Annotated in this window: 102 protein-coding genes and 1 tRNA gene; 55 read left to right on the top strand and 48 right to left on the bottom strand. The window is 69.8% G+C overall.

All coding sequences use genetic code 11. The features are described from left to right. The 3 genes from ACFY1E_RS07460 to ACFY1E_RS07470 all read left to right on the top strand — a co-directional run. Positions 1-949 (top strand): VWA domain-containing protein (locus ACFY1E_RS07460; protein WP_389072575.1); only part of this gene is annotated, 949 nt, incomplete at its 5' end. 152 nt (positions 950-1,101) lie between these two features. Further along, positions 1,102-2,832, top strand: a complete 1,731-nt coding sequence (gene metG / locus ACFY1E_RS07465; protein ID WP_389072577.1) for a methionine--tRNA ligase — start codon at positions 1,102-1,104, stop codon at positions 2,830-2,832. 61 nt (positions 2,833-2,893) lie between these two features. Next, positions 2,894-3,370: a hypothetical protein gene (locus tag ACFY1E_RS07470; protein ID WP_389072580.1), complete on the top strand. Its 477-nt coding sequence runs from the start codon at positions 2,894-2,896 to the stop codon at positions 3,368-3,370. A 91-nt stretch (positions 3,371-3,461) separates the two neighbouring features. Here ACFY1E_RS07470 and aspS read toward each other — a convergent pair whose 3' ends face one another. Next, a complete protein-coding gene (aspS, locus tag ACFY1E_RS07475) occupies positions 3,462-5,225 on the bottom strand; it encodes an aspartate--tRNA ligase (RefSeq protein ID WP_389072582.1) in 1,764 nt (587 codons plus the stop codon). Between the two features lie 155 nt (positions 5,226-5,380). On the opposite strand from aspS, the gene ACFY1E_RS07480 reads away from it, so the two are divergent. Next, a complete protein-coding gene (locus ACFY1E_RS07480) occupies positions 5,381-7,519 on the top strand; it encodes a SpoIIE family protein phosphatase (protein ID WP_389072584.1) in 2,139 nt (712 codons plus the stop codon). Here ACFY1E_RS07480 and ACFY1E_RS07485 read toward each other — a convergent pair. The 3 genes from ACFY1E_RS07485 to ACFY1E_RS07495 all read right to left on the bottom strand — a co-directional run bounded on the left by ACFY1E_RS07485 (position 7,492) and on the right by ACFY1E_RS07495 (position 10,182). Further along, on the bottom strand, positions 7,492-8,538 hold the full coding sequence (locus tag ACFY1E_RS07485; RefSeq protein WP_389072586.1) for an AI-2E family transporter: 1,047 nt from the start codon (positions 8,536-8,538) through the stop codon (positions 7,492-7,494). The genes ACFY1E_RS07480 and ACFY1E_RS07485 overlap by 28 nt on opposite strands. A gap of 99 nt (positions 8,539-8,637) precedes the next feature. Beyond that, entirely contained in the window at positions 8,638-9,609 is a 972-nt protein-coding gene (locus ACFY1E_RS07490; protein WP_344403104.1) for a pirin family protein, read from the bottom strand. A gap of 105 nt (positions 9,610-9,714) precedes the next feature. Then, entirely contained in the window at positions 9,715-10,182 is a 468-nt protein-coding gene (locus ACFY1E_RS07495; RefSeq protein ID WP_030939169.1) for an SseB family protein, read from the bottom strand. Between the two features lie 149 nt (positions 10,183-10,331). Between ACFY1E_RS07495 and ACFY1E_RS07500 the strand changes: the two genes are divergently transcribed. The 5 genes from ACFY1E_RS07500 (at position 10,332) to ACFY1E_RS07520 (ending at position 15,484) form a co-directional block, all read left to right on the top strand. After that, positions 10,332-12,158, top strand: coding sequence for an acyl-CoA dehydrogenase (locus ACFY1E_RS07500; protein WP_389072589.1), 1,827 nt, complete (start codon positions 10,332-10,334; stop codon positions 12,156-12,158). A 99-nt stretch (positions 12,159-12,257) separates the two neighbouring features. Continuing rightward, a complete protein-coding gene (locus ACFY1E_RS07505; protein WP_389072591.1) occupies positions 12,258-13,556 on the top strand; it encodes a M18 family aminopeptidase in 1,299 nt (432 codons plus the stop codon). A gap of 81 nt (positions 13,557-13,637) precedes the next feature. Next, positions 13,638-13,889: a DUF6458 family protein gene (locus ACFY1E_RS07510; RefSeq protein ID WP_115907000.1), complete on the top strand. Its 252-nt coding sequence runs from the start codon at positions 13,638-13,640 to the stop codon at positions 13,887-13,889. Between the two features lie 208 nt (positions 13,890-14,097). After that, positions 14,098-15,258 (top strand): glycosyltransferase, encoded by a 1,161-nt coding sequence (locus ACFY1E_RS07515; protein WP_389072594.1) that lies wholly within the window; start codon positions 14,098-14,100, stop codon positions 15,256-15,258. A 61-nt stretch (positions 15,259-15,319) separates the two neighbouring features. Then, complete coding sequence (locus tag ACFY1E_RS07520) at positions 15,320-15,484, top strand: hypothetical protein (RefSeq protein ID WP_165954846.1); 165 nt, start codon at positions 15,320-15,322, stop codon at positions 15,482-15,484. A gap of 6 nt (positions 15,485-15,490) precedes the next feature. On the opposite strand, the gene ACFY1E_RS07525 is transcribed toward ACFY1E_RS07520, so the two are convergent. Both ACFY1E_RS07525 and ACFY1E_RS07530 read right to left on the bottom strand, forming a co-directional pair. Continuing rightward, entirely contained in the window at positions 15,491-17,317 is a 1,827-nt protein-coding gene (locus ACFY1E_RS07525) for a thioredoxin-like domain-containing protein (RefSeq protein WP_389072596.1), read from the bottom strand. A 29-nt stretch (positions 17,318-17,346) separates the two neighbouring features. Next, the gene (locus ACFY1E_RS07530; RefSeq protein ID WP_389072598.1) at positions 17,347-17,739 is read right to left on the bottom strand and encodes a cupin domain-containing protein; all 393 of its coding nucleotides are present in this window, start codon (positions 17,737-17,739) and stop codon (positions 17,347-17,349) included. Positions 17,740-17,791: 52 nt separating this feature from the next. Here ACFY1E_RS07530 and ACFY1E_RS07535 point away from each other — a divergent pair, with 52 nt between their 5' ends. Together ACFY1E_RS07535 and ACFY1E_RS07540 are read left to right on the top strand one after the other, a co-directional pair. Further along, a complete protein-coding gene (locus ACFY1E_RS07535) occupies positions 17,792-18,793 on the top strand; it encodes a helix-turn-helix domain-containing protein (protein WP_389072600.1) in 1,002 nt (333 codons plus the stop codon). Further along, positions 18,790-19,284, top strand: a complete 495-nt coding sequence (locus tag ACFY1E_RS07540) for an LURP-one-related/scramblase family protein (protein WP_389072602.1) — start codon at positions 18,790-18,792, stop codon at positions 19,282-19,284. Before ACFY1E_RS07535 ends, ACFY1E_RS07540 begins: the two co-directional genes overlap by 4 nt. Positions 19,285-19,307: 23 nt before the next feature. Here the strand turns inward: ACFY1E_RS07540 and ACFY1E_RS07545 are convergent, their stop codons facing one another. Further along, entirely contained in the window at positions 19,308-20,129 is an 822-nt protein-coding gene (locus tag ACFY1E_RS07545) for a carbon-nitrogen family hydrolase (protein ID WP_389072604.1), read from the bottom strand. A 182-nt stretch (positions 20,130-20,311) separates the two neighbouring features. Here ACFY1E_RS07545 and ACFY1E_RS07550 point away from each other — a divergent pair, with 182 nt between their 5' ends. Beyond that, complete coding sequence (locus tag ACFY1E_RS07550; RefSeq protein WP_389072607.1) at positions 20,312-21,136, top strand: maleylpyruvate isomerase family mycothiol-dependent enzyme; 825 nt, start codon at positions 20,312-20,314, stop codon at positions 21,134-21,136. A gap of 18 nt (positions 21,137-21,154) precedes the next feature. Here ACFY1E_RS07550 and ACFY1E_RS07555 read toward each other — a convergent pair whose 3' ends face one another. From ACFY1E_RS07555 to ACFY1E_RS07565, 3 genes are all read right to left on the bottom strand, one after another. Further along, the gene (locus tag ACFY1E_RS07555; protein ID WP_389072609.1) at positions 21,155-21,919 is read right to left on the bottom strand and encodes a hypothetical protein; all 765 of its coding nucleotides are present in this window, start codon (positions 21,917-21,919) and stop codon (positions 21,155-21,157) included. A gap of 176 nt (positions 21,920-22,095) precedes the next feature. Then, a complete protein-coding gene (locus tag ACFY1E_RS07560) occupies positions 22,096-23,403 on the bottom strand; it encodes a nitrate/nitrite transporter (protein WP_389072612.1) in 1,308 nt (435 codons plus the stop codon). Further along, positions 23,400-24,062 (bottom strand): GntR family transcriptional regulator, encoded by a 663-nt coding sequence (locus tag ACFY1E_RS07565; protein ID WP_389072614.1) that lies wholly within the window; start codon positions 24,060-24,062, stop codon positions 23,400-23,402. Before ACFY1E_RS07565 ends, ACFY1E_RS07560 begins: the two co-directional genes overlap by 4 nt. 211 nt (positions 24,063-24,273) lie before the next feature. Here ACFY1E_RS07565 and ACFY1E_RS07570 point away from each other — a divergent pair, with 211 nt between their 5' ends. Both ACFY1E_RS07570 and ACFY1E_RS07575 read left to right on the top strand, forming a co-directional pair. Continuing rightward, complete coding sequence (locus ACFY1E_RS07570) at positions 24,274-25,176, top strand: D-alanyl-D-alanine carboxypeptidase family protein (RefSeq protein WP_389072617.1); 903 nt, start codon at positions 24,274-24,276, stop codon at positions 25,174-25,176. A 75-nt stretch (positions 25,177-25,251) separates the two neighbouring features. Continuing rightward, positions 25,252-25,905: a class I SAM-dependent methyltransferase gene (locus ACFY1E_RS07575; protein WP_389072619.1), complete on the top strand. Its 654-nt coding sequence runs from the start codon at positions 25,252-25,254 to the stop codon at positions 25,903-25,905. Between the two features lie 525 nt (positions 25,906-26,430). Here ACFY1E_RS07575 and ACFY1E_RS07580 read toward each other — a convergent pair. The 4 genes from ACFY1E_RS07580 to ACFY1E_RS07595 form a co-directional block, all read right to left on the bottom strand. Next, positions 26,431-27,834 (bottom strand): dihydrolipoamide acetyltransferase family protein, encoded by a 1,404-nt coding sequence (locus ACFY1E_RS07580; protein WP_389072621.1) that lies wholly within the window; start codon positions 27,832-27,834, stop codon positions 26,431-26,433. Between the two features lie 10 nt (positions 27,835-27,844). Next, a complete protein-coding gene (locus tag ACFY1E_RS07585) occupies positions 27,845-28,822 on the bottom strand; it encodes an alpha-ketoacid dehydrogenase subunit beta (protein ID WP_389072623.1) in 978 nt (325 codons plus the stop codon). Between the two features lies 1 nt (position 28,823). Continuing rightward, positions 28,824-30,002, bottom strand: a complete 1,179-nt coding sequence (gene pdhA / locus ACFY1E_RS07590) for a pyruvate dehydrogenase (acetyl-transferring) E1 component subunit alpha (RefSeq protein ID WP_389072625.1) — start codon at positions 30,000-30,002, stop codon at positions 28,824-28,826. A 330-nt stretch (positions 30,003-30,332) separates the two neighbouring features. Continuing rightward, complete coding sequence (locus ACFY1E_RS07595; protein WP_389072627.1) at positions 30,333-31,904, bottom strand: protein kinase; 1,572 nt, start codon at positions 31,902-31,904, stop codon at positions 30,333-30,335. Positions 31,905-32,238: 334 nt separating this feature from the next. Between ACFY1E_RS07595 and ACFY1E_RS07600 the strand changes: the two genes are divergently transcribed. After that, entirely contained in the window at positions 32,239-33,876 is a 1,638-nt protein-coding gene (locus tag ACFY1E_RS07600; RefSeq protein ID WP_389072630.1) for a protein kinase, read from the top strand. A 125-nt stretch (positions 33,877-34,001) separates the two neighbouring features. On the opposite strand, the gene ACFY1E_RS07605 is transcribed toward ACFY1E_RS07600, so the two are convergent. Then, positions 34,002-34,538, bottom strand: a complete 537-nt coding sequence (locus ACFY1E_RS07605) for a bacterial proteasome activator family protein (protein ID WP_389072631.1) — start codon at positions 34,536-34,538, stop codon at positions 34,002-34,004. A gap of 459 nt (positions 34,539-34,997) precedes the next feature. On the opposite strand from ACFY1E_RS07605, the gene ACFY1E_RS07610 reads away from it, so the two are divergent. After that, on the top strand, positions 34,998-35,402 hold the full coding sequence (locus ACFY1E_RS07610; protein WP_389072634.1) for a hypothetical protein: 405 nt from the start codon (positions 34,998-35,000) through the stop codon (positions 35,400-35,402). A gap of 44 nt (positions 35,403-35,446) precedes the next feature. Here ACFY1E_RS07610 and ACFY1E_RS07615 read toward each other — a convergent pair whose 3' ends face one another. The 7 genes from ACFY1E_RS07615 to pdhA (ACFY1E_RS07645) form a co-directional block, all read right to left on the bottom strand. Beyond that, entirely contained in the window at positions 35,447-36,427 is a 981-nt protein-coding gene (locus ACFY1E_RS07615; protein WP_389072636.1) for an NAD(P)H-quinone oxidoreductase, read from the bottom strand. Between the two features lie 87 nt (positions 36,428-36,514). Further along, a complete protein-coding gene (locus ACFY1E_RS07620; RefSeq protein ID WP_389072639.1) occupies positions 36,515-37,612 on the bottom strand; it encodes a potassium channel family protein in 1,098 nt (365 codons plus the stop codon). Further along, positions 37,609-38,991 carry a molybdopterin molybdotransferase MoeA gene (locus tag ACFY1E_RS07625; protein ID WP_389072641.1) on the bottom strand — a complete coding sequence of 461 codons (1,383 nt, stop codon included), beginning with the start codon at positions 38,989-38,991 and terminating at the stop codon, positions 37,609-37,611. Before ACFY1E_RS07625 ends, ACFY1E_RS07620 begins: the two co-directional genes overlap by 4 nt. Further along, positions 38,988-39,938, bottom strand: coding sequence for an NTP transferase domain-containing protein (locus ACFY1E_RS07630; RefSeq protein ID WP_389072643.1), 951 nt, complete (start codon positions 39,936-39,938; stop codon positions 38,988-38,990). Before ACFY1E_RS07630 ends, ACFY1E_RS07625 begins: the two co-directional genes overlap by 4 nt. A gap of 74 nt (positions 39,939-40,012) precedes the next feature. Next, the gene (locus ACFY1E_RS07635) at positions 40,013-41,317 is read right to left on the bottom strand and encodes a dihydrolipoamide acetyltransferase family protein (protein ID WP_389072645.1); all 1,305 of its coding nucleotides are present in this window, start codon (positions 41,315-41,317) and stop codon (positions 40,013-40,015) included. Continuing rightward, positions 41,317-42,321 (bottom strand): alpha-ketoacid dehydrogenase subunit beta, encoded by a 1,005-nt coding sequence (locus ACFY1E_RS07640; protein WP_344403137.1) that lies wholly within the window; start codon positions 42,319-42,321, stop codon positions 41,317-41,319. The genes ACFY1E_RS07635 and ACFY1E_RS07640 overlap by 1 nt, the downstream gene beginning before the upstream one ends. Then, positions 42,321-43,454, bottom strand: coding sequence for a pyruvate dehydrogenase (acetyl-transferring) E1 component subunit alpha (gene pdhA, locus ACFY1E_RS07645; RefSeq protein ID WP_389072648.1), 1,134 nt, complete (start codon positions 43,452-43,454; stop codon positions 42,321-42,323). The genes ACFY1E_RS07640 and pdhA (ACFY1E_RS07645) overlap by 1 nt, the downstream gene beginning before the upstream one ends. Before the next feature lie 189 nt (positions 43,455-43,643). Between pdhA (ACFY1E_RS07645) and ACFY1E_RS07650 the strand changes: the two genes are divergently transcribed. Further along, a complete protein-coding gene (locus tag ACFY1E_RS07650) occupies positions 43,644-44,129 on the top strand; it encodes an Lrp/AsnC family transcriptional regulator (RefSeq protein WP_389073355.1) in 486 nt (161 codons plus the stop codon). A gap of 51 nt (positions 44,130-44,180) precedes the next feature. Here the strand turns inward: ACFY1E_RS07650 and ACFY1E_RS07655 are convergent, their stop codons facing one another. Beyond that, complete coding sequence (locus tag ACFY1E_RS07655) at positions 44,181-44,771, bottom strand: TetR/AcrR family transcriptional regulator (protein ID WP_389072650.1); 591 nt, start codon at positions 44,769-44,771, stop codon at positions 44,181-44,183. After that, a complete protein-coding gene (locus ACFY1E_RS07660; protein ID WP_389072653.1) occupies positions 44,768-46,285 on the bottom strand; it encodes a 3-hydroxyacyl-CoA dehydrogenase in 1,518 nt (505 codons plus the stop codon). Before ACFY1E_RS07660 ends, ACFY1E_RS07655 begins: the two co-directional genes overlap by 4 nt. 159 nt (positions 46,286-46,444) lie before the next feature. Between ACFY1E_RS07660 and paaN the strand changes: the two genes are divergently transcribed. After that, the gene (gene paaN / locus ACFY1E_RS07665) at positions 46,445-48,136 is read left to right on the top strand and encodes a phenylacetic acid degradation protein PaaN (protein WP_389072655.1); all 1,692 of its coding nucleotides are present in this window, start codon (positions 46,445-46,447) and stop codon (positions 48,134-48,136) included. Here the strand turns inward: paaN and ACFY1E_RS07670 are convergent. The 3 genes from ACFY1E_RS07670 to ACFY1E_RS07680 all read right to left on the bottom strand — a co-directional run bounded on the left by ACFY1E_RS07670 (position 48,133) and on the right by ACFY1E_RS07680 (position 51,309). Next, positions 48,133-48,897 (bottom strand): TrmH family RNA methyltransferase, encoded by a 765-nt coding sequence (locus ACFY1E_RS07670; protein ID WP_389072657.1) that lies wholly within the window; start codon positions 48,895-48,897, stop codon positions 48,133-48,135. The genes paaN and ACFY1E_RS07670 overlap by 4 nt on opposite strands. A 289-nt stretch (positions 48,898-49,186) precedes the next feature. Continuing rightward, positions 49,187-50,401 carry an HTTM domain-containing protein gene (locus ACFY1E_RS07675; protein ID WP_389072659.1) on the bottom strand — a complete coding sequence of 405 codons (1,215 nt, stop codon included), beginning with the start codon at positions 50,399-50,401 and terminating at the stop codon, positions 49,187-49,189. Next, a complete protein-coding gene (locus ACFY1E_RS07680) occupies positions 50,398-51,309 on the bottom strand; it encodes a DUF5819 family protein (protein ID WP_389072662.1) in 912 nt (303 codons plus the stop codon). Before ACFY1E_RS07680 ends, ACFY1E_RS07675 begins: the two co-directional genes overlap by 4 nt. Before the next feature lie 250 nt (positions 51,310-51,559). Between ACFY1E_RS07680 and paaA the strand changes: the two genes are divergently transcribed. From paaA to ACFY1E_RS07710, 6 genes are all read left to right on the top strand, one after another. Continuing rightward, positions 51,560-52,582: a 1,2-phenylacetyl-CoA epoxidase subunit PaaA gene (paaA, locus tag ACFY1E_RS07685; protein ID WP_389072664.1), complete on the top strand. Its 1,023-nt coding sequence runs from the start codon at positions 51,560-51,562 to the stop codon at positions 52,580-52,582. Next, complete coding sequence (gene paaB / locus ACFY1E_RS07690; protein ID WP_057606276.1) at positions 52,579-52,866, top strand: 1,2-phenylacetyl-CoA epoxidase subunit PaaB; 288 nt, start codon at positions 52,579-52,581, stop codon at positions 52,864-52,866. The genes paaA and paaB overlap by 4 nt, the downstream gene beginning before the upstream one ends. Next, positions 52,863-53,582, top strand: a complete 720-nt coding sequence (paaC, locus tag ACFY1E_RS07695; protein ID WP_389072666.1) for a 1,2-phenylacetyl-CoA epoxidase subunit PaaC — start codon at positions 52,863-52,865, stop codon at positions 53,580-53,582. The genes paaB and paaC overlap by 4 nt, the downstream gene beginning before the upstream one ends. Further along, complete coding sequence (gene paaD / locus ACFY1E_RS07700; protein ID WP_389072669.1) at positions 53,576-54,091, top strand: 1,2-phenylacetyl-CoA epoxidase subunit PaaD; 516 nt, start codon at positions 53,576-53,578, stop codon at positions 54,089-54,091. Before paaC ends, paaD begins: the two co-directional genes overlap by 7 nt. After that, a complete protein-coding gene (locus ACFY1E_RS07705) occupies positions 54,091-55,152 on the top strand; it encodes a 2Fe-2S iron-sulfur cluster-binding protein (RefSeq protein ID WP_389072672.1) in 1,062 nt (353 codons plus the stop codon). Before paaD ends, ACFY1E_RS07705 begins: the two co-directional genes overlap by 1 nt. Positions 55,153-55,256: 104 nt before the next feature. Beyond that, on the top strand, positions 55,257-56,390 hold the full coding sequence (locus ACFY1E_RS07710) for an acyl-CoA dehydrogenase family protein (RefSeq protein ID WP_389072675.1): 1,134 nt from the start codon (positions 55,257-55,259) through the stop codon (positions 56,388-56,390). A gap of 19 nt (positions 56,391-56,409) precedes the next feature. On the opposite strand, the gene ACFY1E_RS07715 is transcribed toward ACFY1E_RS07710, so the two are convergent. The 4 genes from ACFY1E_RS07715 to ACFY1E_RS07730 all read right to left on the bottom strand — a co-directional run bounded on the left by ACFY1E_RS07715 (position 56,410) and on the right by ACFY1E_RS07730 (position 59,980). Then, complete coding sequence (locus tag ACFY1E_RS07715; RefSeq protein WP_389073357.1) at positions 56,410-56,739, bottom strand: rhodanese-like domain-containing protein; 330 nt, start codon at positions 56,737-56,739, stop codon at positions 56,410-56,412. Between the two features lie 74 nt (positions 56,740-56,813). Next, the gene (locus tag ACFY1E_RS07720) at positions 56,814-57,656 is read right to left on the bottom strand and encodes a J domain-containing protein (RefSeq protein WP_389072677.1); all 843 of its coding nucleotides are present in this window, start codon (positions 57,654-57,656) and stop codon (positions 56,814-56,816) included. Positions 57,657-57,992: 336 nt separating this feature from the next. Then, positions 57,993-59,414 (bottom strand): DUF2252 domain-containing protein, encoded by a 1,422-nt coding sequence (locus ACFY1E_RS07725; RefSeq protein WP_389072680.1) that lies wholly within the window; start codon positions 59,412-59,414, stop codon positions 57,993-57,995. Positions 59,415-59,743: 329 nt separating this feature from the next. Beyond that, complete coding sequence (locus ACFY1E_RS07730) at positions 59,744-59,980, bottom strand: hypothetical protein (protein ID WP_389072682.1); 237 nt, start codon at positions 59,978-59,980, stop codon at positions 59,744-59,746. A 734-nt stretch (positions 59,981-60,714) separates the two neighbouring features. Here ACFY1E_RS07730 and ACFY1E_RS07735 point away from each other — a divergent pair. Then, positions 60,715-61,368 carry a TetR/AcrR family transcriptional regulator gene (locus ACFY1E_RS07735; RefSeq protein WP_389072684.1) on the top strand — a complete coding sequence of 218 codons (654 nt, stop codon included), beginning with the start codon at positions 60,715-60,717 and terminating at the stop codon, positions 61,366-61,368. Between the two features lie 92 nt (positions 61,369-61,460). After that, a complete protein-coding gene (locus tag ACFY1E_RS07740) occupies positions 61,461-62,981 on the top strand; it encodes an MFS transporter (protein WP_389072686.1) in 1,521 nt (506 codons plus the stop codon). 65 nt (positions 62,982-63,046) lie between these two features. On the opposite strand, the gene ACFY1E_RS07745 is transcribed toward ACFY1E_RS07740, so the two are convergent. After that, on the bottom strand, positions 63,047-63,457 hold the full coding sequence (locus ACFY1E_RS07745) for a zinc-binding dehydrogenase (protein ID WP_389073359.1): 411 nt from the start codon (positions 63,455-63,457) through the stop codon (positions 63,047-63,049). Positions 63,458-63,471: 14 nt separating this feature from the next. Between ACFY1E_RS07745 and ACFY1E_RS07750 the strand changes: the two genes are divergently transcribed. The 4 genes from ACFY1E_RS07750 to ACFY1E_RS07765 all read left to right on the top strand — a co-directional run bounded on the left by ACFY1E_RS07750 (position 63,472) and on the right by ACFY1E_RS07765 (position 68,558). Then, positions 63,472-63,804, top strand: coding sequence for a hypothetical protein (locus tag ACFY1E_RS07750; RefSeq protein WP_389072689.1), 333 nt, complete (start codon positions 63,472-63,474; stop codon positions 63,802-63,804). Continuing rightward, a complete protein-coding gene (locus ACFY1E_RS07755; protein WP_389072691.1) occupies positions 63,797-64,999 on the top strand; it encodes a M23 family metallopeptidase in 1,203 nt (400 codons plus the stop codon). The genes ACFY1E_RS07750 and ACFY1E_RS07755 overlap by 8 nt, the downstream gene beginning before the upstream one ends. A gap of 125 nt (positions 65,000-65,124) precedes the next feature. After that, positions 65,125-67,113: a protease pro-enzyme activation domain-containing protein gene (locus tag ACFY1E_RS07760; RefSeq protein WP_389072694.1), complete on the top strand. Its 1,989-nt coding sequence runs from the start codon at positions 65,125-65,127 to the stop codon at positions 67,111-67,113. Then, positions 67,110-68,558 (top strand): phytoene desaturase family protein, encoded by a 1,449-nt coding sequence (locus ACFY1E_RS07765; RefSeq protein ID WP_389072696.1) that lies wholly within the window; start codon positions 67,110-67,112, stop codon positions 68,556-68,558. Before ACFY1E_RS07760 ends, ACFY1E_RS07765 begins: the two co-directional genes overlap by 4 nt. A 169-nt stretch (positions 68,559-68,727) precedes the next feature. On the opposite strand, the gene ACFY1E_RS07770 is transcribed toward ACFY1E_RS07765, so the two are convergent. Beyond that, the gene (locus ACFY1E_RS07770) at positions 68,728-68,901 is read right to left on the bottom strand and encodes a type I restriction enzyme endonuclease domain-containing protein (protein ID WP_389073362.1); all 174 of its coding nucleotides are present in this window, start codon (positions 68,899-68,901) and stop codon (positions 68,728-68,730) included. Continuing rightward, entirely contained in the window at positions 68,828-69,076 is a 249-nt protein-coding gene (locus ACFY1E_RS07775; protein ID WP_389073386.1) for a hypothetical protein, read from the bottom strand. The genes ACFY1E_RS07770 and ACFY1E_RS07775 overlap by 74 nt, the downstream gene beginning before the upstream one ends. A gap of 155 nt (positions 69,077-69,231) precedes the next feature. Here ACFY1E_RS07775 and ACFY1E_RS07780 point away from each other — a divergent pair, with 155 nt between their 5' ends. Continuing rightward, a complete protein-coding gene (locus ACFY1E_RS07780; RefSeq protein WP_389072698.1) occupies positions 69,232-69,993 on the top strand; it encodes a hypothetical protein in 762 nt (253 codons plus the stop codon). A 317-nt stretch (positions 69,994-70,310) separates the two neighbouring features. Here ACFY1E_RS07780 and ACFY1E_RS07785 read toward each other — a convergent pair whose 3' ends face one another. Then, complete coding sequence (locus tag ACFY1E_RS07785; protein ID WP_389072700.1) at positions 70,311-71,267, bottom strand: hypothetical protein; 957 nt, start codon at positions 71,265-71,267, stop codon at positions 70,311-70,313. A gap of 298 nt (positions 71,268-71,565) precedes the next feature. Here ACFY1E_RS07785 and ACFY1E_RS07790 point away from each other — a divergent pair, with 298 nt between their 5' ends. Further along, the gene (locus ACFY1E_RS07790) at positions 71,566-72,057 is read left to right on the top strand and encodes a DUF4365 domain-containing protein (RefSeq protein WP_389072702.1); all 492 of its coding nucleotides are present in this window, start codon (positions 71,566-71,568) and stop codon (positions 72,055-72,057) included. Beyond that, on the top strand, positions 72,050-73,285 hold the full coding sequence (locus ACFY1E_RS07795) for a hypothetical protein (RefSeq protein WP_389072704.1): 1,236 nt from the start codon (positions 72,050-72,052) through the stop codon (positions 73,283-73,285). Before ACFY1E_RS07790 ends, ACFY1E_RS07795 begins: the two co-directional genes overlap by 8 nt. Positions 73,286-73,357: 72 nt before the next feature. Here ACFY1E_RS07795 and ACFY1E_RS07800 read toward each other — a convergent pair whose 3' ends face one another. Both ACFY1E_RS07800 and ACFY1E_RS07805 read right to left on the bottom strand, forming a co-directional pair. Continuing rightward, positions 73,358-73,819, bottom strand: coding sequence for a hypothetical protein (locus ACFY1E_RS07800; protein WP_389072706.1), 462 nt, complete (start codon positions 73,817-73,819; stop codon positions 73,358-73,360). A gap of 86 nt (positions 73,820-73,905) precedes the next feature. Then, on the bottom strand, positions 73,906-74,358 hold the full coding sequence (locus ACFY1E_RS07805) for a hypothetical protein (protein WP_389072708.1): 453 nt from the start codon (positions 74,356-74,358) through the stop codon (positions 73,906-73,908). A gap of 165 nt (positions 74,359-74,523) precedes the next feature. Here ACFY1E_RS07805 and ACFY1E_RS07810 point away from each other — a divergent pair, with 165 nt between their 5' ends. Further along, a complete protein-coding gene (locus ACFY1E_RS07810) occupies positions 74,524-75,612 on the top strand; it encodes a TniQ family protein (protein ID WP_389072710.1) in 1,089 nt (362 codons plus the stop codon). Between the two features lie 377 nt (positions 75,613-75,989). On the opposite strand, the gene ACFY1E_RS07815 is transcribed toward ACFY1E_RS07810, so the two are convergent. Continuing rightward, positions 75,990-76,676 carry a TetR/AcrR family transcriptional regulator gene (locus ACFY1E_RS07815; protein ID WP_389072713.1) on the bottom strand — a complete coding sequence of 229 codons (687 nt, stop codon included), beginning with the start codon at positions 76,674-76,676 and terminating at the stop codon, positions 75,990-75,992. 170 nt (positions 76,677-76,846) lie between these two features. Between ACFY1E_RS07815 and ACFY1E_RS07820 the strand changes: the two genes are divergently transcribed. The 6 genes from ACFY1E_RS07820 to ACFY1E_RS07845 all read left to right on the top strand — a co-directional run bounded on the left by ACFY1E_RS07820 (position 76,847) and on the right by ACFY1E_RS07845 (position 82,003). Further along, complete coding sequence (locus tag ACFY1E_RS07820) at positions 76,847-78,052, top strand: cytochrome P450 (RefSeq protein ID WP_389072714.1); 1,206 nt, start codon at positions 76,847-76,849, stop codon at positions 78,050-78,052. A 46-nt stretch (positions 78,053-78,098) separates the two neighbouring features. Further along, positions 78,099-78,296, top strand: coding sequence for a ferredoxin (locus ACFY1E_RS07825; RefSeq protein ID WP_030944786.1), 198 nt, complete (start codon positions 78,099-78,101; stop codon positions 78,294-78,296). Continuing rightward, entirely contained in the window at positions 78,293-79,516 is a 1,224-nt protein-coding gene (locus tag ACFY1E_RS07830; protein ID WP_389072717.1) for an NAD(P)/FAD-dependent oxidoreductase, read from the top strand. The genes ACFY1E_RS07825 and ACFY1E_RS07830 overlap by 4 nt, the downstream gene beginning before the upstream one ends. Further along, positions 79,513-80,418 (top strand): SDR family NAD(P)-dependent oxidoreductase, encoded by a 906-nt coding sequence (locus ACFY1E_RS07835; RefSeq protein WP_389072719.1) that lies wholly within the window; start codon positions 79,513-79,515, stop codon positions 80,416-80,418. Before ACFY1E_RS07830 ends, ACFY1E_RS07835 begins: the two co-directional genes overlap by 4 nt. A 70-nt stretch (positions 80,419-80,488) precedes the next feature. After that, complete coding sequence (locus tag ACFY1E_RS07840) at positions 80,489-81,466, top strand: zinc-binding alcohol dehydrogenase family protein (RefSeq protein WP_389072722.1); 978 nt, start codon at positions 80,489-80,491, stop codon at positions 81,464-81,466. Between the two features lie 90 nt (positions 81,467-81,556). Further along, positions 81,557-82,003: an SRPBCC family protein gene (locus ACFY1E_RS07845; protein ID WP_389072723.1), complete on the top strand. Its 447-nt coding sequence runs from the start codon at positions 81,557-81,559 to the stop codon at positions 82,001-82,003. A gap of 182 nt (positions 82,004-82,185) precedes the next feature. Here the strand turns inward: ACFY1E_RS07845 and ACFY1E_RS07850 are convergent, their stop codons facing one another. Further along, complete coding sequence (locus ACFY1E_RS07850; protein WP_389072726.1) at positions 82,186-85,353, bottom strand: DUF1349 domain-containing protein; 3,168 nt, start codon at positions 85,351-85,353, stop codon at positions 82,186-82,188. A 170-nt stretch (positions 85,354-85,523) separates the two neighbouring features. Here ACFY1E_RS07850 and ACFY1E_RS07855 point away from each other — a divergent pair, with 170 nt between their 5' ends. Beyond that, entirely contained in the window at positions 85,524-86,297 is a 774-nt protein-coding gene (locus ACFY1E_RS07855; protein WP_389072728.1) for a FadR/GntR family transcriptional regulator, read from the top strand. Here the strand turns inward: ACFY1E_RS07855 and ACFY1E_RS07860 are convergent. The 4 genes from ACFY1E_RS07860 to ACFY1E_RS07875 form a co-directional block, all read right to left on the bottom strand. Beyond that, positions 86,191-86,475, bottom strand: coding sequence for a hypothetical protein (locus tag ACFY1E_RS07860; protein ID WP_389072731.1), 285 nt, complete (start codon positions 86,473-86,475; stop codon positions 86,191-86,193). The genes ACFY1E_RS07855 and ACFY1E_RS07860 overlap by 107 nt on opposite strands. Positions 86,476-86,488: 13 nt before the next feature. After that, positions 86,489-87,019, bottom strand: coding sequence for an NAD(P)-binding domain-containing protein (locus tag ACFY1E_RS07865; RefSeq protein ID WP_389073364.1), 531 nt, complete (start codon positions 87,017-87,019; stop codon positions 86,489-86,491). A gap of 207 nt (positions 87,020-87,226) precedes the next feature. Then, on the bottom strand, positions 87,227-88,747 hold the full coding sequence (locus tag ACFY1E_RS07870; protein ID WP_389072733.1) for an MFS transporter: 1,521 nt from the start codon (positions 88,745-88,747) through the stop codon (positions 87,227-87,229). A 502-nt stretch (positions 88,748-89,249) separates the two neighbouring features. Continuing rightward, positions 89,250-90,080, bottom strand: a complete 831-nt coding sequence (locus tag ACFY1E_RS07875; RefSeq protein WP_389072736.1) for an oxidoreductase — start codon at positions 90,078-90,080, stop codon at positions 89,250-89,252. A gap of 99 nt (positions 90,081-90,179) precedes the next feature. Here ACFY1E_RS07875 and ACFY1E_RS07880 point away from each other — a divergent pair, with 99 nt between their 5' ends. Next, complete coding sequence (locus tag ACFY1E_RS07880; protein ID WP_389072738.1) at positions 90,180-90,767, top strand: helix-turn-helix domain-containing protein; 588 nt, start codon at positions 90,180-90,182, stop codon at positions 90,765-90,767. Positions 90,768-91,199: 432 nt separating this feature from the next. Here the strand turns inward: ACFY1E_RS07880 and ACFY1E_RS07885 are convergent, their stop codons facing one another. Together ACFY1E_RS07885 and ACFY1E_RS07890 are read right to left on the bottom strand one after the other, a co-directional pair. Then, positions 91,200-91,544, bottom strand: coding sequence for a CoA transferase (locus ACFY1E_RS07885; protein ID WP_389072741.1), 345 nt, complete (start codon positions 91,542-91,544; stop codon positions 91,200-91,202). After that, positions 91,541-92,863 carry an MFS transporter gene (locus ACFY1E_RS07890; protein WP_389072744.1) on the bottom strand — a complete coding sequence of 441 codons (1,323 nt, stop codon included), beginning with the start codon at positions 92,861-92,863 and terminating at the stop codon, positions 91,541-91,543. The genes ACFY1E_RS07885 and ACFY1E_RS07890 overlap by 4 nt, the downstream gene beginning before the upstream one ends. Before the next feature lie 180 nt (positions 92,864-93,043). Here ACFY1E_RS07890 and ACFY1E_RS07895 point away from each other — a divergent pair, with 180 nt between their 5' ends. Beyond that, positions 93,044-93,784 (top strand): IclR family transcriptional regulator, encoded by a 741-nt coding sequence (locus tag ACFY1E_RS07895; protein ID WP_389072746.1) that lies wholly within the window; start codon positions 93,044-93,046, stop codon positions 93,782-93,784. Between the two features lie 449 nt (positions 93,785-94,233). On the opposite strand, the gene ACFY1E_RS07900 is transcribed toward ACFY1E_RS07895, so the two are convergent. Beyond that, a complete protein-coding gene (locus ACFY1E_RS07900) occupies positions 94,234-94,833 on the bottom strand; it encodes a TetR/AcrR family transcriptional regulator (RefSeq protein WP_389072748.1) in 600 nt (199 codons plus the stop codon). Positions 94,834-94,917: 84 nt separating this feature from the next. On the opposite strand from ACFY1E_RS07900, the gene ACFY1E_RS07905 reads away from it, so the two are divergent. From ACFY1E_RS07905 to ACFY1E_RS07920, 4 genes are all read left to right on the top strand, one after another. Further along, the gene (locus ACFY1E_RS07905; RefSeq protein ID WP_389072750.1) at positions 94,918-96,327 is read left to right on the top strand and encodes a CoA transferase; all 1,410 of its coding nucleotides are present in this window, start codon (positions 94,918-94,920) and stop codon (positions 96,325-96,327) included. A gap of 191 nt (positions 96,328-96,518) precedes the next feature. Continuing rightward, a complete protein-coding gene (locus ACFY1E_RS07910) occupies positions 96,519-97,472 on the top strand; it encodes an alpha/beta hydrolase fold domain-containing protein (protein ID WP_389072753.1) in 954 nt (317 codons plus the stop codon). A 70-nt stretch (positions 97,473-97,542) separates the two neighbouring features. Continuing rightward, positions 97,543-97,866: an AMP-binding protein gene (locus ACFY1E_RS07915; protein ID WP_389073366.1), complete on the top strand. Its 324-nt coding sequence runs from the start codon at positions 97,543-97,545 to the stop codon at positions 97,864-97,866. Positions 97,867-99,038: 1,172 nt separating this feature from the next. Then, on the top strand, positions 99,039-99,494 hold the full coding sequence (locus tag ACFY1E_RS07920; protein ID WP_389072755.1) for a hypothetical protein: 456 nt from the start codon (positions 99,039-99,041) through the stop codon (positions 99,492-99,494). A 261-nt stretch (positions 99,495-99,755) separates the two neighbouring features. On the opposite strand, the gene ACFY1E_RS07925 is transcribed toward ACFY1E_RS07920, so the two are convergent. Further along, positions 99,756-100,052 (bottom strand): multiprotein-bridging factor 1 family protein, encoded by a 297-nt coding sequence (locus ACFY1E_RS07925; RefSeq protein WP_389072756.1) that lies wholly within the window; start codon positions 100,050-100,052, stop codon positions 99,756-99,758. A 111-nt stretch (positions 100,053-100,163) separates the two neighbouring features. On the opposite strand from ACFY1E_RS07925, the gene ACFY1E_RS07930 reads away from it, so the two are divergent. Together ACFY1E_RS07930 and ACFY1E_RS07935 are read left to right on the top strand one after the other, a co-directional pair. After that, positions 100,164-101,087 carry a hypothetical protein gene (locus ACFY1E_RS07930; protein WP_389072757.1) on the top strand — a complete coding sequence of 308 codons (924 nt, stop codon included), beginning with the start codon at positions 100,164-100,166 and terminating at the stop codon, positions 101,085-101,087. Further along, positions 101,084-102,883 (top strand): hypothetical protein, encoded by a 1,800-nt coding sequence (locus tag ACFY1E_RS07935; protein WP_389072758.1) that lies wholly within the window; start codon positions 101,084-101,086, stop codon positions 102,881-102,883. The genes ACFY1E_RS07930 and ACFY1E_RS07935 overlap by 4 nt, the downstream gene beginning before the upstream one ends. Positions 102,884-103,066: 183 nt before the next feature. Here ACFY1E_RS07935 and ACFY1E_RS07940 read toward each other — a convergent pair. Further along, a tRNA-Leu gene (locus ACFY1E_RS07940) sits at positions 103,067-103,153 on the bottom strand. 554 nt (positions 103,154-103,707) lie between these two features. On the opposite strand from ACFY1E_RS07940, the gene ACFY1E_RS07945 reads away from it, so the two are divergent. From ACFY1E_RS07945 to pknB, 6 genes are all read left to right on the top strand, one after another. Next, positions 103,708-104,559: a DUF3662 and FHA domain-containing protein gene (locus ACFY1E_RS07945; protein ID WP_351473140.1), complete on the top strand. Its 852-nt coding sequence runs from the start codon at positions 103,708-103,710 to the stop codon at positions 104,557-104,559. A gap of 10 nt (positions 104,560-104,569) precedes the next feature. Then, a complete protein-coding gene (locus ACFY1E_RS07950) occupies positions 104,570-105,085 on the top strand; it encodes an FHA domain-containing protein (protein WP_389072761.1) in 516 nt (171 codons plus the stop codon). 90 nt (positions 105,086-105,175) lie between these two features. After that, entirely contained in the window at positions 105,176-106,732 is a 1,557-nt protein-coding gene (locus ACFY1E_RS07955; RefSeq protein WP_389073369.1) for a Stp1/IreP family PP2C-type Ser/Thr phosphatase, read from the top strand. 27 nt (positions 106,733-106,759) lie between these two features. Further along, positions 106,760-108,208, top strand: coding sequence for an FtsW/RodA/SpoVE family cell cycle protein (locus tag ACFY1E_RS07960; RefSeq protein WP_389072762.1), 1,449 nt, complete (start codon positions 106,760-106,762; stop codon positions 108,206-108,208). Beyond that, on the top strand, positions 108,205-109,695 hold the full coding sequence (locus ACFY1E_RS07965) for a penicillin-binding transpeptidase domain-containing protein (protein ID WP_389072765.1): 1,491 nt from the start codon (positions 108,205-108,207) through the stop codon (positions 109,693-109,695). The genes ACFY1E_RS07960 and ACFY1E_RS07965 overlap by 4 nt, the downstream gene beginning before the upstream one ends. Positions 109,696-109,863: 168 nt before the next feature. After that, positions 109,864-111,843, top strand: a complete 1,980-nt coding sequence (gene pknB, locus ACFY1E_RS07970) for a Stk1 family PASTA domain-containing Ser/Thr kinase (RefSeq protein ID WP_389072766.1) — start codon at positions 109,864-109,866, stop codon at positions 111,841-111,843. The last annotated feature ends 180 nt before the right edge of the window (positions 111,844-112,023 follow it).

Genomic DNA, 112,023 nt, shown 5'->3' on the forward strand with positions numbered 1-112,023 from the left:
CGAGGCCGACGAGCCCGCAGCCGCCGACGGCGAGGACACCCCGCAGGGGCCACCCGCAGCCGACAACGAAACCAGCACGGGCGGTGCGGGTGGGAACCACCCCGCCGAAGGCGAAGCCGAGGCGCAGCCCGAGCCGGCGGCCGCCACGGCCGAGGCCGACGAGCCCGCAGCCGCCGACGGCGAGGACACCCCGCAGGGGCCACCCGCAGCCGACAACGAAACCAGCACGGGCGGTGCGGGTGGGACCGACCCCGCCGAAGGCGAAGCCGAGGCGGAGCCCGAGCCGGCGGCGGTCGCCGAGCCCGTAGCCGCTGCCGCGCCGGAGGCCGACGCCCCCGCCGCCGCCCTGGCGAAGGCCGGCCTCACCACCGCCCGCGCCAAGGTCTACCTCGTCCTCGACCGCTCCGCGAGCATGCGCCCGTACTACAAGGACGGCTCCGCCCAGGCCCTGGCCGACCAGACCCTCGCCCTCGCCGAGCACCTGGACCCCGCGGGCAGCGAGAAGGCGTCCGTCCACGTCGTCTTCTTCTCCACGGAGGTCGACGGCACCACCGACCTCACCCCGGCCTCCCCCGAGACCGCCATCGACGACGCCCACGCCGGCCTCGGCCGCATGGGCCGTACCAGCTACCACGCAGCCGTGGAAGCGGTCCTCGCCCACTACGACGCCGACAACCCCGACGCGAAGACCCCCGCCCTGGTGATCTTCCAGACGGACGGCGCCCCGGACGCGAAGACCCCCGCCACCCAGGCCCTCACCGAGGCCGCGAAGACCCACCCCCAGGTGTTCTTCTCCTTCGTCGCGTTCGGCGACCACGACAACAAGGCCTTCGACTACCTCCGCAAACTGAAGACCGACAACACGGCCTTCTTCCACGCGGGCCCGACCCCCCTGGAGCTCACGGACGCGGAGCTCTACGACGGCGTACTGATCGACTGGCGCCCGTAGCCCCGTAGGCCCCGCCGAAAGAACGAAAGATCACCCGGGCCGCCCCTTCCCACCCCGTAAAACGGGAAGCGGGCGGCCCACCCATGTCGGCTACGATTTCAAGGTTCGCAAAGAACCAAGAACCCCGAAATCCGACCTGGGAGCAGCCCCCGATGGCTCGACACCTCATCACCAGCGCCCTTCCGTACATCAACGGAATCAAGCACCTGGGCAACATGGTGGGGTCCATGCTCCCGGCGGACGTGTACTCCCGGTACCTCCGCCAGCGCGGCCACGACGTCCTGTACATCTGCGCGACGGACGAGCACGGCACCCCCGCCGAGCTGGCGGCCAAGGAGCAGGGCCTGCCGGTGGACGAGTTCTGCGCCCAGGCGCACGACGCCCAGAAGGCGGTCTACGACGGCTTCGCGCTCGCCTTCGACTACTTCGGCCGGAGCTCGAGCCCCCAGAACGTCGAGATCACCCAGCACTTCGCCCGCCGCCTCAACGAGAACGGCTTCATCGAGGAGCGGGCGATCCGCCAGGTCTACAGCCCCGCCGACGGCCGCTTCCTGCCGGACCGCTATGTCGAGGGCACCTGCCCGCACTGCGGCTACGACAAGGCCCGCGGCGACCAGTGCGAGAACTGCACCCGCGTACTGGACCCGACCGACCTGATCAACCCGCGCTCGGCGATCTCCGGCTCCACGGACCTGGAGGTCCGTGAGACCAAGCACCTCTTCCTCCTCCAGTCCAAGCTGGAGAACGAGGTGCGCGAGTGGGTCGCCCGCCACGACAAGGACTGGCCGCAGCTGGCCTCCTCCATCGCCCACAAGTGGCTGACCGAGGGCCTGCACGACCGCGCGATCACCCGCGATCTGGACTGGGGCGTTCCGGTCCCGGCCGACACCTGGCCGGAGCTGGCCGCGGAGGGCAAGGTCTTCTACGTCTGGTTCGACGCCCCGATCGAGTACATCGGTGCGACGAAGGAGTGGTCGGACCAGGACCCGTCGAACCGCGACTGGAAGTCGTGGTGGTACGACGTCGACAACGACGTCCGCTACACGGAGTTCATGGCGAAGGACAACGTCCCCTTCCACACGGTGATGTTCCCGGCGACCGAGCTCGGCGTCCGTGAGCCGTGGAAGAAGGTCGACTACGTCAAGGCCTTCAACTGGCTGACGTACTACGGCGGCAAGTTCTCCACGTCCCAGAAGCGGGGCGTCTTCACCGACCAGGCCCTGGACATCCTCCCGGCGGACTACTGGCGCTACTTCCTGATCGCCAACGCTCCCGAGTCGGACGACTCGTCCTTCACCTGGGAGCACTTCACGGCGACGGTGAACAAGGACCTGGCGGACACCCTCGGCAACTTCGTCAACCGCGTGCTGTCGTTCTCCAAGAAGCGCTTCGGCGAGGAGGTCCCGGCGGGCGGCGAGCCGGGGGAGGCGGAGGCGAAGCTGGGCGAGCAGATCGCGGAGCTCCTCGCGGAGTACGAGTCCCAGCTCGAGGCCCTCCAGTTCCGCAAGGCGGCAGCAGCCCTGCGTGCCCTGTGGTCGGCCGGCAACTCCTACCTGGAGGAGAAGGCCCCCTGGCTGGAGATCAAGACGAACCAGGACGGCGCTGCCCTCACCCTGCGCACCGCGATGAACCTGATCCACCTCTACGCGGTGGTCTCGGAACCCTTCATCCCGACCACCTCGGCCGCCATGCGCCAGGCCTTCGCCCTCCCGGAGACTGCATCTGATCAAAAGCGTGCGACCTGGGTCTCCGCCACCGACGCGAAGTCCCTCACCGCGGTCCCCGCGGGCACGCCCTTCACGGTCCCGCCGGTCCTGTTCGCCAAGCTGACGGACGAGGACCTGGAGGCGTACAAGGAGCGCTTCGGCGGCGAGCCCGAGTAGGAACCGTGAGAGACGGGGCTCGGAGAGCCGTTCGGCTCACCGGGCCCCGTATTGTTCCGCCATGGCAGTCCCCGAGGTCATACCGATCTCCTACGAACCGCACGGCCGGGCCGAGGCCATCGGCCGCTATGCGGACGGCCAGTTCCTGGGAACGGTCACGTACGCCTTTCCGCGCGGGTACCGTCCGGACGACGGCTGGGAAAACGAAAAACGTCTCTTCGCGGTGCTCCACACCTTCGACGCCGAGGGCAATCACCGCGACTCGGAGATCTGGTGCGCCGGCACCTGGGCCGAGCAGCAGCGCAACCCGCACGGCGACGACTCGGTGCTCACCCGTGCCCGTGTGCACCTGGCGAAACTGCTGCGCAGCCTGCCCCGGCGCTCCTACACGGACATCGCGATACGCCCGTTCCAACTCACCGTGGACGGCGTGCTGTTCGGCCTGGTGACCGGCCAGGACGAGGAGGGCGGCTGGGCCGAGCTCCACCCGGACCGTCTGTTCTTCGCCTCACCCTGGGACGGCTCGTACGACACCTAGAACCGTGACTGGGGCCAGGGGCTGTGCATCCGGGTGCGCAAGCGAAAGGGCTCGAAACCGATGCCGGTTTCGAGCCCTTCCTGACCGCTCGCTACTTCGGCTGCGGCTTGCGCACCGACAGGTGCAGCTCCTTCAGCCGTGCCTCCTCCAGCTCCGTCGGCGCGCCCATCATCAGGTCCTGGGCGTTGCCGTTGAGCGGGAAGGCGATGGTCTCGCGGATGTTCGGCTCGTCCGCGAGGAGCATGACGATGCGGTCGACGCCGGGGGCGATGCCGCCGTGCGGCGGGGCGCCGAAGCGGAAGGCGCGCAGCATGCCGGCGAACTTCTCCTCGACGGTGTCGCGGTCGTAGCCCGCGATCTCGAAGGCCTTGAGCATGATCTCGGGCTCGTGGTTCCGGATCGCGCCGGAGGACAGCTCGACGCCGTTGCAGACGATGTCGTACTGCCAGCCGAGGATGTCCAGCGGGTCCCGGGTCTCCAGGGCCTCCAGGCCGCCCTGCGGCATCGAGAAGGGGTTGTGCGAGAAGTCGATCGCGCCGGTCTCCTCGTCCTTCTCGTACATCGGGAAGTCGACGATCCAGCAGAACCGGAAGACACCCTCCTCGAAGTGCCCGGCGCGCTTGGCGGCCTCGACGCGGACCGCGCCCATGATCTTGGAGACCTCGTCGAACTCGCCCGCGCCGAAGAACACCGCGTGACCGGCGGCCAGCGACAGGCGCTTGGTCAGCTCGGCGACGTTCTCCTCGGTGAGGAACTTCGCGATCGGGCCGGACAGCGAACCGTCCTCGGCCACGCGCACCCAGGCCAGGCCCTTGGCGCCCTGCGAGACCGCGAAGTCACCGAGCTGGTCGAAGAACTTCCGGGGCTGCGCGGAGACGTCCGGCACCGGCAGCGCACGGACGTGCTTGCCGGCGAAGGCCTTGAACTCCGAGCCCTCGAAGATGTCGGTGATGTCGACGAGCTCCAGCTGGGCGCGCAGGTCCGGCTTGTCGGAGCCGTACTTGAGCATCGCCTCGCGGAACGGGATCCGCGGGAAGGGCGAGGTGACGTGGCGGCCGCCGCCGAACTCCTCGAACAGCTCGGTCATCAGCTGCTCGATGGGCCGGAAGACGTCCTCCTGCTCTACGAAGCTCATCTCGACGTCGAGCTGGTAGAACTCGCCCGGCGAACGGTCCGCACGCGCGTCCTCGTCACGGAAGCAGGGCGCGATCTGGAAGTAGCGGTCGAAGCCGGAGATCATCAGCAGCTGCTTGAACTGCTGCGGAGCCTGCGGAAGGGCGTAGAACTTGCCCGGGTTGAGGCGGGAGGGCACCACGAAGTCACGCGCGCCCTCGGGGGAGGTGGCGGACAGGATCGGGGTTGCCATCTCGTTGAAGCCGAGCGCCGTCATCTTGTGCCGGATGGCGGAGATGACCGCCGTGCGCAGCATGATGTTCTTGTGCATGCGCTCGCGGCGCAGGTCCAGGAAGCGGTACTCCAGGCGCCGCTCCTCGTTGACCCCGTCCTCGGTGTTGATCGTGAAGGGGAGCGGGGCGGCCGCGCCGAGCAGCTCGACCTCGCCGACCTCGACCTCGACCTCACCGGTCGGCAGGTCCGGGTTGACGTTCTCGGTGCCCCGGGAGACGACCTTGCCGTCGACGCGGACCGTCGACTCCTTGGTCAGCTTGTCGAGGGCCTCGTAGGCCGGGGTGCCGGGACGGGCCACAAGCTGCGTGATGCCGTAGTGATCGCGCAGATCGATGAAGAGGATGCCGCCCAGGTCGCGCCGATTGTGCAGCCAGCCACTCAGCCGGACGTCGGTGCCGACGTCAGAGGAGCGGAGCTCGCCGCAGGTGTGGGACCTGTACCGATGCATCGTCGTTCATCCAGTCTTCGCGGATCGGGGGCTGTGTTCCAGGGTGTTTCACGTGAAACAACCCCCAGGGTACCGGGCACCCCAAGATCGGCTCCCCACCATTAAGAGTGGGCAATCGGTGGCACTCCTCGATCACCTCTCCATAAAGTGGGGCAATGCGCACTGGTGAGCCTCTGCCCGCCGTGGGGGAGGTTCTCGCCGCCCTCGCGACTGGCCTGTGGCACTGGGACACCGCCACCGAACTCGTCACGGTCGACGCCGAGGCGGCTCGGCTGCTGGGGCTGCCCGCCGAGCAGACCACCCTCACGGAGGCCAAGGCCCGGGCCCGGCTCCATCCGGTCGACTGGAACGAGATCATCGCCGTCGTCGGGCTCGCGGTCGCCGAGGGCACGCTGGCCGAGGTGCGAATCCGGATCATGGACGAGCAGGGCCGGGTGATCCGTGTCGTGCGCTCCCGCTCCAAGCCGTCCTTCGACCCCGAGAAGAAGTCCTTCCAGCTGATCGGCACCCTTCAGGAGGTCACCGAGCCGACCCCGGGCACACCGGCCGGACGCAGCGCCGTCACCGGCGACTGGCGGCGCTCCAGGGAGGCGTTCCTGCTGGACGCGGGCCGGGCGCTGGCCGAGGCGCGGTCCACGGAGGAGGTGCTGCGGGTCGCGGCGGGTCTGTCGATGCCGGGGTTCACCCCGGACGGGCTGGCGGTGTTCGGCGTGAAGGGTGACCGCCTGACGATCATCGGCCACCACGGGCACCAGCCCGGCGACGACGGCCCCTTCTCGCACATGTCCCTGGACACGGACTACCCGGCCGCCGAGGTGGCCCGCACCGGCCGTGCCGTCTACCTCTCCACCCCCGAGCAGTACAAGTCGCGCTACCCGGCCGCCTGGCCGCTCGCCGCGTCCTTCAACCGCCACTCCTGGGCGTTCCTGCCGCTGACGGTGGCCGGCCGCACGATGGGCGCCTGGATGGCGGCCTTCGCCTACCCGGTCACCTTCAATCCGGACGAGCGGTCCGTGCTGACGACGGTGGCCCGCATGCTCGCCCAGGCGCTGTCCCGGGCCGGCGCCGCCGAGACCGAGCGTGCGCTGACCGACGGCCTGCAGCGCTCGATGCTGCCGACCCTCGGCCCGCAGATACCGGGCATGAGCGTCGCCGCCCGCTATGTGCCCACCGGCGGCGGCCTCCAGGTCGGCGGCGACTGGTACGACATGATCCCGCTGCCCAACGGCCGGATCGCCCTGGTCATCGGTGACGTCCAGGGCCATGACGTGCGGGCGGCCGGCCTGATGGGCCAGCTCCGGATCGCCCTGCGCGCGTACGCCTCCGAGGGCCACCGCCCGGACGCGGTGCTCTCCCGCGCCTCCCGCTTCCTGCACGGCCTGTCGGACGGCGCCATCCGGCCCGGGGCCGCCGAGGAGGACGCCCTCGCGGATCTGCGCTTCGCGACCTGTCTGTACGTCGAGGCCGACCCGGCGACCGGCACCCTGGACATCGCCCGCGCCGGGCACCCGGACCCGGCGATCCGGATGGCGGACGGCACGGTGCTGGCTCGTCCGACTGCAGGGGGTCTGCCGCTCGGCATCGACCCGGACGCCGACTACCCGACCACCCGGATCATCCTCGAACCCGGCGAGACCATGCTGATCTGCACCGACGGTCTGATCGAGACCGGCGGCCACGATCTGGAGAGCGGCTGGCAGCGGATCCGCGCGATCCTCGAGGACCACAAGGGCGACCTGGAGGAACTGGCCGACGCCCTGGTCCAGGGCGTCCACGGCCCCTCTTCCCACCACACCACCGGGCCCCTCGCGGACCGGCGCGAGGACGACATCGCCGTACTGCTGCTGTCCCGGCCGGAGGGCTGCGACGAGACGGTGCCCGTGCCGCCGAAGGTCCGCCGCACCATGCTGTCCGTCGCGCAGGCGGAACCGGAGCGGGTGGCGGTGGCCCGTCAGCACCTGCGGGAGCTGCTGCACGACTGGCCCTCGCCGGACCAGGTCGACTCGGCGGTGCTGCTGGTCTCCGAGATGCTCACCAACGTCCTCGTGCACACCGACGCCGACGCGCTGCTGCTGGCGGAGGTGCGGGGGGAGTCCGGCGGCCGCCGGATGCGCGTCACCGTCACGGACACCAGCGACGCCCTCCCGCACAAGCGCCGCCCCGGCGAACTGGCCTCCTCGGGGCGCGGGTTGATGCTCATCGAACTGCTCGCGGACACCTGGGGCGTGGACCCGCAGGGCGAGGGCAAGAGCATCTGGTTCGAGCTCTACGAGTCCGACGGCTCGGGTACCTGATACCGCGCCCGCAGTTCGTGTACGACGCCGAAGACGGCGGCGGTGAGCGGCACCGCGAGCAGCATCCCGAGCACGCCTGCGACGGAGGCCCCCGCCGTGATGGCCACCATCACCATCGCCGGGTGCATCTGCACGGTCCGGCTCTGGATCATCGGCGTGAGCACATGCCCCTCCAGCACCTGCACGGCGAGGACGACGCCGAGCACCCACAGCGCGATCACGAACCCACGGTCGGCGAGCGCGACGAGTACGGCGACGGCACCGGAGATGAAGGCGCCGAGGTAGGGGATGAAGGCCCCGACGAAGACGAGCGCGCCGAGTCCGACGGCACCGGGCACGTCCAGCACCAGCAGCCCCAGGGTGATGCAGACGGCGTCGATGAGCGCGATGAAGCTGGTGCCGCGCATGAATCCCTCGACGGCCTCGTAGGCCCGGCGGGCCATGGCCTCCAGTGTGTCGCCGCTCTCACCGGGGGCCATGCTCCTGATCAGGTCGGCGGCCTTGTGCGAGTCCCGCAGGAAGAAGAAGACGAGGAACAGCGCGAGGACGGCCATGGCGATGGTCTCGCCGACGACGCTGACCCCGCTGATGACGTTGGAGGCCGCGGTCCCGCCGAACTTGGCGAGCAGGTCCTTCGCGTTCGTGGCGAGGTCGTCCAGGGAGGTGCCCGCGGCCCCGAAATGATCGGCGACGCCCTGGGCCGCGTCCTTCAGCGAGGCGACGATCTGGTCACCGGTGTCGATGAGCGCGGCCACGATGATGTAGACGGCCCCGCCGACCACGGCCACGACCGCGACGCAAGTGAGCCCGGCGGCGACGGACCGGTTGACCTTGGCCCTGACGAGCCGCCGGTGCAGGGGCCTCAGCAGGGCCGTCCCGAGCAGCGCCAGCAGCACCGGTGTCACGGCCGTGCGGAACTGCGAGCACAAAAGGACCCCGACGTACACGACCCCGGCAACCAGCAGGATCACGGCGCACCAGGCGGCCAGCCGCCGGACGGGGTCGGGGAGGAGCTGCACCCGTCCAGCGGATCACGACCGCCCGTGCCGTGTCCTGCGCGGACGGCCCACGCGGGTGAGATCCCCGGGTGGGCCGTCCGCGCACGGTCCCGGCGAGCCTTACAGGCCGCCCTCGGTCATCCCGTGCACGGCCGGGATGGTGCCCAGCCGGCCCTTCTGGAAGTCCTCGAAGGCCTGCTGGAGTTCCTCACGGGTGTTCATGACGAACGGACCGTAGTGGGCCATGGGCTCCCGTATCGGCTGCCCGCCCAGGAGCACGACCTCCAGGTCCGGGGTGTGCGAGTCCTGCTTCTCGTCCGCGCGGACGGTCAGCGCGGAGCCCGCACCGAACACGGCGGTCTGGCCCAGCTCGATCGGCCGCCGCTCGGCACCGACCGCGCCGCGGCCGGCAAGGACGTACGCGAGGCCGTTGAAGTCCTCGCGCCACGGCAGGGTGAGCTCGGCACCCGGCGCGAGCGTCGCGTGGATCATCGTGATCGGCGTGTGCGTGATGCCGGGGCCCTGGTGGCCGTCGAGCTCACCGGCGATGACCCGCAGCAGCGCGCCGCCGTCCGGGGTCGTCAGCAGCTGAACGTTTCCGCCGCGGATGTCCTGGTAGCGCGGGGCCATCATCTTGTCCCGGGCCGGGAGGTTCACCCACAGCTGGAGCCCGTGGAAGAGGCCGCCGGACATGACGAGGGACTCCGGCGGGGCCTCGATGTGCAGCAGGCCCGAGCCCGCGGTCATCCACTGGGTGTCGCCGTTGGTGATGGTGCCGCCACCGCCGTTGGAGTCCTGGTGGTCGAAGATCCCGTCGATGATGTACGTGACGGTCTCGAAGCCGCGGTGCGGGTGCCAGGGGGTGCCCTTGGGCTCGCCCGGCGCGTACTCCACCTCGCCCATCTGGTCCATCATGATGAACGGGTCGAGGTACTTGTAGTTGATCCCGGCGAACGCCCGGCGCACCGGAAAGCCCTCGCCCTCGAAACCGCTCGGCGCGGTCGTGACGGCGAGCACGGGACGTGCCACGGCGTCGGCCGGAGCGGCCACACGGGGCAGGGTCAGCGGGTTCTCGACGGTCACTGCAGGCATGTCGGTACCTCCTTGTGCGGCCAGTTTAGTTGAGCGTTGAACTTTCTGCCACCCGTAACAGAGAAAGCCCGGAGGGCATTCCCTCCGGGCTCCCACAGGCGGCCGTCAGCCGTACATCCGGCGCATCGCGAACTCGACCATCTGCTCCACGGCCTTCGCGTCGAAGACCATGCGGTGCTCGCCCTCCATGTCGAGGACGAAGCCGTAGCCGGTGGGGAGCAGATCGATGACCTCGGCCCCCGTGATCACGAAGTACTTGGACTCCTTGCCCGCGTACCGGCGCAGTTCCTTGAGCGAGGTGAACATCGGGATCACCGGCTGCTGGGTGTTGTGCAGGGCGAGGAATCCGGGGTTGTCGCCGCGTGGGCAGTAGACCTTCGAGGTGGCGAAGACCTGCTGGAAGTCCTCCGCGGACAGCTGTCCGGTGGTGAAGGCCCGTACCGCGTCCGCGAGGGACGGCGGGGACGGCTCGGGATACAGCGGCTGCTGCTGCCCGTAACCGCCGGGGCCCTGCTGCGGCTGGGCGTACTGCTGCTGAGCACCCGCACCCACGTTCTGGTCGTAGCCGTACATGAGCGCAAGAGTACTGAGTCACAGATGACCCATTCGGGGTTGCTTCTTATTACCGACGGGTAGCATCATCGTAGCTACTTGTTGGTACGTGAACTAGTGCGAGGAGCTACACCCGGTGCCTCGCCGATCTCTCTAACGGAGCCGTCGCCATGGGGCACTACAAGTCGAATCTGCGCGACATCGAGTTCAACCTCTTCGAAGTCCTCGGTCGGGACAAGCTGTACGGCACCGGCCCGTTCGAGGAGATGGACGTCGACACCGCCAGGAGCATCCTCGAGGAGCTGACCCGCCTCGCTGAGAACGAGCTGGCGGAGTCCTTCGCGGACGCCGACCGCAACCCGCCGGTCTTCGACCCCGAGACGAACACCGCTCCGGTCCCGGCGTCCTTCAAGAAGAGCTACAAGGCCTTCATGGACTCCGAGTACTGGCGGCTCGGCCTGCCCGAGGAGATCGGCGGCACCACCGCCCCGCGCTCCCTGATCTGGTCGTACGCGGAGCTGCTGCTCGGCTCGAACCCGGCCGTGTGGATGTACGCCTCCGGCCCGGCGTTCGCCGGCATCCTCTTCGACGAGGGCAACGAGGTCCAGAAGCACATCGCGAAGATCGCCGTGGAGAAGACCTGGGGCTCCACCATGGTCCTCACCGAGCCCGACGCGGGCTCCGACGTCGGCGCCGGCCGCACCAAGGCGATCCAGCAGGAGGACGGCTCCTGGCACATCGAGGGCGTGAAGCGCTTCATCACCTCCGGTGAGCACGACATGGAGGAGAACATCCTCCACTACGTCCTCGCCCGTCCCGAGGGCGCCGGCCCCGGCACCAAGGGCCTGTCCCTCTTCCTCGTCCCGAAGTACCTCTTCGACTTCGAGACCGGCGAGCTGGGCGAGCGCAACGGCGTGTACGCGACGAACGTCGAGCACAAGATGGGCCTGAAGGCCTCCAACACCTGCGAGATGACCTTCGGCGACAAGCACCCCGCCAAGGGCTGGCTGATCGGCGACAAGCACGACGGCATCCGCCAGATGTTCCGCATCATCGAGTTCGCCCGCATGATGGTCGGCACGAAGGCGATCTCCACGCTGTCGACGGGCTACCTGAACGCGCTGGAGTACGCCAAGGAGCGCGTCCAGGGCCCCGACCTCGCGAACTTCATGGACAAGACCGCGCCCAAGGTCACCATCACGCACCACCCGGACGTCCGCCGCTCGCTGATGACGCAGAAGGCGTACGCGGAGGGCATGCGCGCCCTGGTGCTCTACACGGCCGCCCTCCAGGACGAGATCCAGGTCAAGGAAGCCGCGGGCGAGGACACCAAGGCGCTGGAGGCCCTCAACGACCTGCTGCTGCCGATCGTCAAGGGCTACGGCTCCGAGAAGGGCTACGAGCAGCTCGCGCAGTCGCTGCAGACCTTCGGCGGCTCCGGCTTCCTGCAGGAGTACCCGATCGAGCAGTACATCCGCGACGCCAAGATCGACACCCTGTACGAGGGCACCACCGCGATCCAGGGCCAGGACTACTTCTTCCGGAAGATCGTCCGCAACCAGGGCGCGGCGCTGAACACCCTCGCGGAGGAGATCAAGAAGTTCCTGGCGCTCGGCGAGGGCGGCGAGGAGCTGGCCGGCGCCCGCGAGCACCTCGCGAAGGCCGCCGTCGAGCTGGAGGCCATCGTCGGCCTGATGCTGACCGACCTCGCGGCCACCGAGCAGGACGTCAAGAACATCTACAAGGTGGGCCTGAACACCACCCGTCTGCTGATGGCCTCCGGTGACGTGGTCGTCGGATACCTGCTGCTCAAGGGTGCCGCGGTCGCCGCCGAGAAGCTGCAGACGGCTTCCGCGAAGGACAAGGCCTTCTACACGGGCAAGATAGCGGCGGCGAAGTTCTTCGCGGCCAACGTCCTGCCGGGCGTCACCGGCGCCCGCAAGCTCGCCGAGAACGTCGAGCTGGACCTGATGGAGCTGGACGAGGCCGCGTTCTAACCTCTCCCGTTCTGGGTAGCCAGAACTCCACATCGCCCTCACGAGGGCCCGCTCCTCATCACGAGGAGTGGGCCCTCGTACGTCGTTAAGGTGAACCCCATGAGCGAACCCCACCGCTTCGACCGCGGCCACACCGACGACCTCATGTCCTTCCTGACGGCGAGCCCGTCGCCGTACCACGCGGTGGCGAGCGCCGCCGAGCGGCTGGAGAAGGCAGGGTTCCGCCAGGTCGCGGAGACGGACGCCTGGGACGGGACGACCGGCGGCAGGTATGTGCTGCGCGGCGGTGCGATCGTGGCCTGGTACGTCCCCGAGGGCGCGGCGCCCCACACGCCGTTCCGTATCGTCGGCGCACACACCGACTCCCCGAACCTGCGGGTCAAGCCGCTGCCCGACACCGGGGCGCACGGCTGGCGCCAGGTGGCGGTGGAGATCTACGGCGGGCCGCTGCTGAACTCCTGGCTCGACCGTGACCTGGGGCTGGCCGGCCGGCTGACCCTGCGGGACGGCTCGACCCGGCTGGTCAACGTCGACCGGCCGCTGCTGAGGGTGCCGCAACTCGCCATCCACCTGGACCGTTCGGTGTCGGCGGAGGGCCTCAAGCTGGACAAGCAGCGCCATCTGACGCCCATCTGGGGTCTGGGCAGCGATGTGCGCGACGGTGACCTGATCGCCTTCCTGGAGGAGAGTGCGGGGCTGCCGGCGGGCGAGGTCACCGGCTGGGACCTGATGACGCACTCCGTGGAGCCGTCGGCCTACCTGGGCCGCGACAAGGAGCTGCTGGCGGGACCGCGCATGGACAACCTGCTGTCCGTGCACGCGGCGGTGGCCGCGCTGACGGCGGTCGCCTCCGGCGGTGCGGGCCTGCCGTACATCCCGGTGCTGGCCGCCTTCGATCACGAGGAGAACGGCTCGCAGTCGGACACGGGCGCGGACGGGCCGCTGCTCGGCAGCGTGCTGGAGCGTTCGGTGTTCGCGCGCGGCGGCTCGTTCGAGGACCGGGCGAGAGCCTTCGCGGGCACGGTGTGCCTGTCGTCGGACACCGGTCACGCGGTGCACCCCAACTACGCGGAGCGGCACGACCCCACGCACCACCCGCGGGTCAACGGCGGCCCGATCCTCAAGGTCAACGTCAACAACCGCTACGCCACGGACGGTTCGGGCCGCGCGGTCTTCGCCGCCGCCTGCGAGAAGGCGAACGTGCCCTTCCAGTCCTTCGTCTCCAACAACTCCATGCCCTGCGGCACCACGATCGGCCCGATCACCGCGGCCCGGCACGGCATCAAGACCGTCGACATCGGCGTGGCGATCCTGTCCATGCACAGCGCCCGCGAACTGTGCGGCGCGAACGACCCTTATCTGCTGGCGAATTCGCTGGTGGCGTTCCTGGAGGGGTAGCCAACCGGGCCGTGGCGCATGGGTGATGTCCGACCGGGTACTCGGGTTCTACCGCAACGACCGGACAGGGAGGCGACACTCATGGGCCTCGGCGGGTGCATCATCCTCATCGCCGTGGGAGCCATCCTCACGTTCGCGACCGACTGGCACATGCAAGGGGTCAACCTCGACCTGGTCGGCATCATCCTGATGATCGTCGGCCTGATCGGAGTCAGCACCTTCAGCGGCATCGCCCGACGCCGGCGCGTCGTGGTACCGCCGACGACACCGGTCGTGGAGGAGGAGGTTCGCCACCGTCGCACGGACGGATACTCCGACGGATACGGCGTGTGACGGACAGAGCAAGGCAAACAGATACGTCATGTAAGGGACACCTCCCCTACTGACGGACGCACAGGGCAAGCAGCGACAACCGTGAGCATTCTGTGATCAGGGATGTCTTGTTGACTTGTGTGAAAATAGTGAAGACTCCGGAGTGTTGTAGTGCCCGGGGGGTCGCACGTGCCGGGCGTGAACCATCAGCGCATCCGGAGGGCTCCCCGTGCTCCACTCGGCGGAGACGACCGCCGTGGCACCCGTCGCGGGACCACGGCACCCACGACGGCACGCGGCCCGCCGCGCCCACGCCGCACCCGACGAACTCGACCGTCCGCTGCGGCTCGTGGTGCTGATCCCGGCCCACAACGAAGAGGACCGCATCGCCGACGCCGTCCAGGGCCTCTGGCGGCAGACCCGGCGTCCCGACCTGATCGTCGTCGTGTGCGACAACTGCACCGACGCCACCGCCGAGATCGCCGCCGCACACGGCGCGCAGGTCTTCCACACCGAGGGCAACACGCACAAGAAGGCCGGTGCCCTCAACCAGGCCATCGCCTGGGTGCTGCCCCACCTCGAGGAACGCGACCTGCTCCTGGTGCAGGACGCCGACACCGTGCTCGACCCGTGGTTCAACGAGACCGCGATGGGCACCTTCAACCGCAAGGTGGGGGCCGTCGGCGGGGTCTTCTACGGCGAGGAGGGCGGCGGCTTCCTCGGACTGCTCCAGCGCATGGAGTTCCACCGCTACGCCTGGGAGCTGGAACGCTCCGGCGGCAAGGCGCAGGTGCTCACCGGCACCGGCACGATGTTCCGCGCGCGGGTACTGCGCGAGGTCCGCGCCGCCCGTCGCACCGGGATCATCGGCGGCGGCAACAGCTACTACAGCCTCGCCTCGTTGACCGAGGACGACGAGATGACGAAGGCCGTCAAGACCCTCGGCTACCGCGCCATGTCACCGGCCGGGTGCGCCGTCACCACCGAGGTCATGCCGACCCTGGGCAAGCTGTGGCACCAGCGGCTGCGCTGGCAGCGGGGCGCGCTGGAGAACCTGCGCGACTACGGCTGGACCCGGGTGACCGCGCGCTACTTCCTGCAGCAGTTCATGATGGGCTTCGGCGCCCTGTGCTTCCTGGTCTATCTGACCTACATGACCACCTACACGACGCTGTACGGCTGGCCCGGATTCTCCCCGTTCTGGACGGCGATCGGGCTGCTCTTCGTGGTCGAGAAGACGGTCTCCGTACGGCGCGCCGGGCCTCGGGCGGTGCTGGTCGCCGCGCTGATGGTCCCCGAGATGCTCTACGACCTCTTCCAGCACGCCGTCTACTTCACCTCGCTGTGGGGCTTGGTGCGCCGCAGCGAGGAGAAGTGGGTGGCGACCTGACACCCCCTTGACCCACCCCCCGCGAACCAACCCCCGAACACCCCGCTAGGAGAAGCACGACATGTACGGAAGAGTGATCGGCGCCGGGACCACGGGCGCCGGCGGCGCCACGCTGGCCGCCACGGGCATGTGGATGAACAGCATGGCGCTGCTCGTCACGGCCACGACCCTGATGGCCGCAGGGGTGGCCCTGTTCAAGCTGGCGCCGCGCCCGCGCCGTCGCTGACCCCGGTCAGCCGGCCGAATCGTCCATCCCGGCCAGTACCAACGGCAGCCGGTCCGCCCCGCCTTCGGTGAGGCGGACCGGAACTCCCCAGTCCTGCTGATGGACATGGCAGGCCGGGTAGGGGTTGTCCGTGTCGTCGTCGCAGGACGCGGCCATCGCGGAGACGTGCAGGACTCCTTCCGTGATCCCGGGGTCGAGCTCCAGGGTGCGGGAGAGGTCGGTGTCGGCACCCTCGCCCTTCAGCAGGAGCCCGGGGGGAGTCGACGACACCAGCAGGCGGGTCGAGGGGCCGTACCGGGTGTCCAGTTTCTGGCCCGCGGGAGCCTGGAAGATCACGTCCAACCGGAGCCTGCCGGGGGCGACTTCGGTGGCGGCTCGCCGCGTGCGGTGGGCGACCGACTCCACCCGGACCGCCTCCTCCGGCAGACGCAGCCGGGTCAGCCTGTGCCGCGCCGACTCGACCACCACGATGTCCCCGTCCACCAGCACGGCGTCACTCGGTTCACGCAGGTCGGTCGCGAGGGTGGTGACCTCGCCGGTCGAGGGGTCGTAGCGGCGCAGGGCGTTGTTGTAGGTGTCGCTCACGGCCACCGAACCGTCCGGGAGGGCCGTCACGCCCAACGGGTGCTGGAACAGGGCCTGTCCGGCGGGCCCGTCTCGGTGACCGAAGTCGAACAGACCCGTGCCGACGGCGGTACGGACCGTGCCGTCGAGGTCCACCCAGCGCAGGGCCGAGGTCTCGGAGTCGGCCAGCCAGAGCCGGTCGGCGGTGGCGGCGAGTCCGGAGGGCTGGGCGAACCAGGCCTCGGGACCCGGTCCGTCGACCAGCCCCTCGTTGGTGGTGCCGGCCGCGACGGCGACCGTCCGGTCGGACGGGTCGTACGCCCACAGCTGGTGGACGCCGGCCATGGCGATCCACACCCTGCCGGCGAAGAGGGCCACGTCCCACGGGGAGGAGAGGTCGATCTCGCGCGCCGGTCCCGAGGTGGGCGAGCCCTGCCACCACTGGCGTCCGGTTCCGGCGAGGGTGGTGACCTCACCGGTCGCGAGGTCGAGGCGGCGCAGGGCGTGGTTGACGGTGTCGGCGACGACGACCGCGGCCTGGTCGAGGAGGGCGAGGCCCTGCGGCTCGTTGAACGCCGCCGCCTCCGCCGAACCGTCGGCGAACCCGCGCGCACCGGAGCCGATGCGGCGCACCACCGTCTCCCCGTCCGCCGCCAGCTCCACCAGCTGGTGCCGGGTGGTGTCGCTGACCAGGAAGGTGCCGCCCGGCAGGAGCAGCGCCTTGCCCGGGAAGCGCAGGGTGGTCGGCTCCGGCTCCGGCGCCACGTACGGCCCGTCGCCGCGGCGCAGCGTCCCCTTCGCCTCGTGTTCCGCCTCCAGCTCCGTCACCAGCCGCTCGATCGCGTGCACATGCCCCTCACCGGCGTGCTGCGCGACGACGTACCCCTCGGGGTCGATCACCACCAGCGTGGGCCAGGCCCGCACCGCGTACTGCTTCCAGGTCGCGAGCTCCGGGTCGTCCAGCACCGGATGCTCCACCCCGTACCGCTCCACGGCGTCGACCACCGCCGCGTGCTCGGCCTCGTGCGCGAACTTCGGAGAGTGCACACCGATCACGACGACGGTGTCCGCGTGCTTCTCCTCCAGCTCCCGCAGCTCGTCGAGGACGTGCAGACAGTTGATGCAGCAGAACGTCCAGAAATCCAGCACGACGATGCGTCCACGCAGGTCGGACAGGGTGTACTGCTGGTCACCCGTGTTCAGCCAGCCGCCCTTGCCCACCAGCTCGGGGGCTCGGACTCGGACGCGCCGGGGAGTGGAGTGGGTCATGGCTCAAGAGTGCCACCCGCCACTGACAGTCACGAAAGCGCGTGGCCCGTCGTCGCGTCCACGTGGCCGGGGATCTCCTCGTGGTGGTCGCCGACCGTGAGGGTGCCGGTCGGTTCGAGCATCAGGATTTCCGTGGGGATCGGGGCGTAGGGCTTGTGCTGCGTGCCGCGGGGGACCGTGAAGACGGAGCCCTTCGGGAGGACGACCGTGCGTTCGCCGGAGGGTTCGCGCAGAGCGATGTGGAGTTCGCCGTCCAGGACCAGGAAGAACTCGTCGGTGTGGTCGTGGACGTGCCAGACGTGCTCGCCCTCGACCTTGGCGACGCGGACGTCGTAGTCGTTGACGGCGGTGACGATGCGCGGGCTCCAGCGGTCCGTGAAGGACGCGAGGGCGGCGGACAGGGCGATGGGTTCCGTGGTCATGGGTCCATCGTGGGGGTGCGCCGGGACGGTGTGTGAGTGCTAGAAATCGCATATGGCGCAAGGATCCTCTCAGCCCCCTCCGCACCGGGTCGCGGTGATCGTCGACGAGGGCACCAACCCCTTCGAGGTGGGCGTGGCGACCGAGCTGTTCGGGCTGCCCCGGCCCGAACTGGGGCTCGCGGGGCCGCTGTACGAGGTGACGGTATGCGCGTCCGCGCCTGAGGTGCGGATGAACCACGGGTTCTTCACGCTGACCGGGGTGCCGGGGCTGGACGCCGTGGACGGGGCGGACACCCTCGTCGTCCCGGGGCGGCCGGACAACGTCGTCCCGCGCGCGGAGGCCGTACTGGAGGCGATCCGCCGCACCCACGCGCGTGGCGCCCGCGTCGTCAGCTTCTGCACCGGGACCTTCGCGCTCGCCGAGGCCGGGCTGCTGGACGGACGGCGGGCCACCACCCACTGGCGCTGGGCGGACCTGTTCCGAAAGCTGCATCCGAAGGTGCTGCTGGAGCCGGACGTGCTGTTCGTCGACGAGGATGATCTGCTCACGGCGTCGGGCAGCGCGGCCGCGCTCGACCTGGGGCTGCACATCTGGCGCCGGGACCACGGGGCGGAGCTCGCGAACGCCGTCTCCCGGCGGCTGGTCTTCGCCTCCCACCGGGACGGCGGGCAGCGGCAGTTCGTGGAGCGGCCCGTGCCGGACGTGCCCGACGAGTCGCTGGGACCGCTGCTGGCCTGGGCGCAGGAACGGCTGGGCGAGCCGCTGACCGTGGCGGACCTGGCGGCCCGGGCGGCGGTGTCCCCGGCGACCCTGCACCGCCGTTTCCGCGTCCAGCTGGGCACGACCCCGCTGGGCTGGCTGACCGGGGAACGTGTCGCCCTCGCCTGCCGTCTCATCGAGCGCGGCGAGGAACGCCTGGACGTCGTCGCCGCGAGGAGCGGCCTCGGCAGCGCGGCCAACCTACGCGCGCGCGTGCGGCGCGAGACAGGGCTCAGCCCGTCGGCCTACCGGCGGCGTTTCGGGCCGACGCCCGGGGAAGAGGTGGGGACATGAGATTCCAGGTACGCGACCGGCTCCTCGGCTTCGGCGAGGACTACTGGATCGAGGACGAGCACGGCGGCAAGGTCTTCCTCGTCGACGGCAAGGCGATGCGCCTCAGGGACACCTTCGAGCTGAAGGACACCCAGGGGCGGGTCCTGATCGACATCCACCAGAAGATGTTCGCCCTGCGCGACACCATGGTGATCGAACGGGACGGCGAGCCCCTCGCCAAGATCAAGCGCAAGCGCCTGTCGCTGCTGCGCCACCACTATCGGGTGACGCTCGTCGACGGCACCGAACTCGACGTCAGCGGCAAGATCCTCGACCGGGAGTTCGCCATCGAGTACGACGGTGAGCTGCTCGCCGTCATCTCGCGCCGCTGGCTGCACATCCGGGACACGTACGGCGTCGACGTCGTCCGCGACGACGCGGACCCGGCGCTGCTGATCGCGGTGACGGTGTGCGTGATCCATCTGGCGGAGAAGGAACGCGAGGAGGACTGACGCCTCGCACCTTCGGGTCGGCCTCAGAACGTGTGCGGGGGCGCCAGGCCCAGGACCCGGTCCTTCAGGGCAGGGAACTGCTCCCGGGTGGTCGCCACCTTCGCCGGATCGAACTCCACGGTGAGGATCTCCTCGTCCGCCCCGGCCTCCGCGAGCACCTCTCCCCACGGATCCACCACGATCGAGTGACCCGCCTGCGGAACTCCCGCATGGGTCCCGGCCGTTCCACAGGCGAGCACGAACGCCTGGTTCTCGACCGCCCGCGCCTGGGCCAGCAGCGTCCAGTGCGCCCGGCGGCGCTCCGGCCAGCCCGCCGGGATCACCAGCGTCTCGGCGCCCGCGTCGACGAGACCGCGGAAGAGCTCGGGGAAACGGAGGTCGTAGCAGGTGGCGACGCCCACGGTCGTCCCGGGCAGACGGACCGTCACCAGTTCCCGTCCCGCGCCCATCAGCACGGCCTCGCCCTTGTCGAAGCCGAAGCGGTGGATCTTGCGGTAGGCGGCGGCCAGGTCACCGGAGGGGGAGAAGACGAGAGACGTGTTGTAGAGCGGTCCCGACCCCGCGGCGGAGCCGCTTTCGGATGCAGCTCGCTCGGGGATCGAGCCCGCGTGCAGCCACACGCCGGCGTCGCTCGCGGCCTTCGCCATCGCCTCGTACGTCGGCCCCTCCAGCGGCTCGGCCTCGGTGCCGAACGCCTCGTAGGCGAAGGCGCCGGTCGTCCACAGCTCCGGCAGCACGACCAGATCGGCCCCGGCCTGCTCCCGTACCAGCGAAGCCACCCGCCGCCGACGCGATTCGACCGATTCGCCCTCGTCTACGGCGATCTGGATGAGAGAAGCGCGCACACTACCACCGTCCTGGCATTCGAGCCGTCCACTCGGGCCTACGATCGTCACACGAAAGCACTGCCGGGGTGCCTCACAGCAGCGTAACTTAGCGTTTCAAGACACCCGCCGAGTGCAGCCACCTCCCGCTGGCAACGCTGCCACCAACCGCCCGTGTACCGACCGCCGAGGGGTCCCGTTCCGTGAGTCTGCATCCCACCCTCCAGCCCTACGCCGACGCCTGGACCCACTCCATCGAAGCGATATCCGAGCTGGTGGGACCGCTTGTGGAGGGAGAGTGGAACCGGCGGACGCCGTGCCCGGGGTGGTCGGTCCGTGACGTCGTCTCCCATGTCATCGGCCTGGACTGCGAGATGCTCGGCGACCCGCGCCCCATCCACACCCTGCCGCGCGACCTCTTCCACGTCACCAACGACCACCAGCGCTACATGGAGATGCAGGTCGACGTCCGCCGCCACCACACGGCGCCGGAGATGACGGCCGAGCTGGAGTACGTGATCATCCGCCGCAACCGCCAGCTGCGCAACGAGTCGCGCGACCCGGGCACCAAGGTGCGCGGTCCCCACGGCACCGAGCTCACTCTCGAAGAGTCCATGCGCGCCCATGCGTTCAACGTCTGGGTGCACGAGCAGGACCTCCGGGCGGCCCTGGGCCGCCCCGGCAACCTCGACTCCCCCGGTGCGCACATCGCCCGTGACGTGCTCCTCGCCGAGCTGCCCGCTGTCGTGGCCGAGAAGTCGGACGCGCCGCGCAGTTCGGCGATCGTCTTCGACGTGCACGGCCCGGTCGAGTTCCTGCGCACCATCCGCGTCGACATCCAGGGCCGCGGCACCCTCGAGACCGCCCCCGCCCTCGGCCCCGCCGCCACCCTCACCCTCGACTGGGAGACCTATGTACGCCTGGCCTGCGGCCGGGTGACCCCGCAGGGGGTCGCGGACCGGGTGAAGGCGGAGGGGGACCCGGAGCTCACGGCGGCGATCCTGCGGAACTTCACGGTGACGCCGTAGCGCCTGCGGATCCGGTGATCAGTGGTCCTCGGTGACGGTCGTGGCGACACCGCCGCTGATCACGACCTTCGCGGAGACACCCTTCTTGGCGGCGGCCTCCAGCTGGTCCAGGGTGCAGCGGGAGGTCTCCGAGGACCCCGCGGTGCCGCAGATGGTGCCCGCGCCGTACACCTTGGTGCTGTCGGCGACGAAGAACGCCTGCTCGACGCCCTTCATGTCGGACACGGTGAACTTGCCCGGCGCCAGATAGCTGACGTTGCCGAGCCAGGTGCCGCTGACGCCCTTGGTGCCGGTGCCGCTGCCGCTGCCCGCGCTGTGGCGTTCGCGGACGACCGTGGCGACGCCCTTCTTGATCGTCACATCGGCGGGAACGGCCGCCTTCCTGGTGGCCGTCTCCAGCTGGTCCAGCGTGCAGTGCGAGCCGCCGCAGATCGTGCCGGCGCCGTGGACCTGGGTGTCGCCGGCGACGAAGAACGCACGGTCGGTCTTTCCGGGCACGGACACGATGTACTTGCCCGGGGCGAGGTAGCTGACCGTGCCCCCGGTGATGGTTGCGTCCGCGCCCTGCTGGGACTTCGACGCGTTCCCGGCGGCGGTGCCCGAGGAGCCGGAGGCGTTGGACGTCCCCGAGGTCCTCGAGCTCCCCTGCGACGTGGCCGTCGTGGACGCCGAGCTGTCCGGGGCGCTGCCCTTGTCGGCGGAACCGTTCTGACAAGCCGTCATCAGCAGGCCTGCCGAGATCGCGGCGGTGACGAGGGCGGTCTTGCGCAGGCGGCGGTTCATCAGGAGGTTCCCTTCAAGAGCGAGGACTGCGTTCGAGGCGTTCGATGCACTCGCTGACTATGAGGGGCCGCCGGTCCCCCGGGTCACGTCCGTCCTCGCTTCACGACACCGCTGTCACACGCCCATGACACGGCAACAGCTGGGCTGTGAACGTCCGTCGCAGTGAACCGCCTGCCTCACGCGGGCACGTGCACCGTCTCCACCCGGCTCGCCACCAGCCGCTCCCGCTCCCGCCGGGCGACCCGCCCCCGCAGCCGCAGGATCTGGCTGACCCCGAGCGCCTGGAGCACGAACACCGCGGAGAACGCGACGGTGTAGTCGTCACCGGTGGCGTCCAGCAGCAGGCCGATCGCGAACAGTGTCGTCATCGAGGCGACGAAGCCGCCCATGTTGGTGATCCCGGAAGCCGTGCCCTGCCGCTCCGCCGGGTTGGCCGGCCGCGCGAAGTCGAAGCCGATCATCGACGCCGGACCGCAGGAGCCGAGCACCGTGCACAGCACGATCAGCAGCCACATCGGCGCCCGGTCGGCCGGGTAGGCCAGCGTCGCCGCCCACACCACCGCCGTCGCCGCCACGGTCCCGAGCGCCAGCGGCAGCCGCGCCGCGTGGTGCCGGGCGATGATCTGGCCGTAGACGAGCCCCACGACCATGTTCGACAGGACGACCAGGGTGAGGAGTTCACCGGCCGTGGCCCGTGACACGCCCTGCGCCTGCACCAGGAACGGCAGCCCCCACAGCAGCAGGAACACCATCGCCGGGAACTGGGTCGTGAAGTGCACCCACAGTCCGAGTCGCGTCCCCGGCTCCCGCCAGGAGGCCGCGATCTGCCGCCGTACGTACGCGGCGCCCTGGTGCGGGAGCGGCTCCGGCTCGTACCCCTCGGGGTGGTCCTTCAGGAACAGCAGGAGCAGGACGAGGACGACGACTCCGGCCAGCGCGCTGCCCGCGAAGGCGGCCGTCCAGCCGACGCCGTGCAGCAGCCGGGCCAGCACCAGCGTTGAGACCAGGTTGCCCGCCATCCCGGCCAGTCCCGCGAGCTGCGCGACCAGCGGCCCGCGCCGCGCCGGGAACCAGCGGGTGCCCAGCCGCAGCACGCTGATGAACGTCATCGCGTCACCGCAGCCGAGCAGCGCACGGGAGGCGAGGGCCATGCCGTACGAGGGGGAGAACGCGAACCCGAGTTGACCTGCCGTGAAGAGCACGACCCCGATGGTCAGCACCTTCTTGGTGCCGAGCCGGTCCACCAGCAGGCCGACGGGTATCTGCATGCCGGCGTAGACGAGGAGTTGCAGGATCGAGAAGGTGGACAGCGCCGAGGCGTTGACGTGGAAGCGGTCGGCGGCGTCGAGGCCGGCCACCCCGAGGGACGTACGGAAGATGACGGCGACGAAGTAGACGGAGACGCCGATTCCCCAGACCGCCATCGCGCGCCGGCCGCCCGGCGGGTCACCCGGAAGCATGGTCGTGGCGGACGACGACCTCATCGGACCTCACCCCGCGCCAGGTGCGAGAACCAGCTGACGTGCCGGTGCACGACCCCGACCGCCTCCTCCGGGTCCCCCGAGCGCAGCGCCTGAAGGATCTCCTCGTGCTCGGCGAGGGTCTTGGCGATCCGGTCGGGATGGGAGTGCATGATGGCGACGCCCATGCGCAACTGCCGGTCCCTGAGCTGGTCGTAGAGCCGGGAGAGGATCTCGTTCCCCCCGCTGCGGACGATCTCGGCGTGGAAGCAGCGGTCGGTGACGGCGGCGCCCGCGAGGTCACCTGCGGCGGCCTGTGCCTTCTGCTTCGCCAGCAGTTCCTCCAGCCGCTCGACGAGGCCGGCGGGGGCGGGCACGGCCTTGCGGGCCGCATGCGTCTCGACCAGCAGCCGGGTCTCCACCACGTCGGCGATCTCCTGCGCGGACACGGGCAGGACCAGGGCGCCCTTCTTCGGGTAGAGCCTGATCAGCCCTTCCACCTCAAGGCGCAGCAGGGCCTCCCGCACCGGAGTGCGGGACACCCCTACGGCCTCGGCGAGTTCGCCCTCGGTGAGCAGGGTCCCACCCTCGTAGCGGCGCTCCAGGACGCCCTGCTTGACGTGGGTGTAGACGCGGTCGGCGGCGGGTGGTTGCTTGGCGGTCAGGGTCCCCGGGCTGCTCATGCGAACAGGATAGATACAACACGTACCCATGAGGGGGTTCGTCCACCATGCGGACGGATCGTCGCTCGCGGATTACTGCTTACGGGAACCCCGCCTCTGCAGCCGCACAACCTTCTGTGCTACTTACGTGTCACACACGTGCGGCCCCAGCTTCTTTGCACGCTCAACTCGGCCGCACGCCAGGGGCATTCGACACAATCGGGGTAAACACTTGATTACCGGCATTCCGGGCAGCCGTGTCCGCAGAGCCGCCGCCGTCACCGTGACGGCCGGCGCCATGCTCGCGACCGCCGCCCTCACCGCTGCGCCCGCGCAGGCCGTCACCGCGCCCACGATCGTCGCCAAGGGCGGCTACGTGATGAACAACGCGAACGCCAAGACGCTGTACACGAAGGCAGCGGACACCAAGCGGTCCACCGGCTCCACCACGAAGATCATGACCGCGAAGGTCGTGCTCGCGCAGCCGAACCTGAACCTGGACAAGAAGGTCACGATCCAGAAGGCGTACAGCGACTACGTCGTCGCCAACAACGCCTCGCAGGCCCACCTGATCGTCGGCGACAAGGTGACCGTCCGTCAGCTGCTGTACGGGCTGATGCTGCCGTCGGGCTGCGACGCCGCCTACGCGCTCGCCGACACGTACGGTTCCGGTACGACCCGGGCCGCGCGTGTGAAGTCGTTCATCGGCAAGATGAACAAGGCCGCGTCGGACCTGCACCTGGCGAACACGCACTTCGACTCGTTCGACGGCATAGGGAATGGCAACAACTACTCGACGCCGCGCGACCTGACGAAGATCGCCAGCAGTGCGATGAAGAACTCCACGTTCCGCACGGTCGTGAAGACGAAGTCGTACACCGCGAAGACCGTCACCAAGACGGGCAGCATCCGCACGATGACCCCGTGGACCAACACCAACGGGCTCCTCAGCAGCTACAGCGGCACCATCGGCGTGAAGACCGGCTCCGGCCCCGAGGCGGGGTACTGCCTCGTCTTCGCCGCCACCCGGGGCGGCAAGACGGTCATCGGTACCGTCCTCTCCTCCACGTCCATCCCGCAGCGCGAGGCGGACGCGAAGAAGCTGATGAACTACGGGTTCGCGCAGCTCGGCTGACCCCGGTCGGTTCAGGAACGGGAGGGCCCCTCGCCGCATCGGCGAGGGGCCCTTCGCCTCGTCTAGAGTGCCCGGGTGACCGAGCCCTCCTACCTCGCCGCGGTCCGGGAGTCCTACGACACCGTCGCCGCCGACTACCTGAAGCAGGTCAAGCGACCGGCCGAACTGGATCCGCTGTCACGGGCGTTGCTGACCGCGTTCGCGGAGACCGTGCGGGAGGGCGGCGGCGGCCCCGTCGCGGATCTGGGCTGCGGCCCGGGCCTCGTGACGGCGCACCTCGCCGGGCTGGGGCTGTCGGCCTTCGGCGTCGACCTGTCCCCGCGGATGATCGAACTGGCCCGCCAAACGCATCCCGGCCTGACCTTCACGGTGGGCTCGATGACCGCGCTGGACATCGAGGACGGCTTGCTCGCCGGCATCCTCGCCTACTACTCCACCCACCACACCCCGCCGGACCAGCTCCCGCTCGTCTACGGCGAGTTCCACCGGACCCTCAGGCCCGGCGGCCTGCTCATGCTGGCCGGTCATGTGGGAGCGGGCGAGTGCGTCCGGCGGGCGCAGGCCTACGGCGGCCATCCGGTCTCGTACGAGTCGCATCGGCTCCCACCGGAACAGCTCGTGGAACTCCTGGAGCGGGCCGGGCTGGTCGTCACGGCACGGGTGCTGCAGGAGCCCGAGGGAAGCGGAAGGCCACAGATCGCCACGCTGCTGTGCCGCCGCCCCCTGTAGCCGCACCCTGGGAGGGCGCACGGCCCCTGACGACTGCGCCTGCCGAGCAGGGCAGACGAAGCCGGCCACAGTTCACCGGCGCCCCGAGAGCCAAGTACACGGCCCCCGCAACTGCGCGCGCAGAGCAAGGCCGCCGAAGCCCATCACGGTTCACCGGCGCCCGAGGGACCAATGCACGGCCCCTGACGGCAGCTTCTGCCGAGCAGGACCCGCGAAGTCCCCCACATTTCGCCGACGCCCCGACGGCCGAGCGCACGGCCCCTGATGGCAGCGCATTCTGAGCACGGCCGAGAGACCCACCACATTCGCCGACGCCCCAAAGACCCAGTGCACGGCCCCCGACAGCAGCGCTCACCGAGCAAGGCGCAGAAGTCCGCCACAGTTCACCGGCGCCCCAGACGAGGCGCCAGGTTCAAGCATGCGGCTCCGCCACCTGGGCGCGAGCAGCCGCGACGATGCAGCAGGCATCAGACGGCATGTCAGCGCCCCACGGCGGAGCCGCACATCGGGACAACCGGCGGGCGCCTAGGCCCAGGTGATCAGTCGCTTCGGCTGTTCCAGGATCGCCGCCACGTCCGCCAGCACCTTCGAGCCCAACTCGCCGTCCACCAGGCGGTGGTCGAAGCTCAGCGCCAGCGTGGTGACCTGGCGGGGCTTCACCTTGCCCTTGTGGACCCAGGGCTGGAGCTTGATCGCGCCGACGGCGAGGATCGCGGATTCGCCCGGGTTGAGGATGGGCGTGCCGGTGTCGACGCCGAAGACGCCGACATTGGTGATCGTCACCGTGCCGCCCTGCATGGCCGCCGGGGAGGTCTTGCCCTCCCTCGCCGTCGACACCAGCTCGCCGAGGGCCTCGGCCAGCTGCGGGAGCGTCTTGTCGTGGGCGTCCTTGATGTTCGGGACGATCAGGCCGCGCGGGGTGGCTGCGGCGATGCCCAGGTTGACGTAGTGCTTGAGCACGATCTCCTGGTTCGCCTCGTCCCAGGACGCGTTGATCCCCGGGTTGCGCTTGATGGCGACCAGGAGGGCCTTGGCGATCAGGAGCAGCGGGTTGACGCGCAGCCCCTGCAGGTCCTTGTCCTGCTTGAGCTCCTCGACCAGCTTCATCGTGCGGGTCACGTCGATCGTCACGAACTCGGTGACATGCGGCGCCGTGAACGCCGAGCCCACCATCGCCGCCGCCGTCGCCTTGCGCACACCCTTGACCGGGATCCGGGTCTCACGGGCCGTGTCGTATGCCGGGACCGGGGCAGGGGGTGCGGAGACAGCGGGAGCCGTCACCGGCTCCGCGGCCGGCGGCGCCACCGCCGCGTGGACGTCCTCGCGCGTGATGATGCCGTCCGGCCCGGACGGGACCACGGTCGCCAGGTCGACGCCCAGGTCCTTGGCCAGCTTGCGCACCGGCGGCTTGGCCAGGGGGCGCGGCTTCTCGGCCGTACTCGCCGGGGCGGCAGCGGCGACCGGCCCGTGGCCGTTGAGTTCCTTCTGGACCGCCGTCGAGGCCTCCGGGACCACCACCTCGGGGCCCTTGCGCGGGCGGCGCTTGGTGGAGGACGCGGCGACGCCGTAACCCACCAGCACCGGCTGACGGCCGGAGCCCTCAGGCTTCTTCTCCTCCACGGGGGCAGCAGGAGCAGCGGCCTGCGCCGGGGCGGGCACAGCGGCCCCGCCCGACACGTCCACCGCGATGATCGGCGTGCCCACGTCCACCGTGGAGCCCTCGGGGAAGTGCAGGTCGCGGACCACCCCGTCGTACGGGATGGGCAGCTCCACCGCCGCCTTCGCCGTCTCGACCTCGCACACCACCTGCCCGTCGGTGACCTGGTCGCCGGGCTGCACGTACCACTTGAGGATCTCGGCCTCGGTGAGGCCCTCGCCGACGTCCGGCATCTTGAACTCGCGTACGGACGCTTCCGTCATCGTCGTCACGACCCTCTCCTCAGTACGCCAGGGCGCGGTCGACGGCGTCGAGCACCCGGTCCAGGCCCGGCAGGTACTCCTCCTCCAGGCGGGCCGGCGGGTACGGGGCGTGGTAGCCGCCGACCCTGAGGACCGGTGCCTCCAGGTGGTAGAAGCAGCGCTCCGTGATGCGGGCGGCGATCTCCGCGCCCGTGCCGAGGAACACCGGCGCCTCGTGGACGACGACCAGACGGCGCGTCTTCTCCACGGACGTCTGGATCGAGTCGAAGTCCAGCGGGGACATCGAGCGCAGGTCCAGGACCTCGAGGGACTTGCCCTCCTCGGCGGCCGCGGCGGCGGCCTCCAGGCAGAGCTTCACCATCGGGCCGTACGCGGCGAGGGTCAGGTCCGTGCCCTCGCGGACGACCTGTGCCTTGTGCAGCGGGCCGGGGATGGCCTCGGTGTTGACCTCGGCCTTGTCCCAGTAGCGCCGCTTGGGCTCGAAGAAGATCACCGGGTCGTCGCTCTGGATGGCCTGCTGCATCATCCAGTAGGCGTCCGACGCGTTCGCGGGGCTGACCACCTTCAGGCCGGCCACGTGCGCGAAGAGCGCCTCGGGGGACTCGGAGTGGTGTTCCACCGCGCCGATGCCGCCGCCGTAGGGGATGCGGACGACGACGGGGAGCTTGACCTTGCCGAGCGAGCGCGCGTGCATCTTCGCGAGCTGCGTGACGATCTGGTCGTAGGCGGGGAAGACGAAGCCGTCGAACTGGATCTCCACGACCGGGCGGTAGCCGCGCAGGGCCAGACCGATGGCCGTGCCGACGATTCCGGACTCGGCGAGCGGGGTGTCGATGACCCGGCTCTCGCCGAAGTCCTTCTGCAGGCCGTCCGTCACCCGGAAGACACCGCCGAGCTTGCCGACGTCCTCGCCCATGATCAGGACCTTGGGGTCGGATTCCAGGGCGCGGCGCAGCGACTCGTTGATCGCCTTGGCGAGAGCCATCTTCTCGGCCATCTCAGTTGCCCCCCTCATCCGCGAACGACGCCTGGTAGGCGGCGAACTGGGCCCGCTCCTCGTCGACGAGCGCATGCCCGTCCGCGTACACGTTCTCGAAGATCGCGAAGTGGTCCGGGTCCGGCATGGCGCGGACCGCCTCGCGCACTCGTTTGCCCAACGCCTCGCTCTCGGCCTCGAGTTCCGCGAAGAATCCCTCGTCCGCGTGGTTCGATGCCTCCAGGTACCGGCGAAGGCGCAGGATCGGGTCCTTCGCCTCCCAGGCCTCGCGCTCCTCGTCGGCCCGGTACTTCGTCGGGTCGTCGGAGGTGGTGTGGGCGCCCATGCGGTACGTGTACGCCTCGACGAGGGTGGGTCCCTCACCGCGGCGGGCGCGCTCCAGGGCCCACTTCGTCACCGCGAGGCAGGCCAGCACGTCGTTGCCGTCGACCCGGACGCCGGGGAAGCCGAAGCCCTGCGCACGCTGGTAGAGCGGGACGCGGGTCTGCCTCTCGGTCGGCTCGGAGATCGCCCACTGGTTGTTCTGGCAGAAGAACACCACGGGGGCGTTGTAGACCGCGGAGAAGGTGAAGGACTCGGCCACGTCGCCCTGGCTGGAGGCGCCGTCGCCGAAGTAGGCGATCACCGCGCTGTCCGCGCCGTCCTTGGCCACGCCCATCGCATAGCCCGTGGCGTGCAGCGTCTGGGAGCCGATGACGATCGTGTACAGGTGGAAGTTGTTGCTGTTGGGGTCCCAGCCGCCGTTGTTCACACCGCGGAACATGCCCAGCAGGTTGGCCGGGTCGACCCCGCGGCACCAGGCGACGCCGTGCTCGCGGTAGGTCGGGAAGACGTAGTCGTCCTCGCGGGTGGCCCGGCCCGAGCCGATCTGGGCGGCCTCCTGGCCGAGCAGCGAGGCCCACAGGCCCAGCTCGCCCTGGCGCTGCAGGGACGTGGCCTCGGCGTCGAAGCGGCGGGTGAGCACCATGTCGCGGTACAGGCCGCGGAGCTCATCGGGGGTGATGCCGGCGACGTACTCGTCGTACTCGGCGTTCTTGACGCGCTCGCCCTCGGGCGTCAGCAGCTGTACGAGCTCGGGGTCGGTGCTCGGCGATTTCCTTGCGGTGGTCGTCTTGCCGGCCGTGCTCTTGGTACCGGCGCTGCGTCGCGGCTTGCGCGCGGCAGTGCTCTCCACGGTCACGTGTGCTCCTCCGTCGGTCCGGCATCCCGGGTTCGCCGGGATGCCAGTGCGGCTCGCCTGAAGCCCTACGGACGCACAGGGTGGGTGCGGCCCGGTCGGGGACAGGCGTGACAGGTGCCCCGGCGAGCGCCCTGCAAAAGGCACGTTACCCAGTGCTCCACATTTCTGTGAAACCCCTCCTGACCTGCGATTTTGCTTGGATTTCCAAGTAAATCGCGAAAGTCGGGAACATCTCCTGGTCACAGCCTTGCAGGGGGCCGGAACAACGGCACGTTATCCCGGTGACCCACGTCACGGGAAGACTTCACCTCGGGCGAGCCCGGGCGGCGGTCAGCCGCCGAGACCCGACGTGTCCCCTGTCGGGCCGCCGGCACCCGTCCCCGGGTCCGTCGGCTGGTCCGTCGGACCGCTCGACGGGGTCGGGTCGTCCGTCGGGTCCTCAGTGGTCGGCTGGTCCGTCGGCTGGGTGCTCGGCCGGCTGCTGGGAGTGTGGGACGGGGTGTACGACGGCGTGTACGACGGCGTGTAGTTCCCGGTCCCGGAGCTCGTGCCGGTGCCGTTGTCCGTGGACGTGTCCGTCGGCTGGTCGGTGGGCTCGTCGGTCGGGGACTCGGTGGCCGTGTCGTCCTTGGTGGACTGCGAGGTGGTCGGCGACTGGGTGGTGCCGTCGCCGCCCTTGCCGTTGCCGGTGTTGTGCAGCGCCAGCGCCACGCCCGCCGCGATGGCGATGATCGCGAACACCGCGAGGATCCACAGCTTGCCGCGGCCGCTGCCCTTGTTGCCGTGTCCCTCGAAGCCGCCGTCGTCCCCGCCGCCGTAGCCGGCGGGCAGGATCGGCTGCGGGATCTGCGTCGTACCGGAGGAGCCGCCGGGGTGCGGCAGCACCGCCGTGCCGGCGAAGCCCGCCGCCGGGGTGTGCCGGCCCTCGTGCACGGCGACCGGGCCGGTGTTCCAGGTGCCGGTGTGCCCGCCCTGGTCGTACAGCATCTGCAGCCCGTACTGGACGAGGCCGCGCATCTCCTCGGCGGTCTGGAAGCGGTCGTCCGGCTCCTTGGCCAGCGAGCGCATGACGAGGCCGTCGAGCTCCGGCGGCACGCTGTCGGAGACCTCGGACGGCGGCGTCGGGATGTCCTGGACGTGCTGGTAGACCACCGACAGCGGGGTCTCACCCGTGAACGGGGGCCGCAGCGCGAGGAGTTCGTAGAGGAGGCAGCCCGTCGCATACAGGTCGGAGCGGTGGTCGACGGCCTTGCCGAGCGCCTGCTCGGGGGAGAGGTACTGCGGCGTGCCCATGACCATGCCGGTCTGCGTCATCGTCGACTGCGCGCCGTGCAGGGCACGGGCGATGCCGAAGTCCATCACCTTCACCGCGCCGGTGTGCGTGATGATCACGTTCGCCGGCTTGATGTCGCGGTGCACGATGCCGTGCTGGTGCGAGTAGGCGAGCGCCTCCAGCACACCGGAGACGATGATCAGGGCCTGCTCGGGCCCGGGCGCCTCGGCGTTGATCAGCAGGTCGCGGATGGTGCGGCCCTCGACGATCTCCATCACGATGTACGGCACCGAGTGGCCGCCCACATAGTCCTCGCCGGAGTCGTACACGGCGACGATCGCGTGGTGGTTGAGGCCGGCCACCGACTGGGCCTCGCGCGTGAAGCGGGCCTTGGAGACCGGGTCCTCGGCGAGGTCGGCCCGGAGCAGCTTGACCGCGACGGTGCGCCCGAGGCGCACGTCCTCCGCGGCGAAAACCTCCGCCATGCCGCCCCGGCCGAGTCTGTGGGTCAGCCGGTACCGGCCGTCCCCGACCAATCCGCCGTTCCCCCACATTTCCGGCGCATCTGACATACCGCCGCCAGTCGCCTCGGGGTCGGACGGGCCCTGGGCGCGCTGCTGCTGTGCCATCAGTCCTCGCCGTCGTTTCTGCCCGCGGTGCGCGCGGTGTTGTTACGGTCTCCGTCGGCCACGCTACAGCCTCAACGCAAGCCGCCGGACCGAGAAGGGGGCCGGAACCGGCACAGGACGGACCGGCCATCAAACCGTCACTCCGTCAGTGCGTGCAAGTTCTGTGTACCGCCCGTACAGCCTCTGTAACGCTCCCGCGACGCTTCTATCGCGTACGGTCACGGATCGGGCACCGAGCTTGACGTGTCAGTGCCCTGGGGCAGACTTGGCCGGGAATAGCACTTTGGATCATCGGCAGTCAACGGCGCCGCAAGGCCCACGGGGGAAGCGGAACATGAGCCAGGACGGCGCACAGGGCCGGTATGCGGGGCGGGCGCTCGCCGGCGGCCGCTATCAACTGCGCGACCTGCTCGGCGAGGGCGGCATGGCCTCCGTGCACCTGGCCTACGACTCCGTGCTCGACCGCCAGGTCGCGATCAAGACGCTGCACACCGAGCTCGGCCGCGAGCAGGCCTTCCGCGAGCGCTTCCGCCGCGAGGCCCAGGCCGTGGCCAAGCTCACGCACACCAACATCGTCTCGGTCTTCGACACCGGCGAGGACAGCCTGGACGGCATGACCACGCCGTACATCGTGATGGAGTACGTCGAGGGCCGCCCGCTGGGCTCGGTGCTCGACGAGGACGTACGGCAGTTCGGCGCGATGCCCGCCGACAAGGCGCTGAAGATCACCGCGGACGTTCTCGCGGCGCTGGAGATCAGTCACGAGATGGGCCTGGTCCACCGGGACATCAAGCCGGGCAACGTGATGGTCACCAAGCGCGGCGTCGTCAAGGTGATGGACTTCGGCATCGCGCGCGCCATGCAGTCCGGTGTGACGTCCATGACACAGACCGGCATGGTGGTCGGCACCCCGCAGTACCTGTCGCCCGAGCAGGCGCTGGGGCGGGGCGTGGACGCCCGGTCCGATCTCTACTCGGTCGGCATCATGCTGTTCCAACTGGTCACCGGGCGGCTGCCGTTCGAGGCGGACTCACCGCTGGCGATCGCGTACGCGCATGTGCAGGAGGAGCCGGTGACTCCTTCGTCGATCAACCGGGCGCTGCCTCCCGCGGTGGACGCGCTGGTGGCCCGCGCGCTGAAGAAGAACCCGAACGAGCGTTTCCCGAGCTCCGAGGCGATGCGCGACGAGTGCCTGCGGGTGGCCGCGTCCGTGCAGGCCGCCCCGCCGAGCATCGTGCCGGGCACCCGCCCCCAGAGCGGCTCCGGTGTCGGCTCCGCGGTGTTCCCGCCGGTCCCGCAGGCGCCCCAGGCCCCGCCGGGCCCCGTGCAGACGCCGTACCAGGCGCCCCAGCCGCCGACCCCGAACCCGAATCCGTACGGCGCTCCGACGCCGCCTCCTTCTCCGGCGTACGGCTATCCGCAGCAGGGCGGCTACCGGACGCCGTCCCCGTACGGACAGCCGCAGACCCCGCCGCCGTACAACCTCACGCCCCAGCAGCGGCCCTCCGGGCCTCCGGGGGGCGGAAAGAACAACAAGTCGGTGGTCATCGGCACGATCGTCGTCTCGATCATCGCCGTCGGCGGTCTGATCGCGGCCCTGGCGCTCAACGGCGGTGGGGGCGGAGGCGGCGGCGAGAGCGGCGGCGGCAGCAGCCCGGACCCCACGGCGACGCACGCGGCGGACTGGCGCGGGCCTGACACCACCAAGGTGATCGACTCGACGGAGTGCACGGAGCCGCAGGAGTCGTACACCGACGAGAACAAGATCCGGGTGCCCGACTTCCGGTTCAAGTACATCGACTCGGTCAAGGAGTGCGCGAAGGCCGCCGGCTGGTCGCTGGTGGTCAACGACTACGACGAGAACACGTTCGGCGAGGGCGCGGTGATCGACCAGTCCCCCGAGGCCGGCACGGACGTCGACCCGGACAAGGTCGAGATCACGCTCGACGTCTCGACGGGCAACCCGTCCTGATCCCGGGCCTGCAGACGCTCGCATGACGAAGGGCCCGGCGGCTTCGGCTGCCGGGCCCTTTCGCCCTCGTCGCTACAGGTCGCCCATTGCTACAGGTAGCCCATTGCTACAGGTAGCCCATTCGACTACAGGTACGGCCCGCCCGAGCGGCCGGCCGTGGGTCCGTCCTCGCTCATCTCGTGGCCGACGCCCGGCGGCAGCGCGCGCCGCATCTGCTCCAACTGGGCTCGCGCGGCCATCTGCTGGGCGAACAGCGTGGTCTGGATGCCGTGGAAGAGGCCCTCCAGCCAGCCCACCAACTGGGCCTGCGCGATGCGCAGTTCGGCGTCACTGGGCGTGCCGTCGTCCGTGAAGGGCAGCGAGAGCCGCTCCAGCTCCTCGACCAGCTCCGGCGCCAGCCCGTCCTCCAGCTCCTTCACCGAGCTTCGGTGGATCTCCTTGAGCCGGGCCCGGCTCGCCTCGTCCAGGGGAGCGGCGCGCACCTCCTCCAGGAGCTGCTTGATCATGCTGCCGATCCGCATCACCTTGGCCGGCTGCTCGACCTGCTCCGTCACCGGGATCTCGCGGGAGTCCTCGTCCCCTCCGCCGATCGCCATGCCGTCCTGGCCCACGACCAGGATCTGGGGGTTCTCCGGTGACCTGTCGTTCCTCGGCATCTCCATGCCGCCATTCTCTCGCACGTGTGCATCTCACCACCGTGGTGCCCCCTGTGGAGGGTGATCCACCGTTTACGGTGCGGGAGTTTCCGTCACTGCGCGTGGCTCTCCGCCCTCAGCCGCGGCAGCCCGGCCTCGGTGGGGGTCCTTGCCCGGGCCGTCTTCGAGGAGCGTCGGCAGCCCGTGACGAATCGACATACCCGGATTGTGCAGCGGGTTCGGTTTTTTGGCGGAACCCGGAATGCCGGAATCAGTGGTGAATGTGACGCTTGGGGCGTGAATCCATGGTTGCGTGCTTTGCAGGGGGCCGGACTCGTGGTGGGGGTGGGGGCGGGCGTACTGGTGTTTCCTCATGCGGGTGGTGCGTCCTACGGGGCTGTTGTGTCCTACGGCGGTGTGGCGACACACGGGAGCGTGCCCACGCACGGGGCGGTGTCGGCGCACGGGACTCACGACGCCGGCCGCATGGCTGCTGAGGGAGCCCCTGCGGCTGCTTCCCGAACTTCCTCCCCGTCTGCCTCCGCCTCCTCCACCGCCTCCCCGGAGCCGTCCCGGGCCGGGAGCCGGGCGGGTGAGGGCCGGGAGCGGCCGGGGCGACGGGAGACAGCGGACGAGTCTGCGGCCGCCCCGTCGGACGAGGGGGACGACGAATCGTCCCAGGAGGAGGCCGACGCGGGGCAGACCGCCTCGGCGTCGCCGCCCGCGGAGGCGGGCCTGGTGCCCTCCAAGCCCGCACAGCGCACCGGCGCCCGAGCCGCCGAGCAGCCCACCGAGCCCGTCCTGCGCATCCTGCCCCTGGGCAGCGGTCTGGTGCTGATCGGCCTCGGCCTGGGCCTCGCCTTCATCGGCCTGCGGATGCGGCGGGCGTAGAGCCTTGTCTCCTGGATGACGACGGGCCCGGGCGAGGCCGGAACTCAGGGCACGACCAGCAGCACCTTGCCCACGTGACCGCTCTCCTCGACGACCCGGTGGGCCGTCGCCGCGTCGTCCATCGGGATCTCGCGGTCGACGACGGGGCGGACGTGGCCGGCGTCGAGCAGGGGCCAGACATGCTCGCGCACGGCCGCGACGATCGCCGCCTTCTCGGTGAGCGGACGGGCCCGCAGCGAGGTGGCGCTGACGGCGGCCCGCTTGCTCAGGAGCGTGGCGATGTTCAGTTCGCCCTTGATGCCGCCCTGCATGCCGATGATCGCGAGACGGCCGTTGACGGCGAGGGTCTGGACGTTGCGGTCCAGGTACTTGGCGCCCATGTTGTCGAGGATGACGTCGGCGCCCGCGCCGTCCGTGGCCTTCTTGACCTCGGCGACGAAGTCCTGCTCCCGGTAGTTGATCAGGATGTCGGCGCCCAGTGCGGCGCACTGCTGCAGCTTCTCCTCGGTGCCCGCCGTGACGGCGACCTTGGCGCCGACGGCCTTCGCGAGCTGGATCGCCATGGTGCCGATGCCACTGGAGCCGCCGTGCACGAGCAGCGTCTCGCCGGGGCGCAGGTGGGCGACCATGAAGACGTTGGACCAGACCGTGCAGACCACCTCGGGCAGCGCGGCCGCCTGCTTGATGTCGATGCCCTTGGGGACGGGCAGCAGCTGTCCGGCCGGGACCGCGACCTTCTCGGCGTAGCCGCCGCCCGCGAGCAGCGCGCACACCTCGTCGCCGACCGCCCAGCCGGAGACTCCGGGACCGAGCGCGGCGATCCGGCCGGAGCACTCCAGACCGGGGTGGGGGGACGCGCCGGGCGGCGGGTCGTAGAAGCCCTGCCGCTGCAGGATGTCGGCGCGGTTGACGGCGCCGGCCACCACCTCGACCAGGACCTCGCCCTCGCCGGCCACCGGATCCGGGACCTCGTCCCACACCAGCGCCTCGGGCCCACCAGGTTCGGGAATCGTGATCGCATGCATGAAGGGGACGCTACTCCCTGGCGTCGGCGGTGCGCGGAGGTGCCGGTCTTCGGGGTGGTCACGAGGGGGCGCCGTACCCCGGGGTGATCACTCCGGGCGCAGGGGCCGGACGTCGGGTGCGACCTGTGCGCCCGGCGACGCCCGCACGATGGTGATCAGCCGGTCCGTCAACTGCAGTGTCCCGACGGCCGGATCGTCGTATCCGAGCACCCGGTGCCCGCGTACGACGCTCACCACCAGGTCCTCGGTCTGCCGCGGTGTCCTGCCCACCTCGGCCTTCACGACCGGCCGCTCGATCATGTCGAGCCCGCTGCCCTGCTGGATGAGGTCCTCCATGACCATGGCGGCCGCCGGGCTGAGCACGGACAGGCCGAGCAGACGGCCGGCGGCGCTGGCGCTGGTGATGACCGCGTCGGCGCCGGACTGCTGGAGCAGCGGCGCGTTCTCCTCCTCGCGCACCGCGGTCACGATCTTCGCCCCCCGGTTGAGCTGCCGGGCCGTCAGCGTGACGAGGACGGCCGTGTCGTCGCGCTGGGTGGCGATGATGATCTGCCGCGCCCGGTGCACCTCGGCCCGCTTCAGCACGTCGCTGCGCGTCGCGTCGCCGACCACACCGACATAACCCTCGGCCGTCGCCGCCTCGATCACCTCGGAGCTGGGGTCGACCACGACGACCTGCTCCTTCTTCAGTCCTGTCGCACACACGGTCTGGATCGCCGAGCGCCCCTTCGTCCCGAAGCCGACGACGACGGTGTGGTCGCGCAAGGTGGACCTCCAGCGGTTCAGTCGCCATTCCTCCCGGGTGCGTTCGGTGAGGACTTCGAGCGTGGTGCCGACCAGGATGATCAGGAAGAGCACGCGCAGTGGCGTGATGACGAAGATGTTGGTGAACCGGGCGGCGTCGCTGACCGGGGTGATGTCGCCGTACCCGGTGGTGGAGAGGGTGACGGTCGCGTAGTAGAAGGCGTCGAGCAGGTCGACCGCGCGGTCGGAGTTGTCGTTGTAGCCGTCGTGGTCGGCGTAGACGATCAGGGCGGTCGCGACCAGGACCGCCAGGGCCAGTAACAGTCGTTTGGCGACCTGGCGGATCGGCCGTTCGACGACCTTCCTGGGCAGTCTCACCCGATGGGTCACGAGATGTTCGTCCGCTTGGCGGGCGATCGCGTCATGGCCCGGAAGTTTCACGTGAAACACACCCCGATTCCGGCGGACGCCCAGGGCAGGTCGAGGAGTTCCAGCTCCTGACCCGGGCGGGCGCCGCCCGGTGGTACGACGGCGAGGGCGTCGGCCGCGGCGATGCCGCGCAGCATGGCGGGACCGTTGTAGTGCAGCGGTACGGCGCTGTCGCCGCGCAGCACGACGGGGATGAGCCGGGTGTCGTACGGATGCCCGTGGACCCCGTCCTGGAGCGGCAGGGCGTACGGCTCCGGGGCGGGGTGTGCGGCGAGTGTGCGCAGCAGGGGTTCGGCAAGGGTGAGCAGGCCGGACACGGCGGCGAGGGGGTTGCCGGGCAGGCCGACGAGGTGCTGGTTCTCCTTGGTGCGGGCCAGCAGCATGGGGTGGCCGGGCCGCACCTTCACGCCGTCCACGAGGAGTTCGGCGCCGATGCGCTCCAGGGTCGGGTGGACGTGGTCGACGGGGCCGGAGGCGGTGCCGCCGGTGGTGACGATCAGGTCGGCCTCGGAGCCCGTGACGGCCTTGCGCAGGGCCTTTGCATCGTCGCCGAGCCTTCGTACGGAGGTCACCTCGGCTCCCAGCGCGCGCAGCCAGGGCGGCAGCATCGGTCCGAGGGCGTCCCGGATCAGGCCGTCGTGCGGCCGTCCCTCGGTGAGCAGCTCGTCGCCCAGGACGAGGACCTCGACGCGGGGGCGGGGGACGGCGGTGAGGGTGTCGTAGCCGGCGGCCGCGGCGAGGCCGAGGACGGCGGGGGTCACCAGGGCGCCGACGGGCAGGAGCTGGTCACCGGTGCGGCACTCCTGGCCGCGGGGGCGGATGTCCTGGCCGTGCTGCACCTCCCGGGTGGCGTGCAGGCGGCCCTTGTCGTCGGTGCGGCCGTGTTCGCTGCGAATCACGGCGGTGGTGTCCGGGGGGATGCGGGCGCCGGTGGCGATACGGACGGCTTCGCCGTCGGTGAGGGCTTCGGGCGCGGCGTGCCCGGCCAGGACGCCCTCGTCCCGTACGTCCCAGGGACCGGGTCCCGCGACCGCCCAGCCGTCCATCGCCGAGGTGTCGAAGGAGGGCAGGTCGGTGAGGGCGGTGAGGGGGGCGGCCAGGGTGAGGCCGAGGGCGGCTTCGAGGGGGACCGAGACGAGGGGGCGGCGGGCGCCGGACCGGGCGGCGCGGGCGGCGATCGCCCGGGCCTCGGGCCAGGGGGTGGCCCGGTGGTGGGCGTCGGGCTTGTGCGGCGCGGCGGGGTCGGCAGCCTGCGGGGCGGGCGCGGGTACGGAGTCGCCGGGGGTGCGGTGGTCGGGGGTGCGGTGGTCGGGTTCCTTCACCAGGGCGAGCACCTCCTCGACGTCGAGGTCCTCGACGTCCTCGCCGGGCCGGGTGGAGCGGGCGATCATCCGGCGTCCGGGCGGGTGTCGGGGGTGGAATCGGGAGCGACGTCGGGCTCGGCGCCCGCGGCCTTGTCCGTCTCGTCGGCCTCCTCGGCCCAGCGCAGGGCGAGGGCCTCGGCCTTGCGGGCGGCTGCGGCGACGGCTTCGGGGCCGCCGCCGGCCTGGGCGGCTGCGTAGCCGACGAGGAAGGTGGTCAGCGGTGCCGCGGGCCTGGCCACCCCGTGGGCGGCGTCGCGGGCGAGGTCGAGCAGGACACCGGTGTCGACGTCGAGGTCGATGCCGAGCTCGTCCTTGGCTGCGGAAATCCATTCATCCAACACGTGCCCATGCTCCCTGATGCGTGCCCTGGCGGTGGCGATGTCGTCCCAGGTGTCGCAGTCGAAGGAGGCGACGGGGTCCGGGACGCGGGTGAGGTGGAGGGCGGCGGTCAGCCGACGCAGCGGCAGGCCGGTGAGGCTCCCGTGCTCGGTGGCGAGCGTGGCCAGTTCGCGGCGCAGCGCGTGCGTGCGGTAGGCGGCCACGAGGGGCTGGTCGCGGCCGTCGGCGTCGGTGAGAAGGACGCCTTCGGTGCCGCTGGCGTGCAGTGCGCTCAGCAGTCGTCGCACGGTGCCCGCCCCGAGGAACGGCAGGTCGGCGGAGAGGACCACGGTCTGCTCTGCGGTGGTGTGGTGCAGCCCGGCGCCGAGCGCGGCGAGGGGTCCCCCGCCGGGTGGGTCCTCGCGGGCCCACAGCACCGGCCGGGCGGTGGGCCTGGAGCCGGCGACGACGACGGTCGTGCGGGCGTCGGCGCAGGCGGTGAGCACCCGGTCGAGCAGTGCCCGGCCGCCGATGTGCACGCCGGGCTTGTCGGCGCCGCCGAGCCGCCGGGCGGCGCCCCCGGCGAGCACGACGGCGTCGTACGCGTCGTGTGCCGGGGTGGCGCCGCGGTCGCCGGTGGGCTCGTGCGAGGTCATCCCCCGAGTATGCGTGCCCTCAGGATCACAGGGAACGCACGGGCGTCACCCGGAACCTGCGGGCGTCCTCCTCGTCACAGTGTGCGCAGCAGGACCGCCGGCTGTTCCACGCAGTCCGCCACATACCGCAGGAAGCCGCCCGCCGTGCCGCCGTCGCACACCCGGTGGTCGAAGGTGAGCGAGAGCTGGACGACCTGCCGTACGGCGAGCTCGCCCTCGTGCACCCACGGCTTGGGGACGATGCGGCCGACGCCGAGCATGGCCGCCTCGGGGTGGTTGATGATCGGCGTGGACCCATCGACACCGAACACGCCGTAGTTGTTCAAGGTGAAGGTGCCGCCGGTGAGTTCTCCGGGTGTGAGGCTGCCCGTGCGGGCCGCCTCGGTCAGCCGGGCGAACTCGGCGGTGAGCGCTTCGGCGTCCCGCGCGTGTGCGTCCCGTACGACCGGGACGACGAGGCCGCGCTCGGTCTGCGCGGCGAAACCGAGGTGCACCTGGTCGAGCTGGACGACCTCCCTGGCCTGCATGTCCACCGTGGAGTTGAGCTCGGGGAAGCGGGCGAGAGCGGCGGTGCAGATGCGGGCCAGCAGGGCGAGGAGGGAGATCTTCGGCCCGCCTGCCGCGTTCATGGCGGCACGGGCGCGCATGAGCTCGGTCGCGTCGGCGTCCACCCAGCAGGTCGCGTCCGGTATCTCGCGGCGGCTGCGGGAGAGCTTGTCGGCGACGGCGCCCCGGATGCCCTTGAGGGGGGTGCGGAGGCCGGTGCCGGGTGCCGCGGTGGGGGCCGGCGCGGGCGGCTGGGGTTCGGCGGCCGGCTCGGCCGTCCGTCCCTGTGCCTCGGCGGCACGCAGCGCGTACTCGACGTCGGCGCGCAGGATCAGCCCGTCGGGTCCTGAGCCCGTCATCTCCTTGAGGTCCAGGCCGTTCTGCCGGGCGAGCCTGCGCACCAGCGGCGAGATCACGGGGACGGGTCCGTCCGCCGCCTCGCGTGCGCCGGAGCTCCCGTTCGCCTCCCGCGGCGCGGCGGGCGCCGGCTGTCCCGGCCGTACCCTCCGGCGTCGCGCGGGCGCCTCCGAAGTGCCGTATCCCACCAGCACGTTGCCCGAGCCCTCGCTCTCGCCCCCTGAAGCCGCCGGTCCGACCGCGACCGTCAACAGGGGTGCGCCGACGGGCAGTTCGGTGCCCTCCTCGCCGAAGCGGGCGGTGACCACACCGCCGTAGGGGCAGGGCACGTCGACCAGTGCCTTGGCCGTCTCGACCTCGACGACCGGCTGGTCGACCGCGACGACGTCGCCGACCTCCACCAGCCAGCGGACGATCTCCGCCTCGGTGAGTCCCTCCCCGAGGTCGGGGAGCTTGAACTCCAACACCTGTGCCATCAGCTCTCGGCCTCCCACTGCAGACGCCCCACGGCATCCAGGATGCGGTCCACGCCGGGCAGGTGGTGGCGCTCCAGCATCGGCGGCGGGTAGGGGATGTCGAAGCCTGCCACGCGCAGCACCGGCGCCTCCAGGTGGTGGAAGCAGCGCTCGGTGACACGGGCCGCGATCTCCCCGCCCGGGCCGCCGAACCCGCCCGACTCGTGCACGACGACCGCGCGGCCGGTCCGCCGTACCGAGGCGCAGACCGTCTCGTCGTCGAACGGCACCAGGGAGCGCAGGTCGACGACTTCGAGGTCCCAGCCCTCGGCTCGCGCGGCCTCGGCGGCTTCGAGGCAGACGGGAACCGACGGTCCGTACGTGATGAGCGTGGCGCTCCGGCCCGAGCGCCGCACCACCGCGCGGCCTATCGGTTCAACGTCCGTCGGGTGCTCCGGGTTCCAGGAGTCCTTGGACCAGTACAGGCGCTTGGGTTCGAGGAAGACGACCGGGTCGTCGGAGGCGATGGCGGCACGCAGCAGGCCGTAGGCGTCGGCGACGGTGGCGGGCGTGACGACATGGAGCCCCGGAGTCGCCATGTAGTACGCCTCGGAGGAGTCGCTGTGGTGCTCGACGCCGCCGATGCCGCCGCCGTAGGGGACGCGGATGGTGAGCGGGAGGGGCATCGCGCCGCGGGTGCGGTTGCGCATCCGGGACACGTGCGAGATCAGCTGCTCGAACGCCGGGTAGGCGAACGCGTCGAACTGCATCTCCACGACCGGGCGCAGGCCGTACATCGCCATGCCGACCGCGGTGCCGAGGATGCCCGCCTCGGCCAGCGGGGTGTCCGTGCAGCGGTCCTCGCCGAACTCCTTGGCGAGGCCGTCGGTGACGCGGAAGACACCGCCGAGGGTGCCGACGTCCTCACCCATGACGTGCACGGTGGGGTCGGCGGCCATGGCGTCGCGCAGCGCGCGCGTGAGCGCCTGCGCCATGGTGGCCGGCTTGAGGGCGACGGTGGTCATCAGTGCCCGCCTTCCTGTTCCGCGTGCAGCTCCGCCTGCAACTGGGCCCGCTGTTCGCGCAGTTGCCCGGTGGGCTCGGCGTACACATGGGCGAACAGGTCCATGGGGTCGAGCACCGGGTCCTGGTTCATGCGCTCACGCAGGTCGGCGGCCATGGTCTCGGCCCCGTCGCGAGCGGCCCGTATGCCGTCCTCGTCGAGGAGGCCGCGCTCGGTCAGTTCGTGCTCCAGGAGCGCGATGGGGTCGTGGGCGCGCCAGGCCTCGACCTCGGTGTCGCCGCGGTAGCGGGTCGCGTCGTCGGCGTTGGTGTGGGCGTCGATGCGGTAGGTGATCGCCTCGATCAGGGTGGGGCCGCCGCCCTCGCGGGCGCGGCGCACGGCGTCGGTGAGGACCTCGTGCACGGCGGCCGCGTCGTTGCCGTCGACCAGGCGGCCGGGCATGCCGTAGCCGACGGCCTTGTGGGCCAGCGACGGGGCCGCGGTCTGCTTGGCGAGCGGGACGGAGATGGCGAAGCCGTTGTTCTGGACCAGGAAGACCACCGGGGCCTGCCAGACGGCGGCGAAGTTCAGCGCCTCGTGGAAGTCGCCCTCGCTGGAGCCGCCGTCGCCGACCAGGGCGAGCGCCACCACGTCGTCGCCCTTGAGGCGGGCGGCGTGCGCGAGGCCGACGGCGTGCGGGAGCTGGGTGGCCAGGGGGGTGCACAGGGGAGCCACGCGGTGTTCGTGCGGGTCGTAGCCGGTGTGCCAGTCGCCGCGCAGCAGGGTGAGCGCCTGGACGGGGTCGAGGCCGCGGGCGACGGCGGCAAGCGTGTCGCGGTAGCTGGGGAAGAGCCAGTCGCGGTCCTCGAGGGCGAGCGCGGCGGCGACCTGGCAGGCCTCCTGGCCGGTGCTGGAGGGGTAGACGGCGAGGCGGCCCTGCTTGGTGAGGGCGGTCGCCTGCACGTTGTACCTGCGCCCGCGCACCAGCTCGGCGTACAGGCGGCGCAGCAGGGCCGGGTCGGCCTTCGCGGCGGCCTCGGTGCCGAGGACGCGGTAGGGCTCCGCGTCGGGCAGCAGCGGCGCGGGGTCGGTGCGGGGCTGCCAGGCGGGGGGCGGCGATGGCCGATACCCGCCCCGCTGCTCCATGACCGTCATGACGGCACCTCCTCGTGGGAGCGGCTTCAGGCGCGCCACGGGTGTGATGCGCCTCACCTACCGATTGTTCGGTCGTCGGCACATTTTGGCTACAGGCACCTTCAGGCTGTGGACAAACGGTTCTCCACAGCCTGGAATGAACGCAGTACGTCCATGGTAGGGAGGCGGGGGGACATGGCACCTGAACAAATGGCCGAAGGGCCGGAAGGCGGAAGTCCCCTACCGCTCCCGCGTCCGCTCGACGCCATCGATCTGGACATCCTCCAGATGCTCCAGGCGGACGGCCGCGCATCCATAAGGTCGGTCGCGGAACGGGTGCATGTCTCACGCGCCAACGCCTATGCGCGCATCAACCGCCTCATCGAGGACGGCGTCATCCGTGGCTTCGGAGCCCGCGTCAACCATGAGCGCGCAGGTCAGGGCACCTCGGCGTACATCACCCTGAAGATCGTCCAGAACTCCTGGCGCACGGTGCGCGAGCAGCTCAGACAGCTGCCGGGGGCCTCCCACATCGCCCTGGTGGGCGGTGATTTCGACGTGCTGCTGCTGGTGCACACCTCGGACAACAGGGCGCTGCGCGAGCTGGTGCTCACCCGGCTGCAGGCGATGCCGGAAGTGCTGAGCACGCGCACGCTGCTGGTGTTCGAGGAGGAGGACCTGGAGCCGCAGGGCTGAGACCTGCGGCTCCAGGTCCCCTGCGATGCCTCTCAGGCCCGGCGAAGCCGCTCAGGCCTCCTTGCGGAGCCCTCCGAAGACCAACTGCACGACTGCGTCGGCCACTTCGCGCTCGTTCATGCCCCGCCCGTCGGGCCGGTACCACTCGACGATCGAGTTGATCATCCCGAAGACGAGCCGGGTGGCGAGCCGCACCTCCACGTCACCGCGTACGTCCCCGTCGGCGGCCGCCGCCTTCAGCAGCTCCGCCACCTGGTGGTCGAACTCGCGGCGCCGCTCCAGGGCCCACCGCTCGGTGCCCGTGTTGCCGCGCACCCGCAGCAGCAGCGTCACATAGGGCAGTTCGCCGATCAGCACCTCGACCATGCGGCGCACGACGTACTCGAGCCGGTCGGCGGCACGCCCCACGCGCGCGTGCTCCTCGTCGAGGATCCCGAAGAGGCCGTCGAGCGCCCGGCTGACGGCCCGGCGCAGCAGTTCCTCCTTGCCGGCCACATGGTGGTAGATCGACGACTTGGAGATGCCGGCCGCCTTGGAGAGGTGCTCCATGGAGGTGCCGTCGTAGCCGCGCTCGTTGAAGACCTGGACGGCGACGGACAGCAGCGTCTCCGGGGTGTACGTGTCGCGCTTGGCGGTGGTCATGACTGGCTGCCCTCCCGCTTGTCGGAGGCGTACGCGTGCCGGTACAGCGCGAGGGAGGGCGCATAGCGCCCCGAGGGGTCGCGCAGGTGCAGGTCGTCGAGGAGGGCGTACGCCCAGTTGCGGCCGAGCCTGCGGCTCCACTCGAAGGGACCGAGCGGGTAGTTGACGCCCAGGCGCATCGCGGTGTCGATGTCCTCCTCGGTGGCCACCCCCTTGGCGACGGCGTCGTGCGCGAGGTCGACGATCCGGGCGACCGTGCGGGCGACGATCATGCCGGGGACGTCGCCGATGACGCTGACGTCCTTGCCGAGCGCCTGGAAGAGGCCGGTGGCCTCGGCGAGGGTCGCCGGCGAGGTGTCCTGGGAGGCGGACAGGGCGATACGGGTGGCGCGCCGGTAGTCGAGGGCGAGGTCGAAGTAGACGACGTCGCGGAACTCGACGGAGGTCTGGCCGTCGGCGAGCGCCAGCTGGCCGCCGCTCGGCAGCACCAGCCGGGTGCCGTGGTCCTCTTCCTCCTCGCGCACGGCGATGCCCGCCTCGCGGATCAGCGCGAGCAGCTCGGAGGCGGGGCCCAGGTCGCCCTCGACGACGACGTACGCGGGCGGCTGCGCGGGCTCCGCGGTGTGCGGCTCGGGACGCTCGGCATCGTCCCCGTACTCGTACCAGCCCCGACCGCTCTTGCGGCCGAGCCGGCCCGACTCGACCAGGCGCCGCTGGGCGAGCGAGGGAGTGAAGCGCACGTCCTGGAAGAAGGACCGCCACACGGAGTGGGTGACGGACTCGTTGACGTCCTGCCCGATGAGGTCGGTCAGTTCGAAGGCGCCCATCCTGAAGCCGCCCGACTCGCGCAGGACCGCGTCGATGGTGGCGGGGTCGGCGCCCTGGGCCTCGTACACGGCGAAGGCCTCGGCGTAGAAGGGCCGGGCGATGCGGTTCACGATGAAGCCGGGGGTGTCGGCGCAGGCGACCGGTGTCTTGCCCCAGGCGCGCGCCATCTCGTACGCGCGCGTGGCCGACGAGACGTCGGTGGCGAACCCGGAGACGACCTCGACGAGGGGGAGCAGCGGAGCGGGGTTGAAGAAGTGCAGGCCGACGAAGCGCCCGGGGTGGCGCAGGGCCCCGCCGATGGCGGTGACGGACAGGGAGGAGGTGTTGGTCGCGAGCAGACAGTCCTCGGCGACGATGTCCTCCAGCTCGCGCAGCAGGGCCTGCTTGGCGTCCAGCTGCTCCAGGACGGCTTCGACGACCAGGGAGCAGTCGGCGAGCTCGGAGAGGCTCTCGGCGGGCAGCAGACGCTCACGTGCCGCGTCCCGGTCGGCGGCTGTGAGCCGGTCCTTCTCGACGAGCCGGTCGAGGCGGGCGCCGATCGCCGCGGCCGCCTGGGAGGCGCGCCCGGCAGCGGCGTCGTACAGCCGTACGCGATGGCCTGCGACCAGCGCGACCTGGGCGATGCCCTGGCCCATGGTGCCGGTGCCGACGACGGCCACGGGGCTGCTGAGGTCGAGTGCTGTCATGTGCGCGATCCTCCCGCACGGGGTTTTCCACAGATGCGGCAGGCCCCCTTGTCCCGACCGATCGTTCGGTTACTCTAACTCTGACCGGCTGTTCCTGCCCATGTTTCTGCCAGGTCATGAGCTCGACGAAGAGTTCTCAAGACGAGGAGTTGGTCCCGCATGGCCGCCGAACTGACCACCCGCGACCTGATCGCCAAGCACCGGCCCACCCTCGACCAGGCGCTGGAAGCGATCCGCACGCGCGCGTACTGGTCCCCGCACCCCGAACACCCCAAGGCGTACGGCGAGAACGGCAGCCTGGACGCGGCCGCGGGCAAGGCCGCCTTCGACGCCCTGCTGGGCACCCGCCTCGACCTCGGCCAGCCCGGCACGGACGACTGGGTGGGCGCCGAGGTATCGCCGTACGGCATCGAGCTGGGCGTGACCTACCCGCATGCGGACGTCGACGAGCTGCTGCCCGCCATGAAGGCTGGACAGCGCGCGTGGCGCGACGCCGGCGCGGAGGCGCGCGCGGTGGTGTGTCTGGAGATCCTGAAGCGGATCAGCGACCGGACGCACGAGTTCGCGCACGCGGTCATGCACACCTCCGGCCAGGCCTTCATGATGGCGTTCCAGGCGGGCGGCCCGCACGCCCAGGACCGCGGTCTGGAGGCGGTGGCGTACGCGTACGTGGAGCAGGTCCGCACCCCCGACACCGCGGAGTGGACCAAGCCCCAGGGCAAGCGCGACCCGCTTGCGCTCACCAAGCAGTTCACGCCGGTCCCGCGCGGGATCGCGCTGGTGATCGGCTGCAACACCTTCCCGACGTGGAACGGCTACCCGGGCCTGTTCGCGTCCCTGGCCACCGGCAACGCGGTCCTGGTGAAGCCCCACCCGCGCGCGGTGCTGCCGCTCGCGCTCACCGTGCAGGTCGCCCGCCAGGTCCTCGCCGAGGCGGGCTTCGACCCGAACCTGGTGGCGCTGGCGGCCGAGCGGCCGGGCGAGGGCATCGCGAAGACGCTGGCCACGCGCCCGGAGATCCGGATCATCGACTACACGGGCTCGACGGCGTTCGGCGACTGGCTGGAGGCCAATGCCCGCCAGGCGCAGGTCTACACGGAGAAGGCCGGCGTCAACACGGTGCTGGTCGACTCCACCGCGAACTACAAGGGCATGCTCTCCAACCTGGCCTTCTCGCTGTCCCTGTACAGCGGCCAGATGTGCACGACCCCGCAGAACCTGCTGATCCCCCGCGACGGCATCCGCACCGACGAGGGCCCCAAGACCTTCGACGAGGTGGTCGCCGACCTCGCCCGCTCGGTCGACGGTCTCCTCGGCGACGACGCGCGCGCGAACGCCCTGCTCGGCGCGATCGTCAACCCGGACGTGAAGGCCCGGCTGGAGGCGGCTGCCGGTCTCGGTGAAGTCGCCCTGGCCTCCAGGGAGATCAGCAACCCGGAGTTCCCGGACGCGGTGGTGCGCACGCCGGTGATCGTGAAGCTGGACGGCGCCAAGCCCGACGACGAGGCCGCCTACATGAGCGAGTGCTTCGGCCCGGTCTCCTTCGCCGTCGCGGTCGACTCGGCCGCGGAGGGCGCGGAGCTGCTGCGCCGCACGATCCGTGAGAAGGGCGCGATGACGGTCGGCGCGTACACGACCGACGAGGAGGTCGAGCGTACGGTCCAGGAGGTCTGCCTGGAGGAGGCGGCCCAGCTGTCGCTGAACCTCACGGGCGGGGTGTACGTGAACCAGACGGCCGCGTTCTCGGACTTCCACGGCTCCGGGGGCAACCCGGCGGCCAACTCGGCGCTGTGCGACGGTGCGTTCGTCGCGAACCGCTTCCGGGTGGTCGAGGTGCGCCGCGAGGCCTAGGAGCTGAACGCGCCCCCCGTCGCGCTCCAGTGGTACAGCGTCATGGCCACACTGGTCGCGAGGTTGTAGCTGGAGACCTGGGGGCGCATCGGCAGCGACAGCAAGTGGTCGGTACGCGCGCGTAGTTCCGCGGACAGGCCGCTGCGCTCGGAGCCGAACGCGAGGACGGCGTCGTCCGGGAGCTTGACGCCCCGGATGTCGTCGCCCTCCGGGTCCAGGGCGAACAGCGGTCCCGCCGGCAGCTCGTCGACGGCCAGGCGTTCCACGGCGGTCGCGAAGTGCAGCCCCGCTCCGCCGCGCACCACCGTGGGGTGCCAGGGGTCGAGGGTGCCGGTGGTGACCACACCGATAGCACCGAGACCGGCGGCCAGCCGGATCACGGCGCCCGCGTTGCCGAGGTTGCGCGGGTTGTCGAGGACCACGACGGGGGCCGTGCGCGGGGTGTGCGCGAGCTTCTCCAGATGGGCCGCACGGGACGGTCGTACGGCCAAGGCGGCGACGGCGGTGGGATGCGGGCGCGGCACCAGGTTCCGGTACGTCGCCTCCGGCACCTCCGTGAGCAGGCCGGCCAGCGCGTCCCGCACATCGGGGGCCAGCTCGTCGGCGAGGGCGAGCGCCGCCTCCCGGTCGGCGGTGACCGCCACCGGGACCTCGGCTCCGAAACGCACGGCGTGCTTGAGGGCGTGGAACCCGTCGAGCAGCACACAGGTACCGGCGATCCGGCGCCAGGCGGTCACGGGGTCGGGGACGGCTTCGGTCATGGCGTGCAGCCTACGTGCGCGCGGGAGCGGGGCACGCCGTGGAGCACTGGCTCCAGGGCTCACGCCGCCTGCGTCGGCACGGGGCTCTCCGGCGCGCGGCCCGGCCCGCGTCGAACGCCCGACGCGGGCGAGGACCCGGCCACGCGCGCCGGCCATCCCGCGCCAAGCGGTCCGGGTCGGCAGTGCACTCAGTCACGGCATGCGGCCCACGCGCACGGGAGCAGGGCTCACGCCGCGCAGGACGGGCGCAGGGCTCACGCCGGGAGCACGGGCGCGCGCGTCACAGGGCTCACGCCGTGGAGCCCACCTGTGTGGGCTCGGGGCTCTCCGGGGCGCGCGGCCCGGACGGCGTGGTACGGCCGGTGCGGGCGAGGACGCGGCCACGCGCGCGTGCCGCCCAGCCGCCGAGGCGGTGCAGCAGCGACGTCGGCAGGAACACCGCATCCGTCGCGATCATCGCCAGCGAGAAGAAGGGCAGCCCGAGGACGACGGCGATCACGGCGTGCTCGGTCATCATGACCGCCAGCAGGACGTTCTTGACCCGCCGGTTGAACAGCGTGAACGGGAAGGCGACCTGCACGATGACAGTCCCGTACGTCACGAGCATCACCATCGTGCCGCTGGACGCCAGCAGGTCGGCGAGCCCGGGCCAGGGCGAGAAGTAGTCGAGGTGGAGGGGGTAGTAGACCGCGGTGCCGTCCTGCCAGCGCGTGCCCTGGATCTTGTACCAGCCGGCCGTCGCGTAGATCAGACAGGCCTCCGTCATGATCACGAAGAGGGCGCCGTTGTGCACGATGTTGCCGACGACGTCCAGCAGGATCCCCGGCTCCCCGCTCTTCGCCCGGCGCCCGACCAGCCACCCCACGGCCTGCGCGAGCCAGACCCCCCACAGGATCACCGGCACGGTCGGGTCGGCACCGTCGAACCGCCCACCGGCCGTCACCGCGATCAGCGCGCACCCGAGCACGACCCACAGCGCCGGGCCGACCCGGTCGGAAACCTGCTCTCCACGCGCGCGTGCCCGACGCGCACGCTCCGCCCGCCGTGCGTCCAGCGACCAGACCTGGCCGCAGCGCGTGAAGACGAGGTACACGGACATCAGGTGCAGGACGTTGTCGCCGCCGTCCCCCATGAACACGCTGCGGTTCTGCAGCGAGAGCACACCGATCATGAACAGCACGGACATGGTGCGGGTGCGCCAGCCGAGCAGCAGCAGGACGCTCGACAGCGCGGCGAGCACGTAGACGAACTCGAACCAGCCCCGGCCGTCCGACCACATCAGGGCCGTGAAGGCACTGTTGGACGCGATCAGCTGCTGGGCGAGGTCCCAGCTCCACGGGCTGCCGGGGCCGTACAGCTCCTCGCGATGGGGAAACTCGCGCAGCAGGAACAGCAGCCAGGTCGTACTGAAGCCGATGCGGATCACGGCGGACTGGTAGCGGCCGAGCGGCGATTCGGTGATGCGGGCGATGGCGGAGGAGACCGAGAGGGCCAAGCGGTTCACCGGGCGCCTCCGTCGGTGTCGGCGGCCGTGACCGGCCACCAGGGCAGCACGCGGTCCATGGGTTTGTCGGAGATCTTCTCAGTGCTCCACTTGGGCGGGGGCACATTGGTGGTACGGGAACGTACCTGCACCTGATCGATGACCCCGCCCCTCCCGGACGCGTCGTCGCGGTCCAGGCGGAGCACCACTATGCGCCGCAGATACGTCTCGGACAGGGCGCCGCGCAGCCCCACCGGACGGTTGTTGCCGTCGTGCGTGGAGACGAAGAAGTCCCAGGCCCGGCGCAGCTCGTTCTGCTGGGTGTGGCTGGGCACCAGATTGCCGTCGATGGCCTGCCCGTCCTCGGCGGACAGGTCGTACCAGCCGGTGGTCCGCACCTCGCCGTTCTCCTCCTGCACCTCGGCGCGCACCTGGACCGCGATGTTCTGCTGCAGCGGATTCGGCGCGAACAGCTTCCAGTTCTGCTCGAACTCCGGGTAGATCCAGTCGTCGATCGCCTTGCCGTGCGTCTTGGTCAGCGTGTTCGAGGGCGCGACGTGCAGAAAGACCATCCCGATATGCACACAGACGAGGACCGCGACGACGGCGAGCGTCAGCGCGGCGCCGATCTGGTAGCGCAGGGAGAGAGCGGCCACCCCGGTGCGGGGTTCGGCGTACGGGCCAGGCGCAGGAGCCGTCGAGCAGGCCGAGGCGCCGGAATCAAGCACGGCAGCGTCCGGTGAGGCTTCCTGCCCTTCGTCCGCCGAGTTCGGTCCGGCCGGCCGGGGCGGACTGTCCTGCGCGGGTGATCTGCCCGGTTCGGGCGGACCGAACGGCCCGGGCGGAGCATCCGGCTCGGGCGCACCGCCCGACCTGCCCGGCCCGTCCGGCCCCTGCCGGGCGTCCGAGTCTGTGCCGTACGCGTCCATTCCGCCCCGTCTCCCGATCCACCACCGCACTCGCAGGGGCACGGTACTCAGGCCCGCCCGCCCGGCACAGCCCCCATCGGGCCGAGCTCGGCGCGGCATACGCGAGGTCGCCCCACTTGTCCACAGGACACGCGCGCAAGTTTTCCACAGCGGTTGACACCTTACGGCGCCCGTCCCACCATGGAATCGCACGAACCGAACGATCGGTCGGGAGCCAGCTCCGGACAGAGCCCAGGTCGAGGGGGACCGCATGGCGACAGCAGCCGCGCACCAGGCGTACGGCACCGCGGAGGACACCGACGGCACCGGTGCGTACGAGCGCGCCTTCGACGCCGCAGTGGCCGCCGACGAGCGCATCGAGCCGCGCGACTGGATGCCCGACGCCTATCGCGCGACGCTGGTCCGGCAGATGGCGCAGCACGCCCACTCCGAGATCATCGGCATGCAGCCGGAGGCCAACTGGATCACCCGCGCGCCCTCCCTGCGCCGCAAGGCGATCCTGATGGCCAAGGTCCAGGACGAAGCCGGGCACGGGCTCTACCTGTACAGCGCGGCCGAGACCCTCGGAACCAGCCGTGACGAGCTGCTCGACAAGCTCCACTCCGGCCGCCAGAAGTACTCGTCGATCTTCAACTACCCGACGCTGACCTGGGCGGACGTCGGCGCGATCGGCTGGCTGGTGGACGGCGCCGCGATCACCAACCAGGTCCCGCTGTGCCGCTGCTCCTACGGCCCGTACGCGCGCGCGATGATCCGCATCTGCAAGGAGGAGTCCTTCCACCAGCGCCAGGGGTACGAGCTGCTGCTGGCTCTCGGTCGCGGCACCCCGCAGCAGCGGGAGATGGCGCAGGACGCGGTGAACCGCTGGTGGTGGCCGTCCCTGATGATGTTCGGTCCGCCCGACGACGAGTCGGCGCACTCCGCGCAGTCGATGACGTGGAAGATCAAGCGGCATTCCAACGACGAGCTGCGCCAGCGCTTCGTCGACATCTGCGTCCCGCAGGCCGAGTCCCTGGGCCTCACCCTCCCCGACCCGGACCTGAAGTGGAACGAGGAGCGGGGGCACTACGACTTCGGCCCGATCGACTGGACGGAGTTCAAAGAGGTCCTCAAGGGCAACGGCCCGTGCAACGAGCAGCGGCTCACCCAGCGCAGGCGCGCGCACGAAGAAGGTGCGTGGGTGCGGGAGTCGGCCGCGGCATACGCGGCCAAGCACACGAGCGGCACGGGTGGGACGAGCAAGCCCGGCGAGACAGGAGCGACGCGAGCATGACGAACACCGACTGGCCCCTGTGGGAGGTCTTCGTGCGCTCACGCCGCGGCCTCTCGCACACCCACGCCGGCAGCCTGCACGCGCCGGACGCGGAGTTCGCCCTGCGCAACGCCCGCGACCTGTACACCCGCCGCGGTGAGGGCGTCTCGATCTGGGTCGTCCCGTCGTCCGCGATCACCGCGTCCTCCCCCGACGAGAAGGACCCGTTCTTCGAGCCGGCCGCCGACAAGCCGTACCGGCACCCGACGTTCTATGAGATCCCGGAGGGGGTGAAGCACCTGTGACCACGACCGTGCCCGTGAACGCCGCCCTCGCCCTCGGCGACGACGCCCTGGTGCTCTCTCACCGCCTCGGCGAATGGGCGGGGCATGCACCTGTCCTGGAGGAGGAGGTCGCGCTCGCCAACATCGCGCTGGACCTGCTGGGCCAGGCCCGCGTGCTGCTGTCGACGGTGGGCGACGAGGACGAACTGGCGTATCTGCGCGAGGAGCGCGCCTTCCGCAACCTCCAGCTGGTGGAACAGCCGAACGGCGACTTCGCCCACACCATCGCCCGCCAGCTCTACTTCTCCACCTACCAGCACCTGCTGTACGCCGAACTGGCCGCCACGAACGGTCCGTTCGCAGGCCTCGCCGCAAAGGCCGTCAAGGAGGTCGCCTACCACCGCGACCACGCCGAGCAGTGGACCCTGCGGCTCGGCGACGGCACGGACACCGGCCACGAGCGCATGCAGCGCGCGTGCACGGCCCTGTGGCGGTTCACCGGCGAGATGTTCCAGCCGGTGGACGGCCTGGATGTCGACCTGGCGGGAATGGAGGCGGCCTGGCTGGAGTCCGTCCGGGCCGTGCTGCACCGCGCGACCCTGACGGTCCCCGAGGGGCCGCGCGCCGGGGCGTGGTCGGCCGGCGCGGGCCGTCAGGGCGTGCACACCGAGTCCTTCGGGCGGATGCTCGCCGAGATGCAGCACCTGCACCGCAGCCACCCGGGGGCGTCATGGTGACGACGACCGCCCTGGAGTCCGAACTCCTCGAGATCGCCGGTTCGGTGCCCGATCCCGAGCTGCCCGTGCTCACCCTCCAGGAGCTCGGCGTCCTGCGCGCGGTGCATGTGCGCGGCGCGGACTCCGTCGAGGTCGAACTGACACCGACCTACACCGGCTGCCCCGCCATCGAGGCGATGTCCCTGGACATAGAGCGAGTACTGCACGCGCACGGCATACGGGACGTCACCGTCCGCACGGTGCTGCGGCCCGCCTGGTCGACGGACGACATCACGCCCGAAGGGCGGCGCAAGCTGCGGGAGTTCGGCATAGCACCCCCGCGCGTACAAGAGGCCTCCGGACCGGTCCCCGTGTCGCTCGGCCCGACCCGCACGCTGGAGCCGGTGCACTGCCCGCACTGCGGCAGCACCGACACCGAGCTGCTCAGCCGCTTCTCCTCCACCGCCTGCAAGGCGCTGCGGCGCTGTCTGTCCTGCCGGGAACCCTTCGACCACTTCAAGGAGCTGTGATGGCCCGCTTCCACACGCTCCGGGTGGCGGCGGTCGACCGGCTCACCGACGACTCCGTGGCCCTCACCCTCACCGTGCCCGAGGAACTGCGCGAGGAGTACCGGCACGCCCCGGGCCAGCATCTCGCCCTGCGGCGCCTGGTCGACGGCAAGGAGATACGGCGCACCTACTCGATCTGCTCCCCGGCACCGGCCCCCGGCGGCGCGGGCCCCACCAGCCTGCGGGTCGGCGTGCGCCTGGTCGAGGACGGGGCCTTCTCGACGTACGCGCTCAAGGAGATCAATGCCGGCGACGAGCTGGAGGTGATGACCCCGGCCGGCCGCTTCACCCTCGACCCCGCGCCCGGCCTGTACGCGGCGATCGTCGGCGGCAGCGGCATCACCCCGGTGCTGTCGATCGTCTCGACGCTGCTGGCGCGTGAGCCGGAGGCCCGGTTCTGTCTGATACGCAGTGACCGCACGGCCGCCTCGACGATGTTCCTGGACGAGGTCGCCGATCTGAAGGACCGGTATCCGGGGCGGCTGCAGCTGGTGACGGTGCTGTCCCGGGAGGAACAGCAGGCGGGGCTGCCGTCCGGACGCCTCGACCAGGAGCGGCTGACGGAGCTGCTTCCGGCGCTGCTGCCGGTGGAGCAGGTGGCGGGATGGTTCCTGTGCGGGCCGTTCGGGCTGGTCCAGGGGGCCGAGCGGGCCCTGCGCGGGCTCGGTGTGATGCGCACGCGCATCCACGAGGAGATCTTCCACGTGGACGCCGCCGCCCCCGCGCCGGCCGCGACCGCCCCCGCGCACAGCACGGTCACCGCCCGGCTCGACGGCCGCGGCGGGACCTGGCCCGTGCAGGACGGCGAGTCGCTGCTGGAGACGGTCCTGCGCAACCGGCCCGACGCGCCCTACGCCTGCAAGGGCGGGGTGTGCGGCACCTGCCGGGCCTTCCTGGTGACCGGCGAGGTGCGCATGGACCGCAACTTTGCGCTGGAACCGGAGGAGACGGAGGCGGGATACGTGCTGGCGTGCCAGTCGCATCCGGTGACGGAGAAGGTGGAGCTGGACTTCGACCGCTGAACCCACGGCCACGGCTCCAAAGTCGGCGGACCGTTCCCTTCTTCTAGAACCTGTTCTATCTTGACGGTCCGTCAGATCAGCGGACCCTCCGGAGGGACAGGACCGTGGACTTCACCTTCACCGAGGAGCAGCAGGCGGCGGCCGAGGCGGCGCGGGGGGTGTTCGCCGGGGTCGCGCCGGACGCGGTGCCCAGCCCCTCCCTCGTCCCCGGCGCCGTGGCCGACGGCTTCGACCGCGCACTGTGGACCAGGCTCGCCGAGGCGGACCTGCTGAGCCTGCTGCTCGCCGCCCAGTACGACGGGGCGGGCCTGGACGCCATCGCCCTGTGCCTGGTGCTGCGGGAGTCGGCCAAGGTGCTGGCGCGCGTTCCGCTGCTGGAGACCAGCGCGGCCGCCGCGGCCGTACAGGCGTACGGCGGCGAGGAGTTGAAGAACGAGCTGCTCACCCGCGTGGGGCGGGGCGAGGCGGTGCTGACCGTCGCCGTGAACGGCCGCACCGGCCACGACCCGGCCGAACTCGCCGTGACCGCACGGCAGGAGGGCGACTGGTGGGTCCTGGACGGGGTGCAGACCGCCGTGCCGTGGGCGCACACCGCCGACTTCGTTCTCGTACCCGCCCATACGGCCGCCGACCGCACCCTCCTCGCCGTGGTCCCCCGCATCCACCAGGGCGTCGGGCTGGGCGATCAGGTCTCCACCACCGGCGAACGGCTCGCCGAACTGCGACTGGAGGCCGCACGGATCCCGGCCCGTGACGTCATCGACGCCGACGGCGCATGGGAGTGGCTGCGCGAACTGCTGACCTGCGGGACCTGCGCGCTGGCCCTCGGTCTCGGCGAACGCGTGCTCGCGATGACCAGCGAATACACCGGCAAACGGGAGCAGTTCGGATACCCCGTCGCCACGTTCCAGGCCGTCGCCGTGCAGGCCGCCGACCGGTACATCGACCTGCGCGCGATGGAGGCCACACTGTGGCAGGCCGCCTGGCGGATCGCCTCGGGGGCACCCGGCGTGCTGCCCGCCTCCGGTGACGTCGCCGTCGCCAAGATCTGGGCGTCGGAGGGTGTACGGCGGGTCGTGCAGACGGCACAGCATCTGCACGGCGGTTTCGGGGCGGACGTCGAGTACTCGCTGCACCGCTACCACGCCTGGGCCAAGCACCTGGAGCTGCAGCTCGGCCCGTCGGCAGCGCACGAGGAGGCCCTCGGCGACCTGCTGGCGGCGCACCCGCTGGGCTGACCGCCCCGGCGACCGCGAGCTACAGGACGAACCCGGGCTGCCCGTCGTCCGTCACGACCGGGCGGCCCGCGGCCGCCCACACCTGCATGCCGCCGTCGACGTTCACGGCGTCGATGCCCTGCTGCACGAGGTACATCGCGACCTGCGCCGAGCGACCGCCGGAACGGCAGATCACGTTGACGCGGCCGTCCTGCGGCGCGGCCTCGGTCAGCTCGCCGTAACGGGCGACGAAATCACTGATGGGGATGTGCAGCGCCCCTTCGGCGTGACCCGCCTGCCACTCGTCGTCCTCGCGGACGTCCAGCAGGAAGTCGCCGTCCTTGAGGTCCGAGACCTCGACCGTGGGCACACCAGCTCCGAAATGCATGCCCAAGACGCTACCCGACGCGGCCGGGCACGGAACCGTCCGCCCGAGCAGCGGGACTACCTCAGCAGCTCGGCCAGCTCCGCCTCGCGCCGGGAGACATCGGCCAGGAGCTTCTCGGCGATCTCCTCCAGGAGCCGGTCGGGATCGTCCGGTGCCAGCCGGAGCATCGCGCCGATCGCGCTCTCCTCCAGTTCCTTGGCGACCAGCGAGAGCAGTTCCTTTCGCTGGGCGAGCCATTCGAGGCGGGCGTAGAGCTCCTCGGCGCGGCTCGGACCGCGCTCCTGCGGTGCCGGCCCCTTGGCCCACTCCTCGGCCAGCTCCCGCAGCAGGGTCTCGTCACCACGGGCGTAGGCGGCGTTGACCCGGGTGATGAACTCCTCGCGCCGGGCCCGCTCCGTGTCGTCCTGGGCCAGGTCGGGGTGGGCCTTGCGGGCCAGTTCGCGGTAGAGCTTGCGGGCCTCGTCGCTGGGGCGCACCCGCTGCGGAGGCCGCACGGGCTGGTCCGTGAGCATCGCCACAGCCTCCGGGAAGAGCCCCTCCCCGTCCATCCAGCCGTGGAACAGCTCCTCGACGCCGGGCATCGGCAGCACCCGGGCCCGGGCCTCGTCCGCCTTGCGACGGTCCTCCGGGTCGCCGGTGCGGGCGGCCCTGGCCTCGGCGATCTCCGCGTCCAGCTCGTCCAGGCGGGCGTACATCGGGCCGAGCTTCTGGTGGTGCAGCCGGGAGAAGTTCTCGACCTCCACGCGGAAGGTCTCGACAGCGATCTCGTACTCGATCAGCGCCTGCTCGGCGGCCCGCACGGCCCGCTCCAGCCGCTCCTCGGGGCGCGGCGCACCGTCCTGGGGCGTCGCCTGTGCCTCGCCGGCGACACCACCCTGCTCAGCTTCCGGGCTCGTCACCCGCCCAGCGTAGGCCACCCAGGCCCGCCTCTCCGACCCACCGACCTCGGCACCGAAGCCCCACAGCCACGACCTGCACAGGGAAGAGGACCCGACGGCCGCAACGGACTCTCGCCCCTGCGCCCCGGGACCCATGGACGTCCCGCACGGCATCCATCCACTCCACCACCAGATCCCGCCACACCAAGACCATCGTCCCCGGCCGGCACGCGATCTCACGGGTGCGCACCCGCTGCGGGGGCCGTTCGCCGGCGAGGTGCGGGCGATGCGGTGGCGAACACCCCGGTCGATCTACGTCACCCCGCGCTCCTCAACCGCCCCCGGCGAGCGCTCCCCTCACACCCCCATCTCCGCCGCGACCCTCCCCGAGCGCACCGCCGCCACCAGATCGGCGTGGTCGGCCTCCGTGCGGTCGGCGTAGGCGACGGCGAAGTCGGCGATCGCCTCGTCCAGTTCCTCGCTCTTGCCGCAGTACCCGGCGACCAGACGCGGGTCGGCGCTGTGGGAGTGGGCGCGGGCCAGGAGGGCGCCGGTCATCCGGCCGTAGTCGTCTATCTGGTCGGCGGCCAGCGCCGCCGGGTCGACGCTGCCCTTGCGGTTGCGGAACTGCCGCACCTGGAAGGGCCGTCCCTCCACCGAGGTCCAGCCCAGCAGGATGTCGCTGACGACCTGCATGCGTTTCTGCCCGAGGACCACCCGGCGGCCCTCGTGCTCCACCTGCGGCGCCTCGAAGCCCGCCGTCACCAGGTGCGGCACCAGCGCCGAGGGGCGGGCCTCCTTCACCTGGAGGACGAGCGGCTCCCCCCGGTGGTCAAGGAGCAGCACGACGTACGACCGGGTGCCGACGCTGCCCGTGCCGACGACCCGGAAGGCCACGTCGTGCACCGCGTGGCGGGCCAGCAGCGGCAGCCGGTCCTCGGAGAGCGTCGTCACATACTGCTCGAGGGCGGCGGCCACCGCCGCGGCCTCCGCGTCCGGAACCCGCCGCAGCACCGGGAGTGCCTCCACGAAGCGCCGCCCGCCGTCCTCGGACTGCTCCGTCGACTTCGCCGCGAAGCGCCCGCTCGTGTTGGCCCGCGCCTTCTCGGAGACCCGCTCCAGCGTGCCGAGCAGGTCGTGGGCGTCGGTGTGGGAGACGAGTTCCTCGTCCGCGATGGCGTTCCACGCGTCCAGCACCGGCAGCTTGGCGAGCAGCCGCATGGTGCGGCGGTAGGCGCCGGTCGCGTCGTAGGCCGCCTTGCGGCACTGGTCCTCGTCGGCGCCGGCCTCCCGGCCCGCGAGCACGAGCGAGGCGGCGAGCCGCTTGAGGTCCCACTCCCAGGGGCCGTGGACGGTCTCGTCGAAGTCGTTGAGGTCGATGACCAGGCCGCCCCGCGCATCGCCGTACAGGCCGAAGTTGGCGGCATGCGCATCTCCGCAGATCTGCGCGCGGATCCGGGTCATGGGAGTGCGCGCCAGGTCGTACGCCATGAGGCCTGCGGAGCCGCGCAGGAAGGCGAAGGGTGTGGCCGCCATCCGGCCCGCCCGTATCGGGGTGAGCTCGGGGATCCGGCCGCGGTGGGACTCCTCGACCGCGTCGGCCGCCTGCGGACGCGCGGCGTCGAGGTCGAGCGCGGAGTGCGCACTGCGCGGCACCCGTTTGCGCAGCGCCTTGCCCTCGTCCTTGGGCGATCCCTCGACGGGCCACTCGGCGAATCCCCGCACCCGCGGCAGCCGCCGCACGCCCGCCCCCGCCGCTGCCTCTCCGCTTCCGGTCACACCAACCGCCTCCCCCGCATGCCCATGAACATCAACTCGTGCCGACCGTACAGCGGGTGGGCGGAACGCGTCAGACCCTGTGGACAACTCCGCACCTGTGGAAAACGCCGCCCGGAACCGGACCTGTGCGCCGTGTGATTGTCCTCACCGGGTAACGCGCCTCACACCAGCCGGGACAACGCGAAAGCCCCAGGTCAAGGACCTGGGGCTTTCGGCTGGGTGGGGCACCGACGAAAACCGCTGATCAGCGGCTTCCTTGGGGTTACTGAAGATCGTTTCCCCCGCTCAGAGAGATCATTTCCCACCGCCCTGGTCGACGCCCCATCGGCTCAGGACCCGGCGATGCCGGAACACGCGAGTTCGCCGGAGCACGCGACGACGAGCACGGTGGCAACACCGGTGATCCCGAACGAGGGGAAGTGGACGACCCCGAGGACGGACGCGCCTAGCTGCAGCCCGGCGAGGACGAGGCAGCTTCCCCACATGGCGATGCGAGGCAGCAGGCCAGCGCCCACCTCGTTCTCGTTGATGAGGTGCGAGAGCATCGACAGGACCGGGATGAGCACGAAGATGTGGACGACGGCCGAGAGGATCCCGGGAGGTAGCCGATCACCGCGCGAACGCGGTCGCCTCGGTGGGGACCAAGGCGGAAGTGTCGCCCTTGCGCAGCCCTGTCACCGTGCGGAACCAAGTCCCTTGCCCGCATCGATGCCCACCTCAGCGGAACACAGCGGCTCGGCACCCGCACCAGCCACTTCGCAGCACTTTGTGCTCCGTCGAACAACTCGACGGGGCAAGGCGACGAGGCTCCCGAATCAACCAACAGCGCCCGAAGAGCTACAAGCCGGTTGGTCTCTCCACTCATGAGCCGGGACAGGCTCGCGCAACTACCCCCGCCTCGGGTGGACTTCCTGTTCTGCCAGAGCCTGCCGGTTGAGGGGGAGAGCCTGGGCGAGACCGCAGATGAACGCTCATGGGTGACGTGGCCTGCGTCGTAGCCCCAGTTCGGCCCGGACGGCGAGGTGGGTGCTGCACCGGACGCTGGGACCGGAGACGGAGCCTGACCCACTCCACCACAGCCGCCTACGGCGTGGAACGCTGGCCCGACGACCGCGCAGCGACCGCCGCCGGGGAGCCGCCACCAGGTCTCCCGCACGGTCAGCAAACCGGCCTCGCCCAGCGCCCATGCCCCACCCCTCAGGCGTACCCCGGGAGCCGGCCTCCGCAGGCCAGGTACCCAAGTTCAGTACGCGATGGATTCAGTACACAGTGCATTCAATACACCGTGTATCGTGAGCCCGTGAGTCCACCAGACGCCATGCCCGGACCAGAGACCCGCCCGCCCCGCCACCGGGCGCACACCCGTGCGCGGCTGCTGGCGTCGGCTGAACGCGTCATCGTGGAGCGCGGCTACGCCCAGACGACGATCGAGGACCTCTGTACCGCCGCGGGGTACACGCGAGGCGCGTTCTACTCCAACTTCCGCAGCAAGGACGACCTGGTCCTCGCGCTCTTCGACCGCCACTCGGCGGACCGTCTCGACCAGCTGGAGCGGCTGCTCGAAGGGCCCGGGGCCGCCTCGGCCGAAGGGGTGGCCCGGGCGTTGCTCGAGGTCAACCCGCTGGAGCGGAACTGGATCCTGCTGTTCCTGGAGTTCCGCATCCACGCCGCCCGGGATCCGCGGCTCGCCGCCGAGCTGGATGAACACGACCGAGCCCTCCGGGACTCACTGGCGGAGCTGCTCCAGCGGTGCTGTCCCGCGGTGGCCCGGGGGGTCGCGCCCGTCGGCGCTGTCGCGGCTACCCTGCTGGCCGTCCGTGAGGGCATCCTCGCGCGGACGGCGGGTGACGGACCGGGTGCGCCGGAATCGCTGGACGCCGCTGTCGCGACACTCTCGGCGATTCTGCCCGCACTCGGCATCGTGCTGACCCCCGCGGCCCAGCCGGAGTCATAGGACACGCGGGCATCGCCCTGCACACGAATCTGCGTCAGGGGCACCGGTCACGGGCCGGCGCCCGGTTCCCCAACTTCCGCGAGGGACACATCATGCAAGGCACGCCTCCCCATCCGGACGCCCGGCGGGCAGATTCCCGGCGCTGGAAAGCGCTGATAGTCATCGCGCTGGCTCAGCTGATGGTCGTCCTCGACACCACGGTGGTCAACATCTCCCTGCCGTCGGCACAGCACGACCTTGGCATCTCCGACGGCAACCGCCAGTGGGTCATCACCGCCTACTCGCTGGCCTTCGGCGGACTGCTGCTCTTCGGCGGCCGCATCGCCGACCTTGCCGGGCGGCGCCGTATGTTCGTCATCGGCCTCATCGGCTTCGCGGGAGCCTCCGCGCTGGGCGGTGCGGCGGTCGGCACGGTGACCCTGCTGGCGGCACGCGCGCTGCAGGGGGTGTTCGGGGCTCTGCTGGCGCCGGCCGCCCTGTCCCTGCTGTCCGTGACATTCAACGAACCGAAAGAGCGTGCCAAGGCGTTCGGCATCTACGGCGCCGTCTCCGGAGGCGGCGGCGCCCTCGGCCTGATCCTCGGCGGAGTGCTCACCCAGTATCTGAGCTGGCGCTGGGCGCTGTACGTCAACATCCCCTTCGCGGTCGCGGGGATCGTCGGCGCCCTGACGGTGGTCCGCGAACCCGATGAGCGGCCCCAGCGGTCCCGGCTGGACATCCCCGGAGTCCTGCTGGCGACCGGTGGCCTGGTCCTGCTGGTCCTCGGCTTCTCACGGGCCGAGACACACGGGTGGCACGCGCACGCCACCGTGCTGCTGCTGGTCGGGGCGGTACTCCTGCTCGCCGTCTTCGTCCTGGTCGAAAGCAGGGTCGCGACGCCGCTGCTCCCCCTGCGGGTCGTCACCGACCGCAACCGCGGCGGGGTCTACCTCTCGCTCGGCCTGTCGGTCATCGGGATGTTCGGCCTCTTCCTCTTCCTTACCTACTACCTGCAGGTCGTGAAGGGGTACACGCCCCTCGTCACCGGGCTCGCCTTCCTCCCGATGATCCTGGGCATGGTCACCGGGTCCACCCAGATCGGCTCCCGGCTGATGAACGTGCTTCCGCCCCGGCTGCTGATGGGGACCGGTTTCCTGGTCTCCGCCCTCGGCATCCTGCTGCTGACTCAGCTCAAGGTCGAAAGCTCCTACGCCGCCGTGGTGCTGCCCGCACAGGTCCTGCTCGGCCTCGGCATGGGCACGGCCTTCATGCCCGCGACGAGTCTGGCCACGCACCGCGTGCAGCCGCGGGACGCCGGTGTGGCATCCGCCATGGTCTCCACCTCGCAGCAGGTCGGCGGATCGATCGGGACCGCGCTGCTGAACACCGTCGCGAGCAGTGCGGGCCACCGCTGGGCCGCCCGGCACCTTCAGCAGGCCAGGTCCCTCGGCAAGGCCGGTTACGCCAACCATGCCGCCGTCCACGGGTACACGGTCGCGAGCTGGTGGGCCGTGTCGATCCTCGGCATCGCCGCGCTGGCCGCCTTCACGCTCATCCAAGGTCCCGGCCAGGACGCCGGTGCATCCGCCGCGACCGACACGGAGAAGACGACAGCGCCCGTCCTGCACGGCTGACACACGCTGAAGGGGTTCCTCCCGGTGGCCCGGGAGGAACCCCTTCAGCGTGACACTCCCACCATTCAGCCGGAGGTGAAGACCGCCTTCATCACCGACCCGTCGGACACCCGGGTCAGCGCCTCGGCATGGTCGCTCAGCGGGAACACCGTCACCAGCCGGGTGAGTTCGAAGCGCGCTGTCAGTGCCGGGAGAAGCCTCACGTACTCGACCAGGTGCGCTCCGGAGAACGCCCAGGAGCCGATCACGTCCAGCTGCCGGAAGACGATCTGGTGCGGGTTGAGCACCGTGTCACCGGCGTCCGTGTACTGGCCGATCACCAGGTAGGAGCCCCCGCGCCGGGCCAGGGACAGCCCCTGGGCCACCGCTGCGGGCACTCCCGCGCATTCGATCACCAGATCGGCGCCTTGGCCACCGGTCGCCTCCAGCACCTCGGTCAGCGCCTCCTGGGGCGCTGCCGCGCCGGCGATGTCGATGGAGCAACGCCTACGTGGGCACCGCCGTCTGCTACTTCACGATCGCCGTCGAACTCGCGCTGCCCTTCGCGATCCTGTCCGCCCGTCCATGGGTCCGGAAGGCCAACACCCTGGCCCTGGAGGCCATGCACGTGGGCATCATGGTCTGCATGGGACTGGTGTGCTTCGGCCTGCTGATGATCGGTGCGGACTGCACCTGCCTGCGCGATGACGACTACCGGTCGCTCGCCCGGCGCCTGCGGACCCTCAAGGAGCGTCTGCTGCCCCGTGGTTGGTCACCGCTGCCCGCGCGCGGCATGAGCCCCGTGGCGATCGCGGCCGGACAGGACGGGGTGGCCGATGCGTGACACCGTCAGGGAACCGGCGGGCGGCACCGGCTCGCAAGGCGCGGCAGCGGATGCCCTGTACCGGTTCCTCACCGCCGGGCGCGCCGACCGGGAGCGCCTCGCGCCGCGCGTGGTCGCCGCCGTGGGACGCGAGCGGCTCGACGAGATCGTGGACGCCGCCCTCGCACGCGTCGGCGAGGTCACCGGCGTGCACGACAGCCCCGAGGGACTGGTGATCGGCGGCACTCGGGGGCGCGCCCTCGCCTTCGCCGCCACCGCGGACGGCCGGACGCTCGACCATCTCCTGATCGCCCCCGGCACGTACCGCCCCTCACTCCCGGGCCTCGCCCGGCTGCGCCCGGCCCTGCTGTGGACCGTGCTGGTGGCACTGTTCGTCGTGCGGATCGACGCCTGCTGGGAGGCCCCCTCCCAGGTCGCGTGGTGCGGGCGCCTGCTCGTCGTCGCGGTCGGGTACCTGGTCGTCGAGGGCTGGCGGGCCCCCGCCCTGATGCCGTGGTGGGCCCGCCGGCCGCTGGAAGCGGGGGCCCTCGCGGCCCTCGCCTCCGCCTGGCGGCTGCCGGAGCTGCCCGCGCCGGGCGGCGCCGGCGAGCTGGTCGGGGGGGCCTGCCTGGTCGCCGTCCTCGGCGTACTGCTGGTCCGGGCACGACGCCACCGCTGGGGAACAGCCGTCTCCCGGCCGCTCGTCTTCCCTTTGCGGGGCGGCAGTTGGTACATCGCGCAGGGCGGAGGGCGCGGCCTCAACCACCATTTCGCCTTCCCCGAGCAGCGTGGCGCCCTGGACGTGGTCCAGGTCGGCCCCGGCGGTACGCGGGGGCGCTCCCAGGGCGTGAACGAGAGCTACCTCGTGTACGGGCAGCCCGTGCACGCCCCCTGCGACGGTACGGTCGTCGCCGCCGCCGACCACATCGCCGACCAGGAACCCGGCACCATCCGCTACCAGCCCGCCTACGGCAACCACGTGTGGATCGACACCGGCGCCGAACTCGTCAAGCTCGCCCACCTGCGCCCCGGCACCGTGACCGTGGCCAAGGGCGACACCGTGCGCGCCGGGCAGGTGCTCGGCGAGGTCGGCAACTCGGGCAACAGCACCGAGCCGCACCTGCACATCCACGCCGAACGCGACGGCGTCGGCCTCGACCTGGAGTTCGAGGGGGTCCCGGGCCCACTGTGCCGGGGCCGGACCGTCCGCTCGTAGACCACACCACGCCCTTCATCACGGCAGGCAGCCCGCCGGCCCGCACGGACGACGTGCCCGGGCCCCGGGCCGCCTCGTCACGTCCTGCGCGTCCTCGGCACCCCCTCACCAGAAGGTCTTCACCCGTGCCCCTCCATGCCCCCATACGCCCGCTGCGCCGTCTGCGCGGCTCGGTGGTCGCGGCTTCCTGTGCCGCCCTGCTGTGCACCGCCGGATTCCTGCCCACCGCCCACGCCGCCGACCGGCATCCGCTCATGGGATCCCGGCCCGCCTACGCGACGCCGGCCGCCGACGCGGGACCAGTGCCCGGCGACCGCCGCGTCAGCGCAAGGCTCTACCTCAACTCCCGTGACCCGCGAGGCCTGGCGGCGTTCCTGCGCGATGTCACCGACCCCCGCAGCCCGCACTACCGGCACTTCCTCACCCCCGCGCAGTACCAGCGCCGCTTCGGCCCGGCCGAGCGTCAGATCCAGACCGTCACGGCATGGCTGGCCAGGTCCGGGTTCACCGTCACCGGCCGCACCCCCCACTATCTGAGAATCGGGGGCCCCGCCCGCGCCGTCCGGCAGGCCTTCGGCACGAGCCTGCATCGCTACCGCACCGGACGCGACACCATCGCCGCTCCCTCGGCCGACCTCAGCGTGCCCGCCTCCCTCGGCTCCGCCGTACTCGGTGTCACCGGCCTGTCCCTCCCCGGCGCGGCCCGCCCGCTGTCCACCCCGGCGACCGCCCTCGACGTACCCGCCGACGGTCCCGTCTGCTCCGGCCACTTCGGGCAGAAGCCCGCCACGAACTTGCCTGAGGCATACGGCAGAACCTCCACCTACGCGCCCTGCCCCTACACCCCCGCCCAGCTGCGCCACGCCTACGGCGCCGACGGCAGGGGCAGCGCCACCGGCCGCGGCGCCACCATCGCCGTCGTCGACGCCTACGGATCGCCGGACATGGCCGCCGACACGGCCCGCTACGCCCGCGCCACCGGCGACCGTCCTTTCCGGCCGGGCCAGTACCGCGAGCACGTCACCCCCTCCCAGTGGCAGATCGGCGACGCGTGCGCGCCTCCGCGCACCTGGGCCGGCGAACAGGCTCTCGACATCGACCTCGCCCACGGCCTCGCCCCGGACGCGAACGTCCTCTACGTCGGCGCGAACTCCTGCCTCGACAACGACCTGATGGACGTCGAGTCGTATCTCATCGACGGCCGCCGGGCGGACGTCATCTCGAACTCCTGGGCCGAGATCATCCACTCCGACCCGGGGCATCTCACCCCTGCTCTGGTCGCCGCGTGGAACCTGCTGTTCCAACAGGCCGCCGCCGAAGGCATCGGGGTCTACTTCGCGGCGGGTGACTGCGGCGACTCCTCGCCCAAGGCAGCTCAGACCGGCGTCAACTGCGACCCGAAGACCACCCGTGCCCAGGCCGACTTCCCCAGCGGCTCCCCGTGGGTCACCTCGGTCGGCGGCACCACCCTCGCCCTGGACCGGCACGGCGACTACGCCTGGGAGACCAGCATGGGCGACGAGTTGTCCATCCGCACCGACAAGGGCAAGGGACCCTGGGGGCCCATACCCGGCGTCTTCGCCTTCGGCGGCGGAGGAGGCGCGAGCGACTTCCCGCAGCCCTGGTACCAGCGCGACCGCGGCACCGGCGACACCGGGCACCGCACGACTCCCGACGTCGCGATGGAGGGTGACGGGGCACTGCCCGTACTGGTCGGGTTCACCGACGCCGGAACCTTCCACCTCATCGGATTCGGCGGCACATCGGCGGCGACCCCCGCCTTCGCCGCCCTGCAGGCCGACGCGGAACAAGCCTCCGGGCACCGGATCGGCTTCGCCAACCCGCTCCTGTACGCACTCTCCGCTTCCCGCACCCACGTCTTCCACGACGTCACCGACCGGCCCGCGAACGCCGGATCTTCACCCCTGACCGTGGTCCGCGACGAGGGCCCCGACACCGACACCTCCACCGGCGCCCAGCGCTACGTCCTCTACACGCTCGGCCATGACTTCGGCCTGCCCGCACACCGCGGCTACGACGACGCTACGGGCCTGGGCTCCCCCACCCCGGGATACCTGCACTGGTTCCAGCACACCAAGGGCGTCCTGCGGTGACCGCCGACGCCATCGTCGTGGGAGCGGGGCCAAACGGTCTCGCGGGCGCCGTCACGCTCGCCCAGGCGGGCCTTTCCGTGACCGTCGTGGAAGCCGCCGCCACCATCGGCGGCGGGACACGCAGCGGCGAGGTCACCGTGCCCGGCCTGCTCCACGACCACTGCGCCGCGGTGCATCCCATGGCCGTCGCATCACCCTACCTGCGCACGCTCGGCCTCGAACGCCACGGACTGCGCTGGGAGCACGCCGAGACCGCCCTCGCCCACCCCCTCGACGGCGGCCACGCGGCCGTGCTCCAACGCGATCTGGCCGCGACCGTGCGCGGTCTCGGCGTCGACGGCCCGGCCTGGCGGCGTCTCTTCTCACCCCTTACCGCCCACTACGAGGCCCTGAGCGAAGACCTCATGCGCCCCTTGGCGCGGCTTCCCCGGCACCCCGTCCTGACGGGCAGGTTCGGGCTTCTGGCGGCCCAACCTGCGCAGTGGACCCTGCGCCGCTGGCGGACCCGAGCGGCCCGTGCCCTGTTCGCAGGGATCGCCGCCCATGCGCTACAGCCGCTCGCCGCCCCAGGCAGCTCCGCCATCGGACTCATGCTCACCGCCGCCGCGCACCGGCACGGCTGGCCCGTCGCCCGTGGGGGCTCTCAGGCCATCGCCCACGCGCTCGCCGCCCGTCTCGTCGAACTCGGCGGCACCATCGAAACGGGCACCCCCGTTCGTTCCCTGGGAGACCTTCCCCCCGCCCGCACGATCCTGCTCGACCTGGCGCCCCGCGCGGCAGCGCGGGTGTGCGGTCCGCGTCTTCCCGCCCGCATCCGACGCGCCTACACCGGCTACCGGCACGGGCCCGCCGCGTACAAGGTCGACCTGGCGGTGGAGGGAGGCGTGCCATGGCGTGCCGAGGTGTGCCGCAAGGCGGGCACCGTCCACCTCGGCGGAACCGCTGAGGAGATCGCGGAGGCCGAACAGGCGGTGTCCCGCGGGCTGATGCCCCGGCGTCCCTTCGTTCTGGTCGCCCAGCAGTACCTCGCTGACCCCGGGCGTTCGGTCGGCGACATCCACCCCGTCTGGGCATATGCGCACGTCCCGCACGGCTACGGCGGAGACGCGACGGCCGCCGTCCTGGACCGGATCGAGCAGTACGCCCCCGGACTGCGCGAGCGCGTGGTCGGCCTGTCCACCCGCTCCCCGGTCCAGTTGGAGGCATACAACCCCAACTACGTCGGCGGAGACATCCTCACCGGCGCCAACTCACTCGCCTCGCTCGCATTCCGCCCACGCCCTGCCCTCGACCCGTACGCAACGGGCATCCCTGGCGTCTACCTGTGCTCGGCGGCGACGCCACCGGGCGCGGGCGTGCACGGCATGTGCGGCCACAATGCCGCGAGATCGGCACTGCGAGAACTCGGCCTGACCGTGGCCCCGCTGGCCTCCCCGTCACCCTGAGAGGCCGATTCGCCGCGCTGATCTGTCTCGTCGGCGCTACCAAGACACTTTCATCCGTGTCCCCCCGGGCCGCGGCATCCACCTTCCCCTCGTCGACCCGGAGCCCAGCCCAGCGGGCCCGGTCTCCCGGCGTGGCGAAGCCGTGGCCATGAAGTGTTCGGAGTCAGCGTCAGCTCTCCGGGGCACCCTTCGTGGACCACTCGTTGGCGAAGTGCTCCATCTGCTTCAAGGCCAGGTTGATGGCCTTGGGGGTCTGATCCGGCGGGTAGTTACGGCGAGCCAGGAGACTCTTGGTGGCGCTGCGCAGGCGGCACCCCGATGAGCAACCTCTGACCGGCCGCATCGAGACCAACGCGCTGAAGATCAAGCCCACCACCCGGGCCGGGGTGATGCTCTCCGGCGGCGGCTACCAGGGCAAGACCGAATGCGTCTGCGAGATCGCCGCCGCTTTCGAGCAACGGTGGCTCGCTCTCCACGACGTCAACGCCGATGCCCGCCAGGGCGGACGCGATCTGCATGTCCCGGTCGCCTACGTCCAGACCCACGGATGCATGTCCGGCGCCAGGCTTGTCGCCGTTCACGGAAGGGGCCCAGCCGAGTCGTTCAAGCACTCGCCGGCGACCGTCTCTACAACGACCAGCAGGCCGAGAACTTCCAGCTCCCTATCCGGGCCATGGGCTTCAAGCCGGTGTACGACTACGCCAAGGACCAGCTCGGCTCCAAGGACGAGTACGAGGGTGCCCAACTCGTCGAGGGCAACTGGTACTGCCCCTCCATGCCCGAGCACCTCGTCAACGCCACCGCCGACCTCATCGCCGAGCGCATCGACAAACAGATGTGGATCGAGCGCACCCGTCAGCGCACCCAGTACCTGTTCTTGCCCAAGCAGGCCGCCGATGCCGAAGGCCACCGCCGCATGATGTGCCCCGCCCAGGCAGGCCGTGTCCAGTGCCCCCTCAAACCCCACACCCTGGGCAAAGGCGTCCACCTCACCCTCGTCGACGTCCTGCCCAGCCCGGTCGAGCCGCACGCCGTATGCAAGAGCGGCAGCGTGACATTCCCGCCCGAAGCCGGCGCCCAGCTCTGGCAGCCCCTGCAGCACGGACGCGAACACTGGCAGCGCATCTACTTCCGCCTTCGCAACTCAGTCGAAGGCGTCAACGGCTTCGGCAAGGACCCGCTCTACGAACACTTCGAGTCCGGCGGCACCCGCCGCATCCGTGGCATCGCCGCCCAGACCCTCCTGCTCGCCTTCCAACTCGGCCACGCCAACCGCCGGAAACTCACCGCCTGGGCCGACGCCATCGCCCTCAATGGCGACCGTCCCCGACGCCGCCCCACCCGACGCCGCAAGACGAGGCCCCTGGGCGACTGGACTCCGAAGGGCTACGTCACCAAAACGGACAAAAGAACCGAGAATGAACCAGACCAGTGAGGTATGACACACACTGAAACCCAGCTGAAGATCCACAACGCCACAAAGGACTGCCCGGCGGCCCATCAGCCGCCGGGCAGTTCTGCATGTAAGAACCATCACACCGTCGCCCACTTGCCCGGGCATGCAGAAACGGGCTGATCGTTTTCACGGTCAGCCCGTTTCGTCGGTGCTACCAGGACACTTTCATCGGTGTCCCCTGGTGGGGAACCGACGGAATGCGCTGGTCAGGCACGATGTACGGACCCGTGAAGATCGTTTCCCGCGATGTCGCTGATCATTTCCCACAGACCTGACCAGGGGCCTTCGACGAGGTCTCACGATTGCGACCCAGTGCCGTCACTGCTGCTCGATCCGCTCGCCTGTAGGCGCAGAGCCAGCACTGTCATGTAGCCGAGCAGTGCCACGAGGCCAGCCATGAACAGACCAAAGACAGTACCCGCCATCGTGCTGGTCAGGTCTTTCGGCACCGTACTCATGATGTACAGCGGGATCACCACACCGACCACCGTAAAGAAACTCAGAGTGAGGAGACCGAGGACGAGCCCCTTCGGTCTGACCACGGCCTCCCGGGCCTGCCTCAGCCGCGTGACCTCACCCTCGAGATCTTCCAGCTGCTGCTGCGCCCGCCCCTCCTGGGCTTTCAGCGCATCTCGTCGCATGCCGCGCTGCAACATCAGCGTGTCAGACAGACTCGCCCTGGGCAGCATGGGTGGAAGATGGCTAAGGCCAAGTCCGGGCAAGTTCCGGCTCCTCACCGGAGGCATAGTGAGTAGCGCGAACTTGATCTCCCATGCCTCCTCGATCTTGATCTGAAGCTCGGGGTGGCTCCGCCGGAAGTCCTCCCAATCGGAGCGGTCAGACACTTCGTCGGAGGACAGCAACGCCCTGCAGCTCTCCTCGGCCCGCGCCAACTCCTCGGCAACCACAGCGGCGTAGCGTTCGATTTCCGTGTCCGAAAGAGCCGAGGGCCATCCCACCTCGCGCAGTCCAGCGGCGTCGACCACGCCGTTACTGACAGCCACGATCACCTTTCTGCTGAAGAAGCTGTCAAGATCAAAGTGCAGCCGTTTCCGGTGTGCTTCCGCAGCCCGTGTCTTCACGACCTCGAGTCGCGCCTCAGCATCGGTCAGCACGCGTTGGGCTCCCTCCTGCTCGGAGCTCAGAGTCACGAACCTGGCGACGAGAAGACCGCCCACGATGGCGACAAGGGCTGAACTGGCGGTCGTGATCGTGGACAGAAATGGGGCCGGATCCGTCAGCTCGCTTGGCATGGCGAACAAGCTACGCCGTTTGGGCGACAGCGATGCCCCAGGCTGCGGCACTGTGACCTGCGAGGGACATCCTCGTCTGAGCCGATCGCGGAACGCCGGACGCCAGCAGCTCCATTCGTTGGGCCGAGCCGTTGTCAGTACCGGCCGCTACCTTCTGATATGTGGCCTCCATGGCCGCCGGCACAGGCAAGGCCGTATCCTGCGCTCCGGCGAACACGACGGGGGGAGGTCGCCTGTGGCAGAGACCGTGAAGCAGGGACGAACGCAGCCAGTGTCTGCGCCCACCTTCACGTCCTGCATGGAGCAGCTCCAGGAGGGCTACGTGCAAAGCGTCGCCGCCACCGCAGGCTGCCTGTTCATCAGGCAGGAGCGAGACATGTTCGGCATGGACGCCATGCTGGTGCGTCCATCCGCCGATCCTTCAGGGGAAGAAACCAGCTTCTACGTCCAGCTCAAGAGCACCACTATGGTGGCGCCCAGCGCAGACGCAGAGGACTTCAGCTACCGCTTCAACAAGCGGGAGTACATGACCCGGCTCGCCGCGCCGCGACGAACCGTGAAGGCAATCCTGATCGTCATGGCGGTGCCTCCTGGGCAGGCTGACTGGACGGATGCCCAGCATTCCCATCTCGCCGTCAAGCAGGCCTGCTACTGGATCTGCCTGGAGGGGTATGAAGTCCCCGAGGTCCAGAAGCCTTCAGTGAAGGTCCCCACGGCCAATCTGTTTGACGCACAGGCACTGACCACCATCATGGGGAAAATCGAGAGGGGTGAGCCGTTCCATGACTGACCTTTCATCGACTGAACTCGATCTTTGGCGCCTCGACCCTGATCGACTCACCTCCCTCCTCGTCGAAGCAGGGTGGCAAATCGTCGGTCGGCGATCAGGCATCTACAACCGTCTGGCTCCACCTGGCGAGAGCGAGGGCCGCCTGGGATCGTTCGTCATCCCTCTGGACCGCGAAGCGCCAGAATTCGTCGAACTTATGCAGCATGTCCTTCGTCAGGCGAGCGCACCTACTTACCGAAGCCTGTGGGCGAGGAGTATTGCCCCAAGACTTTTCACTGATCCAACTGACGAGTTCAGCTTCCGTAAGGAATCAGCCGCACCCAGCGGTCTGATCGCATGGCGCGAAGGTGAGCGTCTTATCTCCTCGGCGCGGAAGACCCTCGTCGCGGGGGCGAAGTCCTACATGGCCCCTGACCGCCACTTCGGAAACAAGCATGGCCAGTTCGCCAATCGATATCTTGATTCAGTGTTGATGGGCCAGACGGAACCCGGGAGCTACATCGTCAAGGCATTTGCACCCTCGGCCTCAACAGTGCCGATGCGTAAGACGTCTGAACCAGTAATCGACGTTGGTGCTGCAGCAGGAGTGTTCTCACGGGATATCAGCCAATCAGTCGTGCGAGCACTGGAAGCCACAGTAGAAGCAATCCACCACTACCGAACAAGCGGATCTCTTGCTGGCTTCGACGAAGGCGTTCGACACGGTGTCTCCTACGAGATGGCGACCGCCATTCTCGGCATCACAGAAAACTCCGACGGCTCCGACATCACAATTGAGTGGGACACTTCAGTACCAGGAGAAGTGGAAGATCAAGTCTCACGCTACGAATTTTCCGGCGGAGACACCCCCATCCTGGAGAAAGCAGCACACAGGCTGGCCGCTGCAGAGCATTCGACCTTCACATCAATAATTGGACGCGTACACCTTCTCGCCCGGAAGGAAGCCGACAGTCCGGGCGTATTTGGAGTCGAAAACCTACAAGGCAATCAACCCAAAAAGGTGCGAGTTCGACTTGCTGATGACGACGAGTATCATGAGGCCATTCGAGCCTATGACGAGAACCTCGCTGTTCAGGTGAGCGGAAACCTAGAAAGAGAGGGAAATCTGCACTGGCTGTACAATGCGAATCTGGTACGCACTGTAGGCCCGCTGGAGCAATTCACCACTCAGCGACCTAGCGAGTCGAGGCACGTCAAAGGACAGATAAGCCTGGATGATCTCGACTGAGTGGGATTTTGAGGTGCTGAGCCGTGGAGCCAGGGTGGAAGCTCACACATGCCGCGGGATCGACATCCGGGATCATCCTTCGATCCGCTGCGCAGCCGCACCGGTGACCTCCTCGGCGCTGTAGGCGCGCAGCAGTTCGTTGAGTCGGCACTCCAGTTGTGCTCGTCGCGTGGAACGATCACGTGCCAGAGCCTGCGCAATCGCCTGCTCCAAGTAGGCCTCTGGAGTTTGTTGCTCGACTGCCGCCAACCTCTGGAGCAGCTCCTGGACCTCCTTGCTCATGGGGATGCTCATGAGGTACTTACCGTCGGGCCCCGGAAAGAGGCTGCAGAGCACGTCGATGGGGAGCGCGTCCTCCAACCGTTTCCAGATCTTTCTCACGGCCCGGCGCTCGTTCTTGGCGGTCACCAGTACTACGAGCCGTTTCCGATCGCCCGCAGCAGCCATCAACAGGCCGCCTTCCTGCTGTGCGACCTTGAGTTCGGCCGCTTCAATGGTGCGGGTCAGCGTGATTTCGATGGCGTGGACAGTCACTGCTTGTTCTCCTGCTGTGGGTTCGGTCGTACGAGGTGCCGGGCACTGGCCGTCACGATGTCCGGGCCAAGGTCCGAGTCAGGCCCCTACTCGAGCGAGATCTCTCCGTCCGGCAGCCATCCGTCCCAGTAGCCGTCCATGAAGTCGAGCAGTTCAGCGGGCTCGACGAGGGCACGAGTCGACCGCAGCTCGGCCGTCGTCCACCAGCAGGCTTCGGGGGCGAACGCGAATCGGACGGCCGACGGCCAGCTTTCCGCTGCGGGACGCACCACGACGACGTACTGCACGCCTTTTGACGAGTCTTCGCGGGAGAGCCGGCCGATGAGCGGCGAGATACGAAGCGCGGGCAGATGAACGACCCGCCGCAGATGACGGGTTGCCGCGCGAGAGCTGGTCTCGCCAGGGCGCATAGGGATCGTCGGCAGGGTCCAGCAGATTTCACCGTCAGGGGCAGACGGGATCAGGAGGAGCATGCGTTTCGGGGAGTCGATGACGACGGGACGTACTACGTCGTGGCCATCCGAATGGATGTCGTTCATGTCCCATCACTTCCGTCTTGTTATTCGAATAACACCCTCAAGCGTCTCAATGGGTGACGCGCAAGACGAGAAGCGCGTAAACGAGGCTGTCCCCTGGTCACCCACATCAGTGGTCCGCCCTCAAGCCACGGTTCGATAGAGCGCCCCTGTCACAGGATTCGCGTCGTGAGTACTGCGAAGAAGACGGCGCAGAAGCGTCGCCCACCGCACCGCACCCTGACTGCCCCAGGGCCTCAGCCGATTCCCGGCGAGTCACTGTCCAGCTGGATCGGTGAACTCGCCCATCAACAGGATTTCGAGATGAAGCCGCTGCTTCGGGAACTTTATCTCGACAGGCTCGGCGGGCTCTCTGCAGGCGAAATGCGGTTGTCCGATCCTGTGGTTCGGCGGATGGAGAAGCTGACAGGGATTGGCGCTGAGGGCCTGCACGCGATGACTCTCGCGCGCTATGCCGGCAATGCGCTACCGCATCTACCGCTGCTCTCATCTGACGGTCTGGCGGTTCAGCAGTGGCACAAGGGGGCGTGGATCCATCACTCGGAGGCACGCTGGTGCACAAAGTGCCTACGGGCCAATGAAGGTTCGCGCTGGCTCCTGCGCTGGAAGCTGCTTCCCTGGTCGTTCGCATGCGTTGATCACGGTGTGTACATGGTGACTGAATGCCAGGCCTGCTGGGCCACCGTCCGCTTCCAGCATGACGCCCCACCTGGGCGAACCTGCGAGAACTGGACCGACGAGGGCGAATGGACTCACGATCTCGGGGAGCCTTGTGGTTTCCCGCTCAGGATGTGCCAGCCCGTGCCGGTCAGTGACGACTCTGTTCTGGCCTTGCAGGCGCGGGTCAACACGTGGCTCGATGGAACGCCCACGCATGAGGACAGGCATCTCGTGGCACTCGCGGCCGTGCTGATCCCGCTCTTGTCTCCGACGATGGTGCGCCGCGGTGATCCCCTCCTGCGATATGCGGTGCGCTCGCCCAGGGGCACGACCCAACGCCAGAGGAAAGGCAGAAGGCCGTGGACCGACTCACTTCGAGTGGCGGCAGCGGTGTACACCGCTAACGATTTTCTGAACCACGGCTACTCCGCCAGCGAGGTCGCTGAATGGATCGCCGACCTCCGCCTCCTCGACCACCGCCGCAGGCCATGGCACATGGATGTCACGGAGCTGGCGTACGGGCCTTCACTCCGGCCCAATCCCTACGTTGAGCCGCTGGTGCACCGCGGGCTGATCACTGTTGGCCGCTGGCTCTAACGACGGCATCCACCACGACCTGCGCATTCGCCGAGAACCGGTAGTTGTGGCTGGAGGCCGCCAGAGCGGTCCGGAGGCTTCGAGTGATGCGCGGCGGGCTTCGGCCCGGGTGCGGGCGTGTGGTGGTCCTGGTCGTAGTGGAGGTGGAAGCCCTGGCACATGGCACGGAGATTGGCGGGGTCGCAGTTCTCCGGCGTGTGGTCGAGGTGCGCGGTGGTCAGGACGACCTTGGAGCCGGTGCCGTACGCGGGCTGTCCGTTGAGGTTGGGGCAGCGGCCGGTGTGGGTGCCGGATCGGTGAACGAACCCCCTGCTCGTGGTGTAGCTCCGGCCGATTCGAGCGGTAGCCCCGCTTCAGCGGCGTCCGGTGCGACGTTCTCAACTGCCTCGCTTGCTGTGTGCGGCGTCGAGCGTCGGGGTTGATGGCTGAGGGGCCGGTATGGGCAGCAGCCGGTGCAGCAATGACTGTTCCAGTTCGATCAGGATGTCTTCGCTGCTGGTGTGGTGACCGGGCAGGGTGTGCCAGAGGACCAGTTGGCCGTGCAGGGCGGTCCACAGGTGGATGCCGACGGTCTCCGCTTCCGGTCGGCGGGCGGGCGCGATCGCCGCCAGATAGGTGTCCACGGCGTGGGTCCATGCCTGGAGCACGGTGCCGAGGGGGGTGTCGGCGGAGGGCTGACGCTCGGGTTCGTATTCCAGGCTGAACATCAGCCGGTACCGGCGGGGCTTGTCGATGGCGAATCTGCGGTAGGCGGCGGTGGTGGCCCCTATCCGCTCCCACGGGGCGGCGCCGGCTGCGGCGGCCGTTTCGCCGGCCTCGCCCATCGCTGCGGCCAGCGCCCGGTAGGCGGCGTCGAGCACTGTGGCGACCAGTTCGGTCTTGTCCTTGAAGTGCAGATAGACGCTGGGCGCGGAGATGCCGACCTCGCGGGCCACTCCTCGCAGGGAGAGCGCGTCCTCGCGTCCCGTCTCCTCCAGGATGCGGGTCGCCGCGTCGAGGATCTCCTGCCGTAGCCGTTCCCCCTCGCCCCGCACATTGGGCACCCGTCTGACCTGCTGCTTCATGGCCACCTCCTCGCTGTGTGCACCCTATCTGCCCGCCCGGGCCCCCTACCCGTACGGGCGGCGCCGCAGAGGCGGAAACAGAGGATGGGGCTCCACATCTTTCGACTAACGGTGTTAGTCTACCGAACAGAACACCTAACGCTGTTAGTTGATGGTGGAGAGGAACAGCTATGCCCTCGTCTGCGTCCGTCCCCGCGTTCGAACTCGCCCGTCCGAAGGACGCGCCTCTTGATCCTCCGCCCCTGTATGCCGAACTGCGGACGGAGCGCCCGGTCACCCGGGTCTCCCTGTGGGAGGGGCAACTCAGCCCGTGGCTCGTGACCCGCTGGGAGGACGCCCGGGCGGTGCTCGGTAGCCCGGCGTTCAGCTCCGACCCGTCCCGGCCCGGTGCGCCCAACTTCAAGCCAGGCGCCCCGCAGCCCCCGCGCGGCTTCTTCCAGGGCCATGACGACCCCGTGCACGCCCTGATGCGACGCACCCTGACCCGGGAGTTCATGGTCAAACGTATCGACGCGCTGCGTCCGGCCATCGCCCGTCTGACCGACGAGCTCCTCGGTGACCTCACGGGGCGGCCGGGCCCGGCCGATTTCGTGGAGCGCTTCGCGCTGCCGTTGCCCTCCCTGGTGATCTGCGAACTGCTGGGCGTCCCGTACGAGGACCACCCCTTTTTCCAGCGGCACTCGAAGGTCATCGTCGACCTGACCGCCACGGCGGAGGAGACCACCCGTGCGCAGCAGGCCCTGGCCACGTATCTGCTGGAACTCGTGCGGACCAAGCACACGACGCCTGGCGACGATCTGGTCACTCGGCTCGCCGAGCAGGTCGGCGCCGGTGTCATCACCGAGCAGGACGCGGCCGACCTGAGCTCCTTCCTGCTGTTCGCCGGGCACGAGACGACGGCGAACATGATCGCGCTGAGCACCATCACCCTGCTGCACCATCCCGAGCAGATCCCGTACGTGCTCGGCGATCAGGACCAGGTGGCAGGTGCGGTCGAGGAGTTGCTGCGTCACATCTCGATCGTGCACGGCGGGCTGCGCCGTACGGCCGTGGAGGACGTCACCATCGGCGGCGTCACCATCCGCGCCGGCGAGGGTGTGATCGTCCCGGTCGGAGTCGTCAACCGCGACCCGGAGATCTTCGCCGCCCCCGACGACCTCGACCTGCAACGTGCCGACGCCCGCCAGCACCTGGCCTTCGGCTACGGCATCCACCAGTGCCTCGGCCAGCCGCTGGCCCGCGCCGAACTCCAGATAGTCCTGCCGGAACTCTTCCGCCGGCTCCCCGGCCTGAAGGTCGCCGTGCCGATGCAGGACATCGCTTTCAAGCGGGATTCCATCGTCTACGGCGTCCACGAACTGCCCGTCACCTGGTGACCCGCACCCGTTTACCCCCCACCGCCCCCCACAGGGAAGAACCGTCATGCGTGTAGAAGTCGACGTTCCCAAGTGCGTCGCCTCGGGCCAGTGCGTCATGCTCGCCCCCGACGTCTTCGACCAGCGGGACGAGGACGGCATGGTCGTCCTCCTCGACGCCGCCCCGCCCGCCGAACTCCACGACGCCGTCCGTGAATCGGCCACCGTGTGCCCCGCGGCCGCCATCCGCCTGGGAGAGTCATGACGACGGGCACGGCCGGTGAGCCGGCCGGCGCACCGGGCCGCGTCGTCATCGTCGGCGCCTCCGCAGCGGGTCTCGCCGCCGGCGAAACCCTGCGCCGGTCGGGTCACACCGGCACCATCACGCTCATCGGCGACGAGGCCACCGCTCCCTATGACCGGCCGCCGCTGTCGAAGGAAATCCTCCGCGGCGCCTGGACACCGGACCGGCTGCCCTTGCGTACCGAGGCCGAACTCAACGCCCTCGGCCTGGACACCCGTTACGGCCGCGAGGCCATCGCAGTGGACCTCGCCGCCCGGACGGTGCTGCTGTCCGACGGCAGCGAGGTGGCGTACGACGGACTGGTCGTGGCCACCGGAGTCCGCCCCCGGCTGATGCCCGGCACCCCGGCCCACACTCTGCGCACCCTGGACGACGCCCTCGCCCTCAAGGACCGCCTCGGCCCGGGCCGCAGCCTGGCCGTGGTCGGCGCCGGGTTCCTGGGCGCCGAGGCCGCGGCGGTGGCGGCCGCTTCGGGCACCCGTGTGACCCTCATCGAACCCGCGCCCGTCCCACTGGCTCACGCGGTCGGCGAGGACATCGGCCGCATCCTCGCCCAGGCCCACCTCGAGCACGGCGTGGACCTGCGCACCGGGACAGGGGTCACCGAGGTCGTCTCCGGCGGCGTACGGCTGGCCGACGGCAGAACGGTCGAGGCCGAGACGGTGCTGGTGGCCGTCGGCTCCCGGCCCAACACCGAGTGGCTGACCGGCAGCGGCCTCGCCCTCGACGACGGACTGGTCTGCGACGAGTTTTGTGCCGCCGCACCCGGCGTGTACGGCGCGGGCGACGTGGCCCGCTGGCACAACCCGCTCTTCGACACCTCGATGCGCGTCGAGCACCGCACCAACGCCACCGAACAGGGCATGGCCGCCGCCCGTAACCTCCTGGGCGCCAGGCGGCCCTTCGCACCCGTCCCTTATTTCTGGTCCGACCAGTACGACATGAAGATCCGTGCCTACGGCTACCTGCGCGGTCACGACGAGGTACGGATAGTCGAAGGCAGCCTGGCGGAACGCAAGTTCACCGCGGTCTACCGCTCCGGCGACCGGCTCACCGGTGTCCTGGCCGTCGGCATGCCACCCAGGCGCATCCGTGGCTGGCAGCAGGCCATAGCTGCCCGCACCCCGTGGCGCGACGCTCTCTCGAACCCCCCGTCCGTCCCCGTAGGAGGGGCGGCATGAGCGGCACCACCGGTCCGGAAGGCTTCGACGCGACCGGCGCCGACGGGATCCTGAAACAAGAACAGGAGACACACATGACCGAGAAGGTCTGGTTCATGACCGGTTGCTCACGCGGCTTCGGCCGGCTGTGGGCGGAGGCCGCGCTGCAGCGGGGCGACAAGGTCGCCGCGACCGCGCGCGACGAGAGCCGGCTCAAGTCGCTGGCCGCGGCGTACCCCGACTCCTTGCTGGTCCTGCCGCTGGACGTCACCCGGCGCGGCGCCGTGTTCGACGCCGTGGCCGCCGCCCACGACCACTTCGGGCGGCTCGACGTGATCGTCAACAACGCCGGTCACGGCCTGCGCGGTGCCGTCGAGGAGGTCCAGGAGGCCGATGTCCGGGAGCTGCTCGACACCAACCTGCTCGGGGCGCTCTGGGTGACGCAGGCGGCGCTTCCCTTCCTTCGCGCGCAGGGAGGCGGCCACGTCCTGGCGGTGTCCAGCCAGGGCGGACTGATGGGTGAGGCGACCCTCGGTCTGTACAACGCCTCCAAGTGGGCGCTGGAAGGGATGATGGAGGCCCTGTCGAAGGAGGTCGCCCACCTCGGCATCAAGGTCACCATCATCGAACCCGGGCCCTACGCCACCGAGTTCGCGTCCCCCGCCTCCCTCAAGGCGTCACCCGAGAACCCCGCCTACGACGAGGCCCGCCAGGCCCTGTACGCGGACTTCGACCCCGCGGCCGTCGGCGACCCCGCCGCCACGCCGCCGGCCGTGCTGGCGGCGGTCGACGCCGCCGAGCCGCCGCTCCGGCTGATTCTGGGCAAGTCGGCCCTGCCCAAGGTCCGCAGCCACTACGACGCGCGCCTGTCCACCTGGGACGCATGGGCCGCCGTCTCCGAGCGCGCCCACGGCCACCCGTAGTTGATCGAGCCGGCATTCGCCGCAGGGCGTTGCCCCCTGCCGTCCCACCCCCCAAGAAAGGCCCTGAAGAGTGAAGGCAGCTGTCTACCGCCGCAACGGCGGCCCCGAAGTGCTGAGTTACGAGGATGTGCCGGACCCCGTCCCCGCCACCGACGAGGTTCTGATCAGGACGGAGGCCATCAGCATCGAGGGCGGCGACCTGATGTGCCGTCTCCTTATACCCCCTCCGGCGGACGGGGTCGTCATCGGTTACAGCAGTGCCGGTGAGGTCGTGGCGGTGGGCTCCGCGGTCACGGGCCTGGAGGTCGGCCAGAAGGTCTGCGCCTTCGGGCAGGCCCATGGACTGCCGGCCGGCTCCCATGCCGAACTGCGCGTCGTACGCCCGGAGCACTGCTGGGCGCTGCCGGACGGTTTCGATCCGAAGGCGGCGGCCTTGGTGCCGGTCACCTTCTCGACCGCCTACGAAGCGCTGTTCGAGCGCGGCCGTCTCACGAGCGGCGACACCGTGCTGGTGCAAGGGGCGGCCAGCGGGGTCGGGCTGGCGGCGATGCAGCTCGCCAAGAAGGCGGGTGCCCGTGTGATCGGGAGCGCGTCGAACCCGGCGCGGTTCGAGGAACTGCGTCGTTACGGCCTCGACGAGGGAATCGACTACCGAGGCGAGAACGTCCGTGACCGTGTCCTGGCCCTGACCGGCGGGCGTGGTGTCGATCTGGCAGTCGACTGCGTGGGCGGCCCGCTGCTCCAGCAGCTGATCGAGGCCACCCGTCACGGCGGGCACATCGTCCCGCTGGGCACGGCTTCCCGCGAAGAGAGCACGGTCGACGTCGTGAGCCTGATCCGCAGCAACACGACGCTCCACGGCGTAGGGCTCGCCTCCCTGCTCCATGAGCCCCGGGTCCACGCGTACATGGCGGACCTCATCCGCCGCATCGCGGACGGCGAACTGGAAGCCGTGATCGACCGCGTCTTCCCCCTGGCCGACGCCGCGGCCGCGCACCACTACGCCGAGCAGCGCGGCCGGATCGGCCGGGTCGTGATGGTGCCCTGACGTTCCCAGCGAGCACCAGCCGCCGCACCAGCCCGGGCCGGTGATGGCCCGCATTGCAGCAGACGATCAGAAGAGAGAAGGAGAAATATCATGACCTTGCTCATGGAAGTTCGCTACGAAGAAGCCGGCGTGAGCTCGGTGACGGTCGATGTCGTCGTGGAGGCCAGCGCGGAGTTCGCCTGGGATGCCGTGCGCGATGTCTATGCGGTGGACACCCGGCTCATCCCGGGATTCGCGCTCCACGTGGAAAAGGGACCGGACAGCAGGACGGTGACGTTCGCCGATGACATGAAGATCACCGAGCGCATCGTCGAAGTCGACGATGACGCCCGGAAGCTCACCTACCAAGCGACCGAGGGCGGGCCGCTGACACACCACCTGGGGTCACAGAGCGTGCGGGAGGACGAGGAGGGAGTCCATCTCGTCTGGACGACCGAGTTCGCACCCGCGTCGGTCGTCGACTACGCCACCAGCACCATGCGGACCACCGTGGGACTCATGAAGAAGACGATCGAAACGGCGTTCGCCGATCGGTGAGACCCCTCCTGACCACCTCCGGGCAGGCCGCCCGCCCGGAGGTGCGCGCCGCGGAGTACGACAGGTACGGCGGTCCCCAGGGGCTGGAGACGTCTGCGTCACATCCTCGGCGTGGCGTAGGACCGCCGGGCGGCGCTGAGCCTGGCGGTCCTGCCGCAGCCTCGGGTGCCCCTTACGATTCGTCAGCTGATGGAGAACCGGCTGAAGCTCGCGGTGCCGGGTGTGGGGCTGTGGGCCGTGAAGAACGTCCCCGCGTCGAGGCTGCTGTTGGCTCCGGTCAGTGTGGCGGTGCCGACGTTGGTCCAGGTGGTGCCGTCGGTGGAGTAGGAGCCGGTGAGCGAGGTGCCGTTCCGGACCAGCCGGAGCCAGACGGGGGCGGAGCGGCCGGTCTTGGTGGTGATCTTGTCGACGTAGCCGTCGCTGTCGGAGTCCCACTGCAGGCTGACGCCGTTGCTGGGGGTGACGGCGAGGGAGGCGTATCCGGTGGACGAGCCGGCTGCGGCGATGTTGTTGCGCAGCATCAGGCCGGCTTTGCCCCAGGCGTTGGTGTTGTCCTGGCTGTCGACGTGAACGGTGACGGTGGAGGAGGTTCCCGCGGCGGCCGGCTGGTAGGCGGCGGAGTACTCGTCGTCGTGCATCGTGGTTGTTTCCCAGGTGTCGATGCCGGCGCTGGTCAGGGAGGTCACTCCCTGGCTCTGGCTCACCGCGGCGGGGATGGAGCTGTAGGCACGCCAGGGCGAGGTGACGATCTGGAGTTTGCTGAAGGTCGCGCTGCCGGCTGTGGTGCTGTGGGCGGTGTGGATGACTCCGGCGTCCTGGGTGGCGGCCATGGACGGCAGGGTCACCGCCGAGCCGATCTGGGTGAAGGTGGATCCGTCGGTGGAGTAGTAGGCGGACACCTGGGTGGCGGTGCGGGTGAGCCGCACCCAGACGGGTGCCTTGACCGAGGTGGCCGTGGAGGTCAGCTGGTCGAGGTAGCCGTCGCCGTTGGAGTCCCACTGGAAGCTGACGCCGTTGGCCGGGGTCGCCACCACGGTCGCGTAGCCGGGTGAGGAGCCGCTGCCGGTGAGGTTGTTGCGCAGCACGACTCCGGCCTTGGCCCAGGCGTTGGTGTTGTCGATGTTGTCGACCCGGGTGGTCACCGAGGTGCCGTTGACGGCGGCGCCTGCCTGGTAGACGGTGCCGTAGGTGTCGTCGTGCTGGCCGCCGGCGCCCCAGATGTCCGTGCCCGCGTCGGTGACGGTGAAGAAGCCGCCGGTCTGTCCGGTGGCGGCGGGGGTGGAGGAGTAGGCGCTGTAGGGGGCGGTGACGGTGCCGGTGGTCAGCGACCGGTACTGCGGCTCGATGCCTGCGTTGTTCATGACCGTCTGCGCGCCGGACGGCCAGTTGCCGTCGGTGACGACGACGGTGCCGCTGACGTTATCGCCGTGGCCGTCGGTGCTGTTGATGTTGGCGTTGTCTTTGTCTGTCCAGTTGTCGGTGGCGGTCAGGGCGCCGGTGTTGTGGGTTGAGCTGACGTGGGCGAAGAGCCACTGGTTGGTGTAGCGCACGACGTTGTTGGTGTCGGTGAAGTTCCGGGAGCCCTCGTCGTGGTAGAGGCCGTAGTAGTTGTTGGTGTTGTGGCAGTAGTTCCCCGTGATAGTGCTGCCGGGCGAGGCCGACAGGGTGTACACGCAGCCGCCGTCGGCCATCTGCTGCATGATGTCGTGGATGTGGTTGCCCGTGATGGTGTTGTTCTGGGCCGTGGTGGGCGTCGAGTAGATGGGCTGGTAGTCGTACAGGCCGCGGTTCGCGTAGTCCGGGCTGCCGCCCGGGTCGTTGACGCCCCAGCCATAGCCGATGGCGAGGCCGGAGTACGGCAGGTTGTACACCTCGTTGTGCGAGACGCTCGCGCCGTTGACGTAGGTGACCAGGAGGCCCGTCATGTCGCGGTAGTCGATCGCCACGTCGTGGATGACGTTGTCGTTGACGGTGATGTTCTTGTTGGTCATCCGGCTGTCACTGGGGTGATGCGCGTCCGCCTGGAGCCCGCCGACGACGATCCCGCCGCCCGCGTCCTGGGCGAAGACGTTCCCGGTGGCGGTAATGGTGTCGGCACCGAGTCCGACGCCGGTGGCGTGTGCGTTGGCGTCCTGGCCGATGCCCAGGGCGAGCTGCCCGAGGTTGGTGAACCGGTTGCCGGTGAAGGCGATGTGGTCGGCGGCCGAGACCTGGACGGCGGCCGGCATCTGGTTCCAGTGCGGGCGCGTCGCCTCGAACAACTTGCAGCCGTGACCATTGCAGGAGGTCAGCCAGTCCGACGGGGTGGACCAGGTGCCGGCCAGGTAGGTCCCGGTCTGCTGGGCGGCGTACCCGTTGCTGCCGCTCGGACCCAGCCAGCTGGTGCCCGAGAACTGAAGCCCGGAGAACGTGATGTGGGTGGCGGGAGAGGCATAGCTTCCCCCGACGTCGACGAGCGAGTCGAGCTTCGGCACCTCGACGTCCGCGGTGCTCATGCTCTGCCCCGGCAGCGGCTTGTAGTACAGGGTGCCGGTGGTGGTGTCGAGATACCACTCACCGGCGGTGTCGAGGAACTCGTAGGCGTTCTCGATGTAGAGCGGGCCGACCCGGAGCGGCTGGGGCAGGGTGTCCCAGCCGAACGTGTTGTTGGTCCATGAGGGCTCGGTCATGGTGATGGTGCCGTTGCTGATGCCGGACACCGGGGCGTAGCGGTCGGTCCAGGACCCTATGCCGTGGATCTCGGTCCGGCCGGGGTTCGCAAGGCTGTTGAGGTAGCTCAGCGAGCTGCTGGTGAACATGTAGCCGCTCGTGGTGACGGTCAGGTCCGAGCGGGTGACCGTGGAGCGGGCCCGCTGCGCCAGGACACCATCGACGTACAACTGCCGGGTGTCGAACCCGGTGCCGACGTTGGCCTTCCAGATGTTCTTCGCCGAGTCCTGCACGGTCCAGCCCGTGGCCCGCTGCGCGCCGGTGATGACGGGATGCGCGCCCAGCGAGGCCTTCCAGATCACCGTGTGGCCGCCGGTGCCGGAGTCGGCGGCGGTGAAGGAGAGCGGGGCGGACAGACGGTAGGTACCGTCCGCCAACTGCACGACGATGTCGCCGGTCATGCCAGAGTTGACCGCACGCACATTTGCTTTGGCCTGGGTGATCGAACACGGCTGGCTCACGGAGCAGGCGGTGCCGGTGCCCGACGGGGACGCGTAGAGCGTCGTCATGGTCGCGGCTTGCGCCGATCCGGCGGAGGCAACCATGGAGAGCAGGGCGCCGACGAGCGCCGTCGCCGCGGCCGCGGCACGTATCCGCAGCCCGGGACGGTGTGAAGGGATTGTTCTTCGGAGTGAAAGCACGAGGGCTCCTTCGGTGATGCGACACCGTGCCTCGTCCCATCCCGGTCGCGATCCGGCGGACTTCGGCCATGTTTCACCGGCGTTTCGCCGGGGCGGACGAACTTCATCATATGAATGACATAATCCACAAGGTGTACGCTGTGGTATTTACCGATCACAAGGAGCCGCACGTGCCCCGTCCCCCGGCCAACCGCCAACGACTGGCGCCTGCACCCTCGGAGGGGTCGCTGGGAGCCGTCCCCCGGCGGCAGACTGGCCGGCTCGGCGACACCGTGGTGACCTATCTCGTCGACCGCATCGTGGGCGGGGCCTATCCGCCGGACTCCGCGCTGCCCATCGAGGCGGTGCTGTGCGAGGAGTTCGGCGTCAGCCGGACCGTCGTGCGCGAGTCGGTGAAACTACTCGAAGAGAAGGGACTGGTCAGGGCTGCGCCCGGGCGCGGCACACGGGTGCGTGAGCCGCAGGAGTGGAATCTGCTGGACCCCGTCGTCCTGGAGGCCCAGGTCCGCCACGACCGGACGCTGTCGATCCTCGACCAGCTGGTCAGTGTGCGTATCGCCCTGGAGGCCGAGATGGCCGCCGACGCGGCTGGCCGCATCACCGACCTCGAACTCGCCCGACTCGAGGAGCAGGCCACCGCGATGCGGGAGGCACTGGACGACCCGGTGCGCTACGCCGAGGAGGACGCCGCCTTCCACGAGATCATCATGGGAGCTTCCGGAAACCTCCTGGGCCAGGCGATCATTCGCAGCATCCACGGCAAGGCCCGCCTGTCACGCCTCTACCACGGACACGAGACCCACGACGGCCTGGCCGAGTCACTCGACGAGCACCTGACTATCCTCGAACTGCTCCGTAACCGCGACGCCGCAGGAGCGGCCGCCGCAATGCGCCAGCACATCGCCCGCGCTTGGGCCAGCCGCCGACCGGCCCCGCAGTCCTGACGTCACCGACTGACTCCCTGAAGGCCCGGCGGGGGATCTCGGTGTGGTCCGCGGTGTGGGGGAGGGTGGCGAGCGCCCCTTCCCAGAGGGCCACGGCGCGCTCGGCAAGGGGACTGGCGACACCGAATTCATGGGCCAGGTCGACATCGATCCACATGTCCTTGACCATGAGTCTCATGCCAAAGCCTGAGTCATAGGGGCCGGGCAGCACGAAGTTCGGGAACTCGTTGTCGTGACCGCCGGGTAGAGCCCGAAGCGCTCACCGGCGAGTACGCCCTCGGCCGTGGCGAGCAGAGGGTGGCGGACAGCAGATTGTTGATGGCCTTGAGGGCGCGTCCCGCGCCTACCTCGCAGGCGCGCCGGGCGGTGCCCATGGTGGCGAGCAGGGGCGGGAGCCGCTTCACGTCATCCTCGGCGCCGCCCACCATGATCGTGAGCCTGCCGTTCTCCGCGCCCTTGCCCCCGTCGGAGACGCGTGCGTCGAGGAGTGTTACACCGCGGGCTTCGAGGCTCGCCGGGAGGCGCTGGGTGGACATCGGGTCGGAGGAGCTCATGTCCACGACCGTGCTGCCAGGACGGCGGGGTCGCCGAGGACCGCCTCGACGACCGTGCTGCTGGGGAGCATGAGGACGACGATGTCCGCGGTCCGGGCGGTACGGCCGCCGACCGCGGCCAGTGTGGTGCAGGCGCCCGGGGCCGGGATGCGACAGGTGTGGTGCCATCGCCGGACCGAGCGAACCGGGTTGGCTGGCGAACGACTTCACGGCGACAGACTGGAGCGGCTCCGCGTCGCGCAAGGCTGGTGGCGCAGCGCGGGCGCGGAGCACGGGCGAGTGGCTGCTCCGGTTCGATCAGGACATGGGTGAGGCGAGGGGCCGACGGGCGGCTGGGGGCGACCTGGGGCTGGCCGTACGGGGTGAGGGGGCCTGTCAGTGTGTGATCACTGGCGTGCGCGTCTCGGCGTCCTCTGTGGCCGAGTCGGTTGCCGATCGGCCCACGTTGACGAGGGTCAGGGCGAGTATGGCGGCGGCGATCAGGATGCCTACGGCGAACCAGATGGCGCTGGCGTAGCCGTGCACCAAGGCCTCCAGCTGGACCAGCTGTTGCTGGGGCTTGGTGGTGGCGGCCTGGATGTGGTCCTTGACGTAGGCAGTGGTCGCAGAGGCGGCGATGGTGTTGAGCAAGGCGGTGCCGATCGCACCGCCGACCTGCTGGGAGGTGTTGACCATGGCAGAGGCGACGCCGGCATCGCGGGCCTGGACGCCGTAGGTGGCCAGCGACATGGCCGGCATGAACGCCGTTCCGATGCCCAGGCCGAGGAGCAGCTGCGCGGGCAGGAGCAGTCCTATGTAGGAGGAGCTGGTCTCCAGCTGGGTGAGCATGAGCATGCCGGCCGCCGCGGTGAGGAAACCGGGGCCCATCAGCAGGCGTGGGGCGACTCGGGTCATGAGCCGGGCGCCGATCTGGGTGGAGCCTGCGATCGTGCCTGCGATCAGCGGCAGGAATGCGAAGCCGGTTGTGACCGGGGTGTATCCCTTGACGACCTGCAGGTAGTAGGTGAGGAAGAGGAACATGCCGAACATCGCGATGATGGCAAGGCCCAGGGAGAGGTAGACGCCGCCGCGGTTGCGTTCGGTGATCACGCGTAGGGGCAGCAAGGGGGCCTTGACGCGGGACTCGGTGACGACAAAGGCGAGCAGCAGGACTGCGGAGGCGATGAACAGGCCGATGGTCACGGCGTCGCTCCAGCCGTCGGACTCGGCACGGGTGAAGCCGTAGACCAAGGAGACCAGTCCGAGGGCGGACAGGAGTACGCCGGGGATGTCGAGCGGGGAGCGGTTGCGGCCGCCTTCAGGCTCGCGGATGACGAGCCAGGTACCGGCCATGGCGACGAGGGCAAAAGGGATGTTCACGAAGAACGTCCAGCGCCAGTCGAGGTATTCGGTGAGGAAGCCGCCGAGAATGAGGCCGACGGCGCCGCCGCCTCCGGAGATCGCTCCGTAGATGCCGAACGCCCGGGCGCGTTCCCTGGCGTCCGTGAACATGACGGCTATCAGGGACAGCGCGGCAGGGGCGAGGACCGCACCGAACAGGCCCTGCAGGGCGCGGGCTCCGAACATTGTCGCACCGGTGGTGGCCACGCCCCCGAGTGCGGAGGCGGCGCCGAAGCCGATGAGGCCGATGAGGAAGGCGCGCCTCCGGCCCCACAGGTCGGCGATCCGGCCGCCGAACAGGAGCAGACCGCCGAAGGCCAGGGCGTAGGCGGTGACGACCCACTGCCGGTTGCCGTCGGAGATGCCCAGGTCTGCCTGGGCGGAGGGCAGGGCGATGTTCACGATGGTTGCGTCGAGCACCACCATGAGCTGGGCGAGCGCGATGAAGACGAGCGCCCTCCAGCGGTTGGCTTCACCGCTCGGGGCGGTAGAGGCTTTGCGAGCTGTTTCGGACATGGTGGTACCCACTTCGGGACTTCGTGACGGAGAGAGAAGGAAAGAGGAGGGGCCCGGGCCTGGCGGCGGACCGGGGGGAGGATCCTGCCGCCGGGCCCGGGCGGCGCGCCGGTCCCGTCCCCACGGATCCGGCGCGGCGGGGCCGTCCCGCTCATGAGCGGCCCCGGTCTGAGGTGGTGTGCGTAGCAGGAAGGGGGCGGGCTGCTAGGGGTAGGAGGCGCCTGCGGGGCCCGGACGGCTGCCTCGACCAGTTCTGTATCTGCGGGACGCGAGCTGTCCTGCGTCGCAGGCAGGGCCAGGGGACCAGCGATTCAGCACGCGGCCGGGGACAGGCGGGCTGCGGTGCAGATGAGGGCGGGAGGCGCTGCGGCAGGACGACGGGTGCAGCCGGGGAAACCGGTGTAGGCACGGTACGGCCTGCGGTGAAGACATGAGGTCCGGTTCGTCCCGCGCCATGGAGACCGCGGCGCAGGGCTGTTGACGAAGACGGGCCCGGTGAGGGTCAGGAAGGCAGGCCGGAGGCGCGGGAGATGACGGCGTCGAAGGCGCGGTCGGACACGAGGCGCCGCAGGGCGATGAGCGGGCGGGCGCCGAAGCCGGTGGCATAGCGGGTCTTGGGACGGCGGGCGGTGACGGCCTTGCCGATCGCGTCGGCGATCACCTGGGGCGGGGAGTTGCGCTTGGCGTGGGCTTCGGAGCGCATCAAGGAGGCCACGGCGTCGGCCTGCTTGGCGTAAGCGCCGGTGGCGGAGGACTTCTCCAGCTGGTCGGCGGCGATGCCGCTCCACTCGGTGGCGATGGCGCCGGGCTCGATGATGACGACCTCGATGCCGAAGGGCTTGGCCTCCAGGCGCAGGCAGTCGCTGAGGGCTTCGAGAGCGAACTTGGTGCCGTGGTACCAGCCGCCGAGCGGGACGTAGATCTTGCCGCCCACGGACGTGATGTTGATGATCTTGCCGGAGTGCTGGGCGCGCATGTGCGGCAGGGCCAGCTGGGCCAGGCGCATGGCGCCGAAGACGTTGACCTCGAACTGGCGGCGGGCCTCGTCCATGGTGACGTCCTCGATGGCGCCGTAGGAGCCGTAGCCGGCGTTGTTGACCAGCACGTCGATGCGGCCGGTCTCGGCGACGATGCGGTCGATGCCGGCGGCCATGGAGCCGTCGTCGGTAACGTCCATGGCCAGCGGCCGCACGCCGCGGTCGGCCAGCTTCTGCAGGCGGTCGGCGCGGCGGGCGGCGCCGTAGACGGTGTACCCCAGGGACTGGAGCTTGAGGGCGGTGGCCTCGCCGATGCCGGAGGAGGCACCGGTGACGAGAGCGGTCTTGGCGTTCATGGGGGCTTCCTGTCGAAGTAAGATGAACTTCGGTTCACGATTCATCATGAACCATGGTTCACGTTAATGCAAGCCGAGACGCCCACCGCAGGAGAGCCCATGGCCCAGACCCGAGCACCGCGCGCCGACGCGGTCCGCAATCGCAAGAAGATCCTCGACGCTGCCCGCGAACAGATCACCCTGCACGGCCCCGACGCCGGCATGGACGAAATCGCCGCCGCAGCGGGCGTGGCCGTGGGCACCCTGTACCGCCACTTCCCCACCAAGACCGACCTGGTCGCCGCAGTGGTCGCCGAATACAGCACGTATGTCGCCGAAGCAGCCGAGGCCGCCCGTGAACGCCTCGCGACCGGCGCCCGCGCTGTGGACGAGATCACCGACTTCCTGGCCGTCGTCACGGAGGCGATCGCCGTCAACCACGCCGTCAAGACCGCCGCCCGGGCCCTCGGCGCCGACCCCGTCGACCGGGATGCCGAAGCCCGCGCAGGCGCTGCACTGGCCGCGCTGATCCAGGCGGGCCAGGCCGACGGAGACATCCACCAGGACGTCACCGTCGACGACATCTACCTGCTCTTCAGCACGGCCCCCACCGACCAGCCCTCCGCCGCCCGCGCCCGCTGGCTCACCCTGGTCCTCACCGGCCTGACGACCCACACACGAACCGGAGACACCGGAACTGCCTCATAACCACTGCCTTCCAGCAGGGGCGGCCAGGCAACCGTGTTGCACGGCCGTACGGACAGCCCGGCGCGGCGATCAGGCCGGACAGCCCTACGTCGGCCCAGGTGTATCGGCCACGCTGGTTCATGGCTCGAGTGAGGTCGCGGTTCGCGGCCGGGCGGCATCGAGTTCTGCCTGCCGCTCCCGCCTGGCGGGACGGAACACTGATCGGTCTTTTCTTGCAGGTCAGGGCCGTGTGGCGTGGTCTGCATGATGGATATCGCGCTGATTGCCGCCTGGCAGATGTACCGCTACTTCCTGCGCCAGGTCCTCGTCGGCGACGGCCGCCGACCGGGCCGCACGCCGCTCGTCTCGATGGCGCTCACCGAAGGTCCGCGCAGCACACGGGAAGCCCGGCCACGTGGTCGGCGTGGAACTATTCTTCGCGCTCGGCATGTCTCATGGGGCATCGGGCTGACCACGAGTCATGCGCTGGACCTGCGAGGCAGTGGCGACGTCGGCGTCGGTCACCAGACGCCGCAGGAGATAGCGTCCGGCGATGGTCCTCAGATCGAGTGCGATGGAGCGCTTGCTGCGGTCGGGACTGGTGAAGTGCAGGCTGCGGGCCCCGTCGTAGGGCGGCCAGGCGCGGGGCCCGTCGCCGTGCGGGAGCGCCTTCGACTTTGATGACGTCGGCGCCCATGTCGCACAGCAGTGCGGTGCGACATGGGGCCGGCCAGGGCTCGTGGTTCCTTGGCGGTGCGGAGTTGGGCGTCGGGTCTGCTGGTCTGCCTGCCGGGTCACTCCGGCAGGGACTGACCTTGGGTTTCGGGGACGAGTCGGACGAGGAAGATGCCGGCGATGAAGGGGACGGCGGTCAGTGCCAGCGGCAGGGACAGGGATCCGGTGGCCGAGATGCCCCAGGCGATGAGGAGCGTGCCCACGGCGGCGGCCAGCCGGGAGAGTGTGGTGGCGAAGGCGAAGGCAGTCGCGCGGATCTGGGTCGGGTACTGCTCGGGCAACCACACGGTGAAGACGGCGAAGTTGGCACCGCCGAACCCGAGTACCACGGCGAACACGAAGAAGAGAGGGATGTCCTCGCGCGGGTAGGCGAGACCGTAGGCGCCGAGGATGCCGACGGCCATCAGGCCGTACAGTGCCGCGAGGGTGCGGCGGCGCCCGAACCGGTCGGTCAGGTGCGGGACGGCCCAGCAGCCGATGATGGTGCAGGCAGTCGACACGAGGCTGACCAGCGAGGCGAGTCGGGCCTCGTCGTCCCGCCCGGCGGCTTCGGCCATGTGCACCATGGCTGTTGGCCCGAAGGTGGAGCCGGCCCACAGGCCCATCACGCTCACGACCAGCAGCACCAGGTTGCCCCAGCTGCGGGCCCGGTAGGGCGGTTGCAGGACCGTCCTGAGCGGTGCGAGGAACCCGCTCTTGGCGCCGGGAGCGGTGGCTGTGCTCTGCTGTGCGGCCTCGAAGCGTTCCGGCTCCTGCATGCCGAGCCGCAGAAACAGCACGAGCAGCGCGGGCAGCAGGCCGAGGAAGAGCAGGCCGCGCCATCCCAGACTGTTGCCGACGGCGAGGTAGACGAGGCTGACGAGGAGGGATCCCACGTAGGTGGCCGAGTGCATGTAGCCGCCCATGCGGCTGCGGAGCCTCTCGGGCACGGCCTCGGCCACGACCGTGCCGGCTATCGCCCATTCGCCGCCGACACCGAGCGCGGCGAAGAAGCGGCAGGCCATGAGCCACCAGGGGCTGTTGGCCGCGCCGGCCAATGCGGTGAAGACCGAGAAGGTCAGGATGCTGCCGATCATCGCGGGCCGGCGTCCGAAGCGGTCGGCGACGGGGCCCCAGATGAAGGACAGCCCCCAGCCGGTGAGGAAGAAGGCCGCACTCAACTGGGTGTAGAAGCCCACGTTGATCTCGGACGGGGACTGCCCCGCGGCAGGCAGGAGTTCTTTGAAGGCGGGCGCGGCGATCAGCGCGAAGATCGACACGTCGAAGCCGTCCATCGCCCAGCCGCCCACGGCGCCGGTGAAGGCACGGCGGCCGCGTTTGTCCAGTCGGGTGGTGGCGTCCGGTGCCGAGGGAGCGGGAGCTTTCTGGCCTGCTGTTGACATCAGATCCCCTTTTGGTCCACATTGTGGACCGATGTTCTGTGATGTGGACCAGCGGTAGCGAGGACCGTAGGCAGCCCCGACAGGGCCGTCAAGGGTTTGCGCGAAAGTGCCCCGTGCGGCCCCGCCGGTTGCGATGACGCCCGGCCCGCGATGAGGGGCCGGAACAGGGGAGGAGACGCCATGCAGAGTGTGCTCAACGCGTTGCGGGTCTTGGAGGAGGTGGCTGACCGTCAGCCCGCAGGCCTCAGCGGCCTCGCGCGCGGCCTCGGCATGCCCAAAAGCACGGTGCAGCGCTGCCTGCTCACCCTCGAGGAGGCGGGGTGGGCCCGGGTCGACTCCGCGGGGCAGTGGGAGGTGACCAGCCGCGCCTTCAGCGTGGGCGCCAAGGTCGCCAACAGTGCCCACCTGCGCGACCTGGCCGTGCCCGTGCTCAACGAACTCCAGGCGGCGACGGGGGAGACCGTCCATCTCATGATCCCGGACGGGTACGAGATGGTCCTCGTCGAACGCATCGACAGCGCGCACCAGTTGCGCACCGTCCACCCGCTGGGCGGCCGCACCGCGCTCCACTGCGGGGCCAACGGAAAGTCCTACCTGGCGACCTTCTCCGACGACGACCTCGACCAGTACCTCGGCCGCCCGCTCGCGGCGGCCACCCCACGCACCCTGACCGACCCTGAACGGCTGCGGGAGGAGCTGGAACGCATCCGGGACAACGGCTACGCCACGGCCGACGAGGAGCTGGCCGAGGGGGCGGTCGCCATCGCCGCCGTGATCCGTCACCCCGGGCGGACGCCCGTTGCGACCCTGTCGATCTCGGCGCCGAAGGCGCGGGTCGGAGCGGAACTGTTCGAACCCTACGGCCACTTGGTGCGAGAGGCGGCCCAGAAGATCGCGGCCCAGCTGCCGCTTGCGCGCTAGGACCCTGCGGAAGCGGCCGCCGTACGGGCCGCTCGGCAGCTTCCGTGGCCGGGCAGATCAAGGTGCCGAACGCGCTGACCTACGGGTCGTACTGCTCGGCGGTCACCGGCACGGTCTCAATCTGTTCGATACGTCGTCCCGCCGACGGCCCTGGGCGAGGGAATCGTCACTCATGCCGCACCTCATCAGCGGACAGGACAGCACCGGCCGGCAGTGACGCATCACTCGTCCGGCCGATCCGCAGCCGAACCGGTTCTCCACGGTGCCGGTGTCGGCGGCAGACGTGGATTACCCGTTGGGCTGTCAGCCTCCGCTCCCGGTCGTTGGCGGCGGCTGGACGTGCGATGAGGAGGACGTGACCCCGGCCAACCATCGTTTGAACGCCTCGTGCTCGTCCGGCTGCCGGTCGATCGAGCCGCGCTGCTTCGCGACCTCGCTGCGTGCGGGCGTCATCGGGTAGGCGCGGTCAGGTGGTCGAGCAGGGTGACGATCATGGCGCTGTCGGCGCGCGGTTCCGTCGTGCCGTGCGCCGCTTGTTCGGTCAGGGCCTGAATCTGGGCGCCTTCCGCGACCGCGACGACCATGCGGGTCAACTCGCCCAGCGAGATCGCCGGCTCCCGGTCGATCGAGCGCAACGCCTGCTCGATCAGCTCGGCCAGCGCCGCCCGGCCGCGTTTCTCGTGCTCGACCAGCAACCGGGCGACCTCGGGGTTGCGGATGGCGTGCAGGCTGAACTCGGTCGAGATCAGCAGCCAGCGGCGGTCCGCTTCGGGATCGGCGGAGTGCAAAGGCGTCCCGTCCTCCAGTGCGCGCAGCAGGGTCTGGCGCAGCCGGGTGGCGCGCTCACGCCACTGCTGATCGAACAGGGCCAGGAACAACGCGTCCTTGCTGTCGAAGTTGGAGTAGAACGCGCCTTTGGTCAGCCCGGCCCGCGCGGCGATGTCCGCGATCGACGTGGCGCCGTAGCCCTGCTCGGCGAACAGTTCGAACGCGGCGTCCAGCAGCGCAGCGACGGTGATCGGTCGTCTCTTCGTGGTTCCCCGTGGCACTCCCCCACTTTATCAGATACCGTTCCGTATTCGATACTGGTCGGTATCCGATGCTGATCGGTATATTGAGCTTCGGAGGTTTCGATGGACCCGTTGCACGCCCTGGACGGTCTACTGGACCCGCTCGGCCTGACCTCGGCCGACACCGGCGGCACAATCACCTTCACCGGGGAAGACCCGATCGTGCCCGCCCGGCACCGACTCGGCGCGTGCATCGCCATCCCGATGGCGGCCTGCGCCGTCGGCGCGGTCACCTTCGGCAGGCTGCGCGGCCTTCCCGCCCAGGACCTCGCGCTCGACCTGCGCGAAGCCGTCCACCACATCACGCCCAACGCGTACTGGAACCCGACGCTGGCCGGTGAACCGGCCCCGCACCCTCTGGTCATCGAAAATCCGTTCCTGCTCACCCCCTACCGCACCCGCGACGGCCGCACCGTGATGGCGTCGGGCGTCTACCCGCACCTCGCCGCACACTGGCAGCGTTTCCTCGACATCCCGCCCGACCCCGCCAGGACCGCCGCCGCGTTCGCCACATGGGACGCCTTCGACTTGGAGGAGAAGGCCAACGCCGAGGGTCTGCCGCTATGCGTGGCCCGGACTCCCGAGGAATGGCTCGCTCATCCGCAGGGGGCGTTGCTGGCCACCCAGCCGGTGATCAGCCTGCGCCGCATCGGCGACGCGCCGCGGCGCGCATGGTCTGCGGCGCAGCGGCCGTTCGACGGCGTGCGCGTGTTGTCGTTCACGCACGCCATCGCCGGTCCGACCGTCGGCCGCACACTTGCCGAACAGGGCGCCGAAGTGTTGTGCGCGACCCGGCCCAACGACTACGAGCACGAGTTCATCTACGCCGAAGCCAATGTCGGTTCGCGCAGCGCCTACGTCGACCTGACCACCGACCGCGGCCAAGAGCGCGCCGACCACCTGCTCTCCGACACGCACGTGGTGGTGAACAACCACCGCGGCAGCAAACTCGAACGCCTCGGCCTCGCTCCCGAACAACTGGCGCAGCGCTACCCGGGCATCGTCATGGTCTCGGTCACCTGTTACGGCTCGACCGGCCCGTGGGCCGAGCGCGGCGGCTTCGACATGAACGGCTCGGCCGCGTCCGGGCTGATGACGCTGGAAGGCACGCCGGAGGACCCGAAGCTGCCACCGACCGGCATGATCAACGACTTCATCACCGGCTACATGGGGGCCGCCGGCGCGGCAGCCGCGCTGGTCAAACAGGCCCGCGAAGGCGGTTCGTGGCACGTCACCGTAAACCTCACCCGCACCGCCATGTGGTACCAGACCCTCGGACTCGTCGACCCCGACCAGGCCGGCATCGACGACGAGCACAGCTTGCGCGAGCCGCGCGCGTTCGATGCGGAATCGCCACTGGGCGACATCCACATGCTGGCGCCGCCGGTCTCCTTCAGTCACACTCCGCCCGCGTGGCCGCACCCGCCGCTGGTTCCCCGCGGATCGAGCCGACCGGAATGGACCAGCAAGTGACCGGCAGGCAATAGGTCCGGGCACCTCGCACACCGTTGAACAGCAGGTCGAGTGCGTCAGTCGGACTCACGCACTCGACCTGCTCGCCCGAGCCGCGCCCGCCCGCACTCGCCGAGCAACTCGGCGCCGTTCATTGATGTTCCGCCCCAAAGCAGCGCAAGCGCGCGTTTCCTCGTCTGGAGCCGACTCTGATGCGACTTCCCGAATGGGCATTCCCCCTGTACCTGCGTGCCGCCCGCCGCAATCGCCCGTTCCGCTCGGCCGAACGGGCACGCGCCCTCGTCGACGACCTGGCGCTGCGGCCCAGCTCGTACGGACCGCCGCAGCAACTCAAGTTTCCGGTGACCATCGATGTATCACGTCGCGACGGCTGGCCGGTGTACCGCGTACACCCCACAGCTGGCCCAACCCGGGGAGCCGTCGTGTACGCCCACGGCGGAGGCTGGGTGTACGAGATCGCCGCCGCGCACTGGCAACTGGTGGCCCAGATCGCCGCCAAGGCTCAGACCACCGTGGTCGTGCCGATCTACCCATTGGTCCCGTTCGGCACGGCGGACGCCGTGGTGAGCGCCGTCGTCGACCTCGTCCTGGAGGCGCGCGAGCGGCACGGAGAGGTACGACTGGCCGGGGACTCCGCCGGGGGCCAGATCGCCCTGTCCGCCGCGATGGACCTGCGTGACCGGCACAACGTCACGCTGCCCAGGACCGTGCTCATTTCCCCGGCACTGGATCTGTCCTGGTCCAACCCGCGGATCCCGCAGGTCCAGCCCACCGATCCCTGGCTGGGTGAGCCCGGCGGCCGCGTGTTCTCAGAGCTCTGGCGCGGCGAGCTGCCCACCGACGACCCCCGCGTGAGCCCGCTGGCCGGCGACCTGGCAGGGCTTGGCCCGCTCACCGTCTTCAGCGGCACCCACGACGTCCTCAACCCGGACGCGCACCTGCTACGCGACCGCGCGAAAGCGGCGGGGGTCGACATGGAGTTCCACGAGGCCGAGGGCCTCATTCACGTCTACCCGCTGCTGCCCACCCGAAAGGGTGAAGCCGCACGGGCGATCATCACCGAGCGCCTCACGATCGGAACATCCTCGAACGGGCTGGAAGACGGCGAACGTTCGCCAAAGCCGACGAGCATCCGGATGCCTTAGTACTGTGGCCGGGATCGCGTCGACGCTACAGCCGGACGACGCCATCCACATCCAGTTCACATCCGGCACGGTGGGCTCACCGAAAGGTGTCACCCTGAGCCACCGCGGGATCGTCGACAACGGCCGCTTCTTCGGTGACGGCCTTCGGTACACAAAGGACGATCGCGTCTGCGTGCCGATGCCTTTCCACCACTGCTTCGGCATGGGTCATGGGCACGCTCTGCGTCACCTACCACGGCGCGACGATGATCATCCCCGGGCGTCGACCAGTAGCGGCAGGTCCCGCGGCACAACATGTCCATGGCCGCGGTGGCCTGGCGGCCCGGACGGTTCCGTCCGGCCTCGACCAGGGCCGGTCACACCGGTCCGGTGGGGAACAGGGCACGGGGCGTGAGGTCGAGTCTGGGCGTAGCGATTCGAGACGGCAGATCCTCCCATCCCTCGACGACACTGCCCCGAACTCCACCCCGCACCGCGTCCGACGGTACCCAGAACACGCGCCAACTCACCGCTAGTGCACCCTTCTTGGGTTGGATCCGCTCAAGCCTTGTGCGTGCTCGAGGGGTCCGGGTGATGCGTCCTGCTCGCGGCAGCGTCGTCGGCGTCGCTTCCTTCAGGATCGGGCGGGTGAGACATTCTGTGGTCGCATGCTGCCGCCCACGAGGACGGCCACGGCTCCGAGGACGGCAAAGACCGCGAACCCGCCCGCGGCTGCCGGGCCGGAGCGACGCGACAAGTCGCTGAAGGAAAGGGAGCTCGAGTACACCAGACAGGATGATCCTGTCCGCGCCGGCCTCGGCGGCTCGGCCCGGACAGGTAGCGGTGTCGTTGCGGCACAACACATGCCGCAGCAGCGTCCCCTGTTTCCAGGGCTCCTTTTCCCGCTGGGCTACCTGCCACTTCCCTTATGCCCTGTGCACAGGTTCCCGTCGGATGGATCGGCCCTCATGCCCGCCCGCCGGGTTGTCGGCTCTCGCAGCGAGCTTGTACGAACTGCCGTCGTTATCGCAAAGGGACATGCGCATGTGCGCCTGCGGCTTCACGCCCTATGCCTGAGCTGCCATCCCGTAGGGCACTTGAGTCCCCAGGAAACGCCTGAGTAATCGAGGAGACTCACAGGGCCGTGACTTCCCGGCGCAGGACAGCGCCGCTTACCTGTCCGCCTTACCCATCCCCTACGGACAGGACTGGGCTAGGCATCCCCGAGGAAGCAAGATTCCGCACTGCTCGGGCAAGGAGCATCCCCCAAGGTAGGCCCAGACGCAGACAAGGACAGGTGACATCTGCGGCCGGTTACCCAAGGAACTCGATTCTGGGGGCTAATCGAATCAGAGGCGGAAACATGAACCGGGGTAATCGGCCAGCAGAAACGGCGCGGGAAACCATCGAAAAACACAACCAGGAGAAACGTTCCTCTGCGACAGGAAACACCACAGGGGAGAATTGCAGCCTTTTCGAGCACTCTCGAACTCGGCAGACAAGGGTAATTGAGTACCGTCGCCAGTTCGAGTGAAATACCCCTTGCGGAGAGGGTTGCCGATGCCCTGTCATAGGTACGGTTCACCAATGATTGAGGACCTTCCCTGGGAAGAATTCGCCGGTGACCCAGACACGTACATCACGAAGCTCGAGAAGAGGGAGGAGGACCTACAGAAGGATCTTTACAAGGTGCGTCAGGAACTGCGTCTGACACGTCAACTGAAGAGGTACAAGGACACCGCAGACGAGTGGAGGCGCAACGGCATCCCGGATCAGCGACAGTCGGTAGCGGACGACGACGAAGACAACGACTCGACGGCAGTGAATGCCCAAGGCCAGACCCGCAAGGACCGCATCCGGGAGATCATGCGTCAGGATCCGATGCGGCTCTGGAAAGCGGGCTCTATGGCAGAAGCCTTGGGCGAACCCGCGAAGACCAAGAGCGTCCGCGTGACCATGGATGAGCTCATGCGGGCCGGCGAACTCGTGAAGCACCCGGGTTCGAATTACCAGCACGCGACCGGCATCCGGTCCACCCCCTAGAACACAATTCGAGCAGCTATCCCTCTACCAAACAAAAGACGGCCGCCACCTGGAATTTCTTCCGTGGTGGCGGCCAACAGCGACGAACCTCCCGAGAACCTTCCACAGTGCCGGATCAGTTCGTGCCACGCTGTATTTTACGGACGGCCTTGCGCCACCGGTAGCGCGTTGCGAAATATGGTCCTGCCCTTCGCTCGAAGGGATGACCGCTGCGTGTTCAGCCTCGAACAGTCCTTCTTTCAGCTTCCACAGCCGCTCCCGTCACACTTCCCGCCCGGGCCACAGGTCCGCTTCCAGAGCCTTTTCCAGACTGGCGATGGTGAGCAGATCGGGCCAGGCCTCACCCGCCAGAGCCTTGGAAATGGTGTAGCGGGCGACCCCGCTGCGCCGGGACAGCTCGGCCACCGACCACTCCTTCTTGTCGATCGCCGCGTGGAGCCTGGCGGCCAGCGCCTGGGCGACACGCGCCCCGTGATGCTCCTCCATGACGGCCTCAGGCCACGTACCGCCGGCGCAGTACGCGCGCGGCGGCAGTCGGCGGGCATCTCCTTGGGGCATGAAGTGAAGTCTGACCCATCCGGTCCTCCCCGGTCGCGCGGGACTGCTGCCACCGATAGATGTTATTCGAATAACACCCCTCCTGCCGGGGTGTTGGTGTGGCGGCATGTGATGAGTCAGCGCATTGATTCCTATCGTCCGGCCGGCTCCCCCGCGGGGTGGAGCCGCGTCGGCGATGAAGTGCGCCGCGTCGTCCGTATCGCCGACCCGCTCCTGCCCTACAAGGCTCGTGAACTACTCGGTTCCCTCACGCAGTTGGCGGTCTTCTGCGACGGAGAGGGGTTGCCCGCAAAAGCTGAGGTGTGGCTTGCCCGCGAGGTGATCGAGCGGTTCATCGCGGTCGGCTGTCCCCAGGTGGGCGAGAGCACGCGGGGCAACTACCGCACCAGGCTGCTTCGTCTGCGTGAAGTTGTCCTGGGCGGCGAGTGCCGGACCGGGAAACCCGCCCAGCTGTCGGGCTCCGTTGCCAACAGCCCTTACAGCCGGACCGAACTTGCGGATCTGTGGGGCTGGGCCGGTGGGCAGCCCACCGAGGAGCTTCGCTGGGGTTGCAAGACCCTCATGGCACTCGGGCTCGGCGTCGGTCTCGATTCACCTGAGGTCATCCCGTTGCGCGTCCATGACGTCCGCAGAACTTCCAACGGCGAAGGCCCGGTTGTCGTGGCCACGCGCGGAAACCGGAAACGGGAGATCCTCTGCCGGCGCCCGTGGGAAGGCGTCCTGGCGTCCGCTGCCGACCGCATCGACACGACGGGCACCGCCCGGTACCTGTTCCGCCCCAACTGCGGCAGCCGCGGCACCAACACGGTCACGAACTTCCTGGCGCGTACTCAACCGAGCCCGACCGTGCCTCGCCTGGTGATGGGTCGCCTCAGGTCCACCTGGTTGGTCGAACTCTTCGAAGAACGGCTGCCCATCACCGTCATCGTGGCGGCTGCTGGCGTGGATACGCTCCACGGCCTCACGCGCATCCTTCCGTTCCTGCGCGGCGTCTCCGCCGAGGAAGCGGCCCGCTTGCTGCGAGGCAGCCAATGACGATCTCCCGCGGCCGCCCCAGCGACCGTCACGAGCGCCTGATGGCGATGCGCACGAAGCGCAGACGCCTCGACGACGCCGACGTCGAGGCGGCCATCGAGGAGGTGGACAACAGCCAACTCGTCCCCCTGCTTGAGGAGTTCGTCCACCTCCCTCGCGGCCGACGCCGCACCCTGCACCTCAGAAGCCTCCTCATCGGCCTCTACCTCTGCACTCAGGACACCGGCGGAAAGGTCGTCCTGGAACGGGTCACCGACATCCTGTACTTCCGCCTCGCCCCACGGCTGCGCGAGCTGCTGGACATCCCCGACAAGCCCGACGACGACCGGGGGTTCGAAGGGGCCTACGCGGTCGTCCGCCGACTCTTCCACGCCATGAAGGACGCCATGAACCCGTCCCCACTGCCGCCCAACGGGCACCTCTCACGCAGCGAGGCCCACGAACTGACCGCAGCGGCCGCCGCCGACGACCTGGCGGAGCGCGAGCGGCGTCTGGCCCTGTTCACCGAGTTCGTCCTGGACGCCTCCGTACGCCCCCTCCACAGCCTGCTGACGGAGCTGGCAGAAGTCTCCCTGGGTGTGGACGGCACCCCCATCCGAACATTCTCACGCGGCCGCCGTACGAACGGGCCGGAGCTCGCCACCGACCCGGATGCCGGCTGGTACGTACGGGAAGGCGACCACAGGGACCCGGACGCGCCGGTAGCCGAGTCCATGCGCCCGTCTCCCCCTCCCGCCAAGAAGGGCAAGCCCAAGACCGCCCAGGACAAGAAGAAGACCTCCCTCAAGAAGAAGTACCTCTTCGGCTACGACGCCCACCTCATCGTGACCCGCGACGCCGAACACGACGCCGTACTCCTCGACGACGGCACCCCCAACCCCGAAGTCCTCCCGGCCCTCGTCCTCGGCGTCTCCCTCGACAAGCCCGGTCACCGCCCCGCGTACAACGGCCTGAAGATCCTCAACCGACTCCGGGAGCGTGGATACAAACCCGGCTACCTCGCCGGTGACCGCGCCTACAACAACTCCGAGCCCGACGAGTGGCAGCTCCCCGTCCGGGCCATGGGCTACAAACCCGTCTACGACTACCGCGCGGACCAGCTCGGCAAGCAGGCCGGAACACACGGTGCGATCCTCGTCGAGGGCCGCTGGTACTGCCCCTCGATGCCGGATCCCCTCATCAACGCCACCATCGATCTGCACGCCGACCGCATCGACCGGGAGACGTGGATCAAGCTGATCGCCGCTCGCCGCGGCTACCGCGTCATGCCGAAGGAGAACGCCGACGCCGACGGCTACCAGCGGATGATGTGCCCCGCCGCGGCAGGCAAGGCCCAGTGCCCCATCAAGCCCTACAGCATGGGTCGCGGCATCCACCTGCCCCTCATCGACCCGGAACCCAGCCCCACCGGTCCCCTCAAGGTCTGCCGCCAGCGCACGATCACCGTCAGCCCCGAAGCGGGCGCCAAGCAGTGGCAAGCCCTGGACTACGGCAGCCTGGAATGGCAGAAGGTCTACTTCCGGCTCCGCAACAGCGTCGAGGGTTACAACGGCTACGCCAAGAACCCCCTCGCCGAGGGCATCGAATCCGCAGGCTCCCGCCGTATCCGCGGCATCGCGGCACAAACGATCCTGCTCGCCTTCCAGCTGGCGCACGCCAACCGCCGCAAGATCAAGAAGTGGCTGGACACACTGTCGCTCGGCGGCGAGCGCCCCCGCCGACGCACCCACCACCGCCGCCCGAAAAAGGAGCCGCGGAGCTGGACCCCGACCGGTCACCTGGCGCCCGCCGCATAGATCGGTCCCACAGGCACCCCAGCACCACGAAGACAGGCCCCCACCCCGTGAGATAGCTCACGCGTCGGGGCCTGCTGTGTGACCTGACCAGGCTGTGTGATGCCTCACAGTGATCATGGAACGAGAAACGGGCCCCTGCGGTGACTTCCGTCACCTGCAGAGACCCGTTTCGTCGGTATCTCCTGGTGCGCGAGGGGGGAGTTGAACCCCCACGCCCTTGCGGGCACTGGAACCTGAATCCAGCGCGTCTGCCTATTCCGCCACCCGCGCATTGGGTGTGTCTTCCGGCTCCGGCCCTTTGGGCTGGCGCCTTCCGACACCCAGAACATTAGCACGCTGGCCGGGGTGGGTTCACATCCCTTGTCCCTACGCAGCCGCCCACCAGCACGGACGTGCCGTCCGGCCGTCGACCGGCCACCCCACGCTCCTCCTCCCGCGGCATGACCTGCGGACCACCGGCACGCGCACGACCCGCCCCCGAAGCCCTCCGCTCCGTATCAACACGTACCGGGTCACGTATCAACCTCGTACCGGTCCTGCCCGTCTCCCCTGGAGCCGGGCAGGGTCCACAGCCAGGTGCGGGACACTTGTCTGCGGCCGCCTCTACGATCCTGGGCAGAAGGAGTGCGTGGGAGGAGTTCGAAGGGCAGCTCCGGAGGGAACCTCCGGAGGGAACTTCGTCCAGCGTCGACACCCGTCGACCGGGCCGACAGGGGGAACCAGCTGATTCACCCGCGCGTGGATACGATCAGTAAGCAGTATCAGGCAAGGCAGCGCCCGCCAGCCGGGACACTGGACGGAAGCGACATCGGAGGAGGTGCCTCATGGGAGTCCTGAAGAAGTTCGAGCAGCGTCTCGAAGGTCTGGTCAACGGCACCTTTGCCAAGGTGTTCAAGTCCGAGGTCCAGCCCGTGGAGATCGCCGGAGCGCTCCAGCGTGAGTGCGACAACAACGCCACCATCTGGAACCGCGACCGCACGGTCGTCCCCAACGACTTCATCGTGGAGCTGAGCACGCCGGACTTCGAGCGGCTCAGCCCCTACTCCGGCCAGCTCGGCGACGAGCTCGCCGGCATGGTGCGCGACTACGCCAAGCAGCAGCGCTACACCTTCATGGGCCCCATCAAGGTCCACCTGGAGAAGGCCGACGACCTCGACACCGGCCTGTACCGGGTACGCAGCCGTACGCTCGCCTCCTCCAGCAGCCAGCAGGCTCCCGGGCCCGCCGCTCCGCCGGCCGGGTCCGCGGGCCGCCCCGGCGGCGGGTACGGCTACCCGCCCGCCGCCGCACCCGCGGGCGCCCCGCCGATGCCTGTCGCGCCGCCGCCCGGCGCCGCACCCTACGGCCAGCGTCCCGGCGCGGGCGGCCCGGTCGGCGCACCGCAGCCCGGCTCCCGCACCCGCCACTGGATCGAGATCAACGGCACCCGCCATCAGATCTCCCGCCCGACGCTGGTGCTGGGCCGCAGCACCGAAGCCGACGTGCGGATCGACGACCCCGGCGTCTCCCGCCGGCACTGCGAGATCCGGACCGGAACGCCCTCGACGATCCAGGATCTCGGGTCCACCAACGGCATCGTGGTGGACGGGCAGCACACCACCCGCGCTACGCTCCGCGACGGCTCGCGGATCGTCGTGGGCAGCACCACCATCATTTACCGGCAAGCCGAAGGGTGAAGCGGGGGCAATGTCAGAGCTGACCCTCACGGTCATGCGGCTGGGTTTCCTGGCCGTACTGTGGCTGTTCGTGATCGTGGCCGTGCAGGTCATCCGCAGCGACCTGTTCGGTACGCGCGTCACCCAGCGCGGGTCCAGGCGCGAGTCCGCACGGCCCCAGCAGGCCGCCCGCCAGCAGGCCGCGCCCCCGCAGCAGCGTCAGCAGGCAGGCGGCGGCCGCCAGCGCCGCAACGCCCCCACCAAACTCGTCGTGTCCGAGGGCACCCTCACCGGCACGACCGTCGCGCTCCAGGGCCAGACCATCACCCTGGGCCGGGCGCACGACAGCACGATCGTGCTGGACGACGACTACGCCTCCAGCCGCCATGCCAGGATCTACCCGGACCGCGACGGCCAGTGGATCGTCGAGGACCTGGGCTCCACCAACGGCACGTACCTCGACCGGAGCCGGCTGACGACCCCCACGCCGATTCCGCTGGGCGCGCCGATCCGCATCGGCAAGACAGTCATCGAGCTGCGGAAGTAGTACGACAATGAGCGAGCGGAGCGAGCACGCAGCGGCGGCCCCCACCACGGGCACCGGCGCGCTCCCGACCGGAGGGTGGGCACCGTGCGGATGTACCCGGAGCCGACGGGCGAGGTGCGCATGAGTCTGTCACTGCGCTTTGCCGCCGGATCGCACAAAGGCATGATCCGCGAGGGCAACGAGGACTCCGGATACGCCGGTCCGCGCCTGCTCGCGATCGCCGACGGCATGGGCGGCGCCGCCGCCGGCGAGGTCGCCTCCTCCGAGGCCATCTCCACCATCGTCGCCCTCGACGACGACGTGCCGGGCTCCGACATCCTCACCTCCCTCGGCACCGCCGTACAGCGCGCCAACGACCAGCTGCGCTCCATGGTCGAGGAGGACCCCCAACTCGAGGGCATGGGCACCACGCTCACCGCCCTGCTGTGGACCGGCCAGCGCCTCGGCCTCGTCCACGTCGGCGACTCCCGCGCCTATCTGCTGCGCGACGGCGTCCTCACCCAGATCACACAGGACCACACCTGGGTGCAGCGCCTCGTCGACGAGGGCCGCATCACCGAGGAAGAGGCCACCACCCACCCCCAACGCTCCCTGCTGATGCGGGCGTTGGGCAGCGGCGAGCACGTCGAGCCCGATCTCTCCATCCGTGAGGTCCGCGCCGGCGACCGCTACCTGATCTGCTCCGACGGCCTGTCCGGCGTCGTCTCCCACCAGACGCTCGAGGACACCCTCGCCAGCTACCAGGGCCCGCAGGAGACCGTGCAGGAGCTGATCCAGCTCGCCCTGCGCGGCGGCGGCCCCGACAACATCACCGTCATCGTCGCCGACGTACTGGACCTGGACACCGGGGACACCCTCGCCGGGCAGCTCTCCGACACCCCGGTCGTGGTCGGCGCGGTCGCCGAGAACCAGAACCACCTGCACGACCCCGGCTTCATGGAGACCCCGGCCGGCCGCGCCTCCGGCCTCGGCCGCCAGGGCCACGGACACGGCGGGGGCGGCGAGTTCGGCCCGCCCGGCTCGGGCGACACCACCGGCTACATCCCCGCGGGCAGCTTCGGCGACTACACCGACGACGACTTCGTCAAACCCCGCAAGGGCCGCAAGTGGGCGAAGAGATCCTTCTACACCGTGCTCGCCCTCGCCGTCGTCGGCGGTGGCCTCTACGGCGGCTGGCGCTGGACCCAGACCCAGTACTACGTCGGCACCAAGGACGAGCACGTCGCGCTGTACCGGGGCATCAGCCAGGACCTGGCGTGGGTCTCCCTCTCCAAGGTGGAGAAGGACCACCCCGAGATCGAACTCAAGTACCTGCCTCCGTACCAGCAGAAGCAGGTCAGGTCCACGATCGCCGAAGGCAGCCTGACCGGCGCCCAGTCGAAGATCAACGAGCTTTCCGTGCAGGCCTCCGCATGCAAGAAGGAGTCCGAGCGTCAGGCGGCCGAGAGCAAGAACAACTCGAAGACCGGCACGGGCCAGGCGGGCGGCACCACGGGAACCAGCAAGACCTCCCTCACGTCCAAGGCATCACCGAGCCCCTCGACCTCACCGACCCCGTCCACATCAGCGACCGCACCCACCCCCAGCCCCGGCCCCACTCTCTCGGAGGATGAGCAGAAGGTCGTCTCGCTGTGCGGTAAGCAGTAGGCAAGCCGTGAGAGGCCCTGTCACACGATGAGCAGTACTACCAACACACCGACGCACCATACGTCCACGATCGGCGCGATCGGCGCACCGAGCCGGCGCAACACCGAGCTCGCGCTCCTGCTGTTCGCCGTCGTCATCCCGGTCTTCGCCTACGCCAACGTGGGCCTGGCCATCAACGACAAGGTGCCCGCCGGTCTGCTCGGCTACGGCCTGGGCCTCGGTCTGCTGGCCGGCGTCGGCCACCTCGCCGTACGGAAGTTCGCCCCGTACGCGGACCCGCTGCTGCTGCCCCTGGCCACGCTGCTCAACGGACTCGGCCTCGTCGCGATCTGGCGCCTCGACCAGTCCAAGCTGCTGCAGTCCATCGGCGTCGCCGGCGGCAAGGCGACCAACCAGCTGATCTACACCGCACTGGGCATCGCCCTGTTCGTCGTCGCGCTGATCTTCCTCAAGGACCACCGCGTCCTGCAGCGGTACACGTACATCTCCATGGCGGGCGCGCTGGTCCTGCTGCTGCTCCCGCTGGTCCCGGGCCTCGGCGCCGACCTCACCTACGGCGCCAAGATCTGGATCAAGGTCGGCAGCTTCACCATCCAGCCCGGTGAGTTCGCCAAGATCGTGCTGGCCATCTTCTTCGCCGGCTACCTGATGGTGAAACGGGACGCGCTCGCCCTCGCCAGCCGCCGCTTCATGGGCCTGTACCTGCCGCGCGGCCGCGACCTCGGCCCGATCATGGTCGTCTGGATGATCTCGATCCTCATCCTGGTGTTCGAGACCGACCTCGGTACGTCGCTGCTGTTCTTCGGAATGTTCGTCATCATGCTGTACGTCGCCACCGAGCGGACCAGCTGGATCGTCTTCGGTCTGCTGATGTCGGCGGCCGGCGCCGTGGGCGTGGCGAGCTTCGAGCCGCACGTCCAGACCCGAGTCCAGGCCTGGCTCAACCCGATGCACGAGTACAAGCTCAGCCGTACCCCGGGCGTCACGGGAGTCCACTCCGACCAGTTGCAGCAGGCCCTGTGGGCCTTCGGCTCCGGCGGCACCCTCGGCACCGGCTGGGGCCAGGGCCACTCCGAGCTGATCCGCTTCGCCGCCAACTCCGACTTCATCCTCGCCACCTTCGGCGAGGAGCTCGGCCTGGCCGGCCTCATGGCGATCCTGCTGATCTACGGCCTGATCGTGGAGCGGGGCATCCGCACCGCCCTCGCCGCCCGCGACCCCTTCGGCAAACTGCTCGCCGTCGGTCTCTCCGGCGCCTTCGCCCTCCAGGTCTTCGTCGTCGCAGGCGGCGTCATGGGCCTCATCCCGCTGACCGGTATGACGATGCCGTTCCTGGCATACGGAGGGTCCTCCGTCATCGCCAACTGGGCCCTCATCGGCATCCTCATCAGAATCAGCGACACCGCCCGCCGCCCGGCGCCCGCGCCCGCCGGCAACCCCGACGCCGAGATGACCCAGGTGGTCCGCCCGTCATGAACAAACCCCTGCGCCGGATCGCGATCTTCTGCGGCCTGCTCGTCCTCGCCCTGCTCGTCCGCGACAACTGGCTCCAGTACGTCAAGGCCGACAGCCTGAAGAACGACAAGCTGAACCGCCGAGTCACCATCGCCCGCTACTCCACCCCGCGCGGCGACATCATCGTCGACGGCGACCCCATCACCGGGTCCACCACGACCAGCACCAGCGGCCTCAACGACCTCAAGTACAAGCGCACCTACAAGGACGGGCCCATGTGGGCGCCGGTCACCGGGTTCGCCTCGCAGGCCTTCGGCGCCACCCAGTTGGAGAGCATCGACGACGGCATCCTCACCGGCACCGACGACCGGCTCTTCTTCCGCAACACCCTCGACATGATCACGGGCAAGGAGAAGGCGGGCGGCAACGTCGTCACCACCCTCAACGCCGCCGCGCAGAAGGCCGCCTACAACGGACTGAAGTCCCAGGGCGGCAAGGGCGCCGTCGTCGCGCTCGACCCGTCCACCGGCAAGATCCTGGCACTGGCGTCCTACCCGTCGTACGACCCCTCGTCGTTCGCCGGGAACTCCACGTCGACGGACTCCAAGAACTGGCTCGCGCTCCAGAAGTCGAACAACAAGGCCGACCCGATGCTCAACCGGGCGCTGCGCGAGACCTACCCGCCGGGCTCCACCTTCAAGGTGGTCACGGCCGCGGCCGCCCTGGAGAACGGCCTGTACAACTCGGCCGACCAGGCCACCGACTCGCCGCTGCCGTACATCATGAAGGGCACGACGACCGAGCTGAAGAACGAGGGCAACATCCCCTGCAAGAACGCCACGATGCGGGTCGCCCTGAGGGTGTCCTGCAACACCGTGTTCGGCAAGATCGGCTCCGACCTCGGCAACGACAAGATGCTCGCAGAGGCGAAGAAGTTCGGCTTCGACGCCGAGCAGTTCACCCCGGTCCGCTCCAGCGCCTCGGTGTTCTCCGACCACATGAACTCCTCGCAGACCGCGCTGTCCTCGATCGGCCAGTTCAACACCGCCGCGACCCCCCTGCAGATGGCCATGGTCGCCTCCGCGGTCGCCAACAACGGCAAGCTGATGAAGCCGTACATGGTCGACAAGCTGCAGTCGTCCAACCTCGACACCATCGCGCAGACCGACCCGCAGGAGCTCAGCCAGCCCCTGTCGGCGAAGAACGCGCAGATCCTGCAGTCGATGATGGAGACGGTCGTCAAGGACGGCACCGGCCAGAAGGCCCAGATCGGAGGCGGCGTCACCGTCGGCGGCAAGACCGGCACCGCCCAGCACGGCGTCGCCAACAGCGCGAACCCCTACGCCTGGTTCATCTCCTACGCCAAGCTGCCCGACGGCAGCTCGCCGGTCGCCGTGGCCGTCGTCATCGAGGACGAGAACGCCAACCGTGACGACATCTCCGGCGGCGGCCTCGCCGCCCCGATCGCGAAGAGCGTGATGGAGGCGGTCATCAACGCCAAGAAGTGACCCCGCTCACGTCCCCTTCACATCGGTGCACGTTGCGATACCGGTCCTGTATCGGGTGACGCACTTAGCCAGGTCACACAAAGCTAGCCGGGTACGGTAGGCCCGGACGGCAGCCTCCGACCGCACACACGTGTGAGTCGGGACCGACGGAGAGGGCTGGTAGGAGCTATGGAAGAGCCGCGTCGCCTCGGCGGCCGGTACGAACTGGGCCAGGTGCTCGGTCGTGGTGGCATGGCGGAGGTCTACCTCGCGCATGACACCCGCCTCGGGCGCCAGGTGGCGGTGAAGACACTGCGCGCGGACCTCGCACGCGACCCTTCCTTCCAGGCCCGGTTCCGCCGGGAGGCCCAGTCGGCCGCCTCGCTCAACCATCCCGCGATCGTCGCGGTCTACGACACGGGCGAGGACTACATCGACGGGGTCTCGATCCCGTACATCGTGATGGAGTACGTGGACGGCTCCACGCTCCGCGAACTCCTCCACTCCGGCCGCAAACTCCTGCCCGAGCGCGCGATGGAAATGACCATCGGCATCCTCCAGGGCCTGGAGTACGCCCACCGCAGCGGCATCGTCCACCGCGACATCAAGCCGGCCAACGTCATGCTGACGCGCAACGGCCAGGTCAAGGTCATGGACTTCGGCATCGCCCGCGCCATGGGCGACTCCGGCATGACCATGACGCAGACGGCCGCGGTCATCGGCACCGCGCAGTACCTGTCACCGGAGCAGGCGAAGGGCGAGCAGGTAGACGCCCGCTCCGACCTGTACTCGACCGGCTGCCTCCTCTACGAGCTCCTGACGGTACGCCCGCCCTTCGTCGGCGACTCCCCGGTCGCCGTCGCGTACCAGCACGTACGCGAGGAAGCCCAGCCGCCCTCCGTCTTCGACCCCGAGATCACGCCCGAAATGGACGCCATCGTCCTCAGGGCCCTGGTCAAGGACCCGAACTACCGCTACCAGTCCGCCGACGAGATGCGCGCCGACATCGAGGCCTGCCTCGACGGCCAGCCCGTCGCGGCCACCGCGGCCATGGGATCCGTCGGCTACGGCGGCTACCCCGACGACCAGCCGACCACGGCCCTGCGCGCCACGGACGCCGGCGCCACGTCGATGCTCCCCCCGATGAACCCGGACGACGGCGGCTACGGCTACGACGACCGCTCCCGCCGCCGCCAGAAGAAGTCCAACACGTCGACGATCCTCTTGGTCGTGGCGGGCATCCTCGTCCTGGTCGGCGCGATCCTGATCGGGAAGTACGCGTTCAGCGGGAACGGGGGCGTCGGGAACGACAAGGTGGACGTACCCAACCTGGTCAGCCTGAGCGAGAGCGACGCCAAGAACCAGCTGAGCAACATCGGCCTCAAGGTTGGCACGATCAAGAAACAGCCCTGCGAAGACCAGAGCAAGGGCAATGTCTGCTCGCAGGACCCGGGCAAGGGCGCCACCCTCAAGAAGGGAGAGGCGGTCAACCTCGTCGTCTCTACGGGCGCTCCGAAGGTGCTCGTCCCGGACGTCACACGTCTGCAGTACGACCAGGCGAAGACCCAGCTCGAGAACAAGGGCTTCGAGGTCGACCAGAAGACCCAGGAGTCCGACCAGCCCGCGGGCCTCGTCCTCTCCCAAGACCCGAAGGGCGGCGTGGAGAGGGAGAAGGGCACCAAGATCACCCTCACCGTGGCCAAGGCTGCGGAGACGGTCCCCGTGCCCAACGTCGCCGGTCAGAGCTGTGACGACGCCAAGTCCGCGCTGCAGGCCGTCGGCCTGAACGGCAACTGCGTCAACGCCCCCACCACCGACGACAACCAGGTCAACAAGGTCATCTCGACCACCCCGGGGATCGGCACCCAGGTCAAGAAGAACACCGCGGTGCAGATCAACATCGGCCAGAAGCAGAACAACCAGGTCCAGGTGCCGAACATCCAGGGCCAGAAGCTGAAGGACGTCAAGAACGCCCTTCAGCAGGCGGGGCTCCAGGTCGGCAACATCAACGGCTCCCAGGACGACAACGCCATCGTCATCGGCTCGGACCCGTCCCCGGGAAGCACGGTCGACCAGGGCACGCCGGTCAACCTGCAGACCTTCGGCGGAGGCGGCAACAACGGCGGGAACAACGGCGGCACCAACCTCTTCGGCGGTACGACCGGCTGACCGACCCCACCCCCATCGATGGGCCCCTCCGGGACTTCCCGGCAGGGGCCCATTTCTCTGCCCGAGCAGGGGACGAGAGGGAAGCCTCGTACAACGTCTGTTCCTGCGTCGATCGTGTCTTCATATGTGCCGACTCGTTGATCGGATGGGGTGGGGTGTCGGAGCTCTGCCCTGGCCGCA

Source organism: Streptomyces sp. NPDC001604, assembly GCF_042893475.1.
In the GTDB taxonomy this organism is placed as follows: Bacteria; Actinomycetota; Actinomycetes; order Streptomycetales; family Streptomycetaceae; genus Streptomyces.

What these genes read in the sequence shown, in the direction of transcription:
- metG (WP_389072577.1), top strand. Translation starts at nt 1,102, where the DNA reads ATGGCTCGACACCTCATCACCAGCGCCCTTCCGTACATCAACGGAATC.
- ACFY1E_RS07470 (WP_389072580.1), top strand. Translation starts at nt 2,894, where the DNA reads ATGGCAGTCCCCGAGGTCATACCGATCTCCTACGAACCGCACGGCCGG.
- aspS (WP_389072582.1), bottom strand. Translation starts at nt 5,225, where the DNA reads ATGCATCGGTACAGGTCCCACACCTGCGGCGAGCTCCGCTCCTCTGAC.
- ACFY1E_RS07480 (WP_389072584.1), top strand. Translation starts at nt 5,381, where the DNA reads ATGCGCACTGGTGAGCCTCTGCCCGCCGTGGGGGAGGTTCTCGCCGCC.
- ACFY1E_RS07490 (WP_344403104.1), bottom strand. Translation starts at nt 9,609, where the DNA reads ATGCCTGCAGTGACCGTCGAGAACCCGCTGACCCTGCCCCGTGTGGCC.
- ACFY1E_RS07495 (WP_030939169.1), bottom strand. Translation starts at nt 10,182, where the DNA reads ATGTACGGCTACGACCAGAACGTGGGTGCGGGTGCTCAGCAGCAGTAC.
- ACFY1E_RS07500 (WP_389072589.1), top strand. Translation starts at nt 10,332, where the DNA reads ATGGGGCACTACAAGTCGAATCTGCGCGACATCGAGTTCAACCTCTTC.
- ACFY1E_RS07505 (WP_389072591.1), top strand. Translation starts at nt 12,258, where the DNA reads ATGAGCGAACCCCACCGCTTCGACCGCGGCCACACCGACGACCTCATG.
- ACFY1E_RS07510 (WP_115907000.1), top strand. Translation starts at nt 13,638, where the DNA reads ATGGGCCTCGGCGGGTGCATCATCCTCATCGCCGTGGGAGCCATCCTC.
- ACFY1E_RS07520 (WP_165954846.1), top strand. Translation starts at nt 15,320, where the DNA reads ATGTACGGAAGAGTGATCGGCGCCGGGACCACGGGCGCCGGCGGCGCC.
- ACFY1E_RS07525 (WP_389072596.1), bottom strand. Translation starts at nt 17,317, where the DNA reads ATGACCCACTCCACTCCCCGGCGCGTCCGAGTCCGAGCCCCCGAGCTG.
- ACFY1E_RS07530 (WP_389072598.1), bottom strand. Translation starts at nt 17,739, where the DNA reads ATGACCACGGAACCCATCGCCCTGTCCGCCGCCCTCGCGTCCTTCACG.
- ACFY1E_RS07535 (WP_389072600.1), top strand. Translation starts at nt 17,792, where the DNA reads ATGGCGCAAGGATCCTCTCAGCCCCCTCCGCACCGGGTCGCGGTGATC.
- ACFY1E_RS07540 (WP_389072602.1), top strand. Translation starts at nt 18,790, where the DNA reads ATGAGATTCCAGGTACGCGACCGGCTCCTCGGCTTCGGCGAGGACTAC.
- ACFY1E_RS07555 (WP_389072609.1), bottom strand. Translation starts at nt 21,919, where the DNA reads ATGAACCGCCGCCTGCGCAAGACCGCCCTCGTCACCGCCGCGATCTCG.
- ACFY1E_RS07560 (WP_389072612.1), bottom strand. Translation starts at nt 23,403, where the DNA reads ATGAGGTCGTCGTCCGCCACGACCATGCTTCCGGGTGACCCGCCGGGC.
- ACFY1E_RS07565 (WP_389072614.1), bottom strand. Translation starts at nt 24,062, where the DNA reads ATGAGCAGCCCGGGGACCCTGACCGCCAAGCAACCACCCGCCGCCGAC.
- ACFY1E_RS07585 (WP_389072623.1), bottom strand. Translation starts at nt 28,822, where the DNA reads ATGGCCGAGAAGATGGCTCTCGCCAAGGCGATCAACGAGTCGCTGCGC.
- ACFY1E_RS07595 (WP_389072627.1), bottom strand. Translation starts at nt 31,904, where the DNA reads ATGGCACAGCAGCAGCGCGCCCAGGGCCCGTCCGACCCCGAGGCGACT.
- ACFY1E_RS07600 (WP_389072630.1), top strand. Translation starts at nt 32,239, where the DNA reads ATGAGCCAGGACGGCGCACAGGGCCGGTATGCGGGGCGGGCGCTCGCC.
- ACFY1E_RS07605 (WP_389072631.1), bottom strand. Translation starts at nt 34,538, where the DNA reads ATGGAGATGCCGAGGAACGACAGGTCACCGGAGAACCCCCAGATCCTG.
- ACFY1E_RS07610 (WP_389072634.1), top strand. Translation starts at nt 34,998, where the DNA reads ATGGCTGCTGAGGGAGCCCCTGCGGCTGCTTCCCGAACTTCCTCCCCG.
- ACFY1E_RS07615 (WP_389072636.1), bottom strand. Translation starts at nt 36,427, where the DNA reads ATGCATGCGATCACGATTCCCGAACCTGGTGGGCCCGAGGCGCTGGTG.
- ACFY1E_RS07625 (WP_389072641.1), bottom strand. Translation starts at nt 38,991, where the DNA reads ATGATCGCCCGCTCCACCCGGCCCGGCGAGGACGTCGAGGACCTCGAC.
- ACFY1E_RS07630 (WP_389072643.1), bottom strand. Translation starts at nt 39,938, where the DNA reads ATGACCTCGCACGAGCCCACCGGCGACCGCGGCGCCACCCCGGCACAC.
- ACFY1E_RS07635 (WP_389072645.1), bottom strand. Translation starts at nt 41,317, where the DNA reads ATGGCACAGGTGTTGGAGTTCAAGCTCCCCGACCTCGGGGAGGGACTC.
- ACFY1E_RS07640 (WP_344403137.1), bottom strand. Translation starts at nt 42,321, where the DNA reads ATGACCACCGTCGCCCTCAAGCCGGCCACCATGGCGCAGGCGCTCACG.
- pdhA (WP_389072648.1), bottom strand. Translation starts at nt 43,454, where the DNA reads ATGACGGTCATGGAGCAGCGGGGCGGGTATCGGCCATCGCCGCCCCCC.
- ACFY1E_RS07650 (WP_389073355.1), top strand. Translation starts at nt 43,644, where the DNA reads ATGGCCGAAGGGCCGGAAGGCGGAAGTCCCCTACCGCTCCCGCGTCCG.
- ACFY1E_RS07655 (WP_389072650.1), bottom strand. Translation starts at nt 44,771, where the DNA reads ATGACCACCGCCAAGCGCGACACGTACACCCCGGAGACGCTGCTGTCC.
- ACFY1E_RS07660 (WP_389072653.1), bottom strand. Translation starts at nt 46,285, where the DNA reads ATGACAGCACTCGACCTCAGCAGCCCCGTGGCCGTCGTCGGCACCGGC.
- paaN (WP_389072655.1), top strand. Translation starts at nt 46,445, where the DNA reads ATGGCCGCCGAACTGACCACCCGCGACCTGATCGCCAAGCACCGGCCC.
- ACFY1E_RS07670 (WP_389072657.1), bottom strand. Translation starts at nt 48,897, where the DNA reads ATGACCGAAGCCGTCCCCGACCCCGTGACCGCCTGGCGCCGGATCGCC.
- ACFY1E_RS07680 (WP_389072662.1), bottom strand. Translation starts at nt 51,309, where the DNA reads ATGGACGCGTACGGCACAGACTCGGACGCCCGGCAGGGGCCGGACGGG.
- paaA (WP_389072664.1), top strand. Translation starts at nt 51,560, where the DNA reads ATGGCGACAGCAGCCGCGCACCAGGCGTACGGCACCGCGGAGGACACC.
- paaB (WP_057606276.1), top strand. Translation starts at nt 52,579, where the DNA reads ATGACGAACACCGACTGGCCCCTGTGGGAGGTCTTCGTGCGCTCACGC.
- paaD (WP_389072669.1), top strand. Translation starts at nt 53,576, where the DNA reads ATGGTGACGACGACCGCCCTGGAGTCCGAACTCCTCGAGATCGCCGGT.
- ACFY1E_RS07705 (WP_389072672.1), top strand. Translation starts at nt 54,091, where the DNA reads ATGGCCCGCTTCCACACGCTCCGGGTGGCGGCGGTCGACCGGCTCACC.
- ACFY1E_RS07740 (WP_389072686.1), top strand. Translation starts at nt 61,461, where the DNA reads ATGCAAGGCACGCCTCCCCATCCGGACGCCCGGCGGGCAGATTCCCGG.
- ACFY1E_RS07755 (WP_389072691.1), top strand. Translation starts at nt 63,797, where the DNA reads ATGCGTGACACCGTCAGGGAACCGGCGGGCGGCACCGGCTCGCAAGGC.
- ACFY1E_RS07770 (WP_389073362.1), bottom strand. Translation starts at nt 68,901, where the DNA reads ATGCGGCCGGTCAGAGGTTGCTCATCGGGGTGCCGCCTGCGCAGCGCC.
- ACFY1E_RS07775 (WP_389073386.1), bottom strand. Translation starts at nt 69,076, where the DNA reads ATGCAGATCGCGTCCGCCCTGGCGGGCATCGGCGTTGACGTCGTGGAG.
- ACFY1E_RS07780 (WP_389072698.1), top strand. Translation starts at nt 69,232, where the DNA reads ATGGGCTTCAAGCCGGTGTACGACTACGCCAAGGACCAGCTCGGCTCC.
- ACFY1E_RS07785 (WP_389072700.1), bottom strand. Translation starts at nt 71,267, where the DNA reads ATGCCAAGCGAGCTGACGGATCCGGCCCCATTTCTGTCCACGATCACG.
- ACFY1E_RS07790 (WP_389072702.1), top strand. Translation starts at nt 71,566, where the DNA reads ATGGAGCAGCTCCAGGAGGGCTACGTGCAAAGCGTCGCCGCCACCGCA.
- ACFY1E_RS07795 (WP_389072704.1), top strand. Translation starts at nt 72,050, where the DNA reads ATGACTGACCTTTCATCGACTGAACTCGATCTTTGGCGCCTCGACCCT.
- ACFY1E_RS07805 (WP_389072708.1), bottom strand. Translation starts at nt 74,358, where the DNA reads ATGAACGACATCCATTCGGATGGCCACGACGTAGTACGTCCCGTCGTC.
- ACFY1E_RS07815 (WP_389072713.1), bottom strand. Translation starts at nt 76,676, where the DNA reads ATGAAGCAGCAGGTCAGACGGGTGCCCAATGTGCGGGGCGAGGGGGAA.
- ACFY1E_RS07820 (WP_389072714.1), top strand. Translation starts at nt 76,847, where the DNA reads ATGCCCTCGTCTGCGTCCGTCCCCGCGTTCGAACTCGCCCGTCCGAAG.
- ACFY1E_RS07825 (WP_030944786.1), top strand. Translation starts at nt 78,099, where the DNA reads ATGCGTGTAGAAGTCGACGTTCCCAAGTGCGTCGCCTCGGGCCAGTGC.
- ACFY1E_RS07830 (WP_389072717.1), top strand. Translation starts at nt 78,293, where the DNA reads ATGACGACGGGCACGGCCGGTGAGCCGGCCGGCGCACCGGGCCGCGTC.
- ACFY1E_RS07835 (WP_389072719.1), top strand. Translation starts at nt 79,513, where the DNA reads ATGAGCGGCACCACCGGTCCGGAAGGCTTCGACGCGACCGGCGCCGAC.
- ACFY1E_RS07845 (WP_389072723.1), top strand. Translation starts at nt 81,557, where the DNA reads ATGACCTTGCTCATGGAAGTTCGCTACGAAGAAGCCGGCGTGAGCTCG.
- ACFY1E_RS07860 (WP_389072731.1), bottom strand. Translation starts at nt 86,475, where the DNA reads ATGAGACTCATGGTCAAGGACATGTGGATCGATGTCGACCTGGCCCAT.
- ACFY1E_RS07865 (WP_389073364.1), bottom strand. Translation starts at nt 87,019, where the DNA reads ATGGCACCACACCTGTCGCATCCCGGCCCCGGGCGCCTGCACCACACT.
- ACFY1E_RS07870 (WP_389072733.1), bottom strand. Translation starts at nt 88,747, where the DNA reads ATGTCCGAAACAGCTCGCAAAGCCTCTACCGCCCCGAGCGGTGAAGCC.
- ACFY1E_RS07875 (WP_389072736.1), bottom strand. Translation starts at nt 90,080, where the DNA reads ATGAACGCCAAGACCGCTCTCGTCACCGGTGCCTCCTCCGGCATCGGC.
- ACFY1E_RS07880 (WP_389072738.1), top strand. Translation starts at nt 90,180, where the DNA reads ATGGCCCAGACCCGAGCACCGCGCGCCGACGCGGTCCGCAATCGCAAG.
- ACFY1E_RS07890 (WP_389072744.1), bottom strand. Translation starts at nt 92,863, where the DNA reads ATGTCAACAGCAGGCCAGAAAGCTCCCGCTCCCTCGGCACCGGACGCC.
- ACFY1E_RS07895 (WP_389072746.1), top strand. Translation starts at nt 93,044, where the DNA reads ATGCAGAGTGTGCTCAACGCGTTGCGGGTCTTGGAGGAGGTGGCTGAC.
- ACFY1E_RS07905 (WP_389072750.1), top strand. Translation starts at nt 94,918, where the DNA reads ATGGACCCGTTGCACGCCCTGGACGGTCTACTGGACCCGCTCGGCCTG.
- ACFY1E_RS07910 (WP_389072753.1), top strand. Translation starts at nt 96,519, where the DNA reads ATGCGACTTCCCGAATGGGCATTCCCCCTGTACCTGCGTGCCGCCCGC.
- ACFY1E_RS07920 (WP_389072755.1), top strand. Translation starts at nt 99,039, where the DNA reads ATGATTGAGGACCTTCCCTGGGAAGAATTCGCCGGTGACCCAGACACG.
- ACFY1E_RS07925 (WP_389072756.1), bottom strand. Translation starts at nt 100,052, where the DNA reads ATGCCCCAAGGAGATGCCCGCCGACTGCCGCCGCGCGCGTACTGCGCC.
- ACFY1E_RS07930 (WP_389072757.1), top strand. Translation starts at nt 100,164, where the DNA reads ATGAGTCAGCGCATTGATTCCTATCGTCCGGCCGGCTCCCCCGCGGGG.
- ACFY1E_RS07935 (WP_389072758.1), top strand. Translation starts at nt 101,084, where the DNA reads ATGACGATCTCCCGCGGCCGCCCCAGCGACCGTCACGAGCGCCTGATG.
- ACFY1E_RS07945 (WP_351473140.1), top strand. Translation starts at nt 103,708, where the DNA reads ATGGGAGTCCTGAAGAAGTTCGAGCAGCGTCTCGAAGGTCTGGTCAAC.
- ACFY1E_RS07950 (WP_389072761.1), top strand. Translation starts at nt 104,570, where the DNA reads ATGTCAGAGCTGACCCTCACGGTCATGCGGCTGGGTTTCCTGGCCGTA.
- ACFY1E_RS07955 (WP_389073369.1), top strand. Translation starts at nt 105,176, where the DNA reads ATGTACCCGGAGCCGACGGGCGAGGTGCGCATGAGTCTGTCACTGCGC.
- ACFY1E_RS07960 (WP_389072762.1), top strand. Translation starts at nt 106,760, where the DNA reads ATGAGCAGTACTACCAACACACCGACGCACCATACGTCCACGATCGGC.
- ACFY1E_RS07965 (WP_389072765.1), top strand. Translation starts at nt 108,205, where the DNA reads ATGAACAAACCCCTGCGCCGGATCGCGATCTTCTGCGGCCTGCTCGTC.
- pknB (WP_389072766.1), top strand. Translation starts at nt 109,864, where the DNA reads ATGGAAGAGCCGCGTCGCCTCGGCGGCCGGTACGAACTGGGCCAGGTG.